The 113308-nt window shown below is 73.3% G+C and carries 109 protein-coding genes, 1 tRNA gene and 1 riboswitch (2 of these 111 only partly in view); of the genes, 58 read left to right on the forward strand and 52 right to left on the reverse strand.

Features of this window, described 5'->3' with window-relative positions; translation table 11 throughout:
• From G339_RS0102130 to bcp, 3 genes are all read right to left on the reverse strand, one after another.
• Positions 1-657 carry the 5' portion of a sensor histidine kinase gene (locus tag G339_RS0102130; RefSeq protein ID WP_019629428.1) on the reverse strand. The gene continues 390 nt to the left of window position 1, outside the view, so only the first 657 of its 1047 coding nucleotides appear in the window; it begins with the start codon at positions 655-657; its stop codon lies beyond the left edge, outside the window.
• Between the two features lie 141 nt (positions 658-798).
• Positions 799-881, reverse strand: a tRNA-Leu gene (locus tag G339_RS0102135).
• Between the two features lie 31 nt (positions 882-912).
• Positions 913-1380, reverse strand: coding sequence for a thioredoxin-dependent thiol peroxidase (gene bcp, locus G339_RS0102140; protein ID WP_019629429.1), 468 nt, complete (start codon positions 1378-1380; stop codon positions 913-915).
• Positions 1381-1877: 497 nt separating this feature from the next.
• Here bcp and G339_RS0102145 point away from each other — a divergent pair, with 497 nt between their 5' ends.
• Positions 1878-2180, forward strand: coding sequence for a DUF3618 domain-containing protein (locus G339_RS0102145; RefSeq protein WP_019629430.1), 303 nt, complete (start codon positions 1878-1880; stop codon positions 2178-2180).
• A gap of 214 nt (positions 2181-2394) precedes the next feature.
• On the opposite strand, the gene G339_RS0102150 is transcribed toward G339_RS0102145, so the two are convergent.
• The 4 genes from G339_RS0102150 to G339_RS0102165 all read right to left on the reverse strand — a co-directional run bounded on the left by G339_RS0102150 (position 2395) and on the right by G339_RS0102165 (position 7090).
• Positions 2395-3666, reverse strand: coding sequence for a family 4 glycosyl hydrolase (locus G339_RS0102150; RefSeq protein WP_019629431.1), 1272 nt, complete (start codon positions 3664-3666; stop codon positions 2395-2397).
• A gap of 14 nt (positions 3667-3680) precedes the next feature.
• The gene (locus G339_RS32260) at positions 3681-4799 is read right to left on the reverse strand and encodes a carbohydrate kinase family protein (RefSeq protein WP_019629432.1); all 1119 of its coding nucleotides are present in this window, start codon (positions 4797-4799) and stop codon (positions 3681-3683) included.
• Between the two features lie 91 nt (positions 4800-4890).
• Positions 4891-6078 carry an amino acid deaminase/aldolase gene (locus G339_RS0102160; protein ID WP_019629433.1) on the reverse strand — a complete coding sequence of 396 codons (1188 nt, stop codon included), beginning with the start codon at positions 6076-6078 and terminating at the stop codon, positions 4891-4893.
• A gap of 55 nt (positions 6079-6133) precedes the next feature.
• Positions 6134-7090, reverse strand: coding sequence for a CE1 family esterase (locus G339_RS0102165; RefSeq protein ID WP_019629434.1), 957 nt, complete (start codon positions 7088-7090; stop codon positions 6134-6136).
• 105 nt (positions 7091-7195) lie between these two features.
• Between G339_RS0102165 and purU the strand changes: the two genes are divergently transcribed.
• The 13 genes from purU to G339_RS0102230 all read left to right on the forward strand — a co-directional run bounded on the left by purU (position 7196) and on the right by G339_RS0102230 (position 16168).
• Positions 7196-8053 carry a formyltetrahydrofolate deformylase gene (gene purU / locus G339_RS0102170; RefSeq protein WP_019629435.1) on the forward strand — a complete coding sequence of 286 codons (858 nt, stop codon included), beginning with the start codon at positions 7196-7198 and terminating at the stop codon, positions 8051-8053.
• Positions 8054-8112: 59 nt separating this feature from the next.
• The gene (locus G339_RS0102175) at positions 8113-8754 is read left to right on the forward strand and encodes a DUF6286 domain-containing protein (protein ID WP_019629436.1); all 642 of its coding nucleotides are present in this window, start codon (positions 8113-8115) and stop codon (positions 8752-8754) included.
• Between the two features lie 9 nt (positions 8755-8763).
• Complete coding sequence (locus G339_RS36310) at positions 8764-9411, forward strand: hypothetical protein (protein WP_019629437.1); 648 nt, start codon at positions 8764-8766, stop codon at positions 9409-9411.
• On the forward strand, positions 9404-9607 hold the full coding sequence (locus tag G339_RS0102185; protein ID WP_019629438.1) for a CsbD family protein: 204 nt from the start codon (positions 9404-9406) through the stop codon (positions 9605-9607). Before G339_RS36310 ends, G339_RS0102185 begins: the two co-directional genes overlap by 8 nt.
• 158 nt (positions 9608-9765) lie before the next feature.
• Entirely contained in the window at positions 9766-10260 is a 495-nt protein-coding gene (locus G339_RS0102190) for an Asp23/Gls24 family envelope stress response protein (RefSeq protein WP_019629439.1), read from the forward strand.
• The gene (locus G339_RS32270) at positions 10257-10742 is read left to right on the forward strand and encodes a hypothetical protein (protein ID WP_019629440.1); all 486 of its coding nucleotides are present in this window, start codon (positions 10257-10259) and stop codon (positions 10740-10742) included. The genes G339_RS0102190 and G339_RS32270 overlap by 4 nt, the downstream gene beginning before the upstream one ends.
• Positions 10739-10945, forward strand: a complete 207-nt coding sequence (locus G339_RS0102200; protein ID WP_019629441.1) for a hypothetical protein — start codon at positions 10739-10741, stop codon at positions 10943-10945. Before G339_RS32270 ends, G339_RS0102200 begins: the two co-directional genes overlap by 4 nt.
• Positions 10942-11313 carry an Asp23/Gls24 family envelope stress response protein gene (locus G339_RS0102205; RefSeq protein ID WP_019629442.1) on the forward strand — a complete coding sequence of 124 codons (372 nt, stop codon included), beginning with the start codon at positions 10942-10944 and terminating at the stop codon, positions 11311-11313. The genes G339_RS0102200 and G339_RS0102205 overlap by 4 nt, the downstream gene beginning before the upstream one ends.
• 2 nt (positions 11314-11315) lie before the next feature.
• A complete protein-coding gene (locus G339_RS0102210) occupies positions 11316-11927 on the forward strand; it encodes a DUF6286 domain-containing protein (RefSeq protein WP_033322046.1) in 612 nt (203 codons plus the stop codon).
• Position 11928: 1 nt separating this feature from the next.
• A complete protein-coding gene (locus tag G339_RS0102215) occupies positions 11929-12507 on the forward strand; it encodes an alkaline shock response membrane anchor protein AmaP (RefSeq protein ID WP_019629444.1) in 579 nt (192 codons plus the stop codon).
• 360 nt (positions 12508-12867) lie between these two features.
• On the forward strand, positions 12868-13974 hold the full coding sequence (locus G339_RS38420; protein WP_019629445.1) for a hypothetical protein: 1107 nt from the start codon (positions 12868-12870) through the stop codon (positions 13972-13974).
• A 28-nt stretch (positions 13975-14002) separates the two neighbouring features.
• On the forward strand, positions 14003-15667 hold the full coding sequence (gene pgm / locus G339_RS0102225; RefSeq protein ID WP_019629446.1) for a phosphoglucomutase (alpha-D-glucose-1,6-bisphosphate-dependent): 1665 nt from the start codon (positions 14003-14005) through the stop codon (positions 15665-15667).
• A 135-nt stretch (positions 15668-15802) separates the two neighbouring features.
• Positions 15803-16168 (forward strand): hypothetical protein, encoded by a 366-nt coding sequence (locus G339_RS0102230; protein WP_019629447.1) that lies wholly within the window; start codon positions 15803-15805, stop codon positions 16166-16168.
• Between the two features lie 44 nt (positions 16169-16212).
• Here the strand turns inward: G339_RS0102230 and G339_RS0102235 are convergent, their stop codons facing one another.
• From G339_RS0102235 to gcvT, 10 genes are all read right to left on the reverse strand, one after another.
• Positions 16213-16590 (reverse strand): type II toxin-antitoxin system death-on-curing family toxin, encoded by a 378-nt coding sequence (locus G339_RS0102235; protein WP_019629448.1) that lies wholly within the window; start codon positions 16588-16590, stop codon positions 16213-16215.
• Positions 16587-16796 (reverse strand): toxin-antitoxin system HicB family antitoxin, encoded by a 210-nt coding sequence (locus tag G339_RS0102240; RefSeq protein ID WP_019629449.1) that lies wholly within the window; start codon positions 16794-16796, stop codon positions 16587-16589. Before G339_RS0102240 ends, G339_RS0102235 begins: the two co-directional genes overlap by 4 nt.
• 68 nt (positions 16797-16864) lie before the next feature.
• Positions 16865-17260: a hypothetical protein gene (locus G339_RS0102245; RefSeq protein ID WP_019629450.1), complete on the reverse strand. Its 396-nt coding sequence runs from the start codon at positions 17258-17260 to the stop codon at positions 16865-16867.
• A gap of 83 nt (positions 17261-17343) precedes the next feature.
• Positions 17344-18174 (reverse strand): helix-turn-helix domain-containing protein, encoded by an 831-nt coding sequence (locus G339_RS0102250; protein ID WP_019629451.1) that lies wholly within the window; start codon positions 18172-18174, stop codon positions 17344-17346.
• Positions 18174-18686, reverse strand: coding sequence for a DUF6879 family protein (locus G339_RS0102255; protein WP_019629452.1), 513 nt, complete (start codon positions 18684-18686; stop codon positions 18174-18176). The genes G339_RS0102250 and G339_RS0102255 overlap by 1 nt, the downstream gene beginning before the upstream one ends.
• Positions 18667-18861, reverse strand: coding sequence for a hypothetical protein (locus G339_RS0102260; RefSeq protein WP_019629453.1), 195 nt, complete (start codon positions 18859-18861; stop codon positions 18667-18669). The genes G339_RS0102255 and G339_RS0102260 overlap by 20 nt, the downstream gene beginning before the upstream one ends.
• A gap of 428 nt (positions 18862-19289) precedes the next feature.
• On the reverse strand, positions 19290-20663 hold the full coding sequence (locus G339_RS0102265; protein WP_019629454.1) for an L-serine ammonia-lyase: 1374 nt from the start codon (positions 20661-20663) through the stop codon (positions 19290-19292).
• Positions 20664-20792: 129 nt separating this feature from the next.
• Positions 20793-22049, reverse strand: coding sequence for a serine hydroxymethyltransferase (locus tag G339_RS0102270; protein WP_019629455.1), 1257 nt, complete (start codon positions 22047-22049; stop codon positions 20793-20795).
• A 4-nt stretch (positions 22050-22053) separates the two neighbouring features.
• Positions 22054-22443, reverse strand: a complete 390-nt coding sequence (gene gcvH, locus G339_RS0102275; RefSeq protein ID WP_019629456.1) for a glycine cleavage system protein GcvH — start codon at positions 22441-22443, stop codon at positions 22054-22056.
• Between the two features lie 21 nt (positions 22444-22464).
• Complete coding sequence (gene gcvT, locus G339_RS0102280) at positions 22465-23562, reverse strand: glycine cleavage system aminomethyltransferase GcvT (RefSeq protein ID WP_019629457.1); 1098 nt, start codon at positions 23560-23562, stop codon at positions 22465-22467.
• 108 nt (positions 23563-23670) lie between these two features.
• Between gcvT and G339_RS0102285 the strand changes: the two genes are divergently transcribed.
• Both G339_RS0102285 and G339_RS0102290 read left to right on the forward strand, forming a co-directional pair.
• Complete coding sequence (locus G339_RS0102285; RefSeq protein WP_240489729.1) at positions 23671-24600, forward strand: ribonuclease Z; 930 nt, start codon at positions 23671-23673, stop codon at positions 24598-24600.
• Positions 24601-24625: 25 nt separating this feature from the next.
• The gene (locus G339_RS0102290; RefSeq protein WP_026341070.1) at positions 24626-25984 is read left to right on the forward strand and encodes a dihydrolipoyl dehydrogenase family protein; all 1359 of its coding nucleotides are present in this window, start codon (positions 24626-24628) and stop codon (positions 25982-25984) included.
• Positions 25985-25990: 6 nt separating this feature from the next.
• On the opposite strand, the gene G339_RS0102295 is transcribed toward G339_RS0102290, so the two are convergent.
• The 6 genes from G339_RS0102295 to G339_RS0102320 form a co-directional block, all read right to left on the reverse strand.
• Positions 25991-26647 (reverse strand): type I-E CRISPR-associated protein Cas6/Cse3/CasE, encoded by a 657-nt coding sequence (locus G339_RS0102295; RefSeq protein ID WP_240489730.1) that lies wholly within the window; start codon positions 26645-26647, stop codon positions 25991-25993.
• A gap of 53 nt (positions 26648-26700) precedes the next feature.
• Positions 26701-27585 carry a CRISPR-associated protein Cas5 gene (cas5, locus tag G339_RS0102300; protein WP_019629461.1) on the reverse strand — a complete coding sequence of 295 codons (885 nt, stop codon included), beginning with the start codon at positions 27583-27585 and terminating at the stop codon, positions 26701-26703.
• On the reverse strand, positions 27582-28904 hold the full coding sequence (locus G339_RS0102305; RefSeq protein ID WP_019629462.1) for a type I-E CRISPR-associated protein Cas7/Cse4/CasC: 1323 nt from the start codon (positions 28902-28904) through the stop codon (positions 27582-27584). The genes cas5 and G339_RS0102305 overlap by 4 nt, the downstream gene beginning before the upstream one ends.
• Before the next feature lie 14 nt (positions 28905-28918).
• Positions 28919-29452: a type I-E CRISPR-associated protein Cse2/CasB gene (gene casB, locus G339_RS0102310; protein WP_033322047.1), complete on the reverse strand. Its 534-nt coding sequence runs from the start codon at positions 29450-29452 to the stop codon at positions 28919-28921.
• Positions 29449-31041 (reverse strand): type I-E CRISPR-associated protein Cse1/CasA, encoded by a 1593-nt coding sequence (locus tag G339_RS0102315; protein ID WP_019629464.1) that lies wholly within the window; start codon positions 31039-31041, stop codon positions 29449-29451. The genes casB and G339_RS0102315 overlap by 4 nt, the downstream gene beginning before the upstream one ends.
• A 289-nt stretch (positions 31042-31330) precedes the next feature.
• Entirely contained in the window at positions 31331-31510 is a 180-nt protein-coding gene (locus G339_RS0102320) for a hypothetical protein (protein ID WP_019629465.1), read from the reverse strand.
• 204 nt (positions 31511-31714) lie between these two features.
• On the opposite strand from G339_RS0102320, the gene G339_RS0102325 reads away from it, so the two are divergent.
• The 8 genes from G339_RS0102325 (at position 31715) to G339_RS39660 (ending at position 44057) form a co-directional block, all read left to right on the forward strand.
• Entirely contained in the window at positions 31715-35290 is a 3576-nt protein-coding gene (locus G339_RS0102325) for a hypothetical protein (RefSeq protein ID WP_157407243.1), read from the forward strand.
• A 14-nt stretch (positions 35291-35304) separates the two neighbouring features.
• Entirely contained in the window at positions 35305-37281 is a 1977-nt protein-coding gene (locus G339_RS0102330) for a thioredoxin domain-containing protein (protein ID WP_019629466.1), read from the forward strand.
• 183 nt (positions 37282-37464) lie between these two features.
• Positions 37465-38664 (forward strand): C40 family peptidase, encoded by a 1200-nt coding sequence (locus tag G339_RS0102335; protein WP_019629467.1) that lies wholly within the window; start codon positions 37465-37467, stop codon positions 38662-38664.
• Positions 38665-38713: 49 nt separating this feature from the next.
• On the forward strand, positions 38714-39235 hold the full coding sequence (locus tag G339_RS0102340; RefSeq protein ID WP_019629468.1) for a hypothetical protein: 522 nt from the start codon (positions 38714-38716) through the stop codon (positions 39233-39235).
• 97 nt (positions 39236-39332) lie between these two features.
• Positions 39333-39845 carry a hypothetical protein gene (locus tag G339_RS0102345; protein ID WP_019629469.1) on the forward strand — a complete coding sequence of 171 codons (513 nt, stop codon included), beginning with the start codon at positions 39333-39335 and terminating at the stop codon, positions 39843-39845.
• Between the two features lie 302 nt (positions 39846-40147).
• Positions 40148-40981 (forward strand): isoprenyl transferase, encoded by an 834-nt coding sequence (locus tag G339_RS0102350; RefSeq protein ID WP_019629470.1) that lies wholly within the window; start codon positions 40148-40150, stop codon positions 40979-40981.
• 126 nt (positions 40982-41107) lie between these two features.
• Positions 41108-42460, forward strand: a complete 1353-nt coding sequence (locus tag G339_RS0102355; RefSeq protein WP_019629471.1) for a PhoH family protein — start codon at positions 41108-41110, stop codon at positions 42458-42460.
• Positions 42461-42872: 412 nt separating this feature from the next.
• On the forward strand, positions 42873-44057 hold the full coding sequence (locus tag G339_RS39660; protein WP_019629472.1) for an aggregation-promoting factor C-terminal-like domain-containing protein: 1185 nt from the start codon (positions 42873-42875) through the stop codon (positions 44055-44057).
• Positions 44058-44079: 22 nt separating this feature from the next.
• On the opposite strand, the gene G339_RS0102365 is transcribed toward G339_RS39660, so the two are convergent.
• From G339_RS0102365 to G339_RS0102380, 4 genes are all read right to left on the reverse strand, one after another.
• Positions 44080-45489: a class II fumarate hydratase gene (locus tag G339_RS0102365; protein ID WP_019629473.1), complete on the reverse strand. Its 1410-nt coding sequence runs from the start codon at positions 45487-45489 to the stop codon at positions 44080-44082.
• A gap of 214 nt (positions 45490-45703) precedes the next feature.
• Positions 45704-46963 carry a serine/threonine-protein kinase gene (locus G339_RS36320; RefSeq protein ID WP_169514701.1) on the reverse strand — a complete coding sequence of 420 codons (1260 nt, stop codon included), beginning with the start codon at positions 46961-46963 and terminating at the stop codon, positions 45704-45706.
• A 352-nt stretch (positions 46964-47315) separates the two neighbouring features.
• Positions 47316-48956: a fumarate hydratase gene (locus G339_RS0102375; protein ID WP_019629474.1), complete on the reverse strand. Its 1641-nt coding sequence runs from the start codon at positions 48954-48956 to the stop codon at positions 47316-47318.
• Positions 48949-49917: a DMT family transporter gene (locus tag G339_RS0102380; RefSeq protein ID WP_019629475.1), complete on the reverse strand. Its 969-nt coding sequence runs from the start codon at positions 49915-49917 to the stop codon at positions 48949-48951. Before G339_RS0102380 ends, G339_RS0102375 begins: the two co-directional genes overlap by 8 nt.
• 67 nt (positions 49918-49984) lie before the next feature.
• Between G339_RS0102380 and pdxR the strand changes: the two genes are divergently transcribed.
• Entirely contained in the window at positions 49985-51385 is a 1401-nt protein-coding gene (gene pdxR, locus G339_RS0102385; protein ID WP_019629476.1) for a MocR-like pyridoxine biosynthesis transcription factor PdxR, read from the forward strand.
• A 40-nt stretch (positions 51386-51425) separates the two neighbouring features.
• Complete coding sequence (locus G339_RS0102390) at positions 51426-51659, forward strand: hypothetical protein (protein WP_019629477.1); 234 nt, start codon at positions 51426-51428, stop codon at positions 51657-51659.
• Positions 51660-51727: 68 nt separating this feature from the next.
• Here the strand turns inward: G339_RS0102390 and G339_RS0102395 are convergent, their stop codons facing one another.
• A complete protein-coding gene (locus G339_RS0102395; protein ID WP_019629478.1) occupies positions 51728-52963 on the reverse strand; it encodes an MFS transporter in 1236 nt (411 codons plus the stop codon).
• Between the two features lie 162 nt (positions 52964-53125).
• Between G339_RS0102395 and G339_RS0102400 the strand changes: the two genes are divergently transcribed.
• Positions 53126-53755, forward strand: a complete 630-nt coding sequence (locus G339_RS0102400; protein ID WP_019629479.1) for a DUF1707 SHOCT-like domain-containing protein — start codon at positions 53126-53128, stop codon at positions 53753-53755.
• 25 nt (positions 53756-53780) lie between these two features.
• On the opposite strand, the gene glpX is transcribed toward G339_RS0102400, so the two are convergent.
• On the reverse strand, positions 53781-54815 hold the full coding sequence (gene glpX / locus G339_RS0102405; protein ID WP_019629480.1) for a class II fructose-bisphosphatase: 1035 nt from the start codon (positions 54813-54815) through the stop codon (positions 53781-53783).
• Positions 54816-54998: 183 nt separating this feature from the next.
• Between glpX and G339_RS0102410 the strand changes: the two genes are divergently transcribed.
• The gene (locus tag G339_RS0102410; protein WP_019629481.1) at positions 54999-55646 is read left to right on the forward strand and encodes a TetR/AcrR family transcriptional regulator; all 648 of its coding nucleotides are present in this window, start codon (positions 54999-55001) and stop codon (positions 55644-55646) included.
• A gap of 20 nt (positions 55647-55666) precedes the next feature.
• The gene (locus G339_RS0102415) at positions 55667-56296 is read left to right on the forward strand and encodes a DUF4245 domain-containing protein (RefSeq protein WP_019629482.1); all 630 of its coding nucleotides are present in this window, start codon (positions 55667-55669) and stop codon (positions 56294-56296) included.
• Here G339_RS0102415 and G339_RS0102420 read toward each other — a convergent pair.
• From G339_RS0102420 to G339_RS0102435, 4 genes are all read right to left on the reverse strand, one after another.
• Positions 56293-56508 (reverse strand): exodeoxyribonuclease VII small subunit, encoded by a 216-nt coding sequence (locus G339_RS0102420; protein WP_019629483.1) that lies wholly within the window; start codon positions 56506-56508, stop codon positions 56293-56295. The genes G339_RS0102415 and G339_RS0102420 overlap by 4 nt on opposite strands.
• A gap of 10 nt (positions 56509-56518) precedes the next feature.
• On the reverse strand, positions 56519-57739 hold the full coding sequence (xseA, locus tag G339_RS0102425; RefSeq protein WP_019629484.1) for an exodeoxyribonuclease VII large subunit: 1221 nt from the start codon (positions 57737-57739) through the stop codon (positions 56519-56521).
• A 4-nt stretch (positions 57740-57743) separates the two neighbouring features.
• Positions 57744-57968: a hypothetical protein gene (locus tag G339_RS0102430; protein ID WP_019629485.1), complete on the reverse strand. Its 225-nt coding sequence runs from the start codon at positions 57966-57968 to the stop codon at positions 57744-57746.
• Positions 57969-58109: 141 nt separating this feature from the next.
• Positions 58110-58793 carry a hypothetical protein gene (locus G339_RS0102435; protein ID WP_026341077.1) on the reverse strand — a complete coding sequence of 228 codons (684 nt, stop codon included), beginning with the start codon at positions 58791-58793 and terminating at the stop codon, positions 58110-58112.
• Between the two features lie 223 nt (positions 58794-59016).
• On the opposite strand from G339_RS0102435, the gene G339_RS32290 reads away from it, so the two are divergent.
• A complete protein-coding gene (locus G339_RS32290) occupies positions 59017-60009 on the forward strand; it encodes a 4-hydroxy-3-methylbut-2-enyl diphosphate reductase (protein ID WP_019629486.1) in 993 nt (330 codons plus the stop codon).
• 207 nt (positions 60010-60216) lie between these two features.
• Here G339_RS32290 and G339_RS0102445 read toward each other — a convergent pair whose 3' ends face one another.
• Both G339_RS0102445 and G339_RS0102450 read right to left on the reverse strand, forming a co-directional pair.
• Complete coding sequence (locus G339_RS0102445) at positions 60217-60738, reverse strand: DUF6542 domain-containing protein (protein ID WP_019629487.1); 522 nt, start codon at positions 60736-60738, stop codon at positions 60217-60219.
• A gap of 53 nt (positions 60739-60791) precedes the next feature.
• Positions 60792-62153, reverse strand: coding sequence for a DNA recombination protein RmuC (locus tag G339_RS0102450; protein WP_019629488.1), 1362 nt, complete (start codon positions 62151-62153; stop codon positions 60792-60794).
• 144 nt (positions 62154-62297) lie between these two features.
• Between G339_RS0102450 and G339_RS0102455 the strand changes: the two genes are divergently transcribed.
• The 10 genes from G339_RS0102455 (at position 62298) to G339_RS0102500 (ending at position 77727) form a co-directional block, all read left to right on the forward strand.
• Complete coding sequence (locus G339_RS0102455; RefSeq protein ID WP_019629489.1) at positions 62298-63314, forward strand: alpha/beta hydrolase; 1017 nt, start codon at positions 62298-62300, stop codon at positions 63312-63314.
• A 32-nt stretch (positions 63315-63346) separates the two neighbouring features.
• Positions 63347-64438: a redox-regulated ATPase YchF gene (gene ychF, locus G339_RS0102460; RefSeq protein ID WP_019629490.1), complete on the forward strand. Its 1092-nt coding sequence runs from the start codon at positions 63347-63349 to the stop codon at positions 64436-64438.
• Positions 64439-64838: 400 nt separating this feature from the next.
• The gene (locus G339_RS0102465) at positions 64839-65858 is read left to right on the forward strand and encodes a conjugal transfer protein (protein WP_026341079.1); all 1020 of its coding nucleotides are present in this window, start codon (positions 64839-64841) and stop codon (positions 65856-65858) included.
• Between the two features lie 147 nt (positions 65859-66005).
• On the forward strand, positions 66006-66290 hold the full coding sequence (locus G339_RS0102470; protein WP_019629492.1) for a hypothetical protein: 285 nt from the start codon (positions 66006-66008) through the stop codon (positions 66288-66290).
• A 71-nt stretch (positions 66291-66361) separates the two neighbouring features.
• Positions 66362-70462 (forward strand): conjugal transfer protein, encoded by a 4101-nt coding sequence (locus tag G339_RS0102475; protein ID WP_019629493.1) that lies wholly within the window; start codon positions 66362-66364, stop codon positions 70460-70462.
• A 118-nt stretch (positions 70463-70580) separates the two neighbouring features.
• Complete coding sequence (locus G339_RS0102480; protein WP_019629494.1) at positions 70581-73082, forward strand: ATP-binding protein; 2502 nt, start codon at positions 70581-70583, stop codon at positions 73080-73082.
• Positions 73082-75547: a type IV secretion system protein gene (locus G339_RS40770; RefSeq protein ID WP_019629495.1), complete on the forward strand. Its 2466-nt coding sequence runs from the start codon at positions 73082-73084 to the stop codon at positions 75545-75547. The genes G339_RS0102480 and G339_RS40770 overlap by 1 nt, the downstream gene beginning before the upstream one ends.
• Positions 75544-76179 carry a hypothetical protein gene (locus G339_RS0102490; RefSeq protein ID WP_019629496.1) on the forward strand — a complete coding sequence of 212 codons (636 nt, stop codon included), beginning with the start codon at positions 75544-75546 and terminating at the stop codon, positions 76177-76179. Before G339_RS40770 ends, G339_RS0102490 begins: the two co-directional genes overlap by 4 nt.
• A complete protein-coding gene (locus G339_RS32295; RefSeq protein ID WP_019629497.1) occupies positions 76176-77234 on the forward strand; it encodes a C40 family peptidase in 1059 nt (352 codons plus the stop codon). The genes G339_RS0102490 and G339_RS32295 overlap by 4 nt, the downstream gene beginning before the upstream one ends.
• Before the next feature lie 121 nt (positions 77235-77355).
• Positions 77356-77727 carry a (deoxy)nucleoside triphosphate pyrophosphohydrolase gene (locus tag G339_RS0102500; RefSeq protein ID WP_019629498.1) on the forward strand — a complete coding sequence of 124 codons (372 nt, stop codon included), beginning with the start codon at positions 77356-77358 and terminating at the stop codon, positions 77725-77727.
• Between the two features lie 34 nt (positions 77728-77761).
• On the opposite strand, the gene G339_RS0102505 is transcribed toward G339_RS0102500, so the two are convergent.
• Both G339_RS0102505 and G339_RS0102510 read right to left on the reverse strand, forming a co-directional pair.
• The gene (locus G339_RS0102505) at positions 77762-78187 is read right to left on the reverse strand and encodes a hypothetical protein (RefSeq protein ID WP_019629499.1); all 426 of its coding nucleotides are present in this window, start codon (positions 78185-78187) and stop codon (positions 77762-77764) included.
• Between the two features lie 139 nt (positions 78188-78326).
• Positions 78327-79316, reverse strand: coding sequence for a C40 family peptidase (locus tag G339_RS0102510; protein ID WP_019629500.1), 990 nt, complete (start codon positions 79314-79316; stop codon positions 78327-78329).
• Between the two features lie 7 nt (positions 79317-79323).
• Positions 79324-79458, reverse strand: a riboswitch (cyclic di-AMP (ydaO/yuaA leader).
• Between the two features lie 189 nt (positions 79459-79647).
• Between G339_RS0102510 and typA the strand changes: the two genes are divergently transcribed.
• Positions 79648-81501 carry a translational GTPase TypA gene (typA, locus tag G339_RS0102515; RefSeq protein ID WP_019629501.1) on the forward strand — a complete coding sequence of 618 codons (1854 nt, stop codon included), beginning with the start codon at positions 79648-79650 and terminating at the stop codon, positions 81499-81501.
• A 60-nt stretch (positions 81502-81561) separates the two neighbouring features.
• Here the strand turns inward: typA and G339_RS40775 are convergent, their stop codons facing one another.
• Genes G339_RS40775 through G339_RS39665 form a run of 6 tightly spaced genes read right to left on the reverse strand, consistent with a single transcriptional unit; the run spans position 81562 to position 89569 of the window.
• The gene (locus tag G339_RS40775) at positions 81562-82782 is read right to left on the reverse strand and encodes an FHA domain-containing protein (RefSeq protein WP_019629502.1); all 1221 of its coding nucleotides are present in this window, start codon (positions 82780-82782) and stop codon (positions 81562-81564) included.
• A complete protein-coding gene (locus G339_RS0102525) occupies positions 82770-83486 on the reverse strand; it encodes a 4Fe-4S single cluster domain-containing protein (protein ID WP_019629503.1) in 717 nt (238 codons plus the stop codon). Before G339_RS0102525 ends, G339_RS40775 begins: the two co-directional genes overlap by 13 nt.
• On the reverse strand, positions 83483-85366 hold the full coding sequence (locus G339_RS0102530) for an AAA family ATPase (protein ID WP_019629504.1): 1884 nt from the start codon (positions 85364-85366) through the stop codon (positions 83483-83485). The genes G339_RS0102525 and G339_RS0102530 overlap by 4 nt, the downstream gene beginning before the upstream one ends.
• A gap of 38 nt (positions 85367-85404) precedes the next feature.
• A complete protein-coding gene (locus G339_RS40780; protein ID WP_019629505.1) occupies positions 85405-86526 on the reverse strand; it encodes a hypothetical protein in 1122 nt (373 codons plus the stop codon).
• Positions 86523-88952 (reverse strand): serine/threonine-protein kinase, encoded by a 2430-nt coding sequence (locus tag G339_RS40785; RefSeq protein WP_019629506.1) that lies wholly within the window; start codon positions 88950-88952, stop codon positions 86523-86525. The genes G339_RS40780 and G339_RS40785 overlap by 4 nt, the downstream gene beginning before the upstream one ends.
• 53 nt (positions 88953-89005) lie before the next feature.
• On the reverse strand, positions 89006-89569 hold the full coding sequence (locus G339_RS39665) for a DUF4282 domain-containing protein (RefSeq protein ID WP_019629507.1): 564 nt from the start codon (positions 89567-89569) through the stop codon (positions 89006-89008).
• 139 nt (positions 89570-89708) lie between these two features.
• Between G339_RS39665 and G339_RS0102550 the strand changes: the two genes are divergently transcribed.
• The 4 genes from G339_RS0102550 (at position 89709) to G339_RS36325 (ending at position 94877) form a co-directional block, all read left to right on the forward strand.
• Positions 89709-90266 (forward strand): hypothetical protein, encoded by a 558-nt coding sequence (locus G339_RS0102550; RefSeq protein ID WP_019629508.1) that lies wholly within the window; start codon positions 89709-89711, stop codon positions 90264-90266.
• Positions 90267-90807: 541 nt separating this feature from the next.
• Positions 90808-92028, forward strand: a complete 1221-nt coding sequence (locus G339_RS32305) for a PucR-like N-terminal domain-containing protein (RefSeq protein ID WP_019629509.1) — start codon at positions 90808-90810, stop codon at positions 92026-92028.
• 215 nt (positions 92029-92243) lie between these two features.
• Positions 92244-93467 (forward strand): PucR family transcriptional regulator, encoded by a 1224-nt coding sequence (locus G339_RS0102560; RefSeq protein ID WP_019629510.1) that lies wholly within the window; start codon positions 92244-92246, stop codon positions 93465-93467.
• Between the two features lie 153 nt (positions 93468-93620).
• On the forward strand, positions 93621-94877 hold the full coding sequence (locus G339_RS36325; protein ID WP_157407247.1) for a hypothetical protein: 1257 nt from the start codon (positions 93621-93623) through the stop codon (positions 94875-94877).
• Positions 94878-95147: 270 nt separating this feature from the next.
• On the opposite strand, the gene G339_RS0102570 is transcribed toward G339_RS36325, so the two are convergent.
• From G339_RS0102570 to G339_RS0102580, 3 genes are all read right to left on the reverse strand, one after another.
• On the reverse strand, positions 95148-95750 hold the full coding sequence (locus tag G339_RS0102570) for a TetR/AcrR family transcriptional regulator (protein ID WP_019629512.1): 603 nt from the start codon (positions 95748-95750) through the stop codon (positions 95148-95150).
• A 47-nt stretch (positions 95751-95797) separates the two neighbouring features.
• Positions 95798-96697: an aggregation-promoting factor C-terminal-like domain-containing protein gene (locus tag G339_RS40195; RefSeq protein WP_019629513.1), complete on the reverse strand. Its 900-nt coding sequence runs from the start codon at positions 96695-96697 to the stop codon at positions 95798-95800.
• Between the two features lie 70 nt (positions 96698-96767).
• Entirely contained in the window at positions 96768-97313 is a 546-nt protein-coding gene (locus G339_RS0102580) for a MarR family winged helix-turn-helix transcriptional regulator (protein ID WP_019629514.1), read from the reverse strand.
• A gap of 285 nt (positions 97314-97598) precedes the next feature.
• Between G339_RS0102580 and G339_RS0102585 the strand changes: the two genes are divergently transcribed.
• The 10 genes from G339_RS0102585 to G339_RS0102630 all read left to right on the forward strand — a co-directional run bounded on the left by G339_RS0102585 (position 97599) and on the right by G339_RS0102630 (position 107476).
• On the forward strand, positions 97599-98402 hold the full coding sequence (locus G339_RS0102585; RefSeq protein WP_019629515.1) for an MlaE family ABC transporter permease: 804 nt from the start codon (positions 97599-97601) through the stop codon (positions 98400-98402).
• Positions 98402-99256 carry an ABC transporter permease gene (locus G339_RS0102590; protein WP_019629516.1) on the forward strand — a complete coding sequence of 285 codons (855 nt, stop codon included), beginning with the start codon at positions 98402-98404 and terminating at the stop codon, positions 99254-99256. The genes G339_RS0102585 and G339_RS0102590 overlap by 1 nt, the downstream gene beginning before the upstream one ends.
• A complete protein-coding gene (locus tag G339_RS0102595) occupies positions 99253-100299 on the forward strand; it encodes an MCE family protein (protein ID WP_019629517.1) in 1047 nt (348 codons plus the stop codon). Before G339_RS0102590 ends, G339_RS0102595 begins: the two co-directional genes overlap by 4 nt.
• On the forward strand, positions 100296-101384 hold the full coding sequence (locus tag G339_RS0102600; protein WP_019629518.1) for an MCE family protein: 1089 nt from the start codon (positions 100296-100298) through the stop codon (positions 101382-101384). Before G339_RS0102595 ends, G339_RS0102600 begins: the two co-directional genes overlap by 4 nt.
• The gene (locus G339_RS0102605) at positions 101381-102418 is read left to right on the forward strand and encodes an MlaD family protein (protein WP_019629519.1); all 1038 of its coding nucleotides are present in this window, start codon (positions 101381-101383) and stop codon (positions 102416-102418) included. Before G339_RS0102600 ends, G339_RS0102605 begins: the two co-directional genes overlap by 4 nt.
• Positions 102418-103467 (forward strand): MCE family protein, encoded by a 1050-nt coding sequence (locus G339_RS0102610; RefSeq protein ID WP_240489732.1) that lies wholly within the window; start codon positions 102418-102420, stop codon positions 103465-103467. The genes G339_RS0102605 and G339_RS0102610 overlap by 1 nt, the downstream gene beginning before the upstream one ends.
• The gene (locus G339_RS32320; RefSeq protein ID WP_033322051.1) at positions 103464-104609 is read left to right on the forward strand and encodes an MCE family protein; all 1146 of its coding nucleotides are present in this window, start codon (positions 103464-103466) and stop codon (positions 104607-104609) included. Before G339_RS0102610 ends, G339_RS32320 begins: the two co-directional genes overlap by 4 nt.
• The gene (locus G339_RS0102620) at positions 104606-105931 is read left to right on the forward strand and encodes an MCE family protein (protein WP_026341081.1); all 1326 of its coding nucleotides are present in this window, start codon (positions 104606-104608) and stop codon (positions 105929-105931) included. Before G339_RS32320 ends, G339_RS0102620 begins: the two co-directional genes overlap by 4 nt.
• A gap of 28 nt (positions 105932-105959) precedes the next feature.
• The gene (locus G339_RS0102625) at positions 105960-106907 is read left to right on the forward strand and encodes a hypothetical protein (RefSeq protein WP_019629521.1); all 948 of its coding nucleotides are present in this window, start codon (positions 105960-105962) and stop codon (positions 106905-106907) included.
• A gap of 86 nt (positions 106908-106993) precedes the next feature.
• Positions 106994-107476 (forward strand): MarR family winged helix-turn-helix transcriptional regulator, encoded by a 483-nt coding sequence (locus G339_RS0102630; protein WP_019629522.1) that lies wholly within the window; start codon positions 106994-106996, stop codon positions 107474-107476.
• 101 nt (positions 107477-107577) lie between these two features.
• On the opposite strand, the gene G339_RS0102635 is transcribed toward G339_RS0102630, so the two are convergent.
• The 4 genes from G339_RS0102635 to G339_RS0102650 are packed head-to-tail and all read right to left on the reverse strand — an operon-like array spanning position 107578 to position 108854.
• A complete protein-coding gene (locus tag G339_RS0102635; protein WP_019629523.1) occupies positions 107578-107895 on the reverse strand; it encodes a MerR family transcriptional regulator in 318 nt (105 codons plus the stop codon).
• The gene (locus G339_RS0102640) at positions 107892-108269 is read right to left on the reverse strand and encodes a hypothetical protein (protein WP_019629524.1); all 378 of its coding nucleotides are present in this window, start codon (positions 108267-108269) and stop codon (positions 107892-107894) included. The genes G339_RS0102635 and G339_RS0102640 overlap by 4 nt, the downstream gene beginning before the upstream one ends.
• Before the next feature lie 4 nt (positions 108270-108273).
• The gene (locus G339_RS0102645) at positions 108274-108591 is read right to left on the reverse strand and encodes a hypothetical protein (protein WP_019629525.1); all 318 of its coding nucleotides are present in this window, start codon (positions 108589-108591) and stop codon (positions 108274-108276) included.
• Complete coding sequence (locus G339_RS0102650) at positions 108588-108854, reverse strand: hypothetical protein (RefSeq protein WP_019629526.1); 267 nt, start codon at positions 108852-108854, stop codon at positions 108588-108590. Before G339_RS0102650 ends, G339_RS0102645 begins: the two co-directional genes overlap by 4 nt.
• A gap of 337 nt (positions 108855-109191) precedes the next feature.
• On the opposite strand from G339_RS0102650, the gene G339_RS36335 reads away from it, so the two are divergent.
• From G339_RS36335 to G339_RS0102665, 3 genes are all read left to right on the forward strand, one after another.
• Complete coding sequence (locus G339_RS36335) at positions 109192-109995, forward strand: helix-turn-helix domain-containing protein (RefSeq protein ID WP_019629527.1); 804 nt, start codon at positions 109192-109194, stop codon at positions 109993-109995.
• A 3-nt stretch (positions 109996-109998) separates the two neighbouring features.
• Complete coding sequence (locus tag G339_RS0102660) at positions 109999-110187, forward strand: DUF397 domain-containing protein (RefSeq protein ID WP_026341082.1); 189 nt, start codon at positions 109999-110001, stop codon at positions 110185-110187.
• 169 nt (positions 110188-110356) lie between these two features.
• Positions 110357-110545, forward strand: a complete 189-nt coding sequence (locus G339_RS0102665) for a DUF397 domain-containing protein (RefSeq protein WP_019629529.1) — start codon at positions 110357-110359, stop codon at positions 110543-110545.
• An 852-nt stretch (positions 110546-111397) separates the two neighbouring features.
• Here the strand turns inward: G339_RS0102665 and G339_RS32330 are convergent.
• Together G339_RS32330 and G339_RS0102675 are read right to left on the reverse strand one after the other, a co-directional pair.
• Positions 111398-112177 (reverse strand): protein-L-isoaspartate O-methyltransferase family protein, encoded by a 780-nt coding sequence (locus G339_RS32330; protein ID WP_019629530.1) that lies wholly within the window; start codon positions 112175-112177, stop codon positions 111398-111400.
• A gap of 380 nt (positions 112178-112557) precedes the next feature.
• Positions 112558-113308 carry the 3' portion of an MFS transporter gene (locus G339_RS0102675; protein ID WP_019629531.1) on the reverse strand. 629 nt of this gene lie beyond the right edge of the window, so the window shows 751 of its 1380 coding nt (coding positions 630-1380); the start codon falls outside the window, past its right edge; its stop codon occupies positions 112558-112560.

Raw genomic sequence — 113308 nt, forward strand, 5'->3', positions numbered from 1 at the left:
GTACGCGCGAATCCAGTACAGGTCGGGCCGCGCGATGGACAGCGCGTCGGCGGACGCGGGCGGGAGCGGCAGCGGCTCGCTGTCGCAGCGGTCGTTGTAGGCGTGCGGTTCCAGGTACCCGGGCGTGGGGACGGCGCGCTCGCCGCGGACGGTCTCGGGATGGGTGCGGCGCGCGTCCGCGACGACGGCGGGCGGCGTGCTGCGCACCGGGTACGGGCACAGGATCGCCGCGCCGGTCCGCGCGAACGCGACGTTGCAGATCGCCTCCGCGCGCTGCCACTCGCGGACCTCGCCGTCCGGGCGGCGCGTCCAGGCGGGCTCGGCCAGCAGCCGCAGGCGGCCGCCGCGTCCGGCCTCGGCGTCGGCGTCGGCCAGGGCGGACGCGAACGTCCGGGCCGGGTGCGCGTACCAGGAGGCCGCGTCCCGGAACTCGACGCGGTCGGCGGCCGCGCCCAGTTCGCCCTGGAGCAGGACGCGGGTGGCCAGGCCGGTGACGGCGACGACGCGGTCGGCGGCGCGCAGGCCGCCCCGCAGGAACGGGACGGCGGCGGCGAGGAGTTCGCCCGCGTCGTCGTAGGGCAGCAGCCGGTGGGAGAACGGTGCGGCGGGGCGCGTGGTCGGGGGTGGCGGGACGGGGTCGGTGTCGGGCTCGCTCACGGGATGCCTGCCTGCGGTCGATCCGGACGCTCGAATCCGACCACCCTAAGCCGCCGCGCCGCCGCGCGCCGGGGCCTCGGCGCAGTTGCCGCGCGGGGACGGGCCGCGCGGCCACAACCGGCCGCGCGGGGCCGGGACCGGTGCGGGCGGGGGGATTCGAACCCCCACGATGTCGCCATCAACAGGACCTAAACCTGCCGCGTATGCCATTTCGCCACGCCCGCGTGGGGTGGGGACGGCGCCCCACCGGTTCGGTCAGATCGCGAGGTCGCGGCGGAGGCGTTCGACGTGGCCGGTGGCCTTCACGTTGTAGTACGCGTGCTCGATCTTCCCGTCCGCGGAGATCAGGAACGTCGAGCGGATGACGCCGACGACCGTCTTGCCGTACAGCTTCTTCTCGCCGTACGCGCCGTACGCCTTGAGCACCTCGGCGTCCGGGTCGGACAGGAGCGGGAACGTCAGCCCCTCCTTCTCCCGGAACTTGGCGAGCTTGGCGGGCGCGTCGGGCGACACCCCGACGACGGTGACCCCGGCGGCCTCCAGCTCCCCGAGGCTCCCCTGGAAGTCGACGGACTCCTTGGTGCAGCCGGGCGTCATCGCGGCGGGGTAGAAGTACAGCACGACCCGCCGTCCCCGCAGCGAGTCGAGGGAGACGGGCTTCCCATCGGCATCGGGCAGCTCGAACCCGGGCGCGTCGTCCCCCGCCTGCAGTCGCTCGCTCACCGTTTCCCCTTCCGAACCCAGAGGACACCCACCGTACCGGCCCCGAGCCGAAGAAACCGCAGCGAACGAGAACGCAGAGCCCCCACCCGCAGGCGAGCGAGCAGAGCCAAGAAGGACACCAGCCGAAAACCCGCGTAGAGAAAACCGAAGCCTGTCGCGGGGAACCCCCGAAGCGAAGCGAAGCGAAGCAAGCGAGGCCGCCCCCGCGAACGGCGAGCAACCGAAGGGGGTGACCACCCCAAGGGGCGGGCACGACAGGGGTCTACACCCGAACAACAACGGAAACCACGGGGGGTTGCCCGGCGGGCGCACGGCCGCGAGCCGCCAGGCGAGCGGCCGGGCGGCCGCAGCGCGGAGGATGCACCGGAACGGAGCGCCAGCGGAGTGAGGATGCATGCTCCGCGCCGCGGGGGGTGTGGGGGGTCGTCCCCCCACAATGAAATGAGACACTGGCCCGATCATGCGTCGCGCAGGCTTGAACGAGTGAGGAACACCGTATGGCTGACAGGTCCCGCGACCCGGAGGCGTTGGAGAGGGAGATCGAGCGTGCCCGCGCGGAGCTGGCGCGCACGATCGACGTCCTGGCGGACCGGGTCAACCCGCGCAATGTCGCGCAGCGCGGTGCCGACCGCCTGAAGGAGGAGGCCGGTCAGGTCGCCCGGACGGTCCAGGCCATGATCGCGCCGCCGGGCGAGGACGGCGAGCCCGGGGAGGTCGACCGCCGCCTGGTGTACGGCGCGGTCGGTGTGGGGGTGGCGCTGACGGTCCTGGTCGTCTGGCGCCGCAAGCGCCGCAGGTAGCGACAGTCCGCGAGCGGGCGCCGATCGGGATTCCCGGTCGGCGCCCGCTCGCGTCCGTGCCCCGCTCGCGTCCGTGCCCGCTCGCGTCCGCCGCGCGCGGCGGACACGGACCTGGCCTGGCCTGGCCGGACCGGCCGGGCAGGCGGGTCGGGTCGCGCGGCCCGACCCGGACGCGCTGGTCGTGCGCCCGGCGCGCGCGGGCGGGAACGCGCCGTCAGGTGAACTGGGGCAGGTGCTCCCGGTGGGCGGCGAGGCCGTCGTCGAGGATCGCCTCGGCGGCGCGTTTGCCGGGGACGAACGGGTGCGCCAGGAGCGCCTGGAGCGCGAGGCGGCGGTCGCCGGCGACGGCGGCGTCGGCGGCGAGCCGCTCGTAGCCGTGGATGGCCTGGGTGAGGCCGCGGACGGGCCGGGGCAGCGCGCCCATCGTCAGCGGCACGGGCCCGGCGCGGCCGACGATCGCGGGGACCTCGACGATCGCGTCGTCCGGCAGCGAGGACACCGCGCCGCCGTTGCGGGTGTTGACGATCATGCGGCGGCCCTCGTCGCGTTCGAGCGCGCAGATCACGTCCACCGCGAACTCGCCGTGCTCCCCGCCGCCGCGCTCGCGGCTCGGGTCGGGGTCGGGGCGCTCGGCCTCGGCGGCGACGCCCGCGTAGTAGTCCGGCAGCATCGCCATGATGTCCTGCGCGCGGGTGGTGCCCTTCTCGCGCAGCTCCGCGACGACCTCGTCGTGGAAGAAGTAGTACTTGGCGTACGAGTTCGGCAGGAACCCGAGGATCTTCGCCAGTTCCGCCATCCGGGCCGGGTCGCGCCACGGCGTCGCCCCGCCGCCGGGCACCTCCAGCGCGTCCAGCAGCGCGGGCAGGTCGAGCGGGCGGCCGTCGAGCCGGACGCGCTCGGCCCAGGTGGCGTGGTTGAGCCCCGTCCAGTCCGCCTCGAGGCGGTCGGCGGGCAGGCCGAGCAGGTCCGCCCACATCTCGGTGTCGCCGACGCTCTGGTCGCACAGCCCGATGATCCGCGCGCCGGTCGCGCGGGACACGGCGTCGGTGACGATGTTCGTCGGGTTGGTGTAGTTGACGATCCACGCGGCCGGGTCCGCGAGCGCGGCGATCTCCAGCAGCACCGGGACGGACCGCAGCGCCATCAGCAGCCCGCCCGGCCCGGCCGTCTCCTGCCCGACGACGCCGTGCCGCAGCGGAATGGACTCGTCCAGGTGCCGCGCGGCGAGCCCGCCGGGCCGGAACGTGGTGAACACGTACGCGGCCCCGTCGAGCGCGGCCTTGAGGTCGGTGCGGGCGGTGACGGTGAACGCCGCCCCGCGCGCCGCGAACATGCGGGCGGCGAGCCGGGACATGACGTCCAGGTGGGCGGCGTCGATGTCGTGGCAGGCGATCTCGGCGCCGGGCAGGTCGGCGGCGCGGTGCAGCAGGCCCCGGACGATGCCGGGCATGTACCCGCTGCCCGCCCCGATGACGGCGATCTTCACGGCGGGACGTCCTCTCAGCGGAGCGTGGGCTCGGCGCGGTGGGCGGCGCGGCCGGAGTCGCCCCCGGCGGCGGTGATGTGCGGGACGACGAACGCGTACTCGGCCATGACGTCGGGCGGGACCTCCCCGGACTCCCCGAACGCGGCGATCTCGCTCCAGCAGGGCGCGCCGAGCGAGCCGCTGTGGTGCCGGACCGACAGGCCCGCGCACAGGTTCGCGAACCGGAGCCGCCGGTCGAGCGGGAACCCGGCGAGCGTCCCGTAGACGAACCCGGCGGCGAACACGTCGCCGGCGCCGGTCGGGTCGAGGGCGCGGACGGGCAGCGCGGGCGCGGCGGCGCGCTCCCCGGTGCGCGAGTCGACGGCGATGGCGCCCTGCTCGCCGCGTTTGACGACGACGACCGGGACGCGTTCGGCGAGCGCGTCCAGCGCGGCCTCGGGCGTCGGGGTGCGGGTGTAGGCCATCGCCTCGACGGCGTTGGGCAGGAAGACGTCCACGTCCGCGAGCCGGTCCAGGACGGCGGTGGACCAGGTCTCGGTCGGGTCCCAGCCGAGGTCGGCGAAGACCAGCGCGCCCGCCGCGCGCAGCGCGAGCGCCCACGCGGGCAGCGGCCGGTCGACGTCGACGAAGCAGGTCGCGGCGGGCGGCGGCGCGGCGAGCAGGTCGGGCAACCCGTGGTCGGGCAACCCGTGGTCGGAGAGCCCGTCGGACGGCGCGGGCAGCGGCCGCTGGTAGGTGATCATGCTGCGGTCGGCGGCGTGCGCCAGCGACACCGTGACGGGCGTCGGCCACGACGGGACGCGCCGCGACCAGCGCAGGTCCACCGCCTCCTGCTCGGCCAGCGTGCGCCACAGGTACGTGCCGAACAGGTCGTCCCCGAACGGCGCGGCCAGCCCGGTGCGCAGCCCGAGGCGGCTCATCGCGACGGCGATGTTGGCGACGCCGCCGGGCGCGGAGCCGAGCCCGTCGGTGACCAGCTCGGTGCCGGGCTGCGGGAGCCGGGGCAGCCCGGTGAAGATCATGTCCATGAAGACCTGGCCGGTGAGGAACACGTCCAGGGCGCCTTCGGCGCGGCGGGCGCGGGGGACCGGCCCGTCGCCGCGGCAGGGTTCGGCGGGGGGCGGGGACGTCATCGCGGACCGGCCCGGTCGGCCTGGGCGTCGCTCATACGGGCCAACCTAGCCGCTCGGTCGGACGGAACGCGGCGTCAGCGCGGAGCCCGGCTCACAGGAACGTCTTCCCCTCGCCCCGGTAGGTGGGAACGGTACGCACGAGCCGGTCGCCGTCGATGAGGTGCAGGTCGGCGAACCGCTCGCACAGCTCGCCCGCCTTGGTGTGCCGGAACCAGACGCGGTCCCCGAGGGACAGCAGGTCGGCGGTCGCGCCGAGCAGCGGCGTCTGGACCTCGCCCGCGCCCTCGTTGGCGTCGTAGGACAGCCCGGTCGGCAGGTACGGCTGCGGGAGCCGGAGCGCGTCGGCGGGCCCGGACGCCAGGTAGCCGCCGCCGAGCACGGTCGCGACGCCGGGCGCGGGCCGCCGGACGACGGGCAGCGCGAACAGCGCGGCGGGCCGCCCCCGGAAGTTGGAGTAGTAGTCGAACAGGTGCGGCTGGTAGAGCCCGGACCCGGCGGCGATCTCGGTGACGGCCTTCTCGGCGGCGGTGGTCTCGACGCTGCCGGTTCCGCCGCCGTTGACGAAGTCCAGCTCCGCGACCTCGCGGACGGCGGCGACGATCTCCCCGCGCCGCCGCGCCAGCTCGACCCGGGACCGCCGCTGCATGGCGTGGATGACGCGGGCGCGCGCGGGCCGTCCGGGCGGCAGGTCCCCGACGCCCGCGATCTGCGACTCGTACGCCATGAGCCCGGCGAGCCGCAGCCCGCGCCGCCGCCCGATCTCCTCGGCGAGTTCCCGGACCTGCGCGGGCGTCCGCAGCGGCGACCGCAGCGCGCCGACGCGCACGCGCCCGCCGAGCGGCCGGTAGGACGCGTCGATGTCGACGCACAGCCGGACGGTCGCGCCGCCCGCCGCCGCCTTCTCGATGAGGTCGAGGTGCGCGGCGGAGTCCACCATGAGCGTGATCGCGCGCGCGGCGGCCTCGTCGGCGGCGAGTTCGGCGAGCGCGGTGCGGTCGGCGGTGGGGTAGGCGACGAGGATGTCGTCGCTGACGCCCTCGCGGGCCAGCCACAGCGCCTCGGGGAGCGTGAACGCCATGATCCCGGCGAAGCCGTCCGTCGCCAGGACCTCCGCCAGCACGGCCCGGCACCGCACGGACTTGCTGGCCACGCGGATCGGCTTGCCGCCCGCGCGCCGGACGAGGTCGGCCGCGTTGGCGCGCAGCGCGGACAGGTCCACGACGGCGAAGGGGGCTTCGAGGGAGGCCGTGGCGGCGTCGTACCGCTCCCGGAGGTTCATGCCGTTCACATTGCCATAGAACGACCTAATGTGAAAAGTCTTCACGTCGGGTGGGTCAGGAGCGGGGATGGTCCTTGAAGAAGTCCCACAGCGTCTGGCTGGCCCCGGCGGGCCACTGGTGGCGGCCGCCGTCGATCTTGCAGAACGTGACCTCGACGCCGCCGTCGCCCTTGCCGGTCGCCTCGCAGTCCGCGCCGGTCGTCTCGGCCTTCACGCGCTCGTGCGGATCGGGCAGGCCCGCCTTCTCTCGCCAGAACTTCACCGCGTCCTTCACCGGCGGGAAGCCGCGCGAGTCGTTGATGTCGCGTCTGCCGCCGCCGTTGAACGGCACGTTCTTGTCGGCCGTGCCGTGGAAGATCATCGCGGAGACGGGCCGGGACGGGTCGCACTTGGTCACCAGCGAGCCCTCGACGACGCCGATCGCGGCGATCTTGTCGGCCTTCTCGCAGGCCATCCGGTACGCCATGCCCGCGCCGTTGGAGAACCCCGTCACGTAGACGCGCTTGGGATCGACCAGTCCGGTCTCGTTGAGCTTGTCGATGAGCTTGCTGAGGAAGTCGACGTCCTTGATCTTGCCGATCTTGGCCGCGCCGCAGCAGTCGCCCGCGTTCCACGTCATCATGAACCCGTCCGGGTAGACGGCGAGGAACCCGTGCTCGTCGGCCAGCCGGTCGAACCCGGTCAGCTTCTCCATCTGCCCCATGTTCGCGACGCCGCCGTGCAGCGCGAGGACGACCGGCAGCCGCTCCTTCAGCCGCCCGTCCTTCCACTCGCCCTTGGCGACCTTCGGCGGGACGTGGACCAGGTACTCGCGGTGCCCGAACCCGCCGACGTCCAGCTTCTCCTTGTACGTGCCGGTCTTGGTGGAGATGCCGTCCACGGTCGCGGGCGGCTTCGTCGTCGTCCCGCCGCCGCCCCCGCCCTTGTCGGTGTCGCAGGCGGCGAGCGCGAGGACGAGCGTCAGCGCCACGAGGAGGGGGGCCGCCAGGAAGGTCCGGAGAAGTCGCCGCATGCAGCGAATTTAGCCGGTAATGGGGAGGTCAAACCAATGTCCGCCCTGGCCGTGGCCGCCGCGTAAGCTCGTACCCCACCCTGTAGGCACCCGAAGGCGACCCCTGTGAACGAGCGGCTGAACGAGTACGTGCTGACCCTCTCCTGCCCCGACCGGCCCGGCATCGTCGCGGCCGTGTCCGGGCAGCTCGCCGAGTGCGGCGCGAACATCCTGGAGAGCCAGCAGTTCGGCGACCGCGACACCGGGACGTTCTTCATGCGCGTCCAGTTCTCGTCCGCCGAGGAGGGCGAGGACGGGCTGCGCGACCGGCTCGGCATCCTCGGCACCGACTTCGCGGCCGACTGGCGGCTCTACCCCGCGTCCGCCCGCGAACGCGTCCTGATCATGGTGTCCAAGGACGGGAACTGCCTGAACGACCTGCTCTACCGGCAGCGCTCGGGCCTGCTCGACGTGGACGTCGTCGCCGTCGTGTCGAACCACCCGGACCTGCGCCCGCTCACGCAGTCCTACGGGATCGACTACCACCACCTGCCCGTCGCGCCCGGGGAGAAGGCCAAGCAGGAGGCCGAGGTGCTGACGCTGGTCGAGCACTACCGCGCCGACCTGGTCGTCCTCGCCCGCTACATGCAGATCCTGTCCGACGACTTCTGCGCCCGGCTGCCCGGCCGCGTCATCAACATCCACCACTCGTTCCTGCCGAGCTTCAAGGGCGCGCGGCCCTACCACCGGGCGCACGCGCGCGGCGTGAAGCTCATCGGCGCGACCGCGCACTACGTCACCGCCGACCTGGACGAGGGGCCGATCATCGAGCAGGAGGTCGAGCGCGTCGACCACACGCTCAGCCCGGAGGCGCTGGTCGCCGTCGGCCGGGACGTGGAGCGGATCGCGCTGGCCCGCGCGGTGCAGTGGCACGCCGAGCACCGGGTGCTGCTGAACGGCGTCCGCACCGTCGTGTTCCGCTGACCCCGGCCAGAACCCGCTTCCGCTGACGCGGAGTGACCGCCTGCGGCACGATGGGTGACGTGGGGCGGGGGACGGACGACACACGGGACGAGCGCGCGCTGATCATCGAGCTGCTCGACGATCTGGCCGGGCGGCAGCGGGCGCGGCGGTTCGCCCGCCGCGAGTTCCGCGCGCGCCGCGCCTGGCTGTCGCTGGCGCTGGCCCTGCTGCTGGCGCTCGGCGCCGGGACTGTCGCGGTGGAGATCGTCGCGCGGGTCGCCGGGCGCCCGGCGGGGCTGCTGCCCGTCGCGGACGCCGTCGCGCTGCTGCGGACCGCCCGCTGGGGCGACCGGGGCGTCGGCGCGGCCGGGGTCGCGCTCGCCGCCGCCGGGGCCGCGCTGCTCGGGCTGAGCGCGCCGGGCCGCTGGCGGCTGCTGCCGGTCCGCTGCGGCGACGGGCGGCTGGCGGGCGGGGTGCGGCGGCGCGACGTGCGGCGCGTCCTGACCGGGGCGGCGCTCGGCGTCCACGGCGTCGAGCGGGCGCGGGTGCGGGTGCGCGGCGGCGCGGCGCGGCGGCGGGTCCGGGTCCGGGCGCGCACCGGATACCTGAACGTCGCCAACACCCCCGAGCTGATCGACGCGGCCGTCCGCGCGCGGCTGGCGGGCCTGGACCTGATGGGCGACGCGGCGGTGGACGTCCGGGTGACGTGCCGGAACGGCTGAGGGGGCGGCATGGACGGTGGCATCCGGGTCGGGACGGCCGCGGCGGGCGGGACGCTGGTGCTCTGCGCGGCGGCGCTGCTCGGCGCGGACGCGGTGGAGGCGGTGCTCGCCGGGGTCCGCGCGGGCGCGCACGGGACGCGGGCGGCGGCCGATCCCGTCCTCGCGCCGTCCGTCGTGCGGTACGCGGCGCGGCACGGCTGGTTCTGGCCCGCCGTCGCGGGCGTCGCGGAGCTGGTCGCGCTGGCGGGGGCGGTCGGGGCGCTGCGGACGGTCCGCGCGGCGGTGCTGCGCCGCCGGAACGCGCTGGACGGTCCGTCGCGGATGCTCGTCCGCGCGGCGGCGATCGACCTGCGGCGGGACGTCCTGGCCGTGCCGGGCGTCCGCGACCTGCGGTTCGCGCTGACCGGGACGCGCCGCGCGCCCCGGCTGGCGCTGACCGTCGCCTGCCCCGCCGACGCCCCGCTCGGCGCGCTGCTCGCGGCGCTCGGGGACGGTCCCGTCGAGCGGTTCCGGCGGGCGGCGGACCTGCCCGCGCTCGCGGCCGTCGTCCGGTTCCGCCCGGGGGCCGCCGCGCTGCGCCGGGGTTTCGTCGCGCGGCGGCGGGTAGGGGAGCCCCCGCACATGGACATCCAGCATCGGGAGGATCGCTGTGAGTGACCTCGGGAACAGGGCGGACGAGGCCAAGGGCAAGGCCAAGGAGACCGCCGGCAAGGCGACCGGCGACCGTGAGCTGGAAGGCGAGGGCAAGGGCGACAAGATGGGCGCCAAGGCCCAGGGCGCGATGGACGACATGAAGGAGAAGGCGTCGGACGCGGCCGAGAAGATGAAGGGCATGTTCGGCTCCCGGAAGTGATTCCGCAGCCCGGCGGTGGGCCGGTGGCGCGCGACGCCACCGGCCCACCGTTTTTTTGCGGCAAAAAGGGATTGAAAAGGTATTTTGCGCGATAAGGCGGTTACGCCCCTCGGCGCCCGTGTATTAGTCCGGGTATCGACCGAAAAGGGGGAACTGCCGTGAGCCAGGAGAACGGACAGGCGGGCCGAGGCGGGACCGGGACGCTGTCCCGCCCGGATTCCAGCCGGGCGCACTCGGACGGGGCGCTGGTCACCGACCAGGGCCGCACGACGATCGCCGACGACGTCGTCGCCAAGGTCGCCGGGATGGCGGCCCGCGAGATCGGCGGCGTCCACGCGATGGGCGCGGGCATGGCGCGCACCTTCGGCTCGGTCCGCGAGCGGCTGCCCGGCGGCGGCGGGACCGACGCCACGCAGGGCGTGTCGGTGCAGGTCGGGGAGAAGCAGGCCGCCGTCGACATCGACCTCGTCGTCGAGTACGGCGCGGCGATCCCGGACCTGTCCTCGGCGGTCCGCGACAACGTGACCGACCGGGTCCAGCACATCACCGGGCTGGAGGTCGTCGAGGTGAACATCACCGTGGACGACATCCACCTCCCGGGCGAGGACGACGGGAACGGGCAGGGCTCGGGCGGCTCGTCGGGTGGATCGTGAGCCGCGCGACCGCGACCGATACCGGTCGGGCGACGGCGCGCGTCCAGCACGCCGCCGAGCGGGCGGACGAGCGGGCCGAGGCGCACGCGCGCGGCGAGGACAGGGGCGAGGACAAGGCGCGCGCGGGACCGGCGGCCGGTGACCGGGAATCCCGCCCGAGCGACCTGGACACCGCGCGCCGCGTCGCGGACGCGGCGCGGTCCGTCGCCGGGGTGGCGGACCTGACCGCCGGGCCGCACGGCCGGATCGTCACGTTCCGCGTGGGGCCGCCGCTGCCGGGCGTCGCCGTCCGGGCGGACGCGGTGGAGATCGGCGTGGTCGCCCGGCCGGACCGGCCGCTGCCGCGCCTGGCCGCCGACGTCCGCGCCGCCGCGCGCCCGCACGCCGGGGGCCGCCGGGTGGACGTGCTGGTCGCGGACGTGCTGGTCGCGGACGTGCGGGTCGAGGACGCGCGGGTCGAGCACAGCGAGGAGGGGCGATGAACCGGAAGGTGTGGCCCGTCGTGGGCCTGGCATGGGGGACGGCGCTCGGGTTCGCCGGGGCGCTCGGCGGCTTTGGAACGTTCCTGATCGTGCTGCTGCTCAGCGCGATCGGGTTCCTGGCCGGCCGCGTCCTCTCGGGCGAGACCGACCTGAACGACGTCGGCGACACCGTCGCGTCCTTCGGCCGCAGGTCGTCGTCATGAGCGGGGACGGCGGGGAGGAGCGCGGCGTGACCGTCATCGCGGACCGCGTCCTCGCGCGGCTCGCCGAGTACGGCGCGCGCCGCGCCGACGCGACCGGCGCGATGGACCGCAGCGTCCTCGGCGTCCCGCTCGGGCGGCGTGCCGCGAAGGCGTCGGTGGACGTGCAGGGGCACGTCGCGGAGGTCCGCGTCGAGATCGCCGTGCGGTACCCCGAACCGGTGCGCCGCGTCGCCAGCGGCGTCCGGGACCGGGTGCGGCACGAGATCGAGGACGCGACGGGCTACCGCGTCCGGCAGGTCGACGTGGTCGTCGCCGCGCTGGACCGGACGCCGCCGCGCGCCGAACGCGAACCGGCGGGGGTGGCGTGACGATGGCGTCCTCGCACGCGGGACGGCTGCCCGGCTCGGCGGGCGCGCGGCCGGGGGGCCGCGCCGACCGCCGCGCCCGGCACGCGTTCCGCACCCGGCGCGCGTGGCCGGCGCTGATCGCGGCCGCGCTGCTGACGGCCGTCGGCGCGCTCGTGGCGATCGAGGCGATCTCGGCGCTGGCGGGCAGCCCGGCGAAGGTCGTCCCGTACGAGAGCGTGGCGTCGTGGCTGCGGCGGACGTCGTGGAGCGCGCTCGCCGCGCTGGCGATCTCCGGCGTGATCGCGCTGCTGGGCCTGGTCGCGCTGCTGGCGGCGGCGATGCCGGGCCGCGTCCGGCTCGTCCCGCTGCACGGCGACGACCCGGACCTGCTCGTCGGCGTGACGCGCGGCGGGCTGCGCGGCGCGGCGGCGTCGGCGGCGCGGACGGTGGACGGGATCAGCGGCGTGAAACGCGTGAAGCTGCGCCGCCGCCGTCTCACCGTCACCGCCAAGACGCCGCTGCGGCAGGAGCACGACCTGGCGGACCGCGTCCGCGCGGCCGTCCAGGAGCGGCTGGACGAGCTGAACCCCGTGCCGCGCCGCAAGGTCCGCGTGAAGATCGACCGGAGGGAGTGACATGGACCGGCAGGGTGCCCGCCTCAACCGGCTCGCGCTGAGCCTGCTCGGCCTCGCGCTGCTGGCGCTCGGCGGCCTCGGGATCGCGCTCGGCCTGGGCGCGTTCGGGTCGAAGCGGGCGCACGAGGCGGTGCTGGGCGGCGGGACGCGGTCGTTCGCGTCGTCGCACGGCTGGTTCTGGTGGGTCGTGTCGGCCGTCGCGGTCGTCCTCGCGCTGCTCGGGCTGGCGTGGCTGTTCGTGCAGGGCCGCCGCGACCGCGTGGGGGACCTCGCGCTGGAGCCCGACGCCGAGCACGGCACGACGCGGCTGTCGGCGAAGGCCGTGACGGACGCGCTGCGCGACGAGATCGGCGACTACCCGGGCGTCCGGGGCGTGGGCGCGCGGCTGGGCGGCTCGTCGCGGCGGCCCCGGCTGTTCCTCAACGTCGCGTACTCGCGGGACGCGGACCTGGAGGGGCTGCGCCGCCGCGTGACGGGCCAGGCGCTGGCCCGGCTCCGGTCGGCCCTGGAGCGCGACTCGCTGCCCGCCGTGGTCCGGCTGCGGCTGGTCGGCGGCGACGACGCCCGCACGGTGCTCTGAGCCTTTGTCGGTGCTTGATCGCCGTTTGGGGGCTTACGGCAATGTGCTCCGTTAATGTCTGAAATGAACGTTCTGCCGGGGGAACGAAGGGAGGACAGGCCGCCGGAGCCGCACCGACGAACGGCTCCGAGGCGCACCCGAATGCGCCGAACCCCGCCGGATTCCATCGCTGGTCCGGCGAATCCGGGCACCGACCCCGTCCACTGATCGGTCCCGGGCGCGAAGGCCGCGGCTCGCACCGCCGCGGCCTTTCCGCGTGCGCGCGGACGGACAGAAAACACTCAGACTGCGTCCACCTGGCCTGGAGCTTCGGGCGGCACCGTGAACCGTGTCGCCGCTCGGAACCAGGGAGAACTCGCGTTGGACTCGTCCCTCCGGCGCGGCGCGTCCCGTGCGGCGCTCTGGATCGGCCTGGCGCTGCTCGCGGCGCCGCCCGCCGCCGCGCTGCTCGCCCCCGGGCCCGAGTTCAAGCACGGGTCGCCCGCCGCGCCCGCCCGCGAGCAGCACGCCGCACGGGGCCTGGTCGTCGGCGGCCGGGGAAGCGGATGGCCCGGCTGGGGCCTCGCGCTCCCCGCCGCCGGCGTCCCGGTCGCCCAGGACCTCCGGCTCGACGGCGGCGACGCGCCCGGACCCGCGCTGGACCGCCGCGTCCGCGCCGTCCGCGCGGCGGGCGGCGCCCCCGTCGTCACGCTGCGCCCCGGCCCGCGCGCCGCCGCGCTGCCCGACCTCGCCGCCCGCGTCGCCCGGCGGTACCCCGAGGTGCGGCACTACGTCGTCGGGGAGGACACCGGCGCGCTCGACGCCGCCGCCTACACCGCCCTCTACAACAAGGTCTACGCGGCCCTGAAAGGCGTCGACCCCCGGCTGCGCGTCGGCGGACCCGCCGTCGCGATGGCCGACCGGCCGCCCGGCGGCGCCGCCACCGACGTCGGCGGCGCGTGGGGCGGCGTGGACCAGCGCGCGCTGGACGCCGTCCGGTACTGGCTCGGCCACAAGGCCGGGGCCGACTTCGTCGCCGTGGACGGCCCGCCGCCCGGCCCCGGCGACCCGTTCGCCGCACTCGGCCGCTACTCCGCCGTCACCCAGTGGCTCAGCGCGCAGAGCGACGGCGAGCTGCCCGTCTGGTGGACGGGCTGGAGCGCCCCGCCCGGCGCGGCGGCCCGCAGCGGCGCGGTACAGGCCGCCGCGCTCATCCGGTTCGTGCGCGGCGGCGCGACGTCCGCGCTGTACCGGCCGCCCGGCGGGCGCACCTCGGCGCGCGACCTGGCCGTCCTGCGCGCGTTCGGCCGCTGGTTCCCGCCCGGCACGCCGCTGCGGCGCGCCGCGTCCAGCGACCCCGCCGTGCTCGTCCTCGCGCAGCCGCGCGCGACCGTCGCCGTCAACACCGCCCCGCGCGCCGCCGTCTCCGTCGTGGACGGCGAACGCCTCGCCCTGCGCCCGTACGAGGTGCGCTGGATCACCGGGTGAGCGCCGCGCGATCCTTGGGTAGGGGCCGATGATCGACGACCGGCTGGAGGAAGACATGGTGGACCCGCGCGCCGGACGGACCGCGACCCGGACGGACCTCGTGGACGTGCCGCGCCTCGTCACCGCCTACTACACGCTGCACCCCGACCCGGCCGACCCGGCGCAGCGCGTCGCGTTCGGGACGTCCGGGCACCGCGGCTCCGCGCTCGACACCGCGTTCAACGAGCGCCACATCCTCGCCACGACCCAGGCGATCTGCGAGTACCGCGCGGCCCAGGGGATCGACGGGCCGCTGTTCCTCGGCGCGGACACCCACGCGCTGTCCGAGCCCGCGCGCGCGTCCGCGCTGGAAGTCCTCGCCGCCAACGACGTGACGGTCGTCGTGGACTCCCGCGACGGCTACACCCCGACCCCGGCGGTGTCCCACGCGATCCTCACCCGCAACCGGGGCCGCCGCTCGGGCATCGCGGACGGGATCGTCGTCACCCCGTCCCACAACCCGCCGCGCGACGGCGGCTTCAAGTACAACCCGCCGAACGGCGGCCCGGCGGGCACCGACGCGACGTCGTGGATCGAGGAGCGGGCCAACGCCATCATCGGCGGCGGCCTGCGCGACGTGCGGCGCGTGTCCTACGCGCGGGCGATGGACTGCGCGGAGCGGCACGACTTCCTGGACGCCTACGTCCGCGACCTCGGCTCGGTCGTCGACCTCGACGCCGTCCGCGCCGCCGGGGTCCGGATCGGCGCGGACCCGCTCGGCGGCGCGAGCGTCTTCTACTGGGGCGAGATCGCCGACCGGTACGGGCTCGACCTCACCGTCGTCAACCCCGACGTGGACCCGACCTGGCGGTTCATGACCCTCGACTGGGACGGCAAGATCCGCATGGACTGCTCGTCGCCGCACGCGATGGCGTCCCTGATCGGCAACCGCGCCGCCTACGACCTCGCGACCGGCAACGACGCCGACGCCGACCGGCACGGGATCGTCACGCCCGACGCGGGGCTGCTGAACCCCAACCACTACCTCGCCGTCGCCATCGCGCACCTGTTCGCGCACCGCCCCGACTGGCCCGCCGCCGCGGGCGTCGGGAAGACGCTCGTCAGCAGCGGCATGATCGACCGCGTCGCCGCCGACCTCGGCCGCCCGCTGGTGGAGGTGCCCGTCGGGTTCAAGTGGTTCGTCCCCGGCCTGCTCGACGGGTCGCTCGGGTTCGGCGGCGAGGAGAGCGCCGGGGCGTCGTTCCTGCGCCGCGACGGGTCGGTGTGGACGACCGACAAGGACGGGATCGTCCTCGCGCTGCTCGCCGCCGAGATCACCGCCGTCGCGGGCCGCAGCCCGAGCGAGCTGTACCGCGACCTCACCGCGAAGCACGGCGACCCCGCGTACGCCCGCATCGACGCGCCCGCCACGCCCGACGAGAAGGAACTGCTCAAGAAGCTGTCGCCGGACCAGGTCACGGTCGACACGCTCGCCGGGGACGCGATCACGTCCGTCCTCACCCGCGCGCCCGGCAACGACGCGCCGATCGGCGGGCTCAAGGTCGCGACGGACCGCGCGTGGTTCGCCGCCCGCCCCTCCGGCACCGAGGACGTCTACAAGATCTACGCCGAGTCGTTCGCCGGGCCCGACCACCTCGCGGCCGTGCAGGAGCAGGCGCGGGAGCTCGTCGCGGAGGTGCTGAACACCAACTAGCGGGGCTTCCCGGGCGTCCCAACGCCGGGTAGGTCCACCTCCCGGAAAGGGTAAAGGACGGCGGGGTTCGGTCCGCGCCGCGTCGCGCGCGCCTACGGTTTTGCCGTCCGAACCCCGCCTCGACCTGGGAGAACCATGAAGCGCCTCATCGCCGCCGCACTGCTGCCCGGATGCCTGCTGGCGTCCGGTTGCTCCTCGAATGCCTCGGCGAAGGACGCCACCGCCCACAAGGCGGCCGCGCAGGCCCCGGCGGCCCCGGCCGCCGAGCAGGCCCCGCACCCCGGCGCCAACACCGTGATCGCCGTCCGCAAGGACGGGCACAAGATCACCCGCGCCGAGTTCCTGAAGGCCGCCGCCAAGAGCAACAAGCGGCACCCGAAGGACCAGGCCGCCCAGGCGTGCAAGCTCGTCCGCAACGCCTTCCTCAAGAACGGCGGCAAGATCGCCGACGAGTCCGCCTTCGCCCGCACCTGCGTGGAAGCCTTCTCCAACGGCAAGTGAACCACCGCGGAGCGCCCCACCCGGGGCGCTCCGCGTTCCCATCCTCAGCGCGCGACGACCCGCAGCGCCTCGGCGATCTCCTTGACCTCCATCTGCGAGCCGGAGGCCGCGACGCGCAGGACGAGATCGAACGCCTCGTCGTCGGTCAGCTCCGGCCGCAGGCCGTTGAGCGCGAGCATGATGCGCGCCGCCGTCCAGCCCGTGCGCTTGTTGCCGTCCACGAACGCGTGGTTGCAGATGATCGAGTGCAGCAGCGCCGCGGCCTTCTCCTCGACGGCCGCGTAGGCTTCCGCGCCGAACGCGACCGTCGCCGGACGCATCGCGGCGGAGGCCACGAGACCGGCGTCGCGCACGGCCGCCGTGCCGCCCAGCGCCGCCGCGTTGATCTCGATGAGATCCTCGGCCGTGAGGTACTCGGTCATGTCTTCGACAGCCGGGTCAGCAGCTCGGCGTCCTCGGCCATCACCTCGGCCATCACCGAGCGGACGCGGGCGCGGTGCGCCTGCGCGCGCACCCGTTCCTCCACGGCCCTGATGATCTCCGTGTTGATCGAAACGTGCTCGGCCTCGGCCAGCGCCACCAGCGCGGCGTCCAACTCGTCGGGGATTCGGATGCTGCGGGTCGTCATACCAGAACGATACCAACGCCCGGTCGGCCGCTGGAAGGCGCCACAGCGCCGTACAGGGCCATTGTGAACTAAGAAGTCTCGGCCGGCTTCAAGTCGGTAAGCCGTTCCGAAACGGCTACCGCCGCACCTTCGGGCTCACGAATGCTGACGCTTCTACCCTCACCCCACCAATAGATGCCACAGGTAGCCGTGATCGCGACACCCGACCGGGGGGCATCCGGCAGCCAGGCACTGAGTACCGGCCGCTGATACTCGTCGGCCCTCGCCGAAGGCTTGTCCCTGTCGCCGAGGTGAATGGTCACATACTCCGTGAGCAACGTTGAAACGCCGCGCTCTTTGAGGAGCGGCACCAACTGCCTGAGCACATCCGCGTACGACTCGGCTTCCGCCTTCGTCACCGTTGGGAGAATCCTCGTGACGTCTCGCGTCTCCGTCCCCGACGTCGCCGTGAACCCGTTCGACATGCCCGCCCTTCCGTTCGTTCGGTAGGGCGACGCTATGCGGCATTCACTGAGACATCAACGATTATTCCCGCCCTGTCATAAACTCATGCCCTGAAGGCTTGAGTCCATGCGGAAAGATAGTCACGGGCAGCGCCGCCGAACACGGCGATGCTCTCGAACCCGGCAAACAAGCCGAGGTGGAAGTCAATATCTCTCGGGTCTCTCAACGCCATTGATCCGCTGAATAGCTCTGCTGTGACCAGTCGCCTGTCGTAGACGGTGAACGTGTTCATCGGCCCTCGGGCCGATTCGACCCCCAAGGGGATGACTCCCAGTCGAATGTTCGACAGATGGGAAAGAGATATCAAGCGGTCCACCTGCAGAGCCATCAGAGGCGCGGGAAGCACGGCCCATCTGATGGCCGCCTCGGTGAGTACGAAGGTGAACTCCTTCGTTTCGTCATAGAGAACGGCTTGCCGTTCGAGCTTCCTCGCTACTGCCTTCGTTGTGTCGCCCGAAGAGTGACTAAGGCTCGCTCTGACATACTCGGGGGTCGCCAGCAACGCGGTAATCATCACTGGCAAGAAGTAGCGCAATTGCCTAGACGACTGTTCGAGGCCCTCTAGCTCGTTCTGTCTCTTGTCTAGGCCCTTTTGCAGAAGCGAGCGAACATCCCTGTACTCTGTGTTCGCCAACTTAGCGAGCGCGAGAATCTCCGGCCTGTCTTCGGCCGGTACATCAAGAGCTTCAAGTATTCTCTGAACGTCAACAACGGTCGGCGTCAGCTTGCCGTTCTCGATCTTCGATACTCTGCTCTGGCTCATGCTCGTTTCGGACCCCAAGCGCTTGCCGGTATAACCGGCCTCTTTGCGCAGGGTACGAAGAATGCTCGCCAGGTCGCTCCTGTTCTTGCCTAGCCTGCCCGGTTCAAGCACTACCCTTGCCAGTACTCCATGAAGGGAATCGCTCCTTCGAGAGCGTTATCACGGTACTTCCTGAACTTGTCCAAGTCCGGTTCTTCCAAGAGGAACCGGCCTATCTGCGTTCCATCTTCCCGGTAACGCAACTCCACTACGTGCTCATCATCGAAGAACCAAAAATCGTGCTCCGGCAGTTCTGGCGCTCCCCTGTCCGTGAGATCGAGTATGCGGATATCCTCACCGGCACGAACATGGTGCGAGTAGTAATCAAACTGAAAACGAAGATACTCACTAAGAGGTCGCCGAAGGACATGCACGCGGCCGATGGTTCGGCCGCTTTCCGCGAAGGCCGATACCCGGGCCATCCACCCGGACCAATAATCGGCAGGCAGCCGTTCACCGGATGCGAACCGCTGAAAGGATTCTTGCTCCTGCGGCATCGTGTAGAACGAACGCAGTTCCAACCGCCAGGCCGATCTCTGGTATCGGTCGAAGAACTCTCGCCAATCACTGCCGTCCAAGCGCACGGGCAGCCTCCATGATGAGTTCGGCAGGGATGCGGACAACGGCCTCTCCATCAGGAGTGGTGATCTGAGACTGAATATAGCCCTGGACGTCCACCATCCCATCCGTGGCTAGGCCGATCTGCGGGCAGTCATCTTCGGTGCAGGCAGGCCCAGCGATGAGGTTTTCCAGCGCCATCTTTCCCACCCTTTCAACGGGGATGTCACCATCAATCTAGGGTGAGTATTCCACGTGGTCAATGCGCTCAGAAGAATATTCCTGCTTCGGAATAATCGACTACAGGACGTAGCTACTCAAATACGCCAGACCCGTACAGAGGCGAAGAACCATGCCCCAGACGGAGCCTGAAGTGCATCGGTCACCCATTACCCCAGGGGTCTCTACGGTCGGCGTGCCGTTCGTCGGTGCTGCTGTCGGCAGGGGCTTCCACGAAGCACCGTGACGGGCTCTGAGCGGGTATGAGAAGGCCCCACACAGTCGGTGCCGTGCGCGGGCCGTTGCTCTCCTGCCTTCGGGAAGCCACGGGGAAACGGGAAGACGTGTGACTGGTCGGTCGGGTTGGTTGGGTACCGCTAGCTGGGGCGTGATGCCCCTGGCCAGGTGCGTCAGCACTCGATGACGTTGACGGCGAGGCCGCCTCGGGACGTCTCCTTGTACTTGTCGAGCATGTCGCGGCCGGTGTCGCGCATGGTCTTGATGGCGCGGTCCAGGGAGACGAAGTGGCGGCCGTCGCCGCGCAGGGCGATGCGGGTCGCGGTGATCGCCTTGATCGCGCCGACCGCGTTGCGCTCGATGCACGGGACCTGGACCAGGCCGCCGACCGGGTCGCAGGTCAGGCCCAGGTTGTGCTCGATGGCGATCTCGGCGGCGTTCTCGACCTGGGCGGGCGTGCCGCCCAGGGCCTCGGTGAGGCCCGCCGCGGCCATCGAGCACGCCGAGCCGACCTCGCCCTGGCAGCCGACCTCCGCGCCGGAGATGCTGGCGTTCTGCTTGAACAGGACACCGATCGCGCCCGCCGTCAGCAGGAACCGCACCACCGTGTCGTCGCCGGAGCCCGGGACGAACCGGTCGTGGTAGTGCAGGACGGCCGGGACGATGCCCGCCGCGCCGTTCGTCGGGGCGGTGACGATCCGCCCGCCGCCCGCGTTCTCCTCGTTCACCGCGAGCGCGAACAGCGTCACCCAGTCCATCGCGCGCAGCGGGTCCGCGTCGCCCTCCGCCAGCAGCGACCGGTGCAGGCGCGGCGCGCGGCGCGGCACCTTCAACCCGCCCGGCAGCAGGCCCTCCGTCGCGCAGCCCCGCTCGACGGACGCGCGCATGACCGCCCACAGCGCCAGCAACTCGGCGCGGATCTCGGCGTCCGTACGGCCGAACGCCCGCTCGTTCGCCAGCATCAGCCCGGACACCGACAGGCCCGTCTCGGCGCAGCGCTCCAGCAGCTCGGCGGCCGTCGAGAAGGGATGCGGCAGGACGGTGTCGTCGGGCTTCACGCGGTCCGCCCCCGCCGCCTCCTCGTCCACGACGAACCCGCCGCCGACCGAGTAGTACACGCGCGACCGCAGCTCGTTCCCGGACGCGTCCCACGCCGTGAACCGCATCCCGTTCGGATGCCCCGGCAGCGACTCCTTGCGCTCGAACACCAGGTCGTCCCCGATGACGAACGGCACCTCGACCTCGCCGAGCAGCGCCAGCCGCCCGGTCGCCCTGATCTCCGCCAGCCGCTTGTCGACCGTGTCGACGTCCACCCGCGCGGGCGTGTCCCCGCCGAGCCCCAGCGCGACGGCCTTGTCGCTGCCGTGCCCCTTGCCCGTCAGCCCGAGCGAGCCGTACAGGACGGCCCGCACCCGCGCCGTCCGCGCCAGCAGCCCGTCGTCGCGCAGCCCGGCCGCGAACCGGTGCGCGGCCTCCATCGGGCCGCCCGTGTGCGACGACGACGGCCCGATGCCGACCTTGAACAGGTCGAAGACGCTGATCGCCACGCCGCCCCCTTGCGCCGTTACGGATCTTCCGGTCTTACCCGGCTACACGGCGATGTTATCGGCGGGGGCCGAAACCGCGAGCGGCCCCGCGCGCCGCCGACCGGCGGGCGCGGGGCCGCTCGCGACCCGTCACAGGTCCGGGTACAGCGGGTGCTTGTCGGCCAGCGCCCGCACCCGGCGGGCCAGCGCGTCCCGGTCGAAGGACGGCTGGAGCGCCAGCGCGATCACGTCGGCGACCTCCTCGAAGTCCTCCGTCGTGAACCCGCGCGTCGCCAGCGCCGGCGTGCCGACGCGCAGCCCGGACGTCACCATCGGGGGCCGGGGGTCGTTCGGCACCGCGTTCCGGTTCACCGTGATGCCGACCTCGTGCAGCCGGTCCTCGGCGTCGCGGCCCGTCAGCTCGGAGTCGACCAGGTCCACCAGGACCAAGTGGACGTCCGTCCCGCCCGTCAGCACCTTCACGCCCGACTTGCGCGAGTCGTCGGCCAGCAGCCGCTCGGCGAGCAGCCGCGCGCCCTCGACCGTCCGCCGCTGCCGGTCCTTGAACGCGTCGGACGCCGCGAACTTCAGCGCCACCGCCTTCGCCGCGATGACGTGCTCCAGCGGCCCGCCCTGCATCCCGGGGAACACGGCCGAGTTGATCTTCTTGCCGTACTCCTCCCTCGCCAGGATCAGGCCGCCGCGCGGGCCGCCGAGCGTCTTGTGCGTCGTCGTGGTGACGATGTCGGCGTGCGGCACCGGTGACGGGTGCAGCCCCGCCGCGACCAGCCCCGCGAAGTGCGCCATGTCCACCATGAGCAGCGCGCCCACCGAGTCGGCGATCTCCCGGAACCGGGCGAAGTCGAGCTGCCGGGGGTACGCCGACCAGCCCGCGACGATCATCTTGGGCCGGTGCTCGGCGGCGAGGGCGGCGACCTCGTCCATGTCGACCAGGCCGTCCTCCGGGCGGACGTGGTAGGGCACCACGTTCAGCGTCTTGCCGGAGTAGTTCAGCCGCATCCCGTGCGTGAGGTGCCCGCCGTGCGCCAGGTCCAGCCCGAGGATCGTGTCGCCGTGCGACAGCAGCGCGAAGTACACCGCCGTGTTCGCCTGCGCGCCCGAGTGCGGCTGGACGTTCGCGTGCTCGGCCCCGAACAGCGCCTTCGCGCGGTCAATGGCGAGCTGCTCGGTGACGTCCACGTACTCGCAGCCGCCGTAGTACCGCCTGCCCGGGTACCCCTCGGCGTACTTGTTGGTGAGGACCGACCCCTGCGCCTCCAGCACCGCGACCGGCGCGAAGTTCTCCGAGGCGATCATCTCCAGCGTCGTCTGCTGCCGGTTCAGCTCCGCCGCGACGGCCTCGGCGACCTCCGGGTCGGCGGCGGCCAGCGAATCGTTGAAGCGCACGCGGTCAGTCCTCCTCGATGAGCTTGGAGTAGGCGGTCGCGTCGAGGAGGTCGCCCGGCTCGTCGGCGATCCGGACCTTGAAGATCCAGCCCTCGCCGTACGGGTCGTCGTTGATGACCTTCGGCTCGTCCAGCGCCGCCGTGTTCACCGCGGTGACCTCGCCGGTGACGGGGGAGTACAGGTCGCTGACGGACTTGGTCGACTCGACCTCGCCGCACACCTCCCCGGCCTCGACCGTGTCGCCCTCGGCGGGCTGCAGCTCGAGGTAGACGATCTCGCCGAGGGCGTCGGCGGCGTGCGCGGTGATCCCGACGGTCACGATGCCGCCCTCACCGTCGAGCCCCGCGACCCACTCGTGTTCTTCGCTGTAGCGAAGCTCCTCCGGAACGCTCACGATCGTTGTCTCTCTCCAGTTTCAGTGACGCTTGTAGAAGGGCAGGGCGACCACGTCGACCGCCTCGGGCCTGCCCCGGACGTCGACGGCGAGACCGTCCTCCTCCACGACGCCGGTGTCGAGGTAGGCGAGGGCGATCGGCCGGCCGAGGGTCGGCGACGGCGCGCCGCTGGTCACGACGCCGCACGGCAGGCCGGCCGCGGTGAGCACCGCGTACCCCTGGCGGGGCGAGCGGCGGCCGCGGGCGACCAGTCCCACGAGCCTACGGCCTGGCGGGGTCGCGGCCTGCGCCGCCAGAGCCTTCTTGCCCACGAAGTCGACGGGCTTGTCCAGTTTGACGACGCGGCCGAGGTTCGCCTCGAACGGCGTCGTCTCCGCCGTCAGCTCGTTGCCGTACAGCGGCATCCCGGCCTCCAGCCGCAGCGAGTCGCGCGCGGCCAGGCCCGCCGGGACGACCTGCTCCTCGGCCGCGAGGGCTCGCCAGACGGCGACGGCGTCGGCGGCGGAGACGAACAGCTCGAAGCCGTCCTCGCCGGTGTAGCCGGTGCGGGCGATCAGCGCGTCCACGCCCGCGACGCGGCCCGCGAGGATCGCGTAGTACTTCAGCCCGGCGAGCGGCGCGTCGGTGTGCCGCGCCAGGATCTCGTGGGCGAGCGGGCCCTGGAGCGCGACGAGCGCGTACGCGGCGGAGCGGTCCTCCACGGCCGCGTCGAAGCCCGCCGCGCGCTCGGTGAGGGCGTCCGCGACGACGGCGATGTTGGCGGCGTTCGCGACGACCAGGAACACCTCGTCCGCGAGCCGGTAGACGATGAGGTCGTCCAGCACCCCGCCGTCCTGCGCGCAGATCATCGTGTACCGGGCGCGGCCCACGGCGAGCGCCGACAGGTCCCCGACCAGCGCGTGGTCGAGCGCGGCGGCCGCGCCCGTTCCGGTGACGAAGATCTCGCCCATGTGGGACAGGTCGAACAGGCCCGCGGCCGTCCGGACCGCGACGTGCTCGGCGGTCTCCGACGCGTACCGCAGCGGCATGAGGAAACCGGCGAAGTCCACCATCTGCCCCGAGAGGCCGACGTGGACGTCGTACAGGGGGGTCTTCACCGCTTCGGTCTCGGCGGGCATCGGGCACGGCTCCTTCGTCGCGAACGCGTTCCGACCATCGTCTCAGAACCCCCGCGCGCCACCGGTACCGAGGTGAGCGGCCCGGACGCGGCCCGCCATGATGAGACCGTGCGTGATCTTCGTGTGCTCGGGTCGGCCAGCGCCGTGCCCACCAAACGGCGGAACCACAACGGCTACCTGCTGCGCTGGGACGGGTACGGCCTGCTGTTCGACCCCGGCGAGGGGACGCAGCGGCAGATGGCGCTCGCGGGCGCGTCCGCGACGGAACTGAACTTCCTGTGCGTCACGCACTTCCACGGCGACCACTGCCTGGGCGTGCCCGGGATCGTCCAGCGGATCGCCCGCGACGGCGTCCCGCACCCGGTGGTCGCCGCGTTCCCCGAGAGCGGCGCGGAGTACTGGGCGCGGCTGCGGCACGCGAGCCTGTTCCGCGACACCGACGTGATCGTCGAACATCCCCTCGCGGGCGAGCGCGCCGCCGTCGACACCGGTGACGCGCCGTTCACGCTGACCGCGCGGCGGCTGTCGCACCCCGTCGAGGCGTACGGGTACCGGCTCGCCGAACCGGACGGGCGGCGGATGCTGCCCGCCGAGCTGGCCCGGCGCGGCATCGCCGGGCCGCTGGTGCGGACGCTGCTGGAGCACGGGACCGTCGTCGCGCCGGACGGCCGGACGGTCGCCGTCGAGGAGGTCAGCGAGGTCCGGCCCGGTCAGGTGTTCGCGCTCGTCATGGACACGCGGCTGTGCGACGGTGTCGGGGAGCTCGCGGCGGACGCGGACATGCTCGTCATCGAGTCGACGTTCCTGGACCGGGACGCCGCGCTCGCCGCCGACTACGGGCACCTCACCGCCGGTCAGGCGGGACGGGTCGCGGCGGACGGGCGGGTGCGGCACCTCGTCCTCACCCACTTCTCCGAGCGCTACGGGGCCGACGAGGAAGAGCGGTTCCGCGCCGAGGCCGCCGCCGCGTTCAGCGGGGAGATCACCGTCGTCCACGACCTCGACCGCGTCCCGGTGCCCAAACGCAGAGATAAGTGACGGCGGGCCGGGCACAGTGAGGGACATGGCTGAAGAAGTGGACGTCGTCGTCATCGGGCTCGGACCGGGCGGGGAGAACGCGGCGGGGCTGCTCGCCGACGCGGGCCTGCGTGTCGCGGCGGTCGAGGCGCGGCTGGTCGGCGGGGAGTGCCCGTATTTCGCGTGCGTCCCGACGAAGATGATGGCCCGCGCCGGGGACCTCGTCGCGGACGCCCGCCGCGCGCCGGAGCTGGCCGCCGACACCACCGTCCGGCCCGACTGGACGCGCGTCGCCGCGCGCATCCGCGACGAGGCCACCGACGACTGGAACGACCAGGCCGCCGCCGACCGGCTCACCGGGCGCGGCGTGCAGCTCGTCCGCGGCGAGGGCGTCATCACGGGGAAGCGCGAGGTCACGGTGGGGGACCGGGTGCTGCGCGCCGAGCGCGGCATCCTGCTGAACACCGGCACCGCGCCGCTCGTCCCGCCGATCGAGGGGCTGGCGGGCACGCCGTTCTGGACGAACCGGGAGGCGGTGCGCGCCAAGACGGCGCCGGAGTCGCTGGTCGTCCTCGGCGGCGGCGTCGTGGGCGTCGAGACCGCGCAGGTCTTCGCCCGGTTCGGGACGCGCGTGACGATCATCGAGGGCGGGCCGCGGCTCGTCGGCCGCGAGGAGCCCGAGGCGGGCGACCTGCTCGGGAAGGTGTTCGAGCGCGAGGGCGTCGACGTCCGCACCGGCACCCGCGTGGAGCGCGTCGCGCACGACGGCGCGTTCACGCTCGGCACGACCGGCGGCGAGATCACCGGGGAGCGGCTGCTCGTCGCGACCGGCCGCCGCCCCAACCTGAAGGGCCTCGGCCTCGGCGCGGTCGGCCTGGACGAGAACGCGCGCGCCCTGGACGTCGACGGCAACATGCGCGCGGGCGACGGCCTGTGGGCGATCGGCGACATCACCGGCAAGGGCGCGTTCACGCACGTGTCGATGTACCAGTCGGCGGTCGCGGTCCGCGACATCCTCGACCGGACGGGGCCGCCCGCGTCCTACCGGGCCGTCCCGCGCGTCACCTTCACCGACCCGGAGATCGGCGTCGTCGGCCTCACCGAGGCGGAGGCGCGCGACCAGAACCTCCCGGTCCGCGTCGGCCGCACGAACCTGGCGCAGTCCACGCGCGGCTGGATCCACGGCCCCGGCGGGGACGGCTTCGTCAAACTCGTCCAGGACGCCGAATGGGGAGTCCTCGTCGGCGCGACGGTCATGGGCCCGATGGCCGGAGAAATCCTCGGAGCCCTCTCCGTCGCCGTCCACGCCGAGGTCCACGTCGACACCCTGAGCACGATGATCTACGCCTACCCGACCTTCCACCGAGCCATAGAAACGGCCTTGGCCGACCTCTACGACGACTGACCCGCGTCAGCGGACGAGGACCAGGCCGCAGCTATACGCCCGCGCATGGCCCACGCCTTCGGAAAGGGCCGCGACGAATGCCGCGGGATCGGTGACGGTCAGCGAACCGCGCAGTTCGGCGCGCGCGATCCTCAGCGCCTTGTGGGACGTGGCGCTGGAAACCGTCGGCAGCATGCGCACCGCGATGGTCTCCGGATCGGCGGCGGCACCCATGTCTCCGCCGGTTCCGGTGCCGTCCCCGAAACGGCGCGCGCACCATTTCCGGACTCCGGCCGGGTTGGTGTGCGCGACCCGCCGCCCGCGCATCCGCTGTCCCTCCGGGCCGCTGCGCGCCTTGCTGTACGTGGGGTTGACGACGGACCGGAAAGCGACCGTGTCGCCGGTGTTGAACGTGCGGTCGACCGTGATGAACCGCGGTTCCTCGCGAAGGGCGGCGTTGGGCATGTGCGCCCAGTTCCCCGCGATTCTGGACTGCACGACGAGGATGAGCGCGGCTTCCTTGAAGTTCAGCGTCCAGGTGGAAAGAACGCCCATCTGCGCGCGGGCATCGGCGTCGCCGTTGTCGATCCACCCACGAAAACCGCTCATCACGGTGCGGTGCATCTCCTGAGCGTCGAGCAGGGATTTCGCCACATAGGGATGGCGCGTGTCGAGGGTCAGCACCGAGTGGGACGCGACGAAGCGGGCTGACGTGGTTCGGGGGCGCGACGGACTGCTCACGGAATGATGCCCTCCCATTCGGTCGCTTCCGGCGGGATCGTGATCCTGCGCGTGATCTCCCAGCGCGCGGTGTGCTCCGCGCCCGCGGCGGCGAAGCTCACCGGCTGGTCGTGTACGGGTTTGGAGCCGGGCTCGGAGGGTGGGACCTGGAACCAGGCCCAGACCCTGTTTCCCGGTTTCCGGTTTTCGTCGGAGCCGGGAAGCAGACGATATCTGCGGAATACGGTGTCCAGGTCGCCGGGAACCGTGCCGAGGGAGACCGTCCCGGACGGGGGACAGGACTTCCGCCCCAGCCACAGCAGGTGCCGGGGGTTCTCCAACGCCTGGCCGACCGACGTCAGGAAAGCCTCGTCCTCGTGCTGGAGACCGACCAGGAACGTCGCATCGGCGATGTACCACCGTTCGGTGACGAGAGCCGAGCGGGGCACTTCCTTGGACACCAGCACGCCGGAAACCGGATCGGCCTCGATCCTTTTCGGCGAGCCGTACCATCCGTCCAGCGCGTGGTTACCGAATTCCTCGCCGGTGGCCGCGTCGAGGGAGGCCGAAACGGCCGCCGCCCGCCGGTGGTCCACGATCAGATCACGCGGGCGCAGCGGATAGCTACCGGCTCCCACGGTGTGGTAATCGCGGACCGGCACGCCCGGATGGTCCGCTCGCACGCCGAAGACCGTCCGGGCCAGTTCACCGAAGACCGTCGGCGTGGCCCTTTCGGGTTCGGTCAGTCCCATCGAGCGCGGCAGGCCCAACGCGGCCGCGCACATCCCGATCACCGCGGATTTCGTGGGTCGGCTGTGCGAATCCCGCCGCTGGGCGAAGCGGCTGCCCACGCCCCACGATTGGAGCGGCCCGGCCAACCGGATGAGCAGGACGTGCGTCACGACGTCAGTCCCTCGACGGTCTTCACCCGCGTCGCTCTCACGGGGGACAGCTCGTTGAGGAGCGCGTCGACCTGCGGGTCGTAGGTGAGCAGCCGGACCGCGCGGATATCGGGGCGGCGGTCGGCGACGAACGCGTGATGGCGCAGCAGCCGCCGCACTCCGGCCAGCCCGGCCGGTCCCTCGCCGCCCCTGTCCTCGGGATTCTCGTTGACGGGCTTCTGGAAGGCCGCCGCGTAGTTGTACGGGCGGTCGCCCTCGAAGGCCACGACGAGCCCCGGTAGCGAACCCGTGGAGGCCGTGGAGTTCTTCTTCGCCTCCGGGAACGCCTCCACGAACGCGGTGACGAACTCCTGCTCCGCCGCGACGGCGGCCTCTTCCGCCTCCGGTTCCGTCATCCCGGCGGCCCGGAGGTTGGTCCGCAACTGGGTCCGGTCGAGGACGGCGTGCCGGTAGAACGTGCCCGAGATCAGCGACTGGTATCCCGTCATTCCCGCCCCCGCGTCGTCTGCGGCGTCCAGGAAATCGAGGGCGTTCTTCTTCCGGTCGAGTTTCGCGTCGTCGGCGGCGGCATAGAAGTCGTCGACGGTCTCGGCCTCCTGGATCGTGAAGGCGTGGGCGCTCTGGACCGCGCCCTCCACGTTGGGCGAATCCGCGATCTCGGCGAGGAATCGGCCGTAGAGGGCGATGTCGATGGCGTCGCGCGGTGCCAGGGCCGTGAGCACCTTGGCGCGCGATTCTTTCGGGAGCGGCGGGAGCTTCTTCTCGCGTCCTTCCTCCACGACGGTCTCCGGCTCGTCGGAGGCCGTGCGCTTCCCCCGCTTCGGCTTCGCGTTCGCCGCCTGGAGTTCGAGGTACTCATCCCGCCACGCCCGCAGTTCATCGGCGTTCTCGGCGATGTGCGCGGCGATCCGCTCACCGGTGTCCGCAGGGGCGAACAACAGGACTTTGGTGAGGTTCGCGACGGTCTTCTTCGCCGGATCACCGAACTTGAGGCCGACCCCTTCAAGAACGGTCCGGGCGGTGAGGACGGCCTCGTCCCTCTCCCAGCCGTGCGCGGTCTCCAGAACGCGCGCCGTGAGCAGCGCCCATTCGCGGGTCCGCTGGCCCATCGTGCGGCCGGAGAGCGGCCCCTTCCCGGCGTTCGCCCGGTCGCGGGCGTGCATCCGCTCGGCACGGCGCCTCGCCTGACTGGTGATCATGTGCCGTTCGAATCCGCCGTAGACGATGGTCTTCGGGGCGTTGTTCTCGTCGCGGACGGGAAGGACGGCGGCCAGGGTCTCCAGCAGATGGAGGGAGAGGAACTGCTTGGTTTCGGTCACGTGCTGCCGCCCTTCTAGCGGTCGGTCCGTCGGGGGTTCGGCGGTTCGTGGAAATCGACCGCCCAGCGGTAGGCGACGCGGGCCTTCCGGTCGTGCCATCGGTCCAGGTCGACGACGAGGTCGGTCCAGGACGGGGGACGCTGCTCGCACGCGCGCAGCCGGGCGATGCCGTGCTGGAGATGGCGCCAGGGAATGCGCCGACTGGCCACGACCCGGTCGACCAGCCGCGTCGCGCCGGGGTCCTCCGGGCCGCGGGCGGACGGTCGGCCGATCCTGCGGGCCGCCCCGCCGAAACTGCCGTAACCCGGAGTAGGGACGCTCACGCCCCGGTGGTACACGGCGAACAGAAAGGCCACCTGCTCGAACAGCTCGCGCTTTTCCTGATCCGACGCGTGCCAACCCGCCTGGTATCTGGTGCTGCTGCCTGCGGTCACGCGGCGGAGCTGCGCGAGTTCGCCGTACTGCCGTTCGCGGACGAGCGCCATCAACCAGGCCGTCAGCCGGGCGGCGTCCGACTGCACGGCCTCGGGTCCACCTGCGCTGCTCATGCTTCTCCGTTCACGGCCGCGGCCAGGTCGGCCGGTGCCTTGGAATCGTTGATGAAGCGTTCGAATCCATCTTCCGCCGCTCTTCGCGCTCGCATTCCCTGGCTGTTGTTCGGTAGCGCGTCCAAGCGCTTGGTCAAAAACTCACGCGCCATTTCAAGAAGCCACTCCGCGTACTCGGGCATGCACTCGGCAACCGTCGCGCCGTCAGCGACATCGGCGAGCAGCGTGTAGAACGGCTGCTCGGTCGCCTTCCATTGCTCCCCGCGCGCGTCGAACCGCGCGAGCTGCGCCTTCTTGTCGGCCGGTTTGGGGTTCGGATACATGACCTTCCACGCCTCGAAGGCGGCCCGGTCCAGGGCCCTGGCCACGTACTCCGCCACCTCCGAACCTCGCCGCGACGCCTCGAACAACTCCGGAGCCAGCCCCGGCGCGAACGGGAAAACACTGGTGACCCAGCCGACGGGCGTGGCCTGGCTGGTCAGCAGACCGACCGCGAGAAGGTCGACGGAGTGCGGACCCGCCTCGCGGGGCAGTTCCGCGAGCCGTGCGTAAAGGCCGCCCGACCGGCGCTCGACCGCCGCGTAGAGGGCGTGCGCCTCACGCCAGAGATCACGCGTCGCCGACGGCCACAGGGGCTTTCTGACGCCGGTCCGGGTTTCCGACAGCACAGCGTCCTGGCAGTGCTTCTTGGTGTCCAGGTCGAGCAGTTCGCCGGCGGCGACCAGAACGCGGTCGACGACGGCGCGGTCACCGGAGAGACCGGGTTTCGGCCGCAACAGCACCGAGCGCCCCAGGTAGCTGTGCAGATCCGCGTAACCGGCGACGGACCGGGGCGGCGGCTTGCTCGTGAATCCGCGCCGTTCGATCCCACGGGTCCACGTCAGGTTGAGCGGCCCGGGGTCGTCGGTGGTCGGCGTGAGGTTCAGCCGCAAGGTATGGCCCAGAGTCCGACCTTTGGCGAGGACTCGGATGCGACCGCCGAGCCGCCCGGTGGCCAGGTTGGTGAGGGTCGGCCCCAGAGTCGCCTTCCCCGAGATCCGCGCGCGTCCGGCGACGCCGAACACATGCTGCGTCAGCATGGCCCGGTACGCCTTGGCGGCGGGCAGCGGATCGGGGTCTTCGAGATGGTGGTGGTCGGCGAACTGGTTGTAGTCCCCGGCTTGCTCGATCACCAACTGGGCCGGACCCGTTCCGTGCTCCGCAAGGAACTCTTGCAACTGAGCGTTCTGCCCAAGCGGACGGGTCGGGTGGAACAGGTCCCAGTCCTCATCGGGCTGCGCCTCCAACCACGCCGCGACCCCATCTAGCGGATGCCCGTTCTGCACCCATTGCCGCCATTCGGCTTCCGAAGCGGGGTACGTGCCCGACGCGTAGCAGAGCGCAAGCAGGAACTCGACGACGGCGACCGTCTCGCCCGGAGTATCGCCATCCACGTCCTTGAGCGCGTCGGCGGACGAGAACAAGTCCGTCAGGCACCGCTCCGCCACGGCCCCGTCCAACGCGAGACCACGGACGAACGGGTGTTCGCGCGGGTCCCAACTGGGCCTGCCGGTGCCCTCATCGACCATCGGCCGGTCGGCCACTTGCATGCGTTGAACCTCCGGAGGGGGCCGAGGAACTGCCGTGTGTCAGCCGCTGCGAGGTGCGTGACGAGAGGCGCGGCCGACGACCCCGGCACACCCGCGCCCGCACCGATGGGTCCGGGGGACGGAACACCCAGCAGGAAGGCTCCCACAGCGGTTGGAATTTGTCCGGAGATCGTCGGGGTGGACGTGCCGAACGGTTCTTCGGATTCCGTCTCCGGGGACTCTCGCCGTGTTGCTCGGCGAAAGCGTGCGAAGTGGTCATTTCGCTCTTTTCGGTCAATGAAAGCGTTCATCACCTTTGCGGGCTCCGGCCGAGGAGGATTGCGAGGGTGGACCGGGCGTCGCGGCGGCGGGCGGGGCTGCGGGAGGTGACCGAGACGAGGGCGACGCCGCACAGGGTCAGCGCGTAGGTGAACGCTGCGGCGGCGGCGAACACCGGGGCGTTGGTCAGCAGGGAGGGCAGTGCGGGCATGCGGGTTCCTCTCGGACGGGTCGGTCGGGCGCTGGTGGCCGACTGGCCCGACGGTTGTCTCCCGTCCTGGGGGTTTCTCGCGACGTCGGATCGTCGACTCGGTCGCGTTTCGGCTGGTCAGCGGCCACAAAAAAGTCGTCATGGACGGGCGCGAGAGGGGACGCGGTGAGCGGAGTGGAGCCGGTGGGGCGGCGGACGGCGCCCGTGGAGTTCGCCAATGCCCTGAAGGAGTTGTGCAACCGGGCCACGGGTCCCGAGCTGTCGCAGGCGGAGATCTGTCGCGCGGAGGGCATGAATCCGAGGACGGTCAGCGCATGGCTCAACGGGAGACAGGTGCCGACACAGGATTCGTGGCCGGCGGCCCAGCGCCTGATCTCCCGGATGGAAAAACTGGCCGCCTGGTCGGCGCGTTCAGCCGAGGAGTGGGAACGGCTCTGGCAGCGGGCTCGCGCCCACGGCGATCTGCGGCAGGGAGGCAGGCCCGGTAACTCGTACCGTCCCACCCCGGCACTCCCCTTCCGGCTGATCCATGACCCGGCGCTCAGCAGATTGAAGAAGCTGAGTGGGCGGGACACCGAGCTTGAACAACTGCGCGAGCTGGTCGTCGGCGGAACGCACTACGTGTCGCTGGTGGCGCCGGCCTGGTCGGGCAAGTCCGAGTTCCTCACTCACTTCGCCAAAGATTACGCGCCGCCGGAAGTCGATCTCATCGGATACTTCGTTCGCTGGGGCAAAGGAAGTGACACCGCTGGGAACTTCGTCGCGACGATGTGTGGAGCGCTGCGGCGGTACCTGAAGCACCTCGGGAAGACGAACACCGGACCGAAAGACAAGGACAAGGTCGCTCTTCTGGAGCTGTACGAGACGGTCTCGGAGCAGTGCATGAAGGAGGACCGCATCTTGGTCCTGCTCGTCGACGGACTCGATGAGGACGCCGGGACGTGGGGTACCGAGGCGCCTGTGAAGGAGACGTCCAGCATCGCGTCGATGCTCCCGCCCGAGCCGTATCCGGGGCTGGTCGTCCTGGTCAGCCGTCGACCGCATCCACCGCTGCCGATCGGCTTCCCGCACGACCATCCGTTGCGCGACGCCGAACCGGTCGTGGACTTCCGGCCGTCGCCGGAGGCCGCCGAGATCGCCGCGAAGAACGAAGCGGCGCTGGAGGACCTCGACGCACTGCTCAGCGGACACGATTCCTGGCAGCGGGACGTCGTCGGGCTGCTTGCCGTGGCCGAAGGCGGCCTCACGGAACAAGATCTGCTGTACCTGGTCCAAGGCGGCGGGTGCGAGATCATCCCGCATGATCTGGCCCGTCTGTTGCGCAGTGTGGCCAGCCGCTCGTTCTCCCGCGAAGAACTTGAGCCGGACGCGCTCGTGCTGGCCCACCGCGATCTGCACAGACAGGCGTGCGAAAGCCTGGGGCAAAAGAAACTCGCCCGCCTTCGAGAAGGGTTCCGCGGCTGGGCGGACGAGTTCCGCGCGAAGGGCTGGCCCGCCGACACCCCCGGCTATCTGCTGCACGGCTATCTGGGGCTTCTTGAGCGCGAAGCCGCCGAGCGTCGCAAGAACTTCACCCTCGACCACCGTCGACTGGCGCGGCTCGCGGCGCGGGGCCGAACCGATCTGGCGCTCGCGTCACTGGACTGGATCACCTCGCCGGAACGGACCGGCCCAGAGAAGCCGACCCTCGCCGATCTGGCGTCGGCGGCGGCGTCGCGCGCTCTCCTGGAGGCGGGGAACACGCTGATTCCGCGCGAAGTGCTGCGGGCGCTGTGCGTGGTCGACGACGGGGAGCGGGCACGGGCGCTGGCGCTGGGCGCCGGTGATCCGGCGTCCAAGGCCGTCCGGCTCCTCGATGTCGTCCGGGAGCTTCTGGCGACGAGATTGCCCGGTGCGTCGGAGCAGGCGCGGAACTTCGCCTGGGAAGCGGCGATGTGGGCGGTGCGATCGGACGAGGGAGCGTCCTGGAGCCCTCCCGTCGCGGAGTGGGAGACCGTCGCGGTCGTCCCGCAGGCCGTCGTCGCGCTGGCCGAGGCGGGCCGGACGGACGGCGGGCGGGACGGGGCCGCGCTGACCGCCGAGGCCGTCCGGCTGCTGGAGCGCGTGGATATCCGCCGGTCCGAGAACGTGGAACCGGTGGCGCGGGCCGCCGCGCTGCTCTGCGAGGCCGCCCCGGACTTGGCGGCGCGCGTCTTGGACGAGCTGCTGCTCGAAGCGGATCACCAGGCGGAGAACGGAAAGCCGGTCCTCGCGGTCGAGATCATGGCGTCCGTTGCGGTGAACGATCCCGAGCGGAGGAAGAGCCTTCTGGAGAAGATCGAGAAGTTCTCCGAACGACTGGCGGTGGATTCCCACGGCCTTGTCGCCGTCGACTGCCGCGCCGTGGTGGTGTCCGCGCTCGCGCGCGTCCTCGAAGAGGTGACCTCGGAGGACGAGCGCGGAAAGCTGCGGTACCGGACCCGGGAACTCGCGAAGACCGCGTGGAGCGAAGCGCGAGCGATCTCCGAGACCGTGTCGGGGGACGACTTCGGCGCCTCACTGGCCTTGTTGGCGCAGGCGTCCTGCGATCTCGAAGAGCTGCCTGAAGCGGTGCGCGGAAGGCTCGGCGAGTTTCCTGCGCACATCACGGCGCGGGGTCGGGCGGTGGTCGATCAGGATCAACGCAAGAAGAACCGCCAGCCCGCCGAGCCAGATCCCGCTGACGGAGGCGCCAAGGAACCCCCTGAAGTTCGACAGGAGAGGGATCTGCTCCGCCAGGTGGCGCAATCGCGGTCGCTCGGCGACCGTGCGCGGTTGCGGCGGGACGTGGATCAGTACCTTCAGGTCGTCGCCGAGCGGGAAGCCGACCTTCCGTGGCTCCCGCACCTCGCCGAAGCCCTTGCGGGCCTTCCCGGAGACACCGGTTCAGCCCTGGCACGGCTGACGGGAAAGGCGCACGGAGCATTGCCGGGCGTACGTCTGATGACAGCGGCGGCGAGGGGACACGCGGACGCGGGGCGGCGCGTCGAGGCGCTGCGGTGCGCCGTGCAGGCGGCGGCGCTCGCCGAGCGGGTGAGTCCGCAGCCGCCGGAGATGCGGGCGTCGGTCGCGCAGGCGTTCGCGTACGCGGGCGAGGCCGACACCGCCGAGTCATGGGCCGGTCCTCCGGATGGGCGGCGGCCCAGGGGGCGGGCGGGGCTCCAGTACCGGCGGGCGGCGCTGGCCGTCGACGCGGAACTCGATCCGGCGGCGATCGGCGGCCTGCTGGGCGCCGGTCCGCTCGGGGTCGAAAGCGATCTGCTCGAAGCGTTGCGACGTCTCGCCTCGGGGGAGTCGGTGGACGCGCGCCTCGCGTCCCTGCGGACGACGGCGTACGCACGCCTCACGACCGAACCCCTGCTCGCCACCGGCCTCGCGCTGCTGCACGCCGCGCGCGGTGAAGTCGCGTCCGCGATCCGCGTGGCCGACGACATACCGGACCCAACGGCTCGCGGTGTCGCGCAGGTGACCGTCGCCGGATACCTGCAAGGAGCCCCCACGCATTTGGACGCGGCGGGAGACGAGGACCGGTGGAAGCTGTCCGTCCTCCGAGTCCTCGCGCATCGCCTGTGCCCGGTGACGGAAACGGTCTCCGTCCACGAGCTGGTCGGCGGAATCCTGCGCACCGAAAGCTGGTACCGGGCGCTGCCGCTGCTCGGCCGAATCGACCCGAGGTCGGTGGCCGGGGTCGTCGACGTCCTCGACCACCACGGCCGCGTCCTCACCGATCTGCACCCGAATCCGCACGCGGCGCAGGAATAGGTGACGATGGGGAGATGGGCAATCGGCTGAAGGACGCGACGAGTCCGTACCTGCTGCAGCACGCCGGGAATCCGGTGGAGTGGTGGGAGTGGGGGGCGGAGGCGTTGGCCGAGGCTCGGCGGCGGGACGTGCCCGTGCTGTTGTCCGTCGGGTATGCGGCCTGTCACTGGTGCCACGTCATGGCGCACGAGTCGTTCGAGGACGATGTCACCGCCGAGTTGATGAACCGCTGGTTCGTCAACGTCAAGGTGGACCGCGAGGAGCGGCCCGATATCGACGCCGTTTATATGGAGGCGACGCAGGCGCTCACCGGGCAGGGCGGCTGGCCGATGACGGTGTTCGCGACGCCGGACGGGCACCCGTTCTACTGCGGCACGTACTTTCCGCGGGACCGGTTCCGGGCGCTGCTGCAGGGCGTTGCGACGGCGTGGCGGGAGCAGCGCGCGGAGGTCGTCGAGCAGGGGTCGCGGATCGTGGACGCGCTCGCGGGCCGGGCCGGGGGGATCGGCGCGGACGTCGAGGCGCCCGACGCGGACGCGCTCGGCGTCGCGGTGCGGTCGCTGGCCGCCGGGTACGACGCGGCGCGCGGCGGGTTCGGCGGCGCGCCGAAGTTCCCGCCGTCGATGGCGCTGGAGTTCCTGCTGCGCCACCACGCCCGCACCGGCGACCGCGACGCGCTCGCGATGGCCGCGCACACGCTGGAGGCGATGGCGCGCGGCGGCATCTACGACCAGCTCGGCGGCGGGTTCGCGAGGTACTCGGTGGACGCGGAATGGGTCGTCCCGCACTTCGAGAAGATGCTGTACGACAACGCGCTGCTCGCCCGCGTCTACGCCCACTGGTGGCGGCTGACCGGCGCGCCGCTCGCCCGCAGGATCGCGCTGGAGACCTGCGACTGGATGCTGCGCGACCTGCGCACCGAGCAGGGCGGCCTCGCCTCCGCGCTCGACGCCGACAGCGAGGGCGAGGAGGGCCGCTACTACGTCTGGACGCCCGACCAGCTCACCGACGTCCTAGGACCGGAGGACGGCGCGTACGCCGTCGAGGCGTTCGAGGTGACGGGCACGTTCGAGCACGGCACGTCGGTCCTCCAGCTCCCGCGCGACCCGGAAGACCCCGAGCGCCACGAGCGCGTCCGCCGGGCCCTGCTGGCCGCGCGGACCGACCGCGTCCCGCCCGCGAGGGACGACAAGGTCGTCGCGGCCTGGAACGGCCTGGCCGTCGCCGCCCTCGCCGAATGCGGCGCGCTGCTGGACCGCCCCGACCTCGTCGCGGCCGCCGAGGAGGTCGCCCGGCTCGTCCTGGACGTCCACCGGGACGGCGCGCGGCTCGTCCGGACGTCGCGGAACGGCGAGGCGGGCGCCAACGCGGGCGTCCTGGAGGACTACGCCGACGTCGCCGAGGGCCTGCTCGCGCTGTACGGCGTGACGGGCGACGCCGCGCTGGTCGACGCGGCGGGCGACCTGCTCGGCACGGTCCTGGACCGCTTCGCCGACGACGCGGGCGGCTTCTACGACACCGCCGACGACGCCGAGGCGCTGTTCCGCCGCCCGCAGGACCCGACCGACAACGCGACGCCGTCCGGCCAGTTCGCGGCGGCGGGCGCGCTGCTGTCGTACGCCGCGCTGACGGGCTCGGCGCGGCACCGCGACGCGGCCGTCCGCGCGCTGGCCCCCGCCCGTCCGCTGGCCGCGCGGCACGCCAGGTTCGCGGGCTGGGGCCTGGCCGTCGCGGAGGCGCTGGCGGCGGGCCCGCTGGAGGTCGCCGTCGTCGGCGACCCGGCCGACGACGCCACCCGCGCGCTGCACCGGGCGGCGCTCCTGGCGTCCTCGCCGGGCGCGGTCGTCGCGGTGGGGACGTCCGGCGGCGTGCCGCTGCTGGCCGGAAGGGCGCAGGTCGACGGCGTTCCCACGGCCTACGTCTGCCGCGACTTCGCCTGCCGCCTGCCGGTGACGACGACCGCGGCCCTCGCCGCCGAACTCCGCGGCTGATTGGATCGAAGGTCCTTTTTGTGGCAACGTGACCTTGATCTCCTTCGGCCTTGGTGTTACCACTGAGTATCGGAGACGGGGTTGACGAACCCGCGCCGCGCGCCGGGTATCTGATCATTGGTCGCGTCCAAGCCGCGACGGGCGGGCCGCAGCGCCCCGCCGACTGACGAGGGAGATGTTGCCGTGCGCAAGCCGGACCGCCGGGTGCTACCGACGATCATCGGCGTGTCCGTGCTCGCCACCCTCGGAACGGGGACGGGGCTGGTCGTCCTCGACCCGCCCAAGGCCGACGGCCCCGCCGCCGCCGTCCCGCTCCAGGACAAGCAGGCCCGCTTCGTCGCCGCGTCCGGCGACACCCGGCTCGCCGCCGCGACCGTCGCGCCGCTCGGCAAGCGCCGCACCCCGCACATCCTGGTCGCCGCGCCGAACACGCTGCCCGGCGAGACCGTCGAGCGCGTCCGCCGCACCAAGCGCGTGACCGGCGTCGAGGTCGTGGACGCCGTCCAGGCCAAGGTCGCGGGCAAGCAGGTCGGCCTGCTCGGCGTGGACCCGTCCACCTTCCGCAACTTCACCCCGAAGCCGACCGCGAAGGCGGACGGCCTGTGGCGCAACATCGCCGCGGGCGACGCCGCGATCTCGTTCACGATGGGCAGCGACGGCGGCGTCAAGCTGGGCAGCCAGATCCCGATCGCCGGACGCGACGGCCGGTCCGCGCAGGTCCGCGTCGGCGCGTACGCGACGATGGGCATCGGCGACGTGGACGCGGTCGTGTCCCACGCGACCGCGCAGACGCTCGGCATGCCGACGTCCAACGCGATGCTGATCAGCCTCACCGAGAAGGACGACGCGCGCGCCTTCGTCAAGAAGCTCAAGAAGCAGTTGCCGAAGGGCACCAAGGCCGTCGAGGTCAACCCGGCGCTGGACTACCCGTCCTCGACGGGCAAGGTCCCGAGCGCCAGCGGCGAGGTTTTGACGGCCGCGCAGGTCCAGACCGTCATCAAGGCGGCGTACACGCGGCTCGGCTGGCCGTACGTGTGGGGCGGCGAGTCCGAGGCCGAGGGCGGCTACGACTGCTCGGGCCTCATGCAGTACGCGTTCGACCGGGTCGGCATCCACCTGCCGCGCGTCGCCGCCGACCAGGCCCGCACCGGCTGGGTCCTGCCGTACAGCAAGGCCCAGCCGGGCGACATGCTGACCTGGGCCAACGACCCCACCAACCCCGGCTACATCTCGCACATCGCGCTGTACCTCGGCAACGGCAAGATGATCGCCGCGCCGCACACCGGCACGGTCGTGCAGATCCAGAACGTCTACCTGACGAACTTCAAGGGCGCGATCCGGGTCAACCCGCGCGTCGCGAACCGGCTGGGCGCCGGCGGCTGACGCCGCGTCCGCTGGCCGCCCGGCCCGGTCGCCGGGTAATTTCGATGACATGACAGCGAATGCGTCGGCGGACCAGCTCCGGGGCTGGTTCTCCGGACGGCTCCCGGACGGCTGGTTCGAGGGCGCGCCCGAGATCGTCCTCGACCGCGAGGAGGTCTCGGTCGTCGGCCGCCTCGCCGAACCGGCCGCGGCCCCGGGCGCGTCCGACGCCGAGCGGGCGGCGGCCGTGGAGGGGCACGTCGCCCGGTTCCGCGAGGCCACCCGCGACCACCGGATCGCCATCGCGCGCGAGGCCGAGCACCGCTTCGGGCACAAGGTGTCCTGGGGCGTCGCGTGCGGCGGGCACCGCGAGATGTTCACGACGCTGTCGGTCCCGGTCATGACGCGGCTGCGGCAGCCCGAGCGGCGCGTCCTCGACACGCTGGTCGAGGCGGGCGTGGCGCGCAGCCGCAGCGACGCCCTCGCCTGGTGCGTGCGGCTCGTCGGCAGGAACACCGACGAGTGGCTGGGCGAGCTGCGCGCCGCCCTGGAGCACGTCGAGCGCGCCCGCGCGGCCGGTCCCACCGCCTGACCTCTTGCCGGATCACGGCCTGTCCAAGGTGTGATCATGGCTGTGACCTGCCTTAATGTGGTCAGTGAAGATCGTTTTCGAGGCGGGGAGGGGACGCGTGCGGGGACTGCGCTGCCTGGACGGGTCGTCGCTGGCCGTCCTGCCGGTGCCCGCGCGGGACCGGGGCGGCGCGCCCTTCGAGGTCACCCTGGAGCTGCGCCGCGACGGCGCGGCGTTCGGCGCGGTGGGGGAGCGCTGCGGGCACCGGCTCGCGGCGCTGGCGGCGGGCGTCGCGGCGGCCCGCGCGGACGGCTCGCCGCAGGCCGCCCGCTGGCCGGACCCCGACGACCGGTTCCCCGGCCCGGAGGACGGCCCCGGCGGCGAGTGGGAGCTGTTCGCCTTCCGCTACCGCGAGCGCGCGGACGCCCCCGGCTGCGGCGAACTGCGCTGCACGCTGCGCACGTCCGCCCGCTGGGTGGGATCGGGGGACGGGGGAGCCTGGCGGGTCTCCCGCCGCGCGGTCGTCGAAGCCTGGGGCTCCACCGGACGCGGCGTCCGCGCCGTCCTCACCTCCGGCGAACTATTCGACTTCCTCACCGATCTCACCGGAGAAATCCGTTCGCTACCCTAAAGTCCTCCGCGCCCCGGCACCGGGACGCACCATCCCGCGTCTCATGAATGGAACACATCGGCCGCGGCCACCCGTTCTTCAACCCGACCACGAACGGCGACCACGGACTCACGCGGCCGCACGGCCGCGAGCCGCCAGGCGGGCGGCCGGGCGGGCGCAGCGCGGAGGATGCACCGCAGCGAGCGCCAGCGAGCGAGGACGCATGCTCCGCGCCTCGGGGGGTGTGGGGGGTCGTCCCCCCACAATGAAACGCGGGGGGTTGTAAGGGGGGTCGACCCCCCTTAAGAGAAGGGACCACCAGCATGTCGACTCGACCCACCGAGCCCGGCCGCGCGGCGCGCCTGGCGGCGGCGGTGCGGCGGAGCCGCCCGTACGGCGTCGTCCGCGACGCGGCGTACCGCATGTACGAGCGCCGGGTGGAGTCGTCGCTGCCGACGGACATCACGCCGCGCCACGTCGGCGTGATCCTGGACGGGAACCGCCGCTGGGCGCGCTCGCAGGGCCACGCGGACGTCAACAGCGGCCACCGCCGGGGCGCCGACAAGATCTCGGAGCTGCTGCGCTGGTCGGACGAGGCGGGCGTGGAGGTCGTCACGCTGTGGCTGCTGTCCACCGACAACCTGAACCGCCCGGCGGGCGAGCTGGAGCCGCTGCTGCGGATCATCGAGGACACGGTGGAGCGGCTGGCGGCGGACGGGCGGCACGTCCGGCCGGTCGGCGCGCTGGACCTGCTGCCCGATAGGACCGCCCGTGTCCTGAAAGCGGCCCGCGAGGCCACATCCGATGCCCCCGGCCTGATTGTGAACGTCGCGGTTGGGTATGGGGGAAGGCGTGAGATCGCTGATGCGGTGCGCTCTCTGCTCGTCGAGCAGGCGGCCAGGGGCACCAGCATCGAGGAACTCGCCGAGGTCCTCGAAGTGGAGCACATCGCCGAGCATCTCTACACGCGCGGCCAGCCGGACCCCGACCTGGTCATCCGCACGTCGGGTGAGCAGCGCCTGTCGGGTTTCATGCTGTGGCAGAGCGCCCATTCGGAGTTCTACTTCTGCGAGGTCCACTGGCCGGACTTCCGCAAGGTGGACTTCCTGCGCGCCCTGCGCTCGTACGCCGCGCGCCACCGGCGCTACGGTTCCTGAGGTCGTCCCCACGGGGCACGCCCCGCCCACCGCCCCGCCGCCCGGCACCGGCCCTCCGAGCCGTCCGTGCCGCGCCGGGACGGACCGCCGCGCCACCGGTAGTCCCCCATCTGCCAGGGAGATCGAGTGGCCACAACCTCCCCGCGCCGTCCCGAGTCAGGGAACCCCGCCGAAGCCGCCGCTTCGGACCGGCGCACGTACGTCCTCGACACGAGCGTCCTGCTCGCCGACCCGGGGGCGATGACCCGGTTCGCCGAGCACGAGGTCGTGCTTCCCCTCGTCGTCATCTCGGAGCTGGAGGCCAAACGCCACCATCCCGAACTCGGCTACTTCGCCCGCCAGGCGCTGCGCACGCTGGACGACCTCCGGCTCGCGCACGGCAGGCTGGACGAGGCCCTGCCGGTGGGCGACCAGGGCGGCACGGTGCGCGTCGAGCTGAACCACTCCGATCCGAGCGTCCTGCCGGCCGGGTTCCGGCTGGGGGACAACGACACCCGCATCCTGTCGGTGGCGGGCTGGCTGAAACACGAGGGCCGGGACGTCGTCCTGGTCTCCAAGGACCTCCCGATGCGGGTGAAGGCGTCGTCGGTGGGCCTGGCCGCCGAGGAGTACCGCGCGGAGCTGGCGGTCGTCGAGTCCGGCTGGACGGGCATGCGGGAGCTGGAGCTGCCCGCCGGGGCCGTGGAGGAGCTGTACGAGCGGGGCGCCGCCGAGCTGCCGGAGGCCCGCGACCTGCCCTGCCACACGGGGCTGCGCATCCTGTCGGAGCGGGGGTCGGCGCTCGGCCGCGTCCTGCCGGACAAGTCGGTGCGGCTCGTCCGCGGCGACCGGGACGTGTTCGGGCTGCGGGGCCGGTCGGCGGAGCAGCGCGTCGCGCTGGACCTGCTGACCGACGAGGACGTCGGCATCGTCTCGCTCGGCGGGCGCGCGGGGACGGGCAAGTCCGCGCTGGCGCTGTGCGCGGGCCTGGACGCGGTGATGGAGCGCCGCCGCCACCGCAAGGTCGTCGTCTTCCGCCCGCTGTACGCGGTGGGCGGGCAGGACCTCGGCTACCTGCCGGGGTCGGAGAACGAGAAGATGTCGCCCTGGGCGCAGGCGGTGTTCGACACGCTGTCGGCGGTCACGACCCCCGAGGTGATCGAGGAGGTCATCGACCGGGGGATGCTGGAGGTCCTGCCGCTCACCCACATCCGCGGCCGGTCGCTGCACGACGCGTTCGTGATCGTGGACGAGGCGCAGTCGCTGGAGCGCGGCGTGCTGCTGACGGTGCTGTCGCGGATCGGCGCGGGCTCGCGCGTCGTCCTGACGCACGACGTGGCGCAGCGGGACAACCTGCGGGTCGGCCGGCACGACGGGGTCGCCGCCGTCGTGGAACGGTTGAAGGGGCATCCGCTGTTCGCCCACGTGACGCTGACGCGTTCGGAACGGTCCCCGATCGCGGAACTCGTCACCGATCTGCTGGGCGACGTCGGGGCGTGACGCGGGACGGGCCGTCCGGGGTTCCGGGCGGCCCGCTCGTGCCGGTGAGTTGTCGTTGACCGTCCGTGTTCGTCCGTTACCGGACGGTATAGTTGTGAGGAAGGTCACTCTCTAGCACCCGGGGTCGAAGAACCGCAGCTCCGCAGGCCGTTCCACGGCCCTCCCACGCAGGTTGACAACACGCCGCCCCGCACCTTCCATCTCGATTCGGTTGCGGAGCGGCCCCGGCGGTCGGGCATTGTGTGTCCCCGTAAGCACCTCTGGAACGGTGCCACGGCCTGCGCCTCCCCCCGGCGAACCCGCGCGCGGGCCGACCCGTTCCGCGCCCGGACGGCCGCCTCGGCGGCCCGCCGGGACGGGGTGAGGCCGCTCGCACGCGCGCCCATGCCGTGCGACCGTCGGAAGGACCGCCTTGTCCGGAGACTCGTTCGGGTCACCCAGGCGAGACGATCGACAGTCCTCCTTCTTCCCCGCGCCGGACGCGGCCGTCCCCGACGTCCGCGTCGCGGGGCCCCGCCCCGGCGCGCCGGACACCGCCGCGCGCTCCGGCGACACCGCGGGGCTGCCCGCGGTCGGCTCGGCGGCCCTGCACGGCGCGCCGCCCGGCCCGGGGTTCGACGGTCCGGGGCTCGACGAGCGGGGGTTCGACCAGGCCGTGCTCGGCGGCGCCGTGGTCGGTGGGCCGGGCGGGCAGCCCGTGGTGGGACAGCCCGAGCAGCCCGGGTTCGAGCAGCCCGGCGGCGAGCAGGCCGGGTTCGGGCAGGGCGCGGCGGACGAGATCGAGATCGGCGGCCCGCGCCGCCGGTCGCCGTCCGGGCCGTCCCGCACCGAGCTGGGCCGCGCGCGCCGCAGCCGGGCCAAGGCCGCCCGCCCGCGCGCGGCGTCCGGCGAGCCGGGCAGCGGCACGGGTCATAACACGGGCCACAGCACGGGCCATAACACGGGCCGCCGTACCGGCCTCGCGGTCGCCGCCGTCGTCGGCGGGGCCGTCCTGGCGGTCGGTTGCGGCTCGGTCGCCGCGTTCGCGCTGACCGGCGACGGCGGCAAGGGCGGCGACTCCGGCACGGTCGCGTCCGCGCCCGTCGCCGACGCCGCCGTCCCCGAGGTCGACACCACCGCGCTCGCGGCCGCGCGCCGCAAGGAGGCCGTCAAGCGCGCGGCCGAGTCGAGCACGCTCGGCGCGCCGACGCTGCGCTCCAAGGGCGAGCCGATCCCCACCGAGACGCCCAAGCCCAAGTCCGACGGCGACGGCGGCGGGGGCACGGGCGGCGGCGCGGGAGCGGACCCCGTCCCGGCGGGCGAGGCCCAGCAGATCGCCAAGGGCATGCTGCCGAGCTTCGGCTTCGACGGCGACGGCCAGTTCGCGTGCCTGGTCAACCTGTGGAACCGGGAGAGCGGCTGGCGCACCACCGCCGCGAACCCGTCCGGCGCGTACGGCATCCCGCAGGCGCTGCCCGGCTCGAAGATGGCCAGCGCCGGTTCCGACTGGCGGACGAGCGCCCGCACGCAGATCAAGTGGGGCCTCGGCTACATCAAGGGCCGCTACGGCACGCCGTGCGGGGCGTGGAGCTTCTTCCAGTCGCACAACTCGTACTGACCCGGCCGCCCCGGGTCCGGCGTCAGCCGTCGGACTCGGCGGGCCGCGTCATCGACAGCACGTCCAGGACGGCGTCCAGCTCCTCCTCGGTGATGGACCCGTCCGCCACGTGGCCGCGCTCCAGCACGACGTCGCGGATCGTCCTGCGCTCGGCGAGGGCCTGCTTGGCGATCCGCGCGGCCTCCTCGTAGCCGACGTACCGGTTCAGCGGCGTCACGATCGACGGCGAGGACTCGGCGTACTCGCGGAGCCGGCCCGCGTCCGCCTCAATGCCGTCCACGCAGCGGTCCGCGAGCAGCCGCACGACGTTGGAGAGCAGCGCGACCGACTCCAGGACGTTGCGCGCCATCATCGGCAGCATCACGTTCAGCTCGAAGCTGCCCGCCGCGCCGCCCGTCGCGACGGCCGCGTCGTTCCCGATGACCTGCGCCGCGACCTGCAGCGTCGCCTCCGGCAGGACCGGGTTCACCTTCCCCGGCATGATCGACGAGCCGGGCTGCAGGTCGGGCAGCCGGATCTCGGCGAGCCCGGTGCGCGGCCCCGACCCCATCCAGCGCAGGTCGTTGGCGATCTTGGTGAGGCCGACCGCGATGGTCTTCAGCGCGCCGCTGGCCTCGACCAGGCCGTCCCGCGCGCCCTGCGCCTCGAAGTGGTCGCGCGCCTCGGTGAACGGCAGGCCGGTCGCGTCCGCGAGTTCGGCGATGACGCGCGCCGCGAAGCCGGGCGGGGTGTTGATGCCCGTCCCGACGGCCGTGCCGCCGAGCGGCAGCTCCGCGAGCCGGGGCAGGACGGCCTCCAGCCGCTCCACGCCGTACCGGACCTGCGCGGCGTACCCGCCGAACTCCTGGCCGAGCGTGACGGGCGTGGCGTCCATCAGATGCGTGCGGCCCGCCTTGACGACGTCGGCGAACTCCGCCGCCTTGCGCACCAGCGCGGCCTCCAGGTGCCGCAGCGCCGGGATCAGGTCGTGGACGACGGCCGTGGTCGCCGCGATGTGGATGGACGACGGGAACACGTCGTTGGACGACTGGGACGCGTTGACGTCGTCGTTGGGGTGGACGGGCCGCCCCACCCGCTCCTGCGCGAGCGTCGCGATGACCTCGTTGGCGTTCATGTTGGACGAGGTGCCCGACCCGGTCTGGAACACGTCGATCGGGAACTGGTCGTCCCAGCGGTTCTCCGCGACCTCCAGCGCGGCGGCGGCGACGGCCTCCGCGACGCTCGGCTCCAGCACGCCGAGCCCGGCGTTGACCTTCGCGGCGGCGGCCTTGATCCGGCCGAGCGCGGCGATGTGCGCCGACTCCAGCCCGCGCCCGGAGATCGGGAAGTTCTCCACCGCCCGCTGGGTCTGGGCGCGCCACTTCGTGGCGGCGGGAACCCGGACCTCCCCCATCGAATCGTGCTCGACCCGGTACTCCCCGGACTCGGACATGACGCCTGCACCTCCGGCTGATCGCGCGTTCTCCGCTGTTCGGTGCAGCGAAGACCCGTCCCCGACCATTCCCCGGCGGGCGCGGTTCATTGATCACACCGTGCCCGGAACACCGTGCTCCCAACACCGGGCTCGCACCACGGGCTCGCACCACGGGCTCGCACCACGGGCTCGCACCACGGGCTCGCACCACGGGCTCGCACCACCGGCCGCGTCAGTCCTTGGTGTCGGCCCGGACGGTGTAGTTGCGGCGTTCGCCGGGGGAGCCGAGGGGCTTCTTCGCGCCGTTCACCCAGACCTCGCAGGCCGACGCGTCGTACACGACGGCGTTGAGCCGGGGCTGGTCGTAGCGCCGCGCGCTGCCGACCGCGACCGTCTCGTTGTTGGCCAGGACGGTCAGCGTGTCGCCGGGGACCGCGACGAAGATCCGGCAGCCCGCCGTCCGGCCCCGGATCATGAGCGTGCCCGTCCCGTCGGCGGGCGCGGACGCGGGCGCGGCGGTCGGCGGCGTCTTGGGGTCAGGCTCGCCGGAGTCGCGCATCATCCCGATCGCGAGCGCCGTCGCCCCGATTCCGCAGGACGCGACGACGCCGCCGACGAGCGCGACGACGGCGGCCATCCGCAGCCGGGGCGCGCGCGTCCGGCGCGCCGAGCGCGGCCCGGTCAGGGCGCGTTCCAGCCGGTCGACGGCGCGGGCGTGGGTGAGCCGCCGCGTCGGGTGCTTCTCCAGCAGCCCGGTGATGACGGGGGCGAGCGCCCCGGCCCGGCGCGGTGTCGGCGGCGGCTCGTTGGCCAGGGCGCTGAGCGTCGCCATGACGTTGTCGCGTTCGAACGGCGGCTTGCCCTCCACCGCCGCGTACAGCGTCGCGCCGAGGGACCACAGGTCCGAGCGCGGCGTGGCCTTGTCCCCGGCCGCGACCTCCGGCGCGACGTAGGCGGGGGAGCCCATGAAGTGCCCGGTCTTGGTGAGGCTGGCCGAGCCGGAGGAGAACGCGAGCCCGAAGTCGGTGAGGACGACGCGGTCCCCGTCGAGCAGCACGTTGCTGGGCTTGAGGTCGCGGTGGACGATCCCGGCCCGGTGCGCCACCGCGAGCGCGTCGAGCAGGCGGCGGCCGATGTACCCGACCTGGTCGGGCGGGAGCGGGCCGTCGCGGTCGATGAGCTGTTCCAGACTGGGCGCCTCGATCAGCTCCATGACGATCCACGGCCGGCCCTGCTCGATGACCACGTCGTACACCTCGACGATCGAGGTGGAGCGGAGCTGGGCGGGGGCCCGGGCCTCACGGAGCGTCCGGCGGTAGAAGACGACCCGGTCGTTCTCGGAGAGGTCGGCGGGCAGCTTGAGCTCCTTGATCGCCACCGCGCGATCGAGGAGGTCGTCATGGCCGCGCCAGACGGTGCCGTTGGCACCCTGGCCGATTTCCGAGACCAGCCGGTAGCGCGTCGCGAGCACGAGGCGCTCAGACTGAGACATGGGGGAAAGATACCGGAGTGGCCGCGCGGTCATTGGGGAGACCGCGCGACCAACCCGCTTTTCGGGCCGATACTGTGACCTCCCCGCGGGCGCGGGCGCGCGGCGGCGTGAAAGTTCCGCCGACGGGGCGTGTCCGGGGGGTGGACTCTTTGTCACCCGGGCGCAGGTGGGGGACGGGTTCCGGGGCGATGTCCGTAACTGCGCGCGGGGCCGGTCCGAAGCGCGCGCGCTGTCCGAAATGTTGTGGATTGTCCGTTCGGTGGGCGGATCGAAGATGATCAACGGCGCGGCGAACGGCTCCTTTTCCGGATGATCAAAGAGCGGGCGTCCCGCGCGGGACGCCCGCCCCCATTCAGCGGCGGCCGATGCTCAGCACCGGGCCCGTCGTGTCGGCGAAGAAGTCGTCGCCCTTGTCGTCCACCACGACGAACGCCGGGAAGTCCTCGACCTCGATCTTCCAGACCGCCTCCATGCCCAGCTCCGGGTACTCCAGGACCTCGACCTTCTTGATGCAGTCCTGCGCGAGCCGCGCCGCCGGGCCGCCGATCGAGCCCAGGTAGAAGCCGCCGTGCGCCTTGCACGCGTCCGTGACCTGCTGCGACCGGTTGCCCTTGGCCAGCATCACCAGCGAGCCGCCCGCCGCCTGGAACTGCTCGACGTAGGAGTCCATCCGGCCCGCCGTCGTCGGCCCGAACGAGCCCGACGCGTAGCCCTCCGGCGTCTTGGCCGGGCCCGCGTAGTAGACCGCGTGGTCGCGCAGGTACTGCGGCATCGGCTCGCCCGCGTCCAGCCGCTCCTTGATCTTGGCGTGCGCGATGTCGCGCGCGACGACGAGCGGGCCGGTCAGCGACAGCCGCGTCTTCACCGGGTAGCGGGTCAGCTCGGCGCGGATCTCGTCCATCGGCCGGTTGAGGTCGATCCGGACGACGTCGCCGTCCAGGTGCTCGTCGGTGGTGTCGGGCAGGAAGCGCGCCGGGTCGGTCTCCAGCTTCTCCAGGAACACGCCCTCGGCCGTGATCTTGGCGACGGCCTGCCGGTCCGCGCTGCACGACACCGCGATGGCCACCGGGCACGACGCGCCGTGCCGGGGGAGCCGGATGACGCGCACGTCGTGGCAGAAGTACTTGCCGCCGAACTGCGCGCCGATGCCGAGCCGCTGCGTCAGCTCGAAGACCTGCGCCTCCAACTCGGTGTCGCGGAAGCCGTGGCCCAGCGGGGAGCCCGCGTCCGGCATCGTGTCGAGGTAGTGCGCGGACGCGTACTTGGCCGTCTTCAGCGCGAACTCCGCCGACGTGCCGCCCACCACGATCGCCAGGTGGTACGGCGGGCACGCGGCCGTCCCCAGGCTGCGGATCTTCTCCTCCAGGAAAGTGAGCATCCGCTTGGGGTTCAGGACGGCCTTGGTCTCCTGGTACAGGAACGACTTGTTCGCGCTGCCGCCGCCCTTGGCCATGAAGAGGAACTTGTACGCGTCGCCGGGCGTGGCGTACAGCTCGATCTGCGCGGGGAGGTTGTTGCCGGTGTTCTTCTCGTCCCACATCGTCACCGGCGCCATCTGCGAGTAGCGCAGGTTCAGCCTGGTGTACGCGTCGTAGACCCCGCGCGAGATGTGCTCCTCGTCGCGGCCGTCGGTGAGGACGTGCTGGCCGCGCTTGCCCATGACGATCGCCGTACCGGTGTCCTGGCACATCGGCAGGACGCCGCCGGACGCGATGCCCGCGTTCTTCAGCAGGTCCAGCGCGACGAACCGGTCGTTCGGGCTGGCCTCCGGGTCGTCGAGGATCTTGCGGAGCTGCGCCAGGTGCGCCGGGCGCAGCAGGTGCGCGATGTCGCGCATGGCGGTCTCGGTGAGCAGCCGCAGCGCCTCCGGCTCGACCTGGAGGAACGTCCGCCCGTTCGCCTCGAACGTGGACACTCCGTCGCTGGTGAGCAGCCGGTATTCGGTCTCGTCCGGGCCGAGGGGCAGCAGGTCGGTGTAGGAGAACTCAGGCATCGTGATCCTCGCGCGTTCCGATGGGGGCCGCCCTACAGGTTACGACTCCGGCCCGCGCCTCCGGCCGTCCGGGGCGAACGGCGACGCCCGCGACGACGCCCGCCGCGACCAGTGCGGACCCGGCGAGCGCGGCCGGGCCGGGCGTCCCGAGACCGCACACGACCGTCGTCGCGACCGCGCTCACCGGCAGGACGCCGGTGAACAGCCCGGCGCGGTCCGCGCCGATCCGCGCGACCGCGCCGTACCAGAGCACGAACGCGACCGTCGTGATGACGACGGCGAGGAACAGCAGGCCCGCCAGCTCTTCCGCGGACGGGACGCGCACGACGCCCGTCCCGTCCACCGCGACGCCCGCCGCGAGCAGCATCGGCGCGGCGAGCGCCGCCGTGTACGCCGACACGCGCAGCGGCCCGAGCCGGGGGAGCAGCGGGACGGCCAGCAGCGAGAAGCACACCTCCCCGGCCAGCGCGCCCGCCGAGAACGCGAGGCCGCGCGCGGTCGCGTCCCCGAACCCGGTCGCCAGCGCGGCGCCCGCCGCGACGGCGACCGCGCCCGCCACGACGGCCGGGGCGGGCCGGGCGCGGCGTGCGAGCAGCGGCGCGGCGACCGCGAGGACGACCGGGGACGCCCCGATGACCGTCCCCGTCGTCGCCGGGCTCGTGTCGCGCACGGCGGCCAGCACGCACAGGTTGAACCCGGCGAGCCCCGTCGCGGCGAGCGCGGCGAGGAGCACCAGGTCCCGCGCCCGCAACCGGACGGGCGGCGCTCCGGCGCGGCGGACGAGCAGGCCCAGCAGCGCGGCGGCCGCCGCGTACCGCACGGCCTGCCCGCCGAGCGCCGGATAGCCCTCGATCGTCTTGGAGACGGCCGGGAGCATTCCCACCAGCGCCATCCCGAGCGCGGCCCCCAGCATCGCGCGGGGGATTCCGGCGGAGACGGGCGGACTGTCGGAGATCGTCATGTCATGGGACGCTAAGCGCGCCCTGGACCACCGAACAGGGCCAATCCGACCCCCGTTCACCGGACCAATGACCGATCTGCACCTCGCGCTGGACCGCGCGGCGGGCGGGCTGTCCGCCCAGGTGGCCGCCGGGCTGCGCGCGGGCGCGCGCGCCGGGCGGCTCCCCGCCGGGACGCGGCTGCCGTCGAGCCGGGCGCTCGCGCGCGACCTCGGCGTCTCGCGCGGCGTCGTCGTGGCCGCCTACGAGCAGTTGCTGGCGGAGGGGTTCCTGGTCGCGCGGCGCGGGGACGGCACGCGGATCGCGGCGCTCGTCCGGCCCGACGCGCCGCGTCCGGCCGCCGACGTTCCGGCCGCCGCGCCCGCCGCCGTCGCCGATCTGCGGCCCGGTCAGCCGGACCTCGCCGCGTTCCCGCGCGCCCGGTGGCTGGCCGCGCTGCGGGCCGCCCTGCGCGACACCCCGCACGACGAGCTGCTGGCCTACCCCGACCCGGCGGGCGACCCCGCCCTGCGCGCCGAACTCGCCGGATACCTCGGACGCGTCCGCGCGGCCGCCGCGACCGCCGACCGGATCACCGTGACGGGCGGCGTCGCGCACGGGCTGTCGGCGGTCGCGCGGCTGCTCGCGGCGGACGGGCGGCGGGCGCTGGCCGTCGAGGACCCGACGAGCGAGCGGCAGCTCCCGCTGCTGCGCGCGGCCGGGGCGGAGCCCGTCCCGGTGCCGGTGGACGGCGAGGGCCTGGACGTCGCCGCGCTCGCCGCCACCGGTGCGCGCGCCGTGCTCGTCACGCCCGCGCACCAGTACCCGACCGGGGTCGTGCTGTCGCCCGCCCGCCGCGCGGCGCTCCTCGCGTGGGCGCGCGACACCGGTGGCATCGTCGTCGAGGACGACTACGACGCCGAGTTCCGCTACGACCGCGACCCGGTCGGCTGCCTCCAGGGCGTCGACCCCGAGCGGGTCGTGCTGCTCGGCTCGGTGAGCAAGGCGCTCGCGCCCGCGCTGCGGCTCGGCTGGGCCGTCGCGCCGCCCGCGCTGTCGGCGGCGCTGCGCGCCCACCGCGCGCTGACCGACCTCGGCGGCCCGGTGCCCGAGCAGCGCGCGCTGGCGCGGTTCCTGGCGGACGGCGGCCACGACCGGCACCTGCGGACGATGCGCCGCCGCTACCGGGAGCGCCGGGACGCGCTCGCCGCCGCGCTGCGCGTCCGGCTGCCGGGCGCGGTCGTGCGCGGCGTCTCGGCGGGCCTGCACCTGTACGTGGAGCTTCCGGCGGGCTGCGACGAGGACGCGGTCGTCGCCGCGGCCGCCGCCGACGGCGTCCTGGTGACCGGCGCGCGCGCCACCTGGTCGGCGGCGCGCGCCGCCGCCGCGCCGCCCGCGCTGATCCTCGGTTACGGCCGGACCGCAACGGCGCGTCTGGACCGGTCCGTAGAAGTCCTCGCGCGGGCGGTTACCCCAAGTGCGCGCGGGTAGAAGCCCGGTCCGAAGCGATGCGAGGGATGCGGGAGGACCGATGAGTCTGGACGAGGCCGCGCGACAGCTCAAGATGGCGGCCCACGACGCCCAGGTGTCGTTCGACTGCGTGGGTCTCGGCGACCTGGCCCGCGCGCAGGAGCACGCCGTGACCCTGCGCGCCGCCGCCGACGCGGCCTTGACCGCGCTCGGCCGCGCCCTGGAGGACCTCTCCCCCCAGGAAGCCCGCTCCGCGGGCGAAGACGCCGTAACGGCCCTGGCCGAGGACGGGTAGGCGTGGGGGGCGACGCCCCCGCGGCCGCTCGCGAGCGGCCGGGCGCTGTCTTGTTGGGTCCGCGCGGCTTACGCGATGGGGCGTTCTGAGACCGGAGGCTGCACCGCGGGCTTGGTCTCCGCGGGCTCGAAGCCCTTGGCCAGCGCGATGATGACCAGGGTCAGGACCGCCGGGACCGCGTAGGACGCCTGGTAGCTGGCCAACGGCTGGACGATCAGGACGACGATCGCGCCGAACACGAACCCCACGTAGTTGAAGATGTTGACGCGGGCGACGGCGACGCCGAGGCCGGACGGGTCGGCCTTGCCCGCCGCCGAGAACGAGATCGGCGCGACGACGCACAGCCCGAGCCCGGTGATGGCGAACCCGGCGATGGCCATCGCCGGGTTCTGCGCGACCACGACGAGGATCAGCCCGACCGCGCCCGCGACCGTCCCGGCGCGCACGACGCGCGTCGCGCCGAAGCGCCGCACGGCGAAGTCCGCGACGGCCCGGCTGGCGACCATCGCGACCTGGTAGGCGGCGAGCCCGAGCGGCGCGACGTCCTTGGCGTGCAGGTCGTTGTCGAAGAACAGCGACCCGAAGTTCGAGAGCATCGAGTCGGCGAGGTAGAAGCACGCCATCGCGATGCCGATGATCAGGACGGGCCGCCACGGGACGAGCTTGGCCGCCGCCTTCAGTTCCTCCCCGGCGGGCAGCGTGACCTCCTCGGCCTTGGTCGCCAGGCGCGGCCCGGTGGTCAGCGACACCGCGATCCCGAGGACGGCGGGGATCGCGAACCCGACCGCCAGCGACGTCGAGAGGTGGTCGGGGTAGATGTAGCTGTTGGACACCCACGCCCACACCGCGCCGAGTCCGGCCGCCGCGCTCCACAGCGCGTGGAAGCCGGTGAGGATGCTGACGCCGTAGGCGCGTTCGGCGGTGACGGCCTGCGCGTTCATGGACGCGTCCACGGCCCCGACGAACAGCCCGAACAGCGCCACCGCCGCGTACAGCGCGAGGTTGTTGCTCCCGGTGAGCCCGACCGCGAGGATCGACAGGCACACCAGCGGCTGGGAGACGCGCAGGACGGGCCCGCTGCCGAACCGCCCCATGAGCGGCGCGGCGACGGCGCTGCCGACGCCCGCGATGATCGGCACGCAGAGGACGACGATGTTGATCTGGTCGTCGGTCATCCCGTGGGCGTCGCGGATCTGGTTGACGCGGCTCACCAGGGCGGCGAAGCACAGGCCCTGGACGGCGAAGGCGGCATATCCGGCGGCGCGGGCCTGCCGGGTGCGCGCGGTGATCCCGCTGCCCGTCATGGCGTCCTTCTTTCAGCAACATGAATAATTTTCATGTGAGCGTAGGGTTCGCGGTACGGGCCGGTCAATGATGCCGCACGACCCTATTCACCCCAAACCGTATGGTCGCGGCCACGGGAAGCGGGGTGGGGAAAGCGCCGCGCGCTGGCTACTGTGGGGCGCGTGGACACGTCCAGCCCCCGCGGCGCCGGGGAACCGGTGCGGCGCGTCAGCGAGCTGCGCGCCTCCGACGCCGACCGGGAGCGCGTCGTCGCGCTGCTCGGGGAGGCCCTCGGCGACGGCCGCATCACCCTCGACGAGCACGCCGAGCGGACCGAGCGCGCGTACGCGGCGCGCACCCTCGGCGAGCTGACCGGCCTCACCGGCGACCTCGGGCCCAGCGAGGCGCAGCCGATCATCGTGGACGACAAGCCCGTCTCGGTCGCGTTCGGACGCGTCCGGCGGGAGGGGCGCTGGGTCGTCCCGGTGAAACTGCCGCTGTTCGCGCTGTTCGGCACGGTCGAGCTGGACCTGCGCGACGCCGTGCTCCAGCGGCGGCACATCGTGGTGGACGCGCTCGTCCTCGGCGGCCGGGTCCGGCTGCTCGTGCCGGACGGCGTCCGCGTCCGCGTCACCGGCCGCACCGTCCTGGCGACGCGCGAACTGCGGCACCGGCCCGTCGAGGGCGGCCCCACCGTGGAGATCGTCGGGACGCTGCTGTTCGGCTCGGTGAGCGCCCGCGCGCCCAAGCGGACGCTCCGCGACCGCGTCCGCGGCCGCCTCCCCGGGAACCGGCGGGACCGGGACCGCTGACGCGCGCCCCCGGCCCCGCCGCCGGTCACACCGCCGCGTCGAAGTTGATCGCGCTGTAGGCGCGCAGCTTCTCCAACTGGTGCTCGCTGGTGATCGACCGGATCGTCCCGCTGCGCGACCGCATGACGAGCGAGTGCGTCGTCGCGACGCCCTTGCCGTAGCGGACGCCGTCCACCAGCTCGCCGTCGGTGATGCCCGTCGCTGCGAAGAACGCGTCCTCGGAGGTGACGAGGTCGTCGGTGGTCAGGACGCGGCCGAGGTCGTGCCCCGCTTCCACGGCCTTGCGGCGCTCGGCGTCGTCCTGCGGCCAGAGCCGGCCCTGGATCACACCGCCCAGCGCCTTGATCGCGCACGCCGCGATGATGCCCTCGGGGGTGCCGCCGATGCCGAGCAGCAGGTCCACGCCCGTCCCGGCGCGGGCCGCCATGATCGCGCCGGCGACGTCGCCGTCCAGGATGAACTTGATCCGCGCGCCCGCCTCGCGGACCTCCTTGACGATGCCCTCGTGGCGCGGCCGGTCCAGGATGACGACGGTCACGTCCTCGACCGACGAGCCCTTGGCGCGCGCGACGGCGCGGATGTTGTCGCCGATCGGGCGCTCGATGTCCACGGCGTCGCGGGCCTCCGGGCCGGTGACCAGCTTCTCCATGTAGAAGACCGCCGAGGGGTCGTACATCGAACCGCGGGGGGCCACCGCGAGCACGGCGATGGCGTTGTTCATGCCGAGGGCCGTCAGCCGGGTGCCGTCCACCGGGTCGACGGCCACGTCGCACTCGGCGCCGGTGCCGTCCCCGACGTGCTCGCCGTTGAACAGCATCGGGGCGTTGTCCTTCTCGCCCTCGCCGATGACGACGACGCCCTGCATCGACACGGTGTTGATCAGTTGCCGCATCGCGTTCACGGCGGCGCCGTCGGCGCCGTTCTTGTCGCCCCGGCCGACCCAGCGCGCGGCGGCCATCGCCGCGGCCTCGGTCACCCGGACGAGTTCGAGCGCCAGGTTGCGGTCGGGCGCGGAGGGCTCGGTGGTCAGCGGCGAGGACACGGTCGTTTCGTCGGACATGACGTGGCAGCCCTTTCGGTCGGTGTGACTCGAATTCTCCGTAATGTCCGGCCTGGCTCACAAATTGGACCAGACCAGAGACACCGCGTGACCGCCACCGGTAGGGCGCGAAAGTCCCGGCGGCGGGTACAGGGCGGGTACAGGGATCGTTTCCCCCGGAGCGAGGGCGTAATCTCAGCACTCATGAGCAGCGACATCGACGTGCCGTCCGGCGGAGTGGACGCGGCCGCCCCCGCGCCGCGCACCTCCGACCGCGGGGCCGCCACCCGCACGGCCCTGCTGAACGCCGCGCGGGACGTCTTCTGTGAGTCCGGGTTCGCGCAGGCCGCCGTCACCGACATCGTCGCCCGCGCGGGCGCCAGCGTCGGCAGCCTGTACCACCACTTCAACGGCAAGGCCGACCTGTACCTCACGCTGTTCGACGAGTTCCAGGCCCGCCAGCAGGAGCGCACCCGCGAGGCCATCACCGCCGTCCGGGACGCGGGCGAGGCCGACCCGATGCGGCAGTTCATCGCGGGCGCGGGCGCCTACCTCGACGGCTGCCTCGCCGAACGCGCCGTCGCGCGGCTGTTCATCTCCGGCGACGGCCCGCCCGGCTTCGACCGCGTCATGCGCCAGCGCCTCAACCGCTGGGCGCGGCGCAACGCGGCGCTGTTCCACACCGCGGACGGCGGCGTGGACGAGGCCCTCGTCATCGTCCTGACCGGCGCGATGGCGGGCGCGGTCTCCGAGGTCGCGCAGGGCGACGACGAGCGCGAGTCCCGGCGGCTCGCCGACGCGATCATGGACATCGTCGGCACGATCCGGAACCCGCGTACCGAGCAGCGCTGACCGTGCGCGATGCTGGAGGGGTGAGCGACACGACGCAGACGCCCGCCCCCGAGAGCCCCGCCGCGCCGCGGTCGGCCGCCGGCCGGCCCGTGGTGGAGGTCAGCCCGGGTGTCCACAAGCGGCTGACGACCGGGCTCGGCGGGTTCACGATCGCGCTGGCCGCCTGCTTCGCGCTCGTCGCGGTGATCTACTTCATCACCCCGCGCGGCGACAAGGAGGTGCTGCCGACCGTCGACTACGCGGGGCACCTGCTCGCCATGCGGTCCGGCGCGCCCTACACGCCGCAGGCCCCCGAGGGGCTGCCCGCGCGGTGGCGGCCGACGAGCTCGCGCGTCAACGGGCTCGGCTCGTCCGGTCAGCCGGTCGCCTGGCACCTCGGCTTCGTCACGCCCTCGGACGAGTACGCGGCGCTGGAGCAGAGCGACGAGAAGCCCGCCGCGTACATCCCGCGGATGACCAACAGCAAGAACCCCACGGGCACGCGGGAGATCGCGGGCGCGACCTGGCAGACGTACTACCGCAAGGACAAGAAGGCGTACTCGCTGGCCCGGACGCTGCCCGGCGGCCCGACCGTCGTCGTGACCGGCACCGCGGGCTACGACGAGCTGGCGGTCCTCGTCACCGCCCTGCGCCCCCAGCCCAAGCCTTAGAACGGCGCGGCCGCGTCGCCCTCCGGCTTGGTCGCGGCGGCGAGGCGGGCGCGCGCGCCCTCCAGCCACTCCTCGCAGACCTCCGCCAGCTTCTCGCCGCGCTCCCACAGCGCCAGCGACTCCTCCAGCGTCAGGCCGCCCGCCTCCAGCTTCCGGACGACGTCGGTGAGCTGGTCGCGGGCTTGCTCGTAGGTCAGTTTCTCGTCGGCCACGCGGTCCACCCTAGGGGGCGTCGGTGACGGTCGCGGCGACGCGCCCGTCCGCGAGGCGGAGCAGCACCCCGTCCCCGGCGGCGACGTCGGCCGTCGAGCGGACGATGCCGTCGCCCTCGCCCGCCTCGGCGCGCTGGACGATCGCGTAGCCGCGCGCCAGCGTCGCGGCGGGGGACAGCGCGACCAGCCGCGCCCGCGTGTGCGCCAGCTCGTCGCCCGCCCGGTGCAGCGCGCCGGTCAGGCAGCGGCGCGTCCGGTCGCGGAGCGCGGCGACGCCCTCGGCCTGCCGCTCGATCTCGCGGACCGGGTCCGCGAGGGCGGGCCGCGTCCGCATGCCGCGCAGCCAGGCCGTCTCGCGTTCGAGGCCGCCCGCGAGGACGCGGCGGCCCCGGTCGCGGAGCTGGCGGACGTACTCCAGTTGCTCGCGCACGTCCGGCACGACGCGCTTGGCGGCGTCGGTCGGCGTGGAGGCGCGCACGTCCGCGACGAGGTCGAGCAGCGGGCTGTCCTGCTCGTGCCCGATCGCGCTGACGACCGGCGTCCGCGCCGCCGACACCGCGCGGACCAGGGCCTCGTCGGAGAACGGCAGCAGGTCCTCCATCGACCCGCCGCCGCGCGCGATGACGATCACCTCGACGGCGGGGTCGGCGTCCAGCTCGCGCAGCGCGCCGAGCACCTCCCGGACGGCGTGCGCGCCCTGGACGGCCGTGTTCCGCACGGTGAACGCCACGGCGGGCCAGCGCCGCCGCGCGTTGCGCAGGACGTCGTGCTCGGCGTCGGAGTCGCGCCCGCAGATCAGCCCGACCGTGCCCGGCAGGAACGGCAGCGCCCGCTTGCGCTCGGGCCGGAACAGCCCCTCGGCGGCGAGCACCTGCTTGAGCTGTTCGAGCCGGGCCAGCAGCTCGCCGACGCCGACCGGGCGGACCTCGATCGCACTGAGCGAGAACGTGCCCCGGTTGATCCAGAAGTCCGGTTTGGCGTGGACGACGACGCGCGCCCCGTCGGTGACGGCCGGTCCGGCGGCCTGGAACACCGCGCGCGGCCCGACGAGCCGGACGGACATGTTCGCCACCGGGTCGCGCAGCGTCACGTAGACCGTGGCGCCGCGCGCGTTGAGCTCGGTGATCTGGCCCTCGACCCAGATGCGGCCGAGCCGTCCGATCCAGCCGCCGACCGCCTGGAGCACGGTCCGCACGGGCACCGGCGACTCGGCCGAGGTCTCCATCCCCATGCGTTCACCCTAGGGTCTCGAACGCGACGGGCTCGCGGTCCGCGGCCGGGACGCCGCCGACGCCCGCGTCGTCGCCGTCGAGCTGACCGGACCCGGCCGGACCGCGCTGCGCGCCGCCCGCGAACGCCGCGTCGCCGTCCTCGCCGAGCGCATCGCCGCGCTCGACGCCCCGCAGCGCGCCGCCCTCGCGGCCGTCCTCCCCGCGCTGGACCGCGTGGACGTCGATCACGTGTACGCCGACGCGCCGGTTCTCGAGCGGGTCTGGTCCGGAACGCGTGAACGGCCGCCGGCCCTCTCGGGGCGGCGGCCGTCGCGCGTTCCGGACCTGTTGATGTGCCCTCGGCGTGGGGCAGGTTGGCCCGGGGCCGGGTCAGCCCTGGCCGTTGAGCTTGATGATCCGGTTCTCGTACATGCGGATCACGTCGGGGCGGGCCGCGTGGGTGCTCTCGTACTCGCGCAGCAGCTTCACCTGGTCGGCGGACAGGCCGCGGAGGCGGGCGCGGAGCTGCGGGATCGTCGCCGCGTCGTAGTCGGGGACGGGCAGGTCCGCCGGGGTGATGCCGGGCGCGGGCTTCGCCGGGGCCTCGGCCTGCGGGGACGGGCTCGGCGTCGGGTCCGGCGCGGGCTTGGGCGTCGGCTCCGGCTCGGGCACCGGCGCGGGAGCGGGCTTGGCCACCGGCTTGCCCACGGAGATCTCGCGCTCCTCCGCGCGCGGGCGCGGCGCGGGGCGGGACGCCGGACGCGGCGCGGTCCGGCGGGGCGTCGGGCGCGGCGCGGGCTCGGTCTCCTCCGCGCCGCCGCGCACCCGCTCGACGACCTGCTCCACGACCTTCTCCGCCGTGTGCTGCACGTCCCCGCGGAGCCGCCCGAGGACCGGCCGCACGCCGCCGCCCTCGGTGATCTCCTTGTAGTCCTTGGTGATCCGGTCGCTCAGCAGCAGGGCTCGGCCGACGCCGAACATCGCGAGCCGGACGGCGTGCAGCGGCAGGTCGCGGATCTGCTCGCCCACCGTGTCCTGCACCTGCTGCTTGAGTCGGCGCGGCGATTTCGTCATCGTCTTCCCCTCCCGCCGTCCGGAAGGCACCGGACCGCAACGCGCGTGTGGGCCGTCTGTCCGTCCTCACTCTGCCCCATAGGTGGGAGCCCGGTCACCCCGGGCATACGGCTTTCTGTCCGAAGGGCGCGTGCCGTGGGTCACACCAGCGGGCTTCACCTCAGCTTCCGGGCTTTCCCGGTCGGCCGCGCGGGGCCCGGACATCGCCTCGTACGATGGGGTCATGACCTCCACGACCTCGCGCCGTGTCCTGCTCGCCAAGCCGCGCGGCTACTGCGCCGGCGTCGACCGCGCCGTCCAGACGGTCGAGATCGCGCTGGAGCAGTACGGGGCGCCGATCTACGTGCGCAAGCAGATCGTCCACAACGTCCACGTGGTGAAGACGCTGGAGGAGAAGGGGGCGATCTTCGTCGACGAGACCGAGGAGGTCCCCGAGGGCGCGATCGTCGTCTTCTCGGCGCACGGCGTGGCCCCGTCCGTCCACCAGGAGGCCGCCGGGCTGAGCCTGCGGACGATCGACGCCACGTGCCCGCTCGTCACCAAGGTCCACAAGGAGGCCGTCCGGTTCGCCCGCGACGACTTCGACATCCTGCTCATCGGGCACGAGGGGCACGAGGAGGTCATCGGGACGACCGGCGAGGCGCCCGACCACATCCACCTGGTCGACGGCCCCGACGACGTCGCGAACGTGCAGGTCCGCGACCCCGACAAGGTCGCCTGGCTGTCGCAGACCACGCTGTCGGTCAGCGAGACCGTCGCGACCGTCGAGAAGCTGCGCGAGCGGTTCCCGAACCTGCTCGACCCGCCGTCCGACGACATCTGCTACGCCACGCAGAACCGGCAGACGGCCGTGAAGGAGATGGCGGCGGGCGCGGAGCTGGTCATCGTGGTCGGGTCGCGGAACTCGTCCAACTCGGTGCGGCTGGTCGAGGTCGCCAAGGAGCACGGCGCGGACGACGCCCACCTGGTGGACTACGCCGACGAGATCGACCCGGCCTGGCTGGCGGGCGTGACCACGGTCGGCGTCACCAGCGGCGCGTCGGTGCCGGACGAGCTGGTCCACGGCGTCCTCGCCTGGCTCGCCGAGCGCGGCTACGGCGACGTCCAGGAGGTCGAGCCGGTCGAGGAGCACATGCGCTTCTCGCTCCCGAAGGAACTCCGCCGCGACCTCCGCGCCGAACCGGGCGCCCAGCTCCCGATCACCCCGGTCGGCTGACCAGAGCCGAGAACGCCCCGGCAACAGCGCACGTGAGCCACGGCGTGACAGCGTGCCCGAGCCACAGCGCGAGTGCGTTAACTGCCGCCGGGGGCGATGCCGAAGGCGAGCCCCTGGCGGCAGATCGCGGAGCGATGCCGCGCTCGCACCAGGCGCGGTCGAGGTGCGAGCCGCCAGGCGAGTATCTCGGGCCGTGACTGAATGAACTCAGTCCACGTCGGCGTGGTGGGCCGGGGGTTCGCGGCGGCGGGAGTCGTCCCAGCGGACCGGGTCGGCGTTCTCCTCCTCGTGGAAGAGGCGCAGGCCCGCCAGGCGGCCGCGCAGGTCGCGGACCTGGGCGAGCATGCCGCGCGGCGCGGTGACGACGACGACCAGGACCGTCCCGGCGAACAGCCACGGCGCGGTCCCGGCGAGGGCGGTGAGCAGGCCCAGCGCGATCGACCGGACGGGCGACTGCTCGCCCGCGTTCACCACGATCACGGCCGCGAGCGTCGCGGCGAAGAACACCAGCGGCGGGCTGACGGCCAGCGTCAGCAGGTCCGCCGGGCGGGTGAGCAGGGCCGCCGCGGCGCAGCCGAGCAGGAACGCCAGGCCCGCGAGCACGCCGGTGCCCGTCCAGTGCGCGGCGAGCGCGCCGGCGAGCGCGGCGGCGAAGAGCACGACGATGCCGCCGCGCCCGGTCAGCGCGGCGGGGTTGCGGCCCGCGGGGCGCGGGCGGGGTTCGCGCACGCGTCCTCCCGGGGGCCGTCCGGTGCCGTCCGGCGAGCGGTCCGCCGTTGCCGTCATCGCTGGTTCTCCCGCCGTTCGCCGTGTCCGGGAATGGGCCGGGCGGCGGGGGCCGCCGGGCCGGGGTCGGCCGCGCCGCGCGGGCGGGCCACCGGTCCGCCGTCCGTGCGGGGATCGTACCCGTCGTCGGCGGGGCGGCCGGGGACGGCGGTCAGCTCGGCGGCCGACAGGGCGCGGGGGGCGTCCGCGACGGGCTCGGGCGCGTCCAGCGGACCGTCGACGACGCCGAGGTCGCGCAGCTTGCGGGCGCTGACGAGCACGCGCGACTCCAGCGACCCGACCGTCCGGTTGTAGGACGAGATCGCGTTGGTGAGGCCGCGGCCCAGCTCGTCCAGGTGGCCGCCCATCGTGCCCAGCCGCTCGTACAGTTCGCGGCCGAGGTCGAACACCGCGCGCGCGTTCTGCGACAGGGCCTCCTGCTGCCAGGCGTACGACGCGGTCCGCAGCATCGTGATCAGCGTGGTCGGCGTCGCGATGTGGACGCGGCGGCGCAGCGCGTGCTCCAGCAGGTCGGGGTCGCGGTCGAGCGCGGGGGCGAGGAACGCCTCGCCGGGGATGAACAGCACGACGAACTCCGGGGTCGGGCTGAACGCGCGCCAGTACGTCTTGGCGGCGAGCCGGTCGACGTGCTCGCGCAGGTGGCGGGCGTGCGCGTCGAGGCGGTCGCCCTCGGCGCGCTGGTCGTCGGCGGCGGCCGCGTCGAGGTAGGCGGCCAGCGAGACCTTGGCGTCCACGACGATGTTCTTGCCGCCCGCGAGCCGGACGACGAGGTCGGGGCGGACGGTCCCGTCCGGCGTGGCGACGCCGGCCTGCTCGTCGAAGTCGCAGTGGTGCGCCATCCCGGACAGTTCCACGACGCGCCGCAGTTGCAGCTCGCCCCACCGGCCGCGCGCCTCGGGCCGCTGCAGCGCCCGCACCAGCGTGCGGGTCTCGCCGCGCAGTTCCTCGGAGCTGCGCCGGACGAACTCGACCTGCTTGGCGAGCATCGCGTGCGACTCGCGGCGGCCCGTCTCGACCTCGCGCAACTGCTCCTCGACCTTGGCCAGCGTCTCGCGCAGCGGCGTGACCAGGTGCTCGACGGCCTCGCGGCGGCGGTCCAGCTCGCCCGCGGCCTCGACCCCGGCGGCGCGCAGCCGGGTGTCGGCGAGTTCGAGGAACCGCTGGTTGCTGGTGTCGAGGGCCTTGGCCGACAGCGCCTCGAAGCGCTCGGCCATGCGCTCCTCGGCGTAGGCGAGCTTCTCCTCGGCGGCGCGGGCGCGCGCGATGAGCGGTCCCTGACGGCCGGTGGCGACGGCGAAGCCGAGCGCCGTACCGAAGGCGGCCCCGACGAGAAGGGCGACGAACAGCCCGAGATCCATGCGTTCATCGTCGCAGCGGTCGCGTGTGCCGCCGGGCGCGACGCGCCGGATGCGAGGGACGCGGGTCATGAGACCCTGTGTCCAATAAAGCGTGATGTGCGGAGAACGGCAGGGAGTCTCCGCGCGGTTCCCCAGGAGGCGTCGATGGCCCTCTCCGCGTTCGAATCCACCCGGCTCCGGTTCGTGGCGACCACCCCGGCGCAGCGCCGCGTCGCCCGCGCGCTCGCCCTCGAACCCGGCCTGCCGCCGACCGGCAAGGCGCGGATCGCGGCGCGCGTCATCCGCGTCCTGCTGCGCAGCGCCTGGGAGTACGGGCCCGACGGCGAGGCCGGGATGCTGCTCATCCAGCGCGCCACCGCGCTCGCCGGGCGGTTCCAGGGCGTCCCGCGCGGCGTCCGGATCACGCCGGAGGACGCCGGGCCCGGCGGCACCGAGTGGGTGCGCGCGGGCGCGCCCGACGAGGGCAAGGTCGCGCTGTACCTGCACGGCGGCGGGTACTTCTTCGGCGGGCCCCGGCTGTACCGGCCGTTCGCGTGGCGGCTGTCGGCCGCGACGGCGCGGCCCGTCCTGATGCTGGACTACCGGCTCGCGCCGCGGCACACGCCCGCGGACGCGCTGGAGGACGCGATCGGCGCGTACGAGGCGCTGCTCGACCGGGGCTACGCCCCGTCCGACATCGTCGTCGGCGGCGACTCGGCGGGCGGCCACCTCGCGCTCGCCCTGCTGCTCGCCCTGAAGGAGCGCGAGCGCCCGCAGCCCGCCGCCGCGTTCCTGTTCTCGCCGTGGGCGGACCTGCTGTGCGAGGCGGACTCGCACTCGCTCAACGCCCGCACCGACGCCCTGATCCCCGCCGGGAAGCTCGCCTGGGCGGGCCGGTCCTACTGCGAGGCGCACGGCGGCGTCGAGGAGAGCCCGCTGCTCGCGCCGGGCCGCGCCGACCTGGCCGGGCTGCCGCCGCTGCTGTTCGTCGCCAGCAGCACCGAGATTCTGCGCGACGACGCCCGCGCCGCCGCCGAGCGCGCCCGCGCGTCCGGCGTCGAGGCCGTCTACCAGGAGTGGGACGGGCAGGTCCACGTGTTCCCCGTGTTCTCCGACTTCGTGCCGGAGGGCAAGGCCGTGTTCCGGCACGTCGCGGAGTTCCTGCGCGGAGCGGGGGCCTGACCCCCGTCCGGGGGCCCATAAACTGATTCGCCGTGAGCCTCTCCATCGGAATCGTCGGACTGCCCAACGTCGGCAAGTCCACGCTGTTCAACGCGCTGACCAAGAACGACGCGCTCGCCGCGAACTACCCCTTCGCGACGATCGAGCCCAACGTCGGCGTCGTCGGCGTGCCCGACCGCCGGCTGGACGGGCTGGCGGGGATCTTCGGCTCGCAGAAGATCATCCCGGCGACGATGGAGTTCGTGGACATCGCGGGCATCGTCAAGGGCGCGTCCGAGGGCCAGGGGCTCGGCAACAAGTTCCTGGCCAACATCCGGGAGACGGCGGCGATCTGCCAGGTCATCCGGGTGTTCGAGGACGCCGACGTCACGCACGTGGACGGCGAGGTCGCCCCGTCCCGCGACATCGAGACGATCAACACCGAGCTGATCCTGGCCGACCTCCAGACCATCGAGCGGGCCCTGCCGCGCCTGGAGAAGGAGGCGCGCACCAAGAAGGACAAGGAGCAGCTCGCCGTCGTGGACGCGGTCACGGCCGCGCGCAAGCTGCTGGACAGCGGCACGACGCTGTTCGCGGGCGCGGCGGACGCGGGCATCGACCTGGCGCTGCTGCGCGAGCTGCACCTGCTGACGGCCAAGCCGTTCCTCTACGTCTTCAACCTGGACGAGGAGGAGCTGGCCGACGAGGCGCTGCGCACCCGGCTGCGCGACCTCGTCCACCCGGCCGAGGCGATCTTCCTGGACGCCAAGATCGAGTCGGAGCTGATCGAGCTGCCCGACGACGAGGCGCTGGAGCTGCTGCAGGGCCTCGGGCAGGAGGAGTCGGGGCTGTCGCAGCTCGTCCGGATCGGGTTCGGCACGCTCGGGCTCCAGACGTACCTGACGGCCGGGCCGAAGGAGTCGCGCGCCTGGACGATCCGCAAGGGCGCGACGGCCCCGGAGGCGGCGGGCGTGATCCACACCGACTTCCAGCGCGGGTTCATCAAGGCCGAGATCGTGTCGTACGACGACCTGGTCGGGGCCGGGTCGATGGCCGCCGCCCGGACCGCCGGAAAGGTCCGGATGGAGGGCAAGGAGTACGTCATGCGCGACGGAGACGTCGTGGAATTCCGATTTAACGTCTGATTTGTCCGTTATTACGCCCGGTCGTGCGGTGATCACGGCCGGGCGTTCGGCGTTCCGGGGTTCCGGTGGGCCGGAATCCGCCGTGTGAGATGTCCGGTGTGTCCAGCGGCACGCCGTCGGGTGCGCCGGGCGCGGCGCGCCGCACCGATCGCCCGCGGACCGGTCCCGCGCTCCGTTCGGAGTTAGGGGAAGGACATCGTCACCGTTTGGATATCTCGCCTGTTCAGCACGGCGTCGAATGCGTTATCCACAACCGCGCGGCGGGGCTGTGCTTTGCCTCGATGCGCTGGAAGAATCGGCGGTCGTGGTTAGTCTGGCCCGAGATGGGTTCGGACGAACCGTTCCAAGCAGACCAGGCATCGAAGCGCGCCGGACGGGGCGAGGCGCGGGCGGAGGCAGGATGGCTCGCAGGTCGGCCGTGAAGAACGGCCGCAGGACCGCCGGGGAGGACGCGGCGACGGGCGGCGGGCTCGGCACGGCCGCCGACCCCTTCGACGCGCCCGACTACGAGTCGTTCGACCCGGGGACGCGGGGCGGCTCCCGGGTCGAGGGCGGGCGGCACGGCGGGTCCGGCGGCCGGTGGTGGGTGTGGCTGGGCCGCGCCGTGCTGTGGGCGCTGATCCTCGTCATCCTCGTCAACGGCGTCCGCGCGCCGTTCGAGCGGTTCACCTCCGACGACTCGCCGGGAACCGCGAAGCCGTCGCCGGGCAAGGGGACCGGGTTCCCGACCACGGCCGCGAGCGCGTTCGCGCTGCAGTTCGCCGCCGTCTACCTCAACTACGACGCCAAGAGCACGGCCGCCCGCGAGGCGCAGCTCCGCAGCTTCCTGCCCGACGGCGCGCCCGCCCAGTTCGGCTGGAACAACGCGGGCAAGCTCCAGGTCAGCTCCGTGCAGGTCGCCGGGATCGACGCGCGCGACGCCCACAACGGCACCGTCACGCTGCTCGCCCGCAACCAGGACAAGTGGCTGCGGCTCGCCGTCCCGGTCTACGCGGACGGCGGCGCGCTCGTCGTCTCGGGGCGGCCCGCGCTGCTGCCGCCGCCGAGCCGGGCGACGCTGCCGCAGAACGGCGTCCGCGAGCGCGACACCGCCCTGGAGACCGCGCTGACGCCCATCCTCGGCACGTTCTTCGACGCGTACGCCAAGAGCGACCAGACGCAGCTCTCCCGCTTCTCGGCGGGCTCGCCGATCGCCGGGCTCGGCAACTCGGTGACGTTCGTCGCGGTCCGCGGCGTCACCGCCCCGACCGGCGACCCCGGACGGCGCGTCGTCACCGCCACCGTCGCCTGGCAGCTCCCGGCCACCGGCGGCGGCGCGGGCGGCGAGCTGGAGCAGGACTACCGGCTCGACCTCGTCAAGAAGGCGAGCGACTGGTACGTCCGCGACGTGCGCGGCATCACCGAGCCGAGCGCGCCATGACGCGGACGCCCGGCACCCGCACGACCCGACCGGCGGCCGCGGCCCCGGCGGGCACCACCCCCGCGGCGCGTCCCGCGCGCGCGGCCGCCGCGACCCACCGGGGACACGTCCCCCCGACCACCGGCGACCCGGAAAGGTAGGCAGTCGATGCTGCACCACATCATGGCGTCGATTCCCCACGACGTTCTGGCGGCGCCGAACGACGAACTCAAGACCGACAACCTCGCGGACTGGCTGCGGGGGATCTTCGGTCCGCTGTTCCTCGTCATCGTCTCGATCGTCGCGATCTTCTTCCTGTTCACCCGGGAGATCACGCGGTTCGTCCAGTTCATCGTCCTCGCGATCGGCATCGGAGTGGTCTTCTATGTGCCCAACATCATCGAGACGACGGCCAAGGCCATCGCCAAGGCCCTCGGCGTGGACCTGACCTGACCGGCGGGTCCAGGCCGCCGGACGCGGCCGGGCAGGCGGCACCGTGCGCGGACAGTTAGGGGAGCAGGGGCGTGGATCTACCCACGTACACGAGCATCTGGAAGATCGAGAAGCGGCTTTACAAGCTGTACGACCTGCGGCTCCCGATGCCGTTGCCGCTGGTGCAGGTCGGCGTCTTCGTCGGGGTGTTCGTGCCGTGGATCGTCCTGCTCACGCTCGTCGGCATCCCGTTCCACCAGCCGTGGCACGTGCTCTACATCGTCCCGCCCGGGGTGCTGACGTGGCTGGCGACGCGGCCGGTGATCGAGGGGAAGCGGCTCACCGAGCTGCTGCTGTCGCAGTCGCGGTTCCTGTCCGAGCCGCGCACGTGGTGCCGGTTGACGCCGATCCGGGAGCCGCGCGAGGTCGTCGTGGTGGCGCGCGTGTGGCGGCGGCCGGAGCTGCCCGCGCAGGACGTCGCGCCGGAGCGCGCGGCCGTCAAGGAGCGGCGGCGGGCGCGGCGGCGGGCGGCCGAGGAGGTTCCGGCGGTCGAGGCTCCGGGGGTCGAGGTTCCGGCGGTCGAGGCTCCGGCGGCGCCCGCCGTCGCGCCCGCGCGGGCCGCCGGGCCGCCGCCGCTGCCCGAGCGTGAGCCCGCGGTCGTGCCGCCGCCCGCCCGGCCGTGGCGGCGCGCCGAACGGGACATCTCCCATGAGGACGACGTGCCGGTGATGGTCGAGCGGCCGCCCGCGACGCCGACGCTGGAGTCGCCGCCCGACGACGTGCCTGACGCGCGGCCCGCCGCCGCTGCGCCGCCGGTGCCCCCGGCGCGGACGGCCGAGCAGCCGGGCGGCGAGCCGGACTGGGAACCGGTGCGGGAGCGCGAAACGGAGCCGGGCCGGGCCGCCGGGGGAACCGGGAAGCGGGCGTTCGCGTCGGGCGTGCGGCGTCCCGGCGGGCATCCGGAGTTCTGGAAGGCCGCCGCACCGGACGGCGACGACGAGCCTTCGGCGGACGCCGCGCCGGACCGTCCGGGACGCGGGCAGCTTGGGACGGACCGGTTCGGAGCGGGGCGGCGGGGCGTCGGGCGGCCGGGTGCGTCCGGTGCGGGGCAGCCGGGTGCGGACCGGCCCAACGCCGGTCGGCCGGGCGCGCTGCAGCCGGGTACGGAACAGCCGGGCGCGGACGCGGACCAGGTGGGTCCGGGCCAGCCGGGAGTGGGTCGGCCGCTCGTTGGGCGGCCGGGTGCGTCCGGTGCGGGGCAGTCGGGTGCGGACCGTCCCGGCGCGGGTCGACCGGGCGTGGAGCGGCCGGGCACCGGCCGGTCGGATACCGAAGCGGGTGCTGGGATGGGTCAGGCGGGTGCGGACGAGAGCGGTGCGGGGCGGCCTCGGACGGCGGAGTTCGAGAAGCCCGCGCGCGGGTTGGGGCGTCGGCCCGCTGACGCGGGGCGGGGGTCGGAGCAGCGGTCGGGGTTGACTCGGCGGCCGCCGGAGGCTTCCGGGCCGGAGGCGGGGGAGGCGGGCTCCGGGCATGCGACGCAGGAGCCCGCGCGGCGGCCGGGGCCGCTGTGGCGGTCCGCCGAGTCCGGGTTCGGGTGGCGGCCGCCTGCGGACGGCGAGCAGCCGCCCGGCCCGGAGGAGAACGAGGTTCCGGTCGCGTCGGCGCAGAATGTCCGTGTTCCCGCCGCGCCCGAGGCGTCCGGTGACGATGAGCCGGTCGCCGGTGAGCACGCCTCCGTTGAGGCGTCCGCCGGTGAGGACGTGCCCGCCGCGGTCGAGGCGTCCGCCGGGGACGACGTTTCCGGCGCGCCCGCGCCCGCCGTGTCCGGTTCGCCGACTGGTGTGGACGGGCCCGACGCTTCGGAGCCGCTGGTGGAGGACGACGCGTCCGGCGTTGAGGCGGCCGAAGAGGCCGACGCCGTCGCGGGCGACGAGCGTTTCGTTCGGGACGGCGAGGGCGCGGGGGCGGTCGGGCCGCCGCCCGCGACGCGGCCCGATCTGCCGCGGCAGGCCGTGATGCCCGTCGTGCCCGAGGACGAGCCCGCGTTCAACGGGGAACCCGGCGACGTCGTCGTCGCGGGGCGGCGTACGCCGGGATCGGGGCGTCGGCGGCCGCTGACGACGCGGCCGGACATCCCGCAGGTGCGGAACCCGGCCGCGCGGTCCGAGCCGCCCGCGACGCGGCCCGACATCCCCCAGGTGCCCGGTGCGTTCGGCGGAGCGCGGCCGTCCGGCGGGCAGCCGCCCGAGGCGCGGCCGCCCGCGCGGCTGGAACCGCCCCGGCCGTGGACGGACGGGCTGTCGCGGCCGCGGCCGTCCGCGAGCGGCGCCCCGGCGGGCGACGAGCCGCGCGCCGGTCGTCCGGCGGGTCCGGCCCGTCCGGCGCCGCCGCGTCCCGCATGGGCGGACGGGCCCGCGTCCGGTCAGCCCGCGTCCGGTCAGCCTTCGCCCGGTCAGTCCGGGGCGGGGCAGCACGCGCCCGATCAGCCCGGCGTTGGTCAGCCCGGCGCGGGGCAGGCCGGTTCCGGTCAGTCGGCGCCCGGCCACCGGGTGCCGGAGCGGCCCGCATCCGATCAGCCCGTGGCGGGTCGGCGCATGCCCGGTCGGCCCGCGCCGGACCGGCCCGCGCCGGACCGGCCCGTCGCGGGTCGTCCCGCGTCCGGTCGGCCGGGGGCGGGGCAGCCGCCGGGGCACGGCGCGTCCGACCAGCCCGCGCCGGGTCACCACGGTCCCGGTCGCGCCGGGGCGGGGCAGCCGGCGCCCGGTCAGCCGACCGCCGGGCGGCCGGATGCGTACGCGCCCGGTCAGCCGGCGTCCGGTCAGCCCGGTCGACCGGCGTCCGGTCGACCGGCGCCCGGTCAGTCCGCGCCCGGCCAGCTCGGCCAGCCCGCGCAGTCCGGCCAGCCCGCGCAGTCCGGCCAGCCTGCGCAGCCCGTTTCCGGGCAGCCTCCGCACGCTGATCGACCGGCGTCCGGGCAGCCCGCGCAGGCCGGTCAACCGGCGTCCGCGCAGTACGGTCGACCCGCGCAACCAGGTCAGCCCGCGCCGGACCAGTACGTTCCCGACCCCTACATGCCGGGTGAGCCCGGGGCGGGGCCGGACGGTTCCGGGGCGACCGAGGCGGGCGGGCCCGGGCAGCGGCCCTCCGCGCCGCCGTGGCGGGGCGGGCCCGACGCGGGCGAGCGGGACGAGGCGCAGGCCCCGCCGCGCGAGGTGCGGTCCGGGCCGGCGTCGCCCGTCCGGCCGCGGCCGCTGCCGCCGCCGCCCGAGCCGCCGCCGTCCGAGCCCGCGATCACCCCGCCCGGCCCCGACCACGAGGTCACCGGGGGCGGGCTGCGCCGCCTCGTCCAGGCCGTGGGCGGCGGCCACGGCGAGGCCGACGCCGAGTACCAGCAGCGCATCCAGCAGCCGTTCCACGGCACCCGGCACATCGTCGTGCTGGGCTGCACGGGCGGCGCGGGCCAGACCGTCACGGCGCTGATGCTCGGCCACACGCTGGCGCACCACAACGGCGAACCGATCGTCGCGGTGGACGTCAACCCGGGTCCGGGCGCGCTCGCCCGCCGCACCCGCAGCGAGACCAACGAGACGCTGACCGGCCTGATCGCGCACGCCGACCAGGTCGGCAGCCTCACCGCGATGCGCCGCTACACCTCGCAGGCCAAGTCCGGCCTGGACGTCATCGCGGCGGGCAAGAACCCGCTGCAGGCCCTCGACGACCGCGACTACGCCACCGCGATCCGCACGATCGACCGGTTCTACTCGGTGACGCTGCTGGACGCGGCGGCGGCGGTCGTCGCGCGCGTCCTGCCGCACGCCGACCAGATCGTGCTGGTCGCCCCGGCGAGCGCCGACGCGCCCCGCGCGGTCGCGATGACGTTCGAGTGGCTGGACGGGCACGGCTACAGCGAGCTGCGGTCCCGCGCGGTGACGGTGATCAACGGGGTGAGCCGCCGCAGCATGGGCGACGTCGAGCACGCGGAGTCCGTCGCGCGCGGCCGCTGCCGGGCGCTCGTCCGCATCCCGTGGGACGATCACCTCAGCATGGACCGGGCCCCCCGGAACGAGCTGAAGTCGTTGCGCGCCCCGACGCGCCGCGCCTATCTTGCCCTCGCCGGCGTGGTCGCCGGCGGGTTCAGCGTCGTGCCCGAGCGTTACCAGGAGCTGCAGCAGGAGCAGGAGGCCACCCGATGAGCGCCCCCGCACGCCCGCCCCGCACGACGCGGAGCGCGGCGGGAAGGAGTGGGACAGTCGCCTCGCCGGTCCGCCACGGGAATGTGGCGGCCGCGGCGGGACCGCGCGGAGCGGCGCGGTGAGCCGGGCGGCCAAGGCCCGGTCGAGCAGGCTGGCCGTCCGGTACTTCGACGACCGGGTCCTGCTGACCGACACGGCCGCGTGGGTGTACTTCCGCCTCCCCACGGTCTCCTACGAGTTCACGACGGGCGAGGAGCGCGAAGCCCTCGCCACCAACATCACGATCGCGCTCGCGGGCATCCGGATGCAGGACGCCGAGATCCACCTGCGCATCGCCAACCGCACGTACCCGGCGGCGGACTGGGCGCTCGCGCTGGACCGCACGTCCGACGGCGGGCCGGGCTGGCGCGAGTACCTGGAGGAGTCCTACGCGCACGTGTGGGCGAAGGACTTCTGGACCAAGGAGGTCTACCTCGGCGTCCGGCTCGGGCCGCGCGGGATGGGCGCGCAGCTCGGCGGCGGCGTCCTGCCGCAGCTCCTCGGGCTCTACAAGCGCAGCGAGAACGTCCTCGGCCTGGAGGACGACGCGATCGACAAGAAGGAGATCGCGCGCTGGCGGGAGCAGGCCGAGCGGGTCGGCCGGGCGCTCGGCGGGTCGGCGCTGTACGCGCGGCACGCCACGTCCACCGAGGTCGCGTGGCTGTTCCAGCACGCGGTGACCGGGTCGCTGGCCGACCCGCCGCCGTCCGCGGTGCCGCGCCGCACCTGGGGGCGCGGCGAGATCGAGGCGCTGGTCGAGGGCGCGATCCACAACGGGCGCTCGTACCTGCGGGTCGAGCAGCCGAACTTCAGCGGGGCGGGCGGCGGGGCCATCGCGCAGTCCTACGTCGCGTACCTGTCGTTCGCGCGGTTCCCGGAGCTGATGCCGTTCCCCGACGGGGAGCCGTGGATGCACTACTGCGACGCGCTGCCGTTCCCGGTGGAGATCAGCTCGCGGATGAAGCTCGTCCCGCCCGCGAAGGCGTCCAAGGACGTCTCGCGCAAGCTCGCGCACGCCCGCGACATGGACCAGCACATCCGGGAGGCGGGCGCGGAGGCCCCGATCGCGCTGGCCGAGCAGATCGAGGCCGCGCGGATGCTGGAGCACGGCATCACCAAGGAGCGGCTGCCGTTCGTGTACGGGTGGCACCGGCTGATCGTCTCCGCGCCGACCGAGGACCTGCTGGCGCAGCGCGTCGATGCGGTGGTGGAGCACTACCGGGACATCGGGATCGACGTCGTCAACTCGACCGGCGACCAGTTCTCGCTGTTCTGCGAGTCGCTGCCGGGCGACCGGATCAGGCTGAACGCCTACGTCCAGCGGCAGCACCTGCGGACGATCGCGGGCGGGATGCCCGTCGCGACCGTCGACCTCGGCGACCGGCCCGACGACGCGGGGGAGGGCTGGATCGGCCCGTACGTCGGGGAGACGCTGGGGCGGGCGCGGTCGATCGTCCACTTCGACCCGCTGGTCGCGGCCGCCCGCAACCGGCCCACCGCCGTCGCGATCACCGGGGAGCCGGGCGGCGGCAAGACGACGCTGGCGCTGCTGCTGCTGTACCAGATGGCGCTGCGCGGCGTCACGATCGCCGCGATCGACCCCAAGGGCGACGCCGAGTCGCTGGTCGAGCTGCTGGCGGCGCGGGGCCGCCGGGCGCGCGTCCTGCCGCTCGGGTCGGCCGCGCCCGGCCTGCTCGACCCGTTCTCCTTCGGCGACGACCTCGCCGCCAAGAAGACGATGGCGACCGAGACGCTGCGGCTGCTGCTGCCGCGCATGTCGGAGGAGCGCGAGTCGGCGATGATCCAGGCGGTCGGCGCGGTCGCCAACGCCGCCCGGCCGTCGCTCGGCAAGGTCGTCGACCATCTGGAGGCCGCGCCCGACCCGGCGTCCAAGAACCTCGGCGCGGTGCTGCGGTCGATGTCGGAGATGCGGCTCGCGCGGCTGTGCTTCGACCCGTCCGGCGGCGAGCGCATCGACACCGCCGGGTGGACGACCGTGTTCACCCTCGGCGGCCTCACCCTGCCGGACGTCGCGATCAACCGCGAGGACTACTCCTACGAGCAGCGGCTGTCGGTCGCGCTGATGTACCTGGTGTCGCAGTTCGCGCGGCGGCTGATGCACGGCCTCGACCGGCGGCTGCCCAAGGCGATCTTCCTGGACGAGGCGTGGGCGATCACCTCCACGCCGGAGGGCGCCAAGCTCATCCCGGAGGTCTCGCGGATGGGCCGGTCCCGCAACACCGCGCTGATCCTCGTCTCGCAGAACGCGGGCGACCTGCTGAACGAGCAGGTCACCAACTGCCTGTCGTCGGTGTTCTCCTTCCGGTCGTCCGAGCGCGTGGAGGTCGGGAACGTGATGTCGCTGCTCGGCGTCGAGTCGTCGGACGAGCACAAGGCCGTGCTGCGCAACCTCGGCAACGGCGAGTGCGTGTTCCGGGACCTCGACGGGCGGGCCGGGCGGATCGGGGTGGACCTGATCTCGCAGGACCTGCGGCGCTGGCTGGACACCAACCCGACGCGGTCCCGTCCGGGGCCGGCGGAGCTCACCACCGCGGGGGCCGACGCCGAGGAGGTCCACTGATGAACGGGTTCCGTGCCGCGCTCGTCCGCGCGGTGCCGGACGCGGGCCGCCGCGGCCCGGCGGGGCTGCAGACGGCGCCGGACCGCGGGCTGGACCCGCGGCGGATCGGGCGGCGGGCGCGGCCGCCGCGCCGCCGCGCGCGCCGGACGAGCCTCGCGGTGCTGTTCGCGATGCTCGTCGCCCTGTTCGTCGGGGGCTTCGTTCCGGCGGCGGGCGCGGGCCCGTTCGGCGGCGACCCGTGCAAGCCCGCCGACAACCCCTCGCCCGAGCAGTACGGGTCGGGCACGGACGGGCTGATCAAGCCGCCGGACTACCCGGACGCCAAGCTCCGCAAGACGGCCGCGAAGGACCTGACGTACTACGACCGCTACGGCACCGCCGGACAGAGCTGGTACGCGGTCGACATGGGCTGCTCGGACGCGATGGCGATGATGGGCAACGCCCTCGCCAACACGACGTTCACGCTGGTCCGCGCGATCGACCGGACGACGATCAGCGTCTACCAGGCGGCGGCGTCGGAGTCGCTGCTCGGCTGGCTGAAGAGCACGGTCGACGGCGTCATCAGCAACATGGGCAAGACGTTCAACGCCCGCTACTGGTCGTGGGTCGTGATCCTCGGCGCGATGTGGCTGGCGTGGTGGGGGCTGGTCCGCAAACGGGCGAGCAAGGTCACCGAGGGCGTCGTGTGGATGGTCGCGGCGATGGTCGCGCTGATCTGGCTGATCGCGCGGCCCGCGGACTTCACGACGCTCGGCACGAAGGTGTCGGAGGCGACGAGCGCGGCGTTCAACGCCGCGTTGCCGCAGAGCGACGACAAGGGCGGCACGTGCATCCCGGCGCCCGCCGGGCAGGCCGATCCGGGCGCGGCGGCGAAGGTCGACTCCACGACCCGCAACGCCAACGGCCTGTGGGTGGCGCTGGTCTGCAAGCCGTGGCTGATGGGCGAGTTCGGGACGACGGACCCGAACGCCGCCGTCGTCAAGGACAACGCCGACAAGCTGCTGTGGTCGCAGGCCGTCGACCTCCCGGAGACCTACGGCGGCCAGAACGTCGACCTGGCGAAGAAGGCCGACGCCTACAAGGACGTCACCAAGAACATCAAGGACCAGCACGCCGGCGTCTACCCGCTGTTCCAGGGCAAGAACTGGACGAGCCGCCTGGCCGTCGCGTTCGGGGCGCTGTTCGCGGCGCTGGTCGCGGGCCTGCTGATCCTGGTCATCGCCATCGCGCTGATCGTCGTGAAGATCTCGTTCCTGCTGCTGCTGGTGGCGGGGCCGATCTTCCTCGGGATCGGCATCCATCCGGGCATCGGACGGGTCATCGCGATGCGCTGGCTGGAGCTGCTGCTGTCGATGCTGCTGAAACAGGCGGCGCTGATCGGCGTGCTGGCGCTGCTGCTGTGGGCGTACGGGCTGATCCTCGGCGAGACGCTGCCGTGGGGCCTGCAGATCCTGCTCATCGCGCTGGTGACGTTCGCGGCGTTCGTGTACCGCAAGCCGTTCCAGCACCTGTTCTCGGCGGTGGGCTACTCGGCGGCGGGGTCGCGCGAGAAGGGCGAGGCCCATCTCGAGAAGTCGATCATGGAGGCGCGCAAGAGCACGGCGGGCGTCGCGACGGCCGTGGTGCCGGGCGCGGCCGGGTACCGGCTCGGGCGCGCGGCCAAGCGCGACGCCGCCGACGCGGGCGACGGGACGCTGGACCGGCGCACCGGTGTGACGGCGAACGGCGCGGGCGACCCGCAGTCGCCGGACGCGGCGCCCGTGCTGGCGGCGCGGCCCAAGGGCGGCGCGGCCGCGAACGGGCAGGGGCGGGCGCGGCGTGCGGCGCCGCCGCTGAACCTGCCGTCGCGCGCGACGGTGCCCGACGCGCGGGCCGGGTCCGGCGGCGGTTCCGGCGGTTCGGGCGGTACGGGCGGTGCGACGCCTCGGCCGTCCGGCGGCGGGGGCAGCGGGCTGGCCGGGATCGTGACCGGCGGACGGTCGTCCGGCAAGGGCGACGGCGGGTCCGGCGGCGGTGCGGCGCGGCCGCCCGCGCGGTCCGGCCGGGGCGGCTCGGGCGGCTCGGGCGACTCCGGCGGCGACTCCGGCGGCGGCTCCGGCGGCGGCTCCGGCGGCGGCTCGGGCGGCGGCTCCGGGTCCGGCGGTGGCGGCGGCTGGTTCTCCGGCGGCGGACGGCGCGGCGGTTCGAGCGGCGGTTCCGGCGGTGGCAGCGGCGGCGGCTCCGGTTCCGGCGGCGGCCGGAGCGGGCGCGCCCCGTCCCGAGGCGGCGGCGGCGGCAAGGGCGGCGGCAAGGACCCGGCGTCCGGCGTCCCGCGTCCGCGCGGCGGCGCGGGCGGCAACTCGGGCGGCTCCGGCGGGCAGGGCGGCAAGCCCGCGCCGCCCCCGCTGTGGGGCGCGCGGCGCGGCGGTGACGAGCCGCCACTGCCGTTCTGGCTGCGTCCGGTCGACGGCGACGACGCGCCGTGAACCCGACCGACCGCCAGCGCAAGCTCCTGTTCGGCGGGCTGATCGCGGTGCTCGGCGGCGTCGGCGTGTACCTCACGCTGGCCCCGTCCGGGCACGGCGACCGCGCGCCGGAGGGGGCGCGGACGACGGCGTCGGCCGCGCCCGCGGGCCCGGCGTCGCCGCCGCCGGGGATCGCCGGGTCCGTCGGGTCCGGCCCGTTCGACATCTACCGGCTGCTGCCGTTCTCGCAGCGGGAGTTCGGCACGGCCGCCGACATCGCGCAGCGGTTCGTCGCCGCGTACGGCACGTACCGGTACGACGAGACCCCCGACGCGTACGGGGCGCGGCTCGCCGGGCTCGTCACCGACGACCTGCTGGGCCAGTTGCGGCGCGGCAGCGCGGCCCCCGGCCTCCAGGACGAGCGCCGCGCGCAGCGGGTCGTCGCGCAGAGCGGCGCGACCCTCGACCGCGTCCGCGACATCGAGGACAACTCGATCATCTTCCTGGTGACGGCGAAGCAGACGATCGACCGCGACGGCAAGACCAGCCGGTCCAGCCGCCAGTACGCCGTGACCGTCACCCGGGACGGCGACTCCCTGAAGGTCTACGCCTTCGAGCCCGCCGACGCGGGCCAGAAGGGCGACACGGGATGAACCGGCGGCGGCTCGCGGCGACGGCCGCGCTCGGCGCCGTGGCCGTCCTGTTCGCGGCGCTGCTGGTCGTGCCGACGCTGTTCGGCGCGTCCCAGTTCCTGTTCGGCGGCAGCGGCGCGGGCGGCGGCGGCTGCACCGACACCTCGGCGGCGGGCGCGCAGCCCGCCGCCGCGACCGACGCCCGCGCGATCCCCGCCGCCTACCTGGAGCTCTACAAGGCGGCGGGCAAGGAGTACGGCATCCCCTGGAACGTCCTGGCGGGCATCGGGAAGGTCGAGACCGACCACGGCATGTCGCGGGAGCCGGGCGTGACGTCGGGGGAGAACTACGCGGGGGCGGGCGGCCCGATGCAGTTCCTCAAGCCGACGTTCGACTCGTTCGCCGTGGACGGCGACAAGGACGGCAAGAAGGACCGCTACGACCCGGCCGACGCGATCCCCACCGCCGCCAAGTACCTTAAGCACAACGGCGCGCCGGAGCGGATGCGCACCGCGATCTTCATGTATAACCACTCGTCCGACTACGTGGACCTCGTGCTGGACTGGGCGAAGAAGTACGCGTCCGGGAACTTCGAGGCCGTCCAGTCCGATGGGGTGAACTGCGACGACGACGATCTGCCGCCCGAGGCGTCCGCGCTCGTCCAGAAGATCCTCGCGTTCGCGCTCGCGCAGCGCGGCAAGCGGTACGTGTTCGGCGCGACGGGCCCGGACGCGTGGGACTGCTCCAGCCTGATCCAGGCCGCGTACGCGGCCGTGGGGCTGGCGCTGCCGCGCACGACGTTCGAGCAGTGGCCGTTCGGCGTGAAGGTCAAGAAGGGCGAGGAGCAGCCGGGCGACCTGGTGTTCTTCAACTCCGGCCCAGGGACGTCGCCGAACAACCCCGGCCACGTCGGCATGGTGATCGGCAAGGGCAAGATGGTCGTGGCGAGCTGCTCGGCGTGCAATCCGGCGATCGGCGTCAAGTCGTACCGCCGCCCCGACTGGGTGGGGACGACGCGGCCGCTGGCCCGCAAGGACTTCAAGCAGAAGATCACCCAGCTCGCGGCGGGCGGCTGAACGTCCGGTGCCCGGGCGCGGCTCTCCGCACGCGTTCCCTGACCGCCGGGCGCTGTTGATCTCCCCGCGCGCGGGGTACCGGCGGCACGGCGCTCCTTGAGAGGATGCAGCGGTGATAGTGGTGGGTGCGGCGATCATCTCCGGCGGGCGGCTGCTGGCGGCGCAGCGCGCCGAGCCGCCCGCGCTGGCGGGCGGCTGGGAGTTCCCCGGCGGCAAGGTCGATCCGGGGGAGACCGACGAGGTGGCGCTGGTCCGCGAGTGCCGCGAGGAACTGGACGTGGACGTCGTCCTGGGGCACCGGATCGGCGGCGACTGGCCGCTGGTGCTCGGCGGCGTGCTGCGCGTGTGGACGGCGCGGCTGGCGGACGGCGCGGAGCCGCGCGCGGTGGAGCACCGCGAGCTGCGCTGGCTCGCGGCGGGCGAGCTGCACGACGTCCGCTGGCTGCCGGGGGACCTGCCGGTCGTGGAGCTGGTCGCGCGCTACCTCGGCTGACCCCCGGGCGCGCCGGGGGCCGGCCGGGCGCGGGTCAGCGCGGGGCGAGCCCGGCGGACAGCGTGGTGGTCAGCGCGGCGGTGAGCGCCTCGTCGGTGGTCAGCCCGCCGGGGAGCTGGCCGCCGAGCAGGCCCTCCAGCCAGCCGGGGACCTGGTCGAGGATCTTCAGCAGCTTGGTCGCGATGTCCTGGAGCTGCGCGGGGGTGAGCGCCTGGACGTCCGCGACGAGCTTGGTGAGCCCGCCCATGTAGTCCCCGCCGAGGATCTGGAGCGCGTCGGCGCCGATCGAGGGCGGGAAGGCCCCGAGCACCAGCGCGATGAGCTGGTCCTGCGTCGGCAGCGGGGCGGCGGCGACCGCGGCGGGCCGCGCGAGCGCGTCGGCGGGGGCCGCGACGGCCGCGACCGGGAGCAGCGCGGACGCTGCGGCGACCGCGACGAGCGCGGACTTGCGGAGGTTCACCGGGACTCCTTCGGGGGAGGGACGAGCGCAGGGTCCGCCGGGGCAGCGGGGACGGCGCTCGCGTACTGCGCCGGGAGAGAGTACAGCTTGTCCGGTATTCCCGTGTTGTCCGGTGGCCGGATTCGGCCACCGGACCCGGTCAGGTGATCCGGTTCGCGCCCGCGTAGTCCGACCGGTCCGACAGCCGGGAGATCTTGACGACGTCGCCCGTGGACGGCGCGTGCAGGAACATCCCGTTCCCCAGGTAGATGCCCATGTGGTGCAGGTTCGAGCCGAAGTACACCAGGTCGCCGGAGCGCAGCGACCCCCGGCTCACATGCGTCCCGAGCTGGTACAGGTCGCCGGTGTAGTGCGGCAGCCCGGGCTTGCCGACCTGCGCGTACGCCCACACGACCAGGCCCGAGCAGTCGAACGTGCTCGGTCCGGCCGCGCCCCAGACGTAGGCGCTGCCGAGCTTGGAGTACGCCTTGCGCGCCATCTTGGCGGGCAGGTCCGAGCCCTTGATCGTCGCGGAGAGCCCGGTGTGCGGGTCGCGGACGTGGATCGTGGTCAGCTTGTCGAGCTGCGCCTGCACCTGGTCGATCTTGGCCTTGGCGGCCTTGCGGGCCTGCTCGACCTGCTTGCGGGCCTGCTCGACCTGCTTGGTGCGCGCCTCGGCGTCCTGCTTGGCCTTGTTGGCCTTGTCGATCTCGGCCTGCGCGGACTGGACGACCGCCGCCTGGTTCTGCGCGAGGTAGGCGGTGTCCGACAGCCCGTCCGGCCCGCCGGAGCCGAACAGCACGTCCGGGCCGCCGCTCATGTAGTTCGCGGCGGCGAGCCGCGCGAGCTGCTCGCGCGCCGGGGCGACCTTGCGTTCCAGGTCCGCCGCCGTGCGGGTCGCCGCGGCCTCCGCCTTCTGCGCCTTGCCGAGGTCCACCCGCGTCTTGTTGAACTTCTCGGTGAGGATCTCGGCCTGGTCGTTCAGGTCGGCGAGCTGCTTCTTCAGCTCGCTCTCGGTGGGCTTGGGCGCGGCCAGCGCCGCCAGGGGGGCGGCGTTCACGACCGCGGGCCCGGTCAGCCCCAGGCCGACGAGCGCGGCCAGCGTGACGGAGGGCGCCAGAAAGCGGCGCCGCCGGTGGTCCGGTGCCAAAGCCGGTGTCTCCTCTCCTCGCCGCCTGCCGGGTTAGCTGACGGGTTCGGGCCGGAGAAGCCCTACGACATCGCGTCGATTCACCCCGAGGAGCCCGGTTGGTTCCCCGGCTCCCCCGCGGGGGACTCGGCGGTTCCGGACGCGGCCCCGAAGCAAGGGGCACGGTACGCCCGGTTGCCGAGGACCATACAAAGAATGGGGAAAAATGGCCAAACGGGGGACTCGTTGCGGGTGTGACGGACGTCCGGGAGGGGTACCGCGCGCGGCCAAGTAGACTGATAGGCGCCGCGCGTCTGCGGCGATCCCGAAACCTCACCCAAGGCGAGCCCGCATGCCCTTCTCCACGCGCGATGACCTCCGCAACGTCGCCATCGTCGCCCACGTCGACCACGGCAAGACCACGCTCGTCGACGCCATGCTCTGGCAGTCCGGTGCGTTCCGGGAGAACCAGGACGTCAACGACCGCGTCATGGACTCCGACGACCTGGAGCGTGAGAAGGGCATCACGATCCTGGCCAAGAACACCGCGGTCCGCCACAACGGCATGACCATCAACATCATCGACACCCCCGGCCACGCCGACTTCGGCGGCGAGGTCGAGCGCGGGCTGTCGATGGTGGACGGCGTCGTCCTGCTCGTGGACGCCAGCGAGGGCCCGCTCCCGCAGACCCGGTTCGTCCTGCGCAAGGCGCTGGAGGCCAAGCTCCCGGTCATCCTGGTCGTCAACAAGACCGACCGGCCGGACGCCCGCATCGACGAGGTCGTCGACGAGACCTACGAGCTGTTCATGGACCTCGACGCCGCCGAGGACCAGATCGAGTTCCCGATCGTCTACGCCTCGGGCCGCGCGGGCCGCGCCTCGCTGACCAAGCCCGGCGACGGCGAGATGCCCGCCGACGAGGACCTGGAGCCGCTGTTCCAGGTGATCAAGGACACGATCCCCGCCCCGTCCTACGTGCCGGGCGCGCCGCTGCAGGCGCACGTCACCAACCTCGACGCCTCCAGCTACCTCGGCCGCATCGCGCTGTGCCGCGTCCACGCGGGCGTCATCAAGAAGGGCCAGCAGGTCGCCTGGTGCCGCCACGACGGCAGCGTCGAGAAGGTCAAGATCACCGAGCTGCTGATGACCGAGGCGCTGACCCGCAAGCCCGCCGACGAGGCCGGCCCCGGCGACATCATCGCCATCGCGGGCATCCCGGAGATCATGATCGGCGACACCATCGCCGACCCCGACGACCCGCGCCCGCTGCCGCTCATCACCGTCGACGAGCCCGCGATCTCGATGACCATCGGCACCAACACCGGCCCGATGGCGGGCCGCGAGAAGGGCACGAAGGTCACCGCCCGCATGGTCAAGGACCGCCTCGACCGCGAGCTGGTCGGCAACGTGTCCATCAAGGTGCTGCCGACCGAGCGCCCCGACGCGTGGGAGGTCCAGGGCCGCGGCGAGCTGGCGCTGGCGATCCTCGTCGAGAACATGCGCCGCGAGGGCTACGAGCTGACGGTCGGCAAGCCGCAGGTCGTCGCCAAGACGATCGACGGGAAGAAGCACGAGCCCGTCGAGCGCCTGACCGTCGACATCCCCGAGGAGCACCTCGGCGCCGTCACGCAGCTCATGGCCGTCCGCAAGGGCCGCATGGAGCAGATGACCAACCACGGCACCGGCTGGATCCGGATGGAGTTCCTGGTCCCGGCGCGCGGCCTCATCGGCTTCCGCACCGAGTTCCTCACCGAGACGCGCGGCACCGGCATGGCGCACCACGTCTTCGAGGCGTACGAGCCGTGGTTCGGGGAGCTGCGCACCCGGCAGGCCGGGTCGCTCGTCGCCGACCGCGCGGGCGCCGCGACGGCCTACGCGATCACCAACCTCCAGGAGCGCGGCACGTTCTTCGTCGGGCCGACCACCGAGGTGTACGAGGGCATGATCGTCGGCGTGAACTCCCGCGCCGACGACATGGACGTCAACATCACCAAGGAGAAGAAGCTCACCAACATGCGGTCGTCCACGGGCGACGAGCTGGAGCGGCTGACCCCGCCGACGATCCTCAGCCTGGAGGAGGCGCTGGAGCACGCGACCGAGGACGAGTGCGTCGAGGTCACGCCCGGCGCCATCCGCCTCCGCAAGGTCGTGCTGTCCGCCAAGGACCGCGAGCGCACCCGAGCCCGCACCAAGCGCAGTAGCTGATCTGCGCATGAGCATGCGAGAAGGGGCCGTCCCGTTCGGGACGGCCCCTTCTTGCGTGCGCTAGCTGAGCTGGACGGTGCCCGTGACGTCGGCGGCCAGGCGGAGTTGGTCGCCGTCGCGCAGCGGGGCCTCGACGCCGCGCGGCAGCCGCTCGCCGTTGACGAACGTGCCGTTCGTGGAGCCCTCGTCGCGGACCCAGGCGGTGCCGGACGGGTCGAGCCAGACGGTCGAGTGCCGCCGCGACACGTTGTCGTACTGCGTGAACGTGCCCGCGACCGGGGACTGGCCCGCGTCGCGGCCGAGGACCAGGTGCTGCCCGGCCCCGATCTTGACGTCCCCGCTGGGGAACTGCACGCGCAGCGTCGGCGCGGCCGGCGGTCCGGCCTGCGGCGCGCCGCCCCCGCCCTGCGGCCCGTTGAGCGGACGCAGGCACGAGTCGCACTGGGCGGCCGCGGGGCTGCTCAGCACGGCCTCGCAGTAGGGGCACATGGCGGCGGTGCTGTCGGGAGCGGGGCCGCGCCCGTGCTGCGGGCTACCGTGCTGACCGCCCCCGTGTTGAGGACTGCCGTGCTGCGGGCCGGGCGCGTAACCCTGGCCGAGCCCCTGGCCCCCGTACTGCTGCGGCGGCTGCTGGCCCTGCTGGGGCGGGTAGCCCTGCTGCTGGTACCCGTTCGGCTGGCCGCCGTACTGCTGCTGCCCGTACTGATCCTGCTGCGGGGGAGCGCCGTACTGGTCCTGCTGCGGTGCGTGCTGCCCGTGCTGGGGTTGCGCGTGCTGGGGCTGCCCGTGCTGGGGAGCGTGCTGCTGCTGGGCGTACGGGTCGTAGCCCGGCCGCCCCTGGTCGTAGGGCGCCTGCTGGTTCGGCGGCGGCGCGCCCCACCCGTCGGCGGGCTGCGGGGCCTGCTGCTGGGGAGCCTGCTGGTTGGGGGGCGGCGCGGACCACGGGTCCTGCTGCGCCGGTGCCTGCTGGGGCGGCGCCTGCTGCTGGGGCGGCGGCGCACTCCACGGGTCCTGCTGCTGGGGGGCCTGCTGCGGCGGGGCGCCCCACGGGTCCTGCTGCGGCGGGGGAGCCTGCTGCTGCGGGGGCGCGCCGTACTGCGGCTGCTCGCCGTAGGGCGGCTGCTGCTGGTACGGCTGCCCCTGCTGGGGCGGAGGCGGCGGCGCGGTGCGCGGCGGCGCGCCGCCGCCTCCGGCGCGCGCCAGGTTGGCCCCGCAGCTCAGGCAGAGCAGGTCGCCGGGCTGGAACGGCTCATCGCAGACGGGGCAGTTCAGGCTCGCCATGACACGACCCCCGCGCGCACTCCGGCCTCGTCGAGCGTTGTCGAGAGGTGTTCCAGGTCACCTCGTCGCGGGATTCCGATGTAGTACACCCGCCTTCCCTCCGGCCCCTCTTCCACGGACACCTGCATTCGCGGCCCTGCCTCTTCGGTCTCGTCTCCGGCCGGTTCGGCGTACCGCCGCCGCCCGAGGGGGGACAGCGGCACGATCCGCTGGTTGGCCGACCCCCTCCAGAGTAGGGACCGCCGACCGGTGGGTCCGCCCGGCGGGTTGAGCCGGTCCACGTACGGTCCCGCGACGACGGCGTCGCAGAGGTCCAGAATCGCCCTCGCCTCGGCCGTGCGCGAGAGACGACTGTAGACATATCCGCTGTAGACCAATATGTCCAACGGCATGGTCTCACGCGGGCGCTCGTCCCGCCACGCGCGGATTCCGCGGACGAGCGCGAGCAGCGCCGCGGGCTGCTGGAACGGCTCGCCGCCGGAGATCGTCACCCCGTCCACCGGACCGGGCAGCGACGCCAGCCAGCCGAGGACCGCGTCCACCGGCACCTCGCGGCCCGGGTCGGCGTCCCAGGTGTCGCGCGACAGGCAGCCGTGGCAGTGCAGCGTGCAGCCCTGCACCCAGACGCCCGCGCGGGTGCCGGGGCCGAGCGCCGTGACGGGGTAGTGCGCCTTGGCGAGCCGCAGCGTCTCCGGTGCGGTCACCGCAGGTCCACGTGGACGATGCCGCCCTCGCGGCGGATGGCCGTCACCGTGGTCTCCTCGTCCGCGCCGGGCTCCCGGTCGAACAGCGCGCGGGCGAGCGGGTTCACGAAGTGCGACTCCAGCGCCATGCCGATGCCGCGCCCGCCCTTCTCCAGCTCGGCCGTACACCAGGACCGCAGCGTCTCCATCGCGGCGTCGGCGACGGTCAGGTGCAGGCGGTGCTCCTCGGCGACCCGGCGGCAGATGTTCGCGACCTGGAGGTCGAAGATCTTGTCGGCGGCCGCCGCGCCGATGAAGTCGAACACCACGACGTTGTCGCCGAACCGGTTCAGCAGCTCCGGCCGGTTCAGGACGGTCGTGAAGTGGTCCGCGACCGCCGCCTTGATCCGCTGCTCGATCTCCTCGTACGGCATGCCGGGCGCGACGTTCTGCACGCGCGTCCCGTCCGGGGCGGGGACGAACATCCCGAGGTTGGACGTGAAGATCAGGATCGACTCGGAGAAGTGGACGGTGTTCCCCCGGCCGTCCGTGAGCCGCCCGTCCTCCAGGATCTGCAGGAACTTGTCGAGGATGCGCGGGTGGGCCTTCTCGATCTCGTCGAAGAGGATCACCCGGAACGGGTCCTCGCGGACGGCGTTGGTCAGCTCCCCGCCCGCGGTGTGCCCGACGTAGCCGGGCGGCGAGCCGATCAGCCGGTCCCCGGAGCCCTCGCCGGAGAACTCGCTCATGTCGAACCGCAGGTAGGCCGACTCGTCGCCGAACACCAGCTCGGTGATCGACTTGGCCAGCTCGGTCTTGCCGGTGCCCGTCGGGCCCGCGAAGAACAGCACGCCGCGCGGGCGGCTGCCCGACCGCGTCGCCTGCGCGCCGGACAGGCCGAGGACCGCGCGCTTGAGGATGTCGAGCGTCTTGGTGATCGCCTGCGGCTGGCCGATGACGCGCTCGGGCACGCGCTTCTCGCCCTCCAGCACGCGCCGCCGCAGGTGGCCGCGGCTCCACGGGTTGTCCAGGACGCCGAGCTTGTAGGTGCGGACGGCGTCGGGCAGGTCCGCGAGGTCCACGCCGCGCTCCTTGGCGAGCCGCGTCACCTCGATCATCGACTGGAGCGTGAGGCCGTCCGCCTGCTCGGCGAACGCGTCGCACGCGGCGGCGGCCGCCGGGTCGGCGTCGGCGTCCGGGACGCCGAACGCGCGGGCCAGCAGCCGCGCGGTCTCCTGCCGGTCGCCCAGGTGCGGGCGCGGGATCGTGATCTCGCGGATGCTCTCGTTGTCGGACGTCAGCCAGGGCGGCAGGTCGCCCGGCCGCTCCACCAGCCACAGCACCGGGTTGTAGAGCGGCTTGGGGCGCGGTCCCTCGACGCGGACCGGCAGCGCCGTCCGCGACAGCTTCGCGCAGAACCGGAAGAAGTCGCGCTCGGCGGGCTCCAGCTCGGTCGGCGTCCGGGCGATCCGCGACGCCGAGTCCAGCAGGAACGCCGCCCGGATTCGCTCGGCGGGGCGCGCCACCGCCGTCAGATACTTGGTCAGGCCCTCCAGCGACGGGGTGTCGTCGGGCTTGAGCTTGCCGAGCAGGCGGCCCGCCGCGCGCCGGGCCTCCTCGGCGATCTCGTCGTCCCCCTCGGGGAGCACCTGGACGCCGTCCACCGGGTCGTAGGCGACGAGGCAGCTGAAGCCACTGGAGCGCAGCGACTCCCACAGGAGCTGGCGCAGCGGCAGCAGCCGCGACGGACCCGCCGTGCCGGCGGGCGGCGCGAGGAAGCTGTCGTACAGGTTCCCCGACAGGACGTACTGCGAGTGGACCGACAGCGTCGCGTCCAGCTCCCGGACGAACGGCGGCCAGCCGGGCAGCCGCCCGCCCAGCGTGGGTGAATCAACGCTCATCGGCCGCCCCGTTCACTTCGCTCCCCGCTCCCGCCCGTCTACCGGCCGCGCTCGCGCTCCCGCCCGGCGGCCCGCGCCCCAGTCTGCCGCGCCGCCCCGTCCGCGCGCATCACCGGCAGTTCCCGGACGCCCGGCTCCAGCCGCCACGCGACGGCCGCCGCGACCCCCGCCGCGGCGAGCCGCGCCCGGGCTTCCTCGAACGCCGCGCACCACTGCTCCTCGCGCTCGACGTCGAGCCGCCGGTCGTCCTCGCCGCGCGCCGCCCGCTCCCGGACGAGCGCCGCCCGCACCCGGCCCGCGTCCTCCACGCGCATCTTCACGCTGTGGTCGGGCCAGTCGCCGCGGGTCAGCAGCAGCGCCCCGTCGGCGGCGGTCAGCGTCTCGAACCCGGCGCGGACCTCGTAGCCGAGGTCCTCGAACGCGGCCGTGACGGACTCCAGAACATAGCGGCGCTCGTCGGCGGCGCGCTCGGCGGCCTCGGCCTCGGCCGCGCGCCGCCGCTCCCGCGCGCGGTGCTCCCGGGTGCGGTCGTTGGCCTCCTGGACGCGCAGCCGGACCTCGGTGAGCGCGCCCTGCGCGTCCTGGCCGGTGGCGGCGTCGGCGAGCAGCCGGGCGGCGCGGGCGACGGCGGCGCGGTCGGCGTCGGCCGCGTCCGGCAGCAGGCGCGCGAGGACGCGTTCCAGGGCGGCGCGCAGGTCAGGGGGTTCGGGGGCGGCCTCGGCGGCGCGGGGGGCGGGGACCTCGGCGGGGACGGCGAAGACCTGCTCGCCGACGCGCGCCGCGAGGACGCCCGCGAGGGCCGCCTCGGCGGCGTCCAGCGCCCGGTCGGCGTCCGCGCACCACGCGGTGAGCTCGGCGACGGTCTCGTCGCCGGGGGTCAGCGGGGCGGGCAGCGCGACGTCCGCGCCCAGCTCGTCGCGGGTCGCGGCCAGCGCCTCGGCGCGCGCGTTGCGCTCCAGCACCTCGCGCAGCGCCCGCTCGTAGGTCTCCGCCTCGGCCAGCGCGGCGGCGCGGGACTCGGCCCGGCCCGCCGCGAGCGCCGCCAGCAGTTGCGCGCCGCGCCCGGCCGCCGCCCCGCCCCTGCCGAGGACGCGGTTCATCCCCAGGGTGAGGACGACCGCCGCGTCCAGCACGATGTCGGCCTCGACGCCGCTGCTCATGCCCCTCCTCCGCTCGTCGCCGCGCGTTCGCCCTCCGCGTGCGCGGTCCGCCACCGGTGCAGTCGTACCCCCGCCGCGACGGCGTGCGCCGCCGCTGCCGCCACCAGGATCAGCAGCCAGACCATGCCCGCCAGCGGCGTCACGGCCGCCGCCAGCAGGATCAGGACCAGCAGCGGCACCAGCGCGGCGAGCAGCAGCAGGCCGCAGCCGCCCGGCCCGTTGCGGCGGGCCGCGCCCGACACCGTCGCCGACGCCTTCGACAGGCCGCGGCCGCCCGCGCCGAGCGCCTTGGCCAGCCACGCCCACGGGCCCGTCGGCAGGTAGTCGCCGCCCTGCGCGCGCGCGACGACGACCTCCGCGCCGCACTGGACCAGCCAGGCCAGGACGCCGACCGCCGCCAGGAGGCCGAACGAGAACCCGCCGCCGCGCTGGAGACCGCCGACCGAGCTGGTGCCGCCGCGGTCGCCGTCCCCGGCGAGCGCCGAAATCAACAGGCCGCCGAGCAGCCACAGCGCCAGGACCGGCAGGCTCCACGCCACCGCGCGGGCCGTCGCGCGGCCGCGTCCGGCGAGCCGCGCCCGCTCGCGGTCGGCCCACCGGGCGCGCAGCGCGGCGTCGCGCCGCTCGGCGGCGTGCCGGTCGCGCGCGCGGGCCTCGACCTCCAGGACGGCCTCGGGCGCGGCCCGGACGACCGCGAACCGGCGCAGCGGGTCGTCGCCCGCGCCGTCCGCCAGCCAGCGGAACCAGGGGACGTCGCCGCGGACGGCCGCGCGCGCCCGGTCGGCCGCCGCCGCGAGGTCGCGGGCGGCCTCGGCGGGCCGGGCGGCCAGCGCCAGCAGCGTCAGCAGCACGACGGGCGGGTCGTCGGCCGGCGCGCCCGCGACGCGCCGCGCGCCCGGGCCCGTGCTTGGGCCCGTGCTTGGACCCGTGCCCGTGTCGGGGAGCCGCGCCGCCAGGCCGGGCGGGACGGACGCCTGGCCGCGCAGCCAGCACGCCAGCTCGTTCCATGCCGCCGCGTGGTGATGCCATTGTTCGTGGACGGCCAGCAGATCGTGGCCCTCGGGTGAGGCCGCCAGGACGGGCAGCAGGTCCCTGTCCCACAGTTCGCGGCCGATGCGGCACGCCGTCCGGTGGTCGGGGCGCGCGGGGTCGGCGGCGAGCGCGGCCAGGCCGGGCAGGTCCGCCGACGTCAACCGGCGGCCGAGGAAGTACGGCGGCAGGTCCGGGTCGAGCCACTGGACGAGGTGCAGCAGCTTCACGTCGGGGGACAGGTCCGCCGTCAGATACCGGTCGATCAGCGCGATATGGCCGTCGTCCGGCAGTTCGGTCAGCCAGCCGCGCAGGGCGCGCCACGCCTCGCCCGCCTCGCCGCGGCCGAAGAAGTGCGGCGCGGCCTCGTCCCACCGCTCCGCCAGGACGCGCGCCAGCTCGCGGCGGTCGTCGTGGCGGCGGCCCGCGAACGGGACGCCCCGGCCGGGCGGGACCGCCGTCGCCGCCGGTTCCGCCGCGACGGGCGGGGAGCCGCCCGCCAGCCACGCGCGGACCTCGTCCGCGCCCCACCGGCCGCGCGGGTCGCGGGCCAGCAGGCCCCGGCACAGCAGCCGCAGGCGCGGGTCGGCGACGTCGTCGGCGGGCACCGCGCGGGTCGCGAGCTGGTCCACCACCGCCGTCTCGCTCAGGCCCGCGAACGGCGGGCGGCCCGTCGCCAGCTCCCGCACGATCATGCCGAGCGACCACCAGTCGCGGGCGGGGGAGACCTGGCCCGACAGCGACTCGGGGGCCGCGTACACGAGCGTCCGCGACGACGACGCGAACATGACGCTCTGCTCCAGCACCCGGCTCAGGCCGAAGTCCGCGATCACCAGGCGGACCGGGTCCGCGTTCTCGACCAGCACGTTCTCCGGTTTGAGGTCGCGGTGGACGATGCCCGCGCCGTGCAGGGCCGCGAGGCCGCCGGCGAGCTGCGCGACCGCCTCGGCGATCGTCGGCGGGTCGAGCGGGCCGGTCATCAGCGTCCGCAGGTTGCCGCCGGGCGCGTAGTCCGCGACCTCGTAGTCGCGGCCCTCGGCGGTGCCCGTCTCCAGGACGCGCAGGACGTGGGGGGACGCCAGTCGCGGGAGTTTCGCCCAGACCTCGCGGTCGGCGTTGTAGCCGCGGCGGAACAACTTGACGACGCGCTGCGCGCCGGACTCGTCCGCGACGAGCAGCAGGTCCGACTCCGCGCCCTGTACCGGCAGTTCGCCGACGAGCCGGAACCGCGCCGCCAGCGGCTCGGGGAGCCGCAGCAGCGCGCCGCCCGCCGCCGCCCCGCCGTCGCGGCGGGTGGCCGCCGGGCCGCGCGGCGGCGGGACGCGGTCGTCCCGGCGGGTCGCGTCCGGCTCCCGACGCGTGGCGCGCGGCGGAGCGTCGTCGTCGAAGTCGGCCACCGTGCTCGCCCCGTCTTGTCCGCGTGGAATTGCCGCGAGCCTAACGCGGCACCCTAAATCTTGTCCTTGATGACCCGCAGGTGCTCGACGCCCTTGAACCGGACCACCACGGCCTCCATGAAGATCCGCACCAGGAGCAGTTCGAACAGCCACACCAGGGGGGACGCGACGATCAGGATGACGCCCCACGCCCAGAAGTCGTCCCAGGTCGCGATCCACACGCCGAAGCCGAGGAACACGGCGCACTGGAGCGTGACGAGCAGGAGAGCGATCAGGTACCAGAGCTTGATCAGCTTCGGGGTGACCAGGTAGTTGAAGTTCGCGTCGAACAGCGCGCCGACCAGGCCCTTCTCCGGTGGCGCGGGCCGCTGCGCCCACGGCTGCTCGGGGACGGGGAACGCGCCCGATCCCCGGCCGGGCGGCGGCGGGCCGGACGGGCCCGGGCGCGGCGGGCCCTGCGGCGGGCCCTGCGGGGGCGGGCCGGGGCGCGGCGGCAGCGGCTGCGCGCCGGTGTCGGACCGCTGCGGTTCGGGCCGCTGCGGGTGGCGGGGCGGCGGGGGTCCGTAGCCCGCCCCCGGCGGGGACGCGGGCTGACCGGGCTCCTGGGGGTGCGTCACTGCCGACTCCTGCGCTCGTTCCGGGCGTTCCCCCGACTCTAGAACTTTCGACGCCCCGGAACCGCGCCCTGCAAGGGCTTCCCGCGCGTGGCGGCCCGGCCGTTCTATGATCACCGCCCCCCGAGCGGACGGAGCCGTGATGAGCGAGACCGCCGACCCGCCGACCCCCGGCGACGGAGTGAACGGGACGATCGAGGATGATCCGGACGCGATCCGGTTCGGCCGGAGCCGCTCCATGCGCGCCGGTTCGCTGATCGCCTGCACGCTCCTGTTCGCCGCCGCGCTCGCCGCCACGACCGGCGGCGTCCTGCTCCTGCGCCACGTGGACGGAACCTGGGCCGTCACCGGCTCGCTCGTGCTCGCCCTCGTCGGCGTGCTCGGCCTGCTGGCGGCGGTCGGCGCGGTCGCCGTGGCCTGGCCCGTCGCGCTGCGCCGCTTCGGGCTGTGGGTGAACGCGGACGGCGTCGTCGTCCACCGCGGCGGACGGCGGACGCACTTCGCCTGGACGGACGTCGAGGCCGTCTCGATCGGCCCCGAGTCCAGGAAGGAGTCCGCCCGCGCGGTGCTCGTGCGGCCCCCCGACCCGCATCCGCCCGTCGCGCTGATCGAACTGGAATGGCTCGACGCCGCCGAGGACGAGGTCCGCGCCGCCCTCGAGCGCACCGCGGGCGACAGATGGACGGACGAACTCGACTGATTCCCCGAACCCCGCCCACCGCAGTTTCCCCGCGTGTCCCGTAGCCGTTTCCAGGAGATCCGCCCGCCGATCGCAGAAATCGCGCGAACATCCACCGCGATGTGCGCCATCGAGGGGAAGACGGCAAATCCCTGACCGGATTCGGACACCCGCCCGCCGCGTTTATCGCGCGATGGAGAGCGGCGATCCCGGTGAAAACGACCGCATGGCGCGTGCGACGCTCCGACACGACCGGCCCCACCGCCCCGGTCGGCGGTCCGGCGGGCGCGGTCCCACTCCGCCCGGCACCCCGCGACGTGACGGCGCGGCGGCCGGGCGCGAGCGGCGCGGTGCGCCCGGCGGTGCGCGTAACAATTCGTCGCGGCGGGCGCGGCCTTTTGTCATCGGGTGCGGGACGGGAATGGCGTTTCTGTGAACCGGTGAGCGGACGGCGTCCTCGGGGCGCGGACCGGCCGCGCGCGCCCGGTGCGCCGCGTCCGCGTGCCGAGTAGCCTGCCGTCGAACGATTGTTCAGGCGGTTCGGGAAGGAGGGATCGACGCGATGCCCCGGGAACTCCCCGCCCCCGATCCCTCCGAGAAAATGCCGCAGGCGATCCTCGACATTCTGCAGGCGGAATTGACGTCGCTGGCCGAGGAGATCCTGGCGGAGGTGCGCCGCTCGGTCCCCGAGTACCCGGCGGACGGGGCGCAGCGCTCGGCCGTGGACCAGGCGATCCGCACGTTCATGGACCGGCTGGCCGGTTCGACGGACCCGCAGGAGCGCCGCGACGAGCTGTTCCGCGCGCTCGGCCGCGACGAGGCGTACGAGGGCCGCAGCCTCGACGCGCTCCAGGCCGCGTACCGGGTCGGCATCAAGACGGCGTGGCGGCGCGTCGCGCAGGTGGGCCGGCGGCGCAGGCTGTCGTCGGAGGTGATGACCCGGCTCGCGGACGCGCTGTTCGGCTACATCGACGAGCTGGCGTCCCTGTCGGTGCAGGGCTATCTGGACGCGCGCTCCCGGTCGGCCGAGGAGCTGGTCGAGATGCAGCGGCGGCTGCTGCGCCTCGTCCTGCGCGGTCCGGGGGTGCCGCGGTCGGCGTTGGACGAGCCCGCCGCGCAGGCGGGCTGGACCGTGCCGGACGAGGTGACGATGGTCGCGCTCCCCGCGAAGGCCCGGTGCGTCCGGGCGGCCCTCGACCACGACGTCCTCGCCGACCTCGGCGACCCGGAGCCGTATCTGCTGGTCCCCGGCCCGTTCACCGAGACGCGGCGGGACATGCTCGCGGGAGCGCTCCCGGACCGCCGCTCGGTGGTGGGCCTGACGGTCCCGCTGGCGGACGCGGCCGACTCGCTGCGCTGGGCCCGCGCCGTGCTGGCCCTGGTCAGGGCCGGAATCCTGGAGGACGCGGGCCCGACGCGCTGCGCCGACCACCTGCTGGAGCTGTGGCTGCTGTCGGACGTCGCGCTGCTGGAGCAGGTCGCGCGGCACCGGATGCCCGGTCTGGAACGGCTGAACCGAAGTCAGTGGTCGCGGATGACCGAAACCCTCGGCGCGTGGCTGGAGTCGCAGGGGAACGCCGTCGAGACCGCGCGGCGTCTCCGGGTGCATCCGCAGACGGTTCGGTACCGGATGCGGCAGATGGGGGAGACCTTCAGTGATCAACTGGGCAACGCGGACGCGCGATTCGTCCTCGACGCGGTGCTGCGCGTCCAGCGGCTGCGCGAGCGGAGCCCCGCGCCTGGTGACGATCCGTTATCCCAACCACATGCAACGGCGCAATAACCGAGTGTGACTTTAAGAATTCTTTACCCGGTCTCCCGGCGAACTTGATCTAGTTTCGGTGTGCTTCACCTCACACACAGAACGTTCCGGGAGGCGCAGGGGTTCCCCGCTCGGCGCCCTCCGGCCCACCCACCGACCGGACCGTCCGGCGGCCCGGGAAGCCCCGCCCGGCGCGCCGTACGCCGGCACGGCTGCGCTCTCGGAGGTGCCGTCAGATGACGCAGACGTTGGAGCCGGGGATCGCCCACCGCGTGCCGTCGCGCCTGCCGAGCCGGCTCGCGGTCCTGATGCGGCCCGAACTGCCCGGTCTCGCCGACGAGATCATCGCCGAGATCCGCGCCGCCATCCCCGAGTACGGGCGGCCGTCCACCGGCCCGTACGTCGAGGCGCTGCGCATCGGCGTCGAAAGCGCCCTCGGCCACTTCGTGGACCAGGTCGCCAACCCGGCCGTGCCCCGCGACCGGCACGACGAGACCTACCGCCGCCTCGGCCGCTACGAGGCGCTGGAGGGCCGCAGCCTCGACACGCTGCAGGCCGCGCTCCGCGTCGGCGCGCAGGTCGCGTGGCGGCGCGTGATGGAGGTCGGACCGCGCCGGAAACTGTCCACGACGATCATGGCGCAACTCGCGGACGCGCTATTCGCGTATATCGACGAACTCGCGGCACTCGCGCAACAGGGATTTCTCGACGCGCGCCCCGACGAGGAACTCGAAGGCCACCGCCGCCGCCTCCTGGACTTCCTCGTCCGGCGGCCCGGCGCGTCCCCCCGGGTGCTCGCGGAACTGGCGGCGCGCGCGAAGTGGACGGTCCCCGACGAGGTCACGCCGGTCGTCGCGGCGGCGGGCAGCCCCTACGTCCGCAGCGCCCTCCCGCCGGACGCGCTCGCGGACCTGTCCGCCGAGGACCCGCACCTGGTCTTCCCCGGCCCGCTCACCGACGAGCGCCGCCGCACCCTGGCCGAGGCGCTGCCCGAGGGGCAGGTCGCGGCGGGCGTGACGGTCCCCGTCGAGCAGGCCGCCGACTCGCTGCGCTGGGCCCGCCAGGCGCTCGGCCTGCTCGAACGCGGCATCCTCGACGACGGCCCGGTGACCTGCTGCGACGACCACCTGCTCACCCTCTGGCTGCTGTCGGACCAGGCGCTCACCGAGCAGATCGCGCGCCGCCACCTGCGCGAGATGGCCGACCTCAACGCCCGCCAGCGCGACCGGCTGCTCGACACGCTGCGGACGTGGCTGACGCTGCGCGGCACCGCCGCCGACATCGCCGAGGAGCTGAACGTCCACCCGCAGACCGTCCGGTACCGGATGCGGCAGCTCGAGGCGGCGCTCGGCGAACGCCTCAACGACCCCGACGCGCGGTTCGCGATCGAGGCGGCGCTGCGCGCGATGCGGCTCCGGCACGGCGCGCGCGGCGGTGACGGGACGGGAGCGGAGGGTTGACCGCGGCGGCCCCGGCCCTCACCCGGTGACAACCGCCGCCAATTCCCCGACCCATCGGATAATCACCCGGTCATGACCTGTGTGATCGGGGTTGTAGGGGCTCGGCGGCGCGTGCTTTCATCAATTTCCCACAAGCTTTCATGATCATTGGGAATGACCGGAGGTGACGCGGTGACGCGGGTGCGTTCGTCGGGTGGCGCCATTCTCGCCGGCCTCGGCGCGGCGGCGGTGATCGCCGTCTCGCTGGCGCCCCCGGTCGCGGCGGCCCCGCTGCGCGACGACCCCGCGCCCGACCCGTCCGCCAGCGCCACCACCGACCCGCCCGCGGAGCCGAGCGACCCGCCGTCCGACCCGGGCGGCGGCGGCACGACCGAGCCCAGCGATCCGCCGACGGACCCGGGCGGCGGCGACCCTAGCGACCCGCCCACCGATCCGGGCGGCGGCGATCCGAGCGACCCGCCCACCGACCCCGGTGGCGGCGACCCGAGCACGCCTCCGGGCGGCGGCGATCCGAGCAACCCGCCGACCGACCCCGGCGGGGGCGACCCGAGCACGCCGCCGGGCGGCGGCGACCCCAGCAACCCGCCCACCGACCCGGGCGGCGGCGACCCCGGCGTCCCCAAGACCCCGGTCCTGTCGGTCGGCGCGTCGGTGTCGGCGTCCACGGTGCGGCCCGGCGGCTCGCTCACCGTCACCGCGACCGTCTCGTCCGCCAACGCCCCGGCGGCGGGCGCGGCGCTGCGGATGGCGGTCAGCCGCGGGTCGATCAGCCCCGCCGGACGGTCCCTCGGCACCGTCGCGGCGGGCCGGAGCGTCGCCACGATCGCGACCGTGACCGTCCCGTCGAACGCCAAGGCCGGGACGATCCGGCTCACGGTCGGCGCGTCCGCCGCCAAGGCCGCGGGCGTCTCGCGCGGCTACACGCTCATCGTCACGCAGCCGTCCGGCGCGCTGCCGCCCGGCGTCGACCTCAACCACCTGCCGCCGGACGCGCCGCCGCTCACCCCGCCCGCCGGTCCCGCCGCGAACCCGCTCGCGGACCTCAAGGGCCCGCAGGTCGCGCTGCCGCCCGTCACCAACCCGCAGACCGCGCCCAGCCCGATGCCGCTCGTGCCGGTGTCCAGCCTGCGGCCGCTGCCCGGCGCGGTCTTCACCGACGACGACCTGCGCGCCCTCCAGGGCGCGGCGCTCGCCGCCGTGTCCACCGCGACGCTGCTGCTCCTGCTGCGGCTGCGGATGATGCGCCGCGCCGACGCGCCCGTCCGCCGCGCCCGCCGCCTCTACCCGCAGCTCGACGGCAAGCGGATCACCGCCGCGCGGCTGCGCGCGCTGCCGCCGCTGCCCGCGCCCGCGCGCTACTTCTCGCTGTCCTGGATGCCGCCGCGCCGCCCGCGCGGCGTGCAGATCTGAGGCGCCCCCGAACTCCACCTCCGCCCGAGGCGCCGGGCGGAGGTGGACCCGGCGGCGCGCCCGGCGGACCCCGTCGCGCCGGACGGGGCCGCCGGGCGCGCTCCGCCCTCAAAGTCCCGGCCTACGGCCCTCGCCTGGCGGCTCGGGCCTCACCGGGCCTGTGCGAGCGCGGCATCGCTTCGCGATCTGGCCGGCGAAGCTCGCCTCCGGCGTCGCTTCACCGCCCAGGTAACGCACTCGCGCTGTGGCTGAGGCACGTTGAGACACGCCCTAGCCCGCGAGGCGGGTGAGGATGCGCAGGACCTCGTCCAGGATCTCCCGCGCGTCGGCCTCGTCGTCGGCGAGCGCGATCTCCCGACCGGCCTCGCCGATCACCGTCGTCAGCACGAGGCTCAGCACCTGCGGCGCGCGGCCCGCCGCGCCCGGCGCGAGCAGCTTGGTGTTCTGGCCGACCCAGTGCTGCGCGCGTTTCCGGCGCATCAGCGAGAACCCCGACGGCCCCTCGCCGCCGTGGAACAGCCGCGCCGCGTCCCGCCGCTCCCAGCAGACGCCGAGGTAGGCGCGGGCGCCCGCGACGAACAGCTCGATCGGGTCGGCCGCCGCGCTCCGGCGCGCCGCCGCGACGGCCCGCGCCGCCGCGTCCTCCTGGTCGCGGCACAGCTCCTCGTACAGCGCGAGGTACAGGCCCGCCTTGCCGCCGTAGTGGTGGTACAGGCTGCCGACGCTCGCCCCGGACCGCTCGACGATCTCCGCGACGCCCGCGTCGGCGTAACCGCGGTCGGCGAAGACGTGCAGCGCGGCGTCCAGGAGCGCCCGCCGGGTCGAGTCCGCGCGCGCCCACTGCCGCCCGCCCGTGCCGTTCGTCGTCCGCATGCGACCATCGTGCCCGCGCCGGTCGCCCCGCCGCCACCGCGCCCGGGTCAGTACCAGTGGTGCGACGACCACCACGCCCACGCCCCGCACGGGTCGTGGTAGCGGGCCTTGATGTAGCCGAGCCCCCAGGCGATCTGCGTGGGGGAGCTGGTCCGCCAGTCCGGGCCCGCGCTCGCGAGCTTGGAGCCGGGCAGCGCCTGCGGGATGCCGTACGCGCCGCTGCCGGGGTTGGTGGCCCGCTCGTCCCAGCCGCTCTCGTGGTTCCACAGCGTCAGCAGGGACTGCCAGCAGTTGCCCCAGCCGCGCTGCGCGTTCATCTTCTTGCCGTACGCCTTGTTCTGCGCGGCGGACGGGTTCATGCGCGCGAGCCGCTTGCGTTCCTCCTCGCGCTTGCGGATCGCCTCCAGCTTCTTGCGCGCGGCCTCGTCCTTCTTGGCCTTGGCGCGCAGCCGCTTCAGCTCCGCCTGCTCTTCCTTGTAGGCGCGCTCCTTGGCGGACGCGACGATGTTCGCGGCCATCGGGTCCATGTCGGACGCCCGGAACCGTTCGAGCATGTCGCCCGCCGACAACCCCTGCACGCTCGCGGGCGGTCTGCTGCGGTGCCCGGTGATCGCGTCGGGGTTGACGAACACGACGACGGCGGCGGCCACGCCGAGTCCGGCGGTCGCGATCGTCGCGTTGTGCGTGAGGATCTTCGCGGCGATCCGCCGCCGCGACCGGCGCGGCGGCGCGGGGAGCTCTTCCGCGGGCGGCTCCGGCGGATCGGCGGGAAGCCTCGGCGGCGGCACAGGCGGCGGCCCGCCGGGTCCGACGTCGTCGAGGGCGGCCTGCGGGGTGGACGCGTCGTGGGGCGCGGGCCTGCCGAGCGGGCGCTCGCCGGTCCGCCGCCGCGTTCCGCCGCGTCCGCGCGAGGGGGTCCGGCCGCGCGTGCCGTGGCTCTGTGGCATGTCAGTAGAGTGCCGCATCCTCCCCGGTTCGCGCACCGGTCCCTCCAGGTTCCGCCCGCGCGGGAACGTTCTAGAGTTCCGTGTCGCCGACCGCGAGCCGCGCGGGCTGCAGCGCCTCGAACAGCTCCCGCCGCAGGCCGCCGAGCGCCGCGAACGGCCCGTCCGGCTCCTCCAGCGCCCGGTTCACCGCCGCCGCCGTCGCCCGGCCCGCGTCGGTCAGTTCGACGAGCGTCGCGCGCCGGTCGCTGGGATGCGGGGTCCGGCGGACGAGCCCGGCGGTCTCCAACTGGTCCACCGTGAGCTTCACCGAGGTCGGGTGCATCATCACCAGCCGGCTGAGCGTGCTGAGCCGCGTCCGCCCCGTCGAGGTGAGCGCGAGCGTCGTCAGCAGGAAGTAGCCGGTGCGGGTCAGGCCGCGCTGCTTCAGCTCCCCGTCGAGGGCCTTCTTGAGGTACTGGTGGAGCCGCCCGACGGACGCCAGGATCATGAAGGGCCACGGCTCCCCGGTGAGGCCCTGGTCCGTCCAGCGGTCGAGGACTCCCGTCAGCAGCGGGTCACCGGCCGGTTCCTCGGCGATGACCTGCGGCTCCGGCGCGGACTGCGGTGAAGTTCGCACAACGCCTGATCGTAGCTCCCGACAAATCCCCAATGTAAGTACTCGCTTCTTAGACGACTTTCCAATAGAGTGCTCCAGATCACAGACGGTGCCGGTGTGTCCCCTGGTCACGGCGGCCCGAACGTGATCCGGGCGTCTTCCGAGGTCCGGGCGTCGCGGTCCCCACCCGCGCGGCGCCCGCAGCGGCCGAGGCGGGCGGCCGGTTTCGGATGGGCGCCGACGTCCGAGCACAAAGGAGGCTGGAATGTCCCTTCACCCTGCCACCGAGGGGGAGGTCTCCGGCTGATGGCCATGAGCCTGAGCAGGGCTCCCGACCTCGCCCTGCGGCGTCTCGCCAAGGTCCTGGACGAGACCGGGCTGCTGTGCGTCACCCTCCTGGAGGGCCTGCGCCGCACCTGGGACGTCCGGCAGTGGTGGGGCGAGTTCATCGAGCAGTGCTGGTTCCTCGCCCGCGTGACGAGCGTCCCGGTCATGCTCATCGCGGTGCCGCTCGGCGCCACGATCTCCCTCCAGGTCGGCGACATCGCCCGCCAGCTCGGCGCCCAGTCGCAGACCGGCGCGCTGCTGGTCGCCGCGATGATCCAGCAGGTCGCGCCGCTGGCCGCCGCGCTGCTGGTGTCGGGCGTCGGCGGGTCCGCGATCACCTCCGACATGGGCGCGCGGCACATCCGCGACGAGCTGGCCGCGATGGAGGTCATGGGGATCAACCCGATCCACCGCCTCGTCACCCCGCGCCTGTGGGCCGCCAGCACCGTGTCCGCGCTGCTGTGCTCGGTCGTGATCCTCGCGGGCGTCCTCGGCGGCTACTACTTCAACGTCATCCAGCAGGGCGTCAGCCCCGGCGCGTTCTTCGACGGCGCGACGAGCCTGCTCCAGTTCCCGGACCTCGTGATCACCCTGTTCAAGGCGTGGATCTTCGGGTTCGTCGCCGCCGCCGTCGCCTGCTACATGGGCATGAACTGCGACTACGGCCCCGTGGGCGTGGGGCGCGCGGTGAACAAGGCCGTCGTGGTGACCTCGATCGTGGTGTTCGGTTTCAACTACGTGCTCACGATGATCTACCAGGTCCTTTTCCCCCCGAGGTTCTGATGGTCGCGATTTCCCCCGTTCGCAAGCTCGGCCGGGCCTTCCGGGGCCGGACCGCCGGCCTGTCGGGATCGGCGAGCCTGCCGGTCTTCCTCGGCCGGGTGCTCTACCACCTCGTCGTCGACATCGTCATCCGCCGCAAATACGGCAAGACGCTCGCCAAGCAGGTCAGCGACATCACCGTCGGCGTCGGCGCGCTCGTCATCGGCGGCGGCATGATCTTCGTGATCGCGACGATGGCGCTGGCCACCGGCGCGATGGTCGGCCTCCAGGCGTTCCCCGGCCTGGAGCGGATCGGCGCGGAGGCGTTCACCGGCCTGGTCGCCAGCTACTCCAACGTCCGCGAGGTGACCCCGATCATCGCGGGCGTCGCGCTCGTCGCGCAGGTCGGGACGGGCTTCACCGCCGAGATCGGCGCGATGCGGATCTCCGAGGAGATCGACGCGCTGGAGGTCATGGGCGTCAACTCCCTGGCCTACCTGGTCTGCACGCGGGTCGCCGCCGGAGTCATCGCGCTCGTCCCGCTGTACCTGGTGTCGCTGTTCATGGCGTTCTTCGCGACGCGGTTCATCTCGATCCAGTACTACGGGCTCTCGCCGGGCATCTACGACTACTACTTCCACCTGTACCTGCCGCCGATCGACGTGCTCTACAGCGCGATCAAGGTGGCGGTGTTCGCGTTCATCGTCATGTTCATCCACTGCTACCGCGGCTACTACGCGGCGGGCGGGCCGGTGGGCGTGGGCGTCGCCGCGGGTCGCGCGATCCGCGAGTCCACGATCCTCATGATCCTGATGAACCTCGTCCTGTCGTACATCTTCTGGGGCCACGGCGGAACTGTGAGGCTGACCGGATGAGCGACGAAACCCTCTCCACGCGCACCCGGACCGGGTTCGCGCTGCTGGGCGCGGGGGTCCTCGCGGCGGCGGCCGCCGGGGTGGCGCTCGGCGCGTCCCCGTCCTACGCGGGCTCGACGTATCTGACGGCGACGTTCGCGCGGGCCGGGCAGGGCCTGGACCCGGGCAAGTCGGACGTGAAGATCCGCGGGATCGCGGTCGGGACGGTCGCGGGCGTCAGCCTCGGCCGCGACGGCCGGGTCACCGTCCGGATGCGCCTCGACAAGGGCGTCCGCGTCGCGCGCACCGCGACGGCGGGCATCGAGCCGGTGTCGGTGTTCGGCCCGAAGGACCTCACGCTGGACCTCGGCTCGGGCGAGACCACCGGCCCGTACCTCCCGGACGGCGGCCGGATCGGCAGGACGACGGACCCCGAGGAGATCTCCGACACCGCCTGGCCGACGTACCGGCTGACGGCGGCGCTCGACCCCGACGAGGTCGCCACGATCGTCCACACCTTCTCCGCCGGGTTGTCCGGCGAGGGCCCGGCGCTCCGCCGCACGGTCGGCAACCTCGCGACCGTCGTGGACGCCACGCACCAGGACCGGAACGTCCTGCGCGGCCTCATCGACGACGTCACCGGCCTGTCGGGGACGCTCGCCACCCGAGGCGGCACGCTGACCGGCGCCGTCGCCGACGCCAACAAGGTCGCCCCGGTCGTCTACACCCGTCCCGACAAGGTGTCCGCGCTGCTGGACGAGGCCGGGAAGACGGCCGGCACGGTGAGCGGCACCCTCGACCGCCAGGGCGGCCACCTCGGCCACGTGGTCGACTCCGCCGCCGGGGTCGCCGCGACGGTGAACGCCCAGCGCGGCAACATCCCGACGATGATCGACGGCCTCAACGGCTTCTTCAACCTGCTCGCCGACATCATCCGCACGAAGGGCCCGCAGGGCACCGAGCTGGCGCAGGCCCGCGACACCCTCTCGCTGGACCTGTGCCGGACGCTCGTCGACATCTGCCCGCCGGGCTTCTCCATGTCCACCCCGAAGGTGAACCCATGAAGCGGTTCGGCGGCAAACCCGGCCGCGGCCCCCAGTACACGGTGATGGCGAAGTTCGGCGTGTTCGTCGTCGTCACCGGCCTGCTGACGTTCTACATCGGGCAGCAGATCCTCGGGACGAGCTTCAGCGACCGCTACAAGCTGACGGCCACGTTCGACGACGTCACGGGCCTGCTCGAAGGCGACACGGTGAAGGTCGCCGGAACCCCGGTCGGCCAGGTCACCGGCGTCAAGGTCGTGCGCGGCAAGGCCGTCGTGTCGATGAAGGTCGACAAGGACGTCCGCATCCCGGACGACTCGACGGCGGCGATCCGCTGGCGCAACGTCATGGGCCAGCGCGTCGTCTACCTCGAACCCGGCCAGAGCCGGACGATGCTGGCGTCCGGCGCGCGCGTCCCGCACACCCGGTCGGTCGTGGACCTCGGCGACGTCGTCAACAGCCTCGGCCCGCTCACCCAGAACCTCGACCCCGGCCAGCTCAACAAGATCCTGTTCGCGTTCGCGCAGGCCCTCGACGGCAACGAGCAGAACCTCTCGGTGCTGACCGACAACCTCGACGGCCTGCTCCAGACGTTCGCGACCCGCCGCACGACGATCGCCGGGATGATCGACGACTACGAGACGGTCAGCGCCGCCGTCGCCGCCCGGGACCGGCAGATCGCCGCGAGCGTCGACAACCTCGCGGAGCTGACGAAGGTGTTCGCGGCGAACAAGAAGGTGCTGGAGGACGCGATCGTCCAGGTCGGCGGCGTCACCACCAACCTCGACCGCGTCCTCGGCGGCAACGACGCCGAACTGGCCCGGATCGTGGACAACCTCGCGAAGTTCAGCGGCACCTTCCGCCTCAACGTGGACCAGCTCGAAAAGATGGTGCAGCAGCTCCCGCTCACCCTGCGGCAGTTGTTCTCGACCGCCAACGGCGGCCACTTCCTGCGCACCAACGCGCTGTGCCTGAACATCGTGCAGGGCCCGTGCCCGTTCCCGATGAACCTGCCCGCCGCCCCCGGCCAGCAGCCGAACGACACGACGCCCGACCCCGCCGACCTGGCGAAACTCAAGTCGATGCTGACGGGAGGCGGCAAGTGAGACGACGGCTCACCTCCCTCCGGGACGTCAACCAGAAGGTCGTCGCCCTGCTGACGCTCGGCGTCATGGGCGCCGCGTGCGTGTTCGCGTTCGCGGTCGGGCAGCTCCACCTGTTCGACCGCGGCTACACGATGAGCGGCGAGTTCTCCGACACGGCCGGGATGAAGAAGGGCCAGGACGTCCGCGTCGCGGGCGTCAAGGCCGGGCGCGTCACCGGCGTGCGGCCCGACTTCGCGCACGGCAAGGTGATCATCACCTGGCACATGAACCACGGCATCGACCTCGGCCCCGACACCCGGGCCGAGATCCAGACGACGACGCTGCTCGGCGGTCGCTACCTGCGGCTGTCCGGCCCGGTCGCCCGGCCGTACATGGCGGACGTGCCCGCGTCGCGGCGGCGCGTGCCGCTGTCGCGGACCGCCGTCCCGTTCACCGTCCCGGACGCGCTGGAGAGCGCGCAGAACATCGTCGGCAAGCTCGACGAGAAGAGCATCGACAAGCTCCTCACCGAGGTCGGCAAGATCCAGTCGCCGAGCGCGGCGAAGCTCAAGCGGGTCCTGGTCAACGTGCAGGACGTGTCCCGCACGCTCAACGACGCGACCCCGCAGGTCCAGAACCTCATCGAGAACAGCAAGAAGATCACCGGCACGCTCGCGGCGAAGGACGCCGAGCTGCGCCAGATCCTCGACGCGAGCCAGACGCTGCTGGACACCCTCGTCCGCCGCCGCGACGAGCTGGCCGCGACGATCGGGTCGAGCAGCCGCACGGTCCGCACGCTGTCGAACGTCATCTCCCGCAACCAGAAGCAGCTCGACCAGCTCCTGGACAACCTGCACCTGCTGACGACGCGGCTCGCGCCCAACATGGACGCGCTGAACACCGACTTCTCGCTGCTCGGCCCGACCTTCCAGCAGATCGCCAATTTGAAGGGAAACGGGGCCTGGATCGAGGGCCTGCTCACCGGCCTCGGGCCGCTCCAGCCGCCCGGCCCGATCTCCACGCGGCGGCCCGCCGGGAACCAGGGAGGCAACTGATGAGGTTTCCACGGCGGTTGAGGCCGGGCTCGCTCGTCGGGGCCGGGCTCGCCCTGGTCCTGGCGGCGACGTCGGGCGGCTGCGCGGTCGGCGGCGGCGGCGAGCGGACGATGACCGTCGAGCTGGCCAAGGCCCGCTCGTTCTACCCGCAGTCCAAGGTGAAGGTGATGGGCGCGGACGTCGGGCTCGTCGACAAGGTCGAGAACAAGGGCGACCACATCCGGGTCGTCTTCCACATCGACCGGGACGTGCCGCTGCCGCGCGGCGTGCAGGCGTCGATCGTCCCGCTGAATCTGGTGGGGGAGCGGAACCTGGTCCTGCACCCGGCGTGGAAGCCGGGCGAGGCGAAGGAGACCGGGAACGACATCCCGATCGAGCGCACCCACGTGCCCGTCGAGGTGGACGACGCGCTCAGCTCGTTCACCAACCTCGCGCAGGCCCTCGACCCGACGAAGGTGAACACGGCGCTGCACGGCGCGGCGCAGTCGTTCGCGGGCAACGGCAAGGACTTCAACGCGACGCTGGAGCAGAGCGCGCGGCTCGTGGAGAACGTCGCCGGGCAGGACAAGGACCTGATCGAGGTCGCCAGGAACCTCGACCGCATGGCGGGGGTCGTGCGGGGCCGCGAGCAGGTCCTCGGGACGGTCATCCGCGACTTCGGGCAGGCCAGCCAGGTCCTCGCCGCCGAGCGCGGCGAACTCCAGCAGCTCGTCACCGGGGTGCTGGACCTCGCCAAGAACGGCGGGAAGCTCATCGACAAGTACAAGGGCCAGCTCCCGTACGACCTGAGCGTCCTGACGAAGGTCGCGCTGGTCCTGAAGGGCAACGCCAAGCAGCTCGGGCAGCTCATCGACGTCCTGCCGGGCATCAGCTCGGCGTTCATCGGCGGCTACAACACCACGGACAAGTCGCTGCACCTGCGGTTCGCGGCGGACGCGTTCCTGCGGACGTGGCTGCGCGGCCTGCTCAACACCGACGAGGTCGAGTGCCCGCTGCCGAAACCGAACTCCAACTGTCCGTTCACCTACTCGGGCGGAGGCGGGAAATGAGACGCGCCGTGGCGCTCGCGCTGGCCGCGTCGGTGGCGCTGCCGGGCTCGCTGTCGGGCTGCTCGCTGCGGACGGCGGGCGCGCCCAAGGGCCATCTGACGCTGACGGCGACGTTCACCGACGCGCAGGGGCTCGTCGCCGGGCACAGCGTGAAGATGTCGGACGTGACGATCGGCAGCGTCACGAAGGTCCAGCTCACGTCCGACTACAGGACGAAGGTCACCGTCTCGATCAAGGACGGGGTGCGGCTGCCGGTCGGCACCCACGCCGAGGTGAAGGTGACCTCGCTGCTCGGTGAGAACTATGTGGACCTGACGCTGCCGCCGGGCGGCCGCACCGACACCGGCCCGTTCCTGGCGAACCACGCGGCGATCGCGGACACGAGCGTGCAGCCCGCGTTCGAGCAGGTCGTCGGCCAGGCCGGGCCGCTGCTGAAGGCGCTGGCGGGCGACGACGTCGCGACGGTCGTCAACGCGGGCGCGACCGCGCTGGACGGCAACGGGCCGAAGCTGAACAGCACGATCCGCCAGTCCGCCGAACTGCTCCAGATGTTCGCCGACCAGCGCAAGGCGCTCGGTGAGGCGGTGGACAACTTCGCCAAGCTGGGCCGGTCGCTGGCGGCGGGCAAGGACGCGCTCGGCGCGGCCCCCGCCGAGCTGGAGAAGGCGTCGCGGGTCCTCAACGAGGACAAGGACAAGATCGTCCACGCGGTCGAGCAGCTCACCGAGATGGCCCGGCAGCTCAACGACAAGGTGCTGGAGGGCCGGGTCGCGCGGTTCCGCGAGCTGCTCAAGGACGTCGACCCCGTCCTCGCGCAGCTCGGGAGCAACCGCAAGCGGCTGACGGCGCTGGTGGACGGGCTCGTCACGTTCTCCGAGAAGCTGCCGAAGGCGACCTGGGACGGGCAGATCCTGCTGTACCCGATCCTCAAGGTGACCTGGCCGAACGGCACCCCGGTCATCCCCGAGGCCCCGGCCGCCGGGGGCTCGAAGGCGGCGGACCAGGGGAAGAAGAAGACCTCCGGCGCGAAGAAGGACACCGGCAAGCCGTCCGGCTCCGGCGGCGGGACGGGCATCGAGCTGCCGCCCGCGCTCCGCCAGGCGTTCCCCGACCTCGCCCGCATGCTGGAGGGACAGCGATGACGCGGCGCCTCACCATCAACCTCGCGGTGTTCGCGACGCTGGCCGTCGTCATGGTCGTGTGGGCGTTCCGCAACGTCGTCCACTTCGACTTCATCGAGCGGCCGTACCACCTGGTCGTGGAGTTCGAGTCGTCGCCCGGCCTGCACCCCGGGTTCGAGGTGGACTACCTCGGGCTGCGCATCGGCAAGATCGACTCGGTGAAGCTGGAGAAGGACCGCGTCGTCGTCCGCCTCGACATCGACCGGGGCGTGACGGTGCCGCAGGGCGTGAAGGCCGCCGCCGCCCGCAAGTCCGCGGTCGGCGAGCCGGTCGTCGAGCTGACGCCGGGGCCGGGCGGGATCAACGCGCCCGCGATGAAGGCCGGGACCGTCATCCCCAAGAGCCAGACGAGCGTGCCGCCCAAGTACGGCGACCTGTTCGCCGCCGTCATCGACTCGCTCAAGGCCATCAACCCGAACGACGCCAAGATGCTCACGCACGAGCTGGCGGCGGGCTGGTCCGGCCGCGAGGACTCGCTGCGCCAGATCATCAACGGCGGCGACCAGCTCACCGCCACGTTCGCGCAGAACACCGAGCTGCTCGACCGGCTCACCAAGGAGTTCGGGCGGATCGGCGGCGTCCTGAACGCCAACCGGGGCGACCTCGGCGCGGGCATCGACAACCTCGCCGCCGTCACCGCCGCGCTCAGCCAGGTGCGCGGGCAGCTCACCGAACTGCGCGACCGGGGCCCCGACCTGCTCGCGACCGTCAACGGCCTGCTCGACCAGACGGGCAAGAACTTCGAATGCACGGTCGACGCGCTCGGCACGCTCGGGCTGTCGAAATACGACCCGGACTACCTGAAGGACCTCGCGGACGTCCTCAGGGCCGCGCCGATGCTGAACACCGTGCTCCACAACGTCATCGGCAACGAGGGCGGGAAGCCGGTCCTGAACGTCGTCTTCCTGATCACGCTCAAGACGACGGCGACGCTGGAGTACAAGTACCCGCTCGACCAGCCGGGCGTGAACAAGACGATCACCTGCCCGGACGGCAGCACGCCGCAGGTCGGCAAGCAGAAGCCCTACAAGTCCAAGGACCCGGGCGCGACGATCCCGACGCACGACCCGTCCGTCGGGAAGAACGACGCGCAGATCAACGCGAAGAACGTCGCCAGCAATGACGACGACGCCTCTTCTACGGTCGGCCCGCGTTGGCTAATGTACGTTGCCCCGGTTCTGGCGCTGCTGGTGCTGATCCGGGTGATCGCGAATTTCGTGCCCGCGCTGTCGCGCCTGACGCGGCTTCCGGCACCGCTGCGGCGGCGGCGGAAGAAGGACTGACCCCGATGACCCCCGAGGAGTGCGCGAAGTGACCGCCAAGATCACGAAGGACAACACCGACGACGCCGCGAGCGACGCCGCCGCGGAGGCTTCGGCGGAATCCCCGGTCGAGGAGGTCGCGGACGCCGGGAAGGGCGCGGACGGCGCCGGGAAGGCCGCGCCGGGCAAGCGCAAGCGGCGGGTCCGCGTCATCGAGGTCATCGAGGACGATGACGAGGACATCGAGGACGTCATCGCCCGGATCGACGCCGAGGACGAGGCCGAGCCCGCCGACGAGGAGCCCGCCGCCGAGGAGCCCGCGGCGAAGCCGAAGGTCGCCGCGCTGCCGAAGAAGGCCAAGCCCGCCGAGCCCGCCGAGCCCGCGCCCGCCGAGCCCGAGGCGGACGAGCCCGCGCGGCCCGGCGCGCTCGGCACGCCCGGCCTGATCGCCGTCGCGGTCGTCGTGGTGGTCCTCGCGGCGCTGGCCGTCTGGCAGTGGCGGGTCGCGGCGGGCAAGGCGTCCGAGGCGGACGACCGCGCGGACGTCGCGAAGGTCGCGAGCGCGTTCGGGGACGTCGCCGCGAACTACAGCGCGTCCAACTACCAGGAGCAGATCGCCAAGGCCGAGAAGCTGATGGGCGGCGACCTGCTCGAGAGGTACAAGAGCCAGACCGCGCCGGGCCTGGTCAACACGTTCAAGTCGGGGCAGTCGACGGCGTCGCTGGCGTCGAAGTCCGTGGCGGTGTTCGTCGGGGACGTCAACGGCAAGCTCGCGACGGCCGTCGTCCAGGTCGACATCACCGCGACGACCGAGCAGGGCCCGACGCAGGCGCGCGCGAACCTGATCCGGCTCGCCCTCGCCAAGATCGACGGGAAGTGGAAGGTCACCAAGCAGTACGTGTCCGGGCAGGACGACCAGACGCAGCCGCAGGACCAGACCGGCGCGGCGACGCTCCCGACGCCGAGCACCAGCCCGTCCGCCAAGAAGAAGGACTGACCGGCCTCCCAGAACGCCCCGTTCCGGCGGAAGCCGGGCGGGGCGTTCGCGCGTTGGAGGGGGTGACGGGGGAAGGAGACCGGCGGATGACGGTGACCCACGACGGGACGGTTCCCGGGGACCTGCTGCATGAGTTCGGGTCGCTGCTGGGCGCGGCGACGCTGCTGGAGCGCATCGCGAACCGGGAGCTGGAGCGGCGGTGCGGGATCAGGCACGTGGTGTTCGAGGTGCTGCTGCGGCTGTCGCCGTCCGGGGCGCGCTGCCCGGCGACGATGGGGACGCTCGCGGGGGAGCTGACGCTGACGAGCGGGGGCATGACGCGGCTGATCGACCGCATGGAGGACGCGGGCCTGGTCGTCCGCACGACCGCCGAGGGCGACCGCCGCCGCCAGCACGTGGAACTCACCGACGCCGGCTCGGCGAAACTGGCCGAGGCCCTGACCGTCCACACCGAAACACTCGCGCGCCACCTCGCGGGCCCGCTGACCCCGACCCAGCGAACGGCCCTGGCCGAAGCCCTCCGCGCCCTCCGCACCAGCGCCCGCGCCGAACTCGGCGCGTTGCCGTAGCCCCGCGCGTCCACGCCGGCGAACGCCCGTGGACGGGCAGCGCCCCCGGCCGGGACCGTCGGGCCACACGGGAAACATGGCGTGTCCCGGCCGGGGAGTTCTCAGGCTGGTTCGCCGCTCCCGTCGTCCTGCCCGCGCACATGGCGGCGCAGCGCGTGAACGTCGGGCGGTGCGCCGCCGACGCCCAACCGGGACACGATCACCAGCTCGGGCCGCAGGTAGCGGTGCCGCGCGCCCGGCTCGTCCCGGCGGGACGAGATCAGCCCCGCCTTCGCCCACCGCGCCAGGCGGGTCGGGGCGACGCCGACGAGCTTCGCGGCGAAGTCGGCGGACATCCACCGGCCGCCCCAGATGCCGTTGACGCGGGCGACGAGTCCGATCCGCGCGGTGCGTCCGCCGGGTTGCGGATTGGTGCTCATACCGTCCTCTCGATGCGGTTCCTGATCAGGTCTGCGGCGGTGCTGAGGTTGTTGGCGGGGCCGATCCGCTCTTTGGTGGCGTACCAGGTGAAGCACCACGCGCCCTGGGATTTGTCGTAGTCGCAGGCGATCGTGACGGCGCCGCGCGCCGCACGGCCGCGCCTGTCCACGGGGATCACGTTGAGGACGGGCGCGAGGTCGATCACGGCGATGCCGGTCGTGTATCCGGGCAGCGCGCCGAAGCAGTAGGCGAGGTGGGTCAGGAAGGTCATGCGCTCGCGCTGCGCGAAGGGCAGACCGGTCAGGCCGCCGTCCACATCGGGCGGCGGCGCGATGGAGGCGGCCTGCCCGGTGTTCTGGTGTCGTCCGCTCATCGGTCTACATCTCCGGCGCGACCACACGACGAATCGCCGCCGCGGCCTGCCGGGGGTCGAGGGGAAGGTCTTCACCCCACTGCCAGACGGCGCGGAGCGATCCGTCGTCGGCGACGCGGCGGAGACGGACGTCCTCGCCGTGACCGGTGCTCCGGTCACCCACGACATGGAGAAACGGCGTGCCCATCCCGTACGGCTGACGGATTTCGGCGTGCAGCGCGCCGAGCGCCGCAAGCGCCTCAGCGATCGCCCCGAGAAACGTCCGCTCCTCGGCGTACCGGTCGGCGTGTTCAGGGGACGTTGCGCACCTCTGCCCGGTCATCGGCTCGCCTCCCGGGCCGGGCCGGGTCGCTGCCCGACCCGCGCGGCCAGCTCGTCCTGCTGCGCCATCAGCCGCCGCACTCCGGTCTCGCTCGCCGCGACGACGGACGCGAGGACGCCCGCCTGCCGCTCGCGCCACGACAGGCGGACGCGGACGTTGCAGCGCCACACGCCGTCGCGCGCGGTCCGGTACGGCTCGTACCAACGGCTCGTCGGCTCGCGGTACCCCGGCAGGGGCTCGCGGTGCTCGATGCGCGCGTTCACCGCCGCCCCCGACGCCGCGACACCTGGACATGGCGACCGCATGCCCGCTGCCGCCGATGCGCCGAACGCAGGCAGGCCAGGGCGAGAAATATCGCAAGCAGTGTCAGAGCGGCCAATGTGCCCGCACCTATCCCGGCGAGCACCAACCGCACACCGAGTGCGAACTGATCGCTGATCATCACACCCCTTTCCGGGGATTCCGCGCACGGTCGCCCTGTATCTCCGAGGTAAGGCGAATGTCCCCTGCGTTCTTCGTCGGTCTGGGGGACAAGCGTGACGTGGGCTGAGTAGCTTCGCCATATCTCGCGAGACAATCGAGAGTCACGGAGGGTGCAGGATGAGCGCCGCTGAGTCGATCGACCCCCTGTCCGGTCTGTGGGACACACTGGCCGTTACCCTGCGGCTTCTTCGCAAGAACGCGGGGATGTCGCAGGCCGAGGTCGGCAGGATCGTGAGGGCCGACCACAAGACGATCTCGAACTGGGAGGCGCGGAGGAACGCCCCGCCCATCGAAGCCATGCGTGAACTCGACAAAACATGGGGAACCGGCGGAATCCTGGAGTCCCTGCATTACCACGCGAGCCACCTGGCGGCCCCGCTGGAATTCCTCGCCGCGGTCGAGTACGAGGCCGCTGCGACGGTCATTCGGCTGTCGGGCGTCGCGTTCATCCCGGGCTTGTTCCAGACGCCCGAGTACGCGCGGGCGGTGTTCGAACAGGCAGGTGAACCGGATGTGAAGGGGCAGGTAGCCGTACGTACGCAGCGGCAATCCATCCTCGCGCGCGAAAACCCTCCGTACATCTCTGCGCTCATCTCGGAGATCGCGCTTTTGCTGACCCCGCTGCCGCTGAAGCGTGCTCAGTTCGCTCGACTGTTGGAAGTCGCCAGCCTCCCCCACGTCACGCTGCGACTGCTCCCGGCCGACGCGGGATTGCAGTCCGGATTGGGAGGTGACTTCTATATCTACTCAACGCCCACGCGTGAGGTCGGGTACGTCGAGACCCCGGCGCGAGGCTCGCTGATTGCCGAGACGGGAGACCTGCGTAAACTCGTGGTCGCGCACGACCGCACGGCGGGTGCTGCGCTCTCGCCGGATGCGACCCGCGCGCACCTTAAGAGTCTGATCGACACCGAGGGATGACCCGTGACCACTTGGCGCAAGAGCAGCCGCAGCGCGAACTCAGGACAGACCAACTGTGTGGAGGTCGGGCGTCTTCCCCGCACGATCGGCCTGCGCGACAGCAAGAACCCCGGCAAGGGCCACCTGGCGGTGAACCGCTCCGCGTTCGCCGGGCTGCTCGCGGATGTGAAGTCGGGCGCGCTGGACCTGTGACCAACGCCTGAGCGCGCGGCCCCGGCGGGAGACACCCCACCGGGGCCGCCGCCGTTCCACCGAACCCCGCGTCAACCCCTGACGGCCGAGTCCGGCCGAGGCAGCGTCAGCACGGGACCCACCGGGTACCCCGACCCCGACCGACCCTCGACGGCAAGGAGCCGGTGCGATGGCCACATGGCGCAAGAGCACCCGCAGCGCGGATTCCGGCCAGACCAACTGCGTGGAGGTCGGGCGTCTTCCCCGCACGATCGGCCTGCGCGACAGCAAGAACCCCGGCAAGGGCCACCTGGCGGTGAACCACGCGGCGTTCGCCGATCTGCTTTCCGGCGTGAAGTCGGGCGCGCTGGACCTGTAACGCAACGCCCGAGCACGCCGCCCCGGCGGGACGTCCCGCCGGAGCCGCGTGTTGTAAGGGCGCCAGTGACCAGTGTGTGGACCAGGCGCCCGATCGCGGGTCGCCGCAGGGCGCTCCGGCGGGATGAAAGAGGACAGCATGGGCTTAAGTGCCGTCCTTGAGGGCGGGTAATGACGGCCACGCCGGTCGCCGCAGGTCAAACGCCGTGTCGCCTTTCGCCCGGCGGCTCGGCTGAGCAGGCCGGGCAGGGGCGGATCGTCATCGCCCTGGCGGGCCGTTCCGTCCCCAGATGGACGACCTCTCCGCGCCCCAGGCAGCGCGGGCATCCCGGTACGTCCGACGCCCCGACCTGCTCCCATACCGCTGGAGCAGGCCCGACCGGCTGCTCCTCAGCCGGTTCGTCGGTGCCGCCGACATAGCCCGCGCCCAAGCAGAACTCGCACTGAATCGCCAGCGGACCGATACGCCGTTCCCCCGACCCGCCGCAGTCCGGGCACACCAACCGATCGGTCATCGCGTCGTCTGCCCCGTCCCGTTGCACCGCGAACAGGTCTTGGGCACCTGCTCACCCGACCCGTTCTTACTCTCCAACCGCTTCCCGGTCCCATTACACATCACACACGTCACCGGCTTGCCATGCTTGCCCACGACGGACCCCCACGACTCGACCTGACAGACACGGTCGATTTCCCCTCGTCCCGCCGCCAGCAGCCAGTCCCAGAACCGAATTCCTCCAAGTCGCAGTCGGTGCGTCGTGCCGCCTCGCGGACACTTCGCGGACGGGTAGGCGGGGGCTCCGGGGGGATGGCCCACCCGGGGGGCTCGGCCGCGCTGCTTCTGGTTGAGCGCTTCCTAGTTTCCGTAGCTGATGCTCTGGCCGGTTCTCGTGACGGTGATGCGCAGGTCATCGTGGGACTCGATCGCGCGCCGTTCCATCGGCGACACGCCCTGTCCCCTCAGCGGCATGAAGGACGCGTTTCCTTCCACCCGTCCGCGTGCGGCATTCCCGGTCCTGGTGAGGACGAGTAGCGCGTCCACGTGTCCCACTCCGGTGTACGGGGTGACGATGATGCCGCCTTCGGCGCACTGTTCCACCCACGCGTACGGAATGCGTTGTGCGGCGGCGGTGGAAATCACGCGGTCGAACGGTGCTGCGTCGGGGGCGCCGTGTTCGCCGTCGCCAAAGAAGACACGAACGCTTTCGTGTCCGGCGTTTCGCAGGTTCGTGCGTGCGCGGTCCGCGATGGCTTCGTCCACTTCGATCGACACGACCTCGGCCCCGAGCGCTGCGAGGCAGGCGGCGTTCCAGCCCGTGCCGGTTCCGATCTCCAGGACCTTCATTCCGGGCTCCAGCCGCAGGGCCGCGATCATCCTCGCCATCACGCTCGGCGCCGACGACGATGACGTGGGCCAGGTGCCGTCCTTGAGGTGCGTCGTGACGGCCGCGTCCGCCGCGACCTGCTCTTCCCACGCGGCCGGGTCGGCACTGCGTGACAGCACACGCCATTCCCCGTCCTCCACGACCCAGACGTCCTCCGGAACGAACAGGCGCCGGTCAACGGCCGGAAGGCCGGGGAAAGTCGCCGGTCCGCCTCTCACGTCGTACCGCCCGTGCCTTTGCAGGACGGGCATTTGGTCTCCCTGGTCGACCGCTCATCGACGCCGTCGCTCGTGATCGGCACCTTGCCGCTCCCACCGCACGTCGCACACTGGTTGGTCGGTTCGTGCTTTCCCATCCCCATCACCCTTCTTTACTGCTGCTCTGAACGTACGGCGATCGTGTCTTATTGGTGCGCTTATCGTCGTATGTGTCCGTGCGGATTCGGGCCTGGCGGACCTTTGCTTTCTAACATCCATGTCCGTACACGACCGTGAATTCTCGGAACCTCTTCGCGCGCGGCATCCCGATCGGTGGATCGGCGAGAAACCGATATGGGGCGCACTAGTCCTCTGTGCGGGCGGTCGTGAGGCGGCGGCCCCGGTGGGATGGCCCACCGGGGCCGGTGGCGGGTTCAGCCGAGCGCTTTTCTCGGACGGGCGGCATAGGGGAGAGCCGCTGCGGTGAGCAGGGCCGTGAGGCCGAGGGTTGTGCAGACGATCCTTATGCCGTGGGTTGTCGGGTGGCCGGTGGGGGTGGTCGCGAGTACTGCTCCGGCGGCGGCCAGGGCGATTGTTTCCACGGTCAGGCGGGCCGTGTTGAAGAGGCCCGCTGCCGTTCCCGCTCGGTCGGCGGGCAGCGCCGAGACGGCCAGGCCGTCTACGACGCCAGTGGTGAGGCCCGCGCCCGCACCGGTGAGGAGCATGGGGATCAGGAGGCTGAGCGCCGTCGCGTTCGGGGTGATCGTCGTCAGAGCCAGTGCGCCCGTGCCGGTCAGGGCTACCGCGCCTGCGACCAGTCCCATCGGGGATCGGCGGGCGAGGGCCGCGCCCACGCCGGGGAGGACGACCGACGGGACCGTCAGCATGAGGGTCCACAGTCCGGCGCGGCCCGCGTCCAGGCCGACGACCGTCACCAGGTAGGACGGCAGGTAGACCAGAATCGGGACCAGCACGCCCATGAGCGTTCCGGCCGCCGCCGCGTAGGCGGTGAAGCGGCGGTCGCGGAAGAGCGTCGTGTCCATCAGCGGGGTCGTCGTGCCTCGGCGGGTCAGGCCGCGTTCGGTCGCCGCGAAGGCCGCCGTCAGGGTTGCCGCGCCGAGCAGACCGAGGGCGATGGCCCAGGCGGGCAGGTCGCGGGCCTGCACCACGACCGCGATGAGCAGG

Source organism: Actinomadura atramentaria DSM 43919, assembly GCF_000381885.1.
Taxonomy (GTDB): domain Bacteria; phylum Actinomycetota; class Actinomycetes; order Streptosporangiales; family Streptosporangiaceae; genus Spirillospora; species Spirillospora atramentaria.

What these genes read in the sequence shown, in the direction of transcription:
- G339_RS0102350 (WP_019629470.1), top strand. Translation starts at nt 40,148, where the DNA reads ATGTCGACTCGACCCACCGAGCCCGGCCGCGCGGCGCGCCTGGCGGCG.
- typA (WP_019629501.1), top strand. Translation starts at nt 79,648, where the DNA reads ATGCCCTTCTCCACGCGCGATGACCTCCGCAACGTCGCCATCGTCGCC.
- G339_RS0102230 (WP_019629447.1), top strand. Translation starts at nt 15,803, where the DNA reads ATGAAGCGCCTCATCGCCGCCGCACTGCTGCCCGGATGCCTGCTGGCG.
- G339_RS0102290 (WP_026341070.1), top strand. Translation starts at nt 24,626, where the DNA reads ATGGCTGAAGAAGTGGACGTCGTCGTCATCGGGCTCGGACCGGGCGGG.
- G339_RS0102145 (WP_019629430.1), top strand. Translation starts at nt 1,878, where the DNA reads ATGGCTGACAGGTCCCGCGACCCGGAGGCGTTGGAGAGGGAGATCGAG.
- G339_RS0102470 (WP_019629492.1), top strand. Translation starts at nt 66,006, where the DNA reads ATGCTGCACCACATCATGGCGTCGATTCCCCACGACGTTCTGGCGGCG.
- G339_RS0102395 (WP_019629478.1), bottom strand. Translation starts at nt 52,963, where the DNA reads ATGACGGGCAGCGGGATCACCGCGCGCACCCGGCAGGCCCGCGCCGCC.
- G339_RS32320 (WP_033322051.1), top strand. Translation starts at nt 103,464, where the DNA reads ATGAGACGCGCCGTGGCGCTCGCGCTGGCCGCGTCGGTGGCGCTGCCG.
- G339_RS32260 (WP_019629432.1), bottom strand. Translation starts at nt 4,799, where the DNA reads ATGACGTCCCCGCCCCCCGCCGAACCCTGCCGCGGCGACGGGCCGGTC.
- G339_RS32290 (WP_019629486.1), top strand. Translation starts at nt 59,017, where the DNA reads ATGACCTCCACGACCTCGCGCCGTGTCCTGCTCGCCAAGCCGCGCGGC.
- G339_RS0102205 (WP_019629442.1), top strand. Translation starts at nt 10,942, where the DNA reads ATGAGCGGGGACGGCGGGGAGGAGCGCGGCGTGACCGTCATCGCGGAC.
- glpX (WP_019629480.1), bottom strand. Translation starts at nt 54,815, where the DNA reads ATGTCCGACGAAACGACCGTGTCCTCGCCGCTGACCACCGAGCCCTCC.
- G339_RS0102245 (WP_019629450.1), bottom strand. Translation starts at nt 17,260, where the DNA reads ATGTCGAACGGGTTCACGGCGACGTCGGGGACGGAGACGCGAGACGTC.
- G339_RS0102550 (WP_019629508.1), top strand. Translation starts at nt 89,709, where the DNA reads ATGAGCGAGACCGCCGACCCGCCGACCCCCGGCGACGGAGTGAACGGG.
- G339_RS0102375 (WP_019629474.1), bottom strand. Translation starts at nt 48,956, where the DNA reads ATGCCTGAGTTCTCCTACACCGACCTGCTGCCCCTCGGCCCGGACGAG.
- G339_RS0102365 (WP_019629473.1), bottom strand. Translation starts at nt 45,489, where the DNA reads ATGTCCGAGTCCGGGGAGTACCGGGTCGAGCACGATTCGATGGGGGAG.
- gcvT (WP_019629457.1), bottom strand. Translation starts at nt 23,562, where the DNA reads ATGCCCGCCGAGACCGAAGCGGTGAAGACCCCCCTGTACGACGTCCAC.
- pgm (WP_019629446.1), top strand. Translation starts at nt 14,003, where the DNA reads ATGATCGACGACCGGCTGGAGGAAGACATGGTGGACCCGCGCGCCGGA.
- G339_RS0102315 (WP_019629464.1), bottom strand. Translation starts at nt 31,041, where the DNA reads ATGCAAGTGGCCGACCGGCCGATGGTCGATGAGGGCACCGGCAGGCCC.
- pdxR (WP_019629476.1), top strand. Translation starts at nt 49,985, where the DNA reads ATGACCGATCTGCACCTCGCGCTGGACCGCGCGGCGGGCGGGCTGTCC.
- xseA (WP_019629484.1), bottom strand. Translation starts at nt 57,739, where the DNA reads ATGGGGATGGAGACCTCGGCCGAGTCGCCGGTGCCCGTGCGGACCGTG.
- casB (WP_033322047.1), bottom strand. Translation starts at nt 29,452, where the DNA reads ATGAGCAGCGCAGGTGGACCCGAGGCCGTGCAGTCGGACGCCGCCCGG.
- G339_RS0102330 (WP_019629466.1), top strand. Translation starts at nt 35,305, where the DNA reads ATGGGCAATCGGCTGAAGGACGCGACGAGTCCGTACCTGCTGCAGCAC.
- G339_RS0102235 (WP_019629448.1), bottom strand. Translation starts at nt 16,590, where the DNA reads ATGACCGAGTACCTCACGGCCGAGGATCTCATCGAGATCAACGCGGCG.
- G339_RS36320 (WP_169514701.1), bottom strand. Translation starts at nt 46,963, where the DNA reads ATGTCTCAGTCTGAGCGCCTCGTGCTCGCGACGCGCTACCGGCTGGTC.
- G339_RS0102215 (WP_019629444.1), top strand. Translation starts at nt 11,929, where the DNA reads ATGGACCGGCAGGGTGCCCGCCTCAACCGGCTCGCGCTGAGCCTGCTC.
- G339_RS0102340 (WP_019629468.1), top strand. Translation starts at nt 38,714, where the DNA reads ATGACAGCGAATGCGTCGGCGGACCAGCTCCGGGGCTGGTTCTCCGGA.
- G339_RS0102320 (WP_019629465.1), bottom strand. Translation starts at nt 31,510, where the DNA reads ATGCCCGCACTGCCCTCCCTGCTGACCAACGCCCCGGTGTTCGCCGCC.
- G339_RS0102645 (WP_019629525.1), bottom strand. Translation starts at nt 108,591, where the DNA reads ATGACCGGGCAGAGGTGCGCAACGTCCCCTGAACACGCCGACCGGTAC.
- G339_RS32330 (WP_019629530.1), bottom strand. Translation starts at nt 112,177, where the DNA reads ATGCCCGTCCTGCAAAGGCACGGGCGGTACGACGTGAGAGGCGGACCG.
- G339_RS0102450 (WP_019629488.1), bottom strand. Translation starts at nt 62,153, where the DNA reads ATGGATCTCGGGCTGTTCGTCGCCCTTCTCGTCGGGGCCGCCTTCGGT.
- G339_RS0102600 (WP_019629518.1), top strand. Translation starts at nt 100,296, where the DNA reads ATGAAGCGGTTCGGCGGCAAACCCGGCCGCGGCCCCCAGTACACGGTG.
- G339_RS36310 (WP_019629437.1), top strand. Translation starts at nt 8,764, where the DNA reads ATGGACGGTGGCATCCGGGTCGGGACGGCCGCGGCGGGCGGGACGCTG.
- G339_RS40780 (WP_019629505.1), bottom strand. Translation starts at nt 86,526, where the DNA reads ATGAGCAGCGGCGTCGAGGCCGACATCGTGCTGGACGCGGCGGTCGTC.
- G339_RS0102210 (WP_033322046.1), top strand. Translation starts at nt 11,316, where the DNA reads ATGGCGTCCTCGCACGCGGGACGGCTGCCCGGCTCGGCGGGCGCGCGG.
- G339_RS0102390 (WP_019629477.1), top strand. Translation starts at nt 51,426, where the DNA reads ATGAGTCTGGACGAGGCCGCGCGACAGCTCAAGATGGCGGCCCACGAC.
- G339_RS36335 (WP_019629527.1), top strand. Translation starts at nt 109,192, where the DNA reads ATGAGCGCCGCTGAGTCGATCGACCCCCTGTCCGGTCTGTGGGACACA.
- G339_RS32305 (WP_019629509.1), top strand. Translation starts at nt 90,808, where the DNA reads ATGCCCCGGGAACTCCCCGCCCCCGATCCCTCCGAGAAAATGCCGCAG.
- G339_RS0102620 (WP_026341081.1), top strand. Translation starts at nt 104,606, where the DNA reads ATGACGCGGCGCCTCACCATCAACCTCGCGGTGTTCGCGACGCTGGCC.
- G339_RS0102570 (WP_019629512.1), bottom strand. Translation starts at nt 95,750, where the DNA reads ATGCGGACGACGAACGGCACGGGCGGGCGGCAGTGGGCGCGCGCGGAC.
- G339_RS0102465 (WP_026341079.1), top strand. Translation starts at nt 64,839, where the DNA reads ATGGCTCGCAGGTCGGCCGTGAAGAACGGCCGCAGGACCGCCGGGGAG.
- G339_RS40195 (WP_019629513.1), bottom strand. Translation starts at nt 96,697, where the DNA reads ATGCCACAGAGCCACGGCACGCGCGGCCGGACCCCCTCGCGCGGACGC.
- G339_RS0102200 (WP_019629441.1), top strand. Translation starts at nt 10,739, where the DNA reads ATGAACCGGAAGGTGTGGCCCGTCGTGGGCCTGGCATGGGGGACGGCG.
- G339_RS0102640 (WP_019629524.1), bottom strand. Translation starts at nt 108,269, where the DNA reads ATGAGCGGACGACACCAGAACACCGGGCAGGCCGCCTCCATCGCGCCG.
- G339_RS0102260 (WP_019629453.1), bottom strand. Translation starts at nt 18,861, where the DNA reads ATGGCGCTGGAAAACCTCATCGCTGGGCCTGCCTGCACCGAAGATGAC.
- G339_RS0102630 (WP_019629522.1), top strand. Translation starts at nt 106,994, where the DNA reads ATGACGGTGACCCACGACGGGACGGTTCCCGGGGACCTGCTGCATGAG.
- G339_RS0102590 (WP_019629516.1), top strand. Translation starts at nt 98,402, where the DNA reads ATGGTCGCGATTTCCCCCGTTCGCAAGCTCGGCCGGGCCTTCCGGGGC.
- G339_RS0102585 (WP_019629515.1), top strand. Translation starts at nt 97,599, where the DNA reads ATGGCCATGAGCCTGAGCAGGGCTCCCGACCTCGCCCTGCGGCGTCTC.
- G339_RS0102635 (WP_019629523.1), bottom strand. Translation starts at nt 107,895, where the DNA reads ATGAGCACCAATCCGCAACCCGGCGGACGCACCGCGCGGATCGGACTC.
- G339_RS32295 (WP_019629497.1), top strand. Translation starts at nt 76,176, where the DNA reads ATGAACCGGCGGCGGCTCGCGGCGACGGCCGCGCTCGGCGCCGTGGCC.
- G339_RS0102530 (WP_019629504.1), bottom strand. Translation starts at nt 85,366, where the DNA reads ATGAGCGTTGATTCACCCACGCTGGGCGGGCGGCTGCCCGGCTGGCCG.
- G339_RS0102240 (WP_019629449.1), bottom strand. Translation starts at nt 16,796, where the DNA reads ATGACGACCCGCAGCATCCGAATCCCCGACGAGTTGGACGCCGCGCTG.
- G339_RS0102595 (WP_019629517.1), top strand. Translation starts at nt 99,253, where the DNA reads ATGAGCGACGAAACCCTCTCCACGCGCACCCGGACCGGGTTCGCGCTG.
- G339_RS0102665 (WP_019629529.1), top strand. Translation starts at nt 110,357, where the DNA reads ATGGCCACATGGCGCAAGAGCACCCGCAGCGCGGATTCCGGCCAGACC.
- G339_RS0102160 (WP_019629433.1), bottom strand. Translation starts at nt 6,078, where the DNA reads ATGAACCTCCGGGAGCGGTACGACGCCGCCACGGCCTCCCTCGAAGCC.
- G339_RS0102435 (WP_026341077.1), bottom strand. Translation starts at nt 58,793, where the DNA reads ATGACGAAATCGCCGCGCCGACTCAAGCAGCAGGTGCAGGACACGGTG.
- G339_RS36325 (WP_157407247.1), top strand. Translation starts at nt 93,621, where the DNA reads ATGACCGGAGGTGACGCGGTGACGCGGGTGCGTTCGTCGGGTGGCGCC.
- G339_RS0102165 (WP_019629434.1), bottom strand. Translation starts at nt 7,090, where the DNA reads ATGCGGCGACTTCTCCGGACCTTCCTGGCGGCCCCCCTCCTCGTGGCG.
- G339_RS0102380 (WP_019629475.1), bottom strand. Translation starts at nt 49,917, where the DNA reads ATGACGATCTCCGACAGTCCGCCCGTCTCCGCCGGAATCCCCCGCGCG.
- G339_RS0102455 (WP_019629489.1), top strand. Translation starts at nt 62,298, where the DNA reads ATGGCCCTCTCCGCGTTCGAATCCACCCGGCTCCGGTTCGTGGCGACC.
- G339_RS40770 (WP_019629495.1), top strand. Translation starts at nt 73,082, where the DNA reads ATGAACGGGTTCCGTGCCGCGCTCGTCCGCGCGGTGCCGGACGCGGGC.
- G339_RS40775 (WP_019629502.1), bottom strand. Translation starts at nt 82,782, where the DNA reads ATGGCGAGCCTGAACTGCCCCGTCTGCGATGAGCCGTTCCAGCCCGGC.
- G339_RS0102410 (WP_019629481.1), top strand. Translation starts at nt 54,999, where the DNA reads ATGAGCAGCGACATCGACGTGCCGTCCGGCGGAGTGGACGCGGCCGCC.
- G339_RS0102610 (WP_240489732.1), top strand. Translation starts at nt 102,418, where the DNA reads ATGAGGTTTCCACGGCGGTTGAGGCCGGGCTCGCTCGTCGGGGCCGGG.
- G339_RS0102560 (WP_019629510.1), top strand. Translation starts at nt 92,244, where the DNA reads ATGACGCAGACGTTGGAGCCGGGGATCGCCCACCGCGTGCCGTCGCGC.